The sequence below is a fragment of the Perlucidibaca aquatica genome (genome assembly GCF_001676655.1).
GTDB classification, from domain to species: Bacteria; Pseudomonadota; Gammaproteobacteria; order Pseudomonadales; family Moraxellaceae; genus Perlucidibaca; species Perlucidibaca aquatica.
On the sequence record NZ_LZDB01000002.1, the window covers coordinates 571,976 to 683,689 of the forward strand.

At 55.0% G+C, this 111,714-nt stretch carries 118 protein-coding genes, 3 tRNA genes, 1 other RNA gene and 2 pseudogenes (2 of these 124 only partly in view); 99 read left to right on the plus strand and 25 right to left on the minus strand.

The annotated features are described in order from the left end of the window. The 4 genes from A8710_RS06300 to gltX all read left to right on the plus strand — a co-directional run. Positions 1-973, plus strand: the 3' end of a protein-coding gene (locus A8710_RS06300) for a parallel beta-helix domain-containing protein (RefSeq protein ID WP_068858755.1). It extends 2,027 nt beyond the left edge of the window; only the last 973 of its 3,000 coding nucleotides appear in the window; its start codon lies off the left edge, out of view; it ends in the stop codon at positions 971-973. Between the two features lie 108 nt (positions 974-1,081). Beyond that, entirely contained in the window at positions 1,082-1,387 is a 306-nt protein-coding gene (locus A8710_RS06305; protein WP_068858757.1) for a type II toxin-antitoxin system RelE/ParE family toxin, read from the plus strand. Next, a complete protein-coding gene (locus A8710_RS06310) occupies positions 1,377-1,667 on the plus strand; it encodes an addiction module antidote protein (protein WP_198341677.1) in 291 nt (96 codons plus the stop codon). Before A8710_RS06305 ends, A8710_RS06310 begins: the two co-directional genes overlap by 11 nt. A 63-nt stretch (positions 1,668-1,730) precedes the next feature. Next, on the plus strand, positions 1,731-3,257 hold the full coding sequence (gltX, locus tag A8710_RS06315; RefSeq protein WP_068858761.1) for a glutamate--tRNA ligase: 1,527 nt from the start codon (positions 1,731-1,733) through the stop codon (positions 3,255-3,257). Here gltX and A8710_RS06320 read toward each other — a convergent pair whose 3' ends face one another. Next, positions 3,258-4,913: a 2-isopropylmalate synthase gene (locus A8710_RS06320; RefSeq protein ID WP_068858762.1), complete on the minus strand. Its 1,656-nt coding sequence runs from the start codon at positions 4,911-4,913 to the stop codon at positions 3,258-3,260. Between the two features lie 143 nt (positions 4,914-5,056). On the opposite strand from A8710_RS06320, the gene A8710_RS06325 reads away from it, so the two are divergent. From A8710_RS06325 to A8710_RS06360, 8 genes are all read left to right on the plus strand, one after another. Continuing rightward, positions 5,057-5,542, plus strand: a complete 486-nt coding sequence (locus A8710_RS06325; protein WP_068858764.1) for an Lrp/AsnC family transcriptional regulator — start codon at positions 5,057-5,059, stop codon at positions 5,540-5,542. Positions 5,543-5,674: 132 nt separating this feature from the next. Then, positions 5,675-5,750, plus strand: a tRNA-Ala gene (locus tag A8710_RS06330). Between the two features lie 5 nt (positions 5,751-5,755). Then, positions 5,756-5,830, plus strand: a tRNA-Glu gene (locus A8710_RS06335). Between the two features lie 90 nt (positions 5,831-5,920). After that, positions 5,921-6,154: a DUF2789 domain-containing protein gene (locus tag A8710_RS06340; protein ID WP_068858767.1), complete on the plus strand. Its 234-nt coding sequence runs from the start codon at positions 5,921-5,923 to the stop codon at positions 6,152-6,154. 8 nt (positions 6,155-6,162) lie between these two features. Next, a complete protein-coding gene (gene fumC, locus A8710_RS06345) occupies positions 6,163-7,548 on the plus strand; it encodes a class II fumarate hydratase (RefSeq protein WP_264753536.1) in 1,386 nt (461 codons plus the stop codon). Positions 7,549-7,635: 87 nt separating this feature from the next. Continuing rightward, positions 7,636-8,595 carry an SMP-30/gluconolactonase/LRE family protein gene (locus tag A8710_RS06350; protein ID WP_068858771.1) on the plus strand — a complete coding sequence of 320 codons (960 nt, stop codon included), beginning with the start codon at positions 7,636-7,638 and terminating at the stop codon, positions 8,593-8,595. 41 nt (positions 8,596-8,636) lie between these two features. Then, a complete protein-coding gene (locus A8710_RS06355) occupies positions 8,637-8,864 on the plus strand; it encodes a GlsB/YeaQ/YmgE family stress response membrane protein (protein WP_068858773.1) in 228 nt (75 codons plus the stop codon). 110 nt (positions 8,865-8,974) lie between these two features. Further along, positions 8,975-9,841, plus strand: a complete 867-nt coding sequence (locus A8710_RS06360) for an SDR family oxidoreductase (RefSeq protein ID WP_068858775.1) — start codon at positions 8,975-8,977, stop codon at positions 9,839-9,841. A 23-nt stretch (positions 9,842-9,864) separates the two neighbouring features. Here the strand turns inward: A8710_RS06360 and A8710_RS06365 are convergent, their stop codons facing one another. Beyond that, on the minus strand, positions 9,865-10,899 hold the full coding sequence (locus A8710_RS06365) for an MBL fold metallo-hydrolase (RefSeq protein WP_082968825.1): 1,035 nt from the start codon (positions 10,897-10,899) through the stop codon (positions 9,865-9,867). Between the two features lie 151 nt (positions 10,900-11,050). Here A8710_RS06365 and A8710_RS06370 point away from each other — a divergent pair, with 151 nt between their 5' ends. Further along, complete coding sequence (locus A8710_RS06370) at positions 11,051-12,829, plus strand: cation:proton antiporter (RefSeq protein WP_094078676.1); 1,779 nt, start codon at positions 11,051-11,053, stop codon at positions 12,827-12,829. Between the two features lie 18 nt (positions 12,830-12,847). Here A8710_RS06370 and A8710_RS06375 read toward each other — a convergent pair whose 3' ends face one another. Then, positions 12,848-13,378 carry a methylated-DNA--[protein]-cysteine S-methyltransferase gene (locus tag A8710_RS06375; protein WP_068858781.1) on the minus strand — a complete coding sequence of 177 codons (531 nt, stop codon included), beginning with the start codon at positions 13,376-13,378 and terminating at the stop codon, positions 12,848-12,850. 96 nt (positions 13,379-13,474) lie between these two features. Between A8710_RS06375 and A8710_RS06380 the strand changes: the two genes are divergently transcribed. The 5 genes from A8710_RS06380 (at position 13,475) to A8710_RS06400 (ending at position 16,730) form a co-directional block, all read left to right on the plus strand. Further along, on the plus strand, positions 13,475-14,443 hold the full coding sequence (locus A8710_RS06380; protein WP_068858785.1) for an alpha/beta fold hydrolase: 969 nt from the start codon (positions 13,475-13,477) through the stop codon (positions 14,441-14,443). 99 nt (positions 14,444-14,542) lie between these two features. After that, positions 14,543-14,638, plus strand: an RNA gene (ffs, locus tag A8710_RS06385) — signal recognition particle sRNA small type. Between the two features lie 40 nt (positions 14,639-14,678). Then, positions 14,679-15,095, plus strand: a complete 417-nt coding sequence (locus tag A8710_RS06390; RefSeq protein ID WP_068858788.1) for a hypothetical protein — start codon at positions 14,679-14,681, stop codon at positions 15,093-15,095. Beyond that, positions 15,076-16,341: a BaiN/RdsA family NAD(P)/FAD-dependent oxidoreductase gene (locus A8710_RS06395; RefSeq protein ID WP_068858791.1), complete on the plus strand. Its 1,266-nt coding sequence runs from the start codon at positions 15,076-15,078 to the stop codon at positions 16,339-16,341. Before A8710_RS06390 ends, A8710_RS06395 begins: the two co-directional genes overlap by 20 nt. A gap of 98 nt (positions 16,342-16,439) precedes the next feature. Then, positions 16,440-16,730 carry a sll1863 family stress response protein gene (locus A8710_RS06400; RefSeq protein ID WP_068858794.1) on the plus strand — a complete coding sequence of 97 codons (291 nt, stop codon included), beginning with the start codon at positions 16,440-16,442 and terminating at the stop codon, positions 16,728-16,730. 58 nt (positions 16,731-16,788) lie between these two features. On the opposite strand, the gene A8710_RS06405 is transcribed toward A8710_RS06400, so the two are convergent. Then, positions 16,789-18,012, minus strand: a complete 1,224-nt coding sequence (locus tag A8710_RS06405; RefSeq protein WP_068858797.1) for an alpha/beta hydrolase family protein — start codon at positions 18,010-18,012, stop codon at positions 16,789-16,791. Positions 18,013-18,192: 180 nt separating this feature from the next. Between A8710_RS06405 and dnaX the strand changes: the two genes are divergently transcribed. The 12 genes from dnaX (at position 18,193) to A8710_RS06460 (ending at position 27,502) form a co-directional block, all read left to right on the plus strand. Next, entirely contained in the window at positions 18,193-19,914 is a 1,722-nt protein-coding gene (gene dnaX / locus A8710_RS06410) for a DNA polymerase III subunit gamma/tau (protein WP_068858800.1), read from the plus strand. Positions 19,915-19,939: 25 nt separating this feature from the next. Beyond that, positions 19,940-20,269, plus strand: coding sequence for a YbaB/EbfC family nucleoid-associated protein (locus A8710_RS06415; protein ID WP_068858803.1), 330 nt, complete (start codon positions 19,940-19,942; stop codon positions 20,267-20,269). 3 nt (positions 20,270-20,272) lie between these two features. Continuing rightward, positions 20,273-20,869, plus strand: coding sequence for a recombination mediator RecR (gene recR, locus A8710_RS06420; RefSeq protein WP_068858806.1), 597 nt, complete (start codon positions 20,273-20,275; stop codon positions 20,867-20,869). A gap of 14 nt (positions 20,870-20,883) precedes the next feature. Then, positions 20,884-21,084, plus strand: coding sequence for a DUF3565 domain-containing protein (locus tag A8710_RS12065; RefSeq protein WP_082968698.1), 201 nt, complete (start codon positions 20,884-20,886; stop codon positions 21,082-21,084). 24 nt (positions 21,085-21,108) lie between these two features. Next, positions 21,109-21,717 (plus strand): DJ-1/PfpI family protein, encoded by a 609-nt coding sequence (locus A8710_RS06425; RefSeq protein WP_068858809.1) that lies wholly within the window; start codon positions 21,109-21,111, stop codon positions 21,715-21,717. 194 nt (positions 21,718-21,911) lie between these two features. Next, the gene (locus tag A8710_RS06430; RefSeq protein WP_068858812.1) at positions 21,912-23,072 is read left to right on the plus strand and encodes an acyl-CoA dehydrogenase family protein; all 1,161 of its coding nucleotides are present in this window, start codon (positions 21,912-21,914) and stop codon (positions 23,070-23,072) included. Continuing rightward, positions 23,072-24,244: a ribonuclease D gene (rnd, locus tag A8710_RS06435; RefSeq protein WP_068858815.1), complete on the plus strand. Its 1,173-nt coding sequence runs from the start codon at positions 23,072-23,074 to the stop codon at positions 24,242-24,244. Before A8710_RS06430 ends, rnd begins: the two co-directional genes overlap by 1 nt. Further along, positions 24,241-24,567, plus strand: coding sequence for a YcgL domain-containing protein (locus A8710_RS06440; RefSeq protein WP_068858818.1), 327 nt, complete (start codon positions 24,241-24,243; stop codon positions 24,565-24,567). Before rnd ends, A8710_RS06440 begins: the two co-directional genes overlap by 4 nt. Continuing rightward, positions 24,564-24,890, plus strand: coding sequence for a hypothetical protein (locus A8710_RS06445; protein ID WP_068858823.1), 327 nt, complete (start codon positions 24,564-24,566; stop codon positions 24,888-24,890). The genes A8710_RS06440 and A8710_RS06445 overlap by 4 nt, the downstream gene beginning before the upstream one ends. An 84-nt stretch (positions 24,891-24,974) precedes the next feature. Further along, entirely contained in the window at positions 24,975-25,823 is an 849-nt protein-coding gene (locus A8710_RS06450; RefSeq protein WP_068858825.1) for an AAA family ATPase, read from the plus strand. Between the two features lie 15 nt (positions 25,824-25,838). Then, a complete protein-coding gene (locus tag A8710_RS06455; protein WP_068858828.1) occupies positions 25,839-27,017 on the plus strand; it encodes a vWA domain-containing protein in 1,179 nt (392 codons plus the stop codon). A gap of 17 nt (positions 27,018-27,034) precedes the next feature. Beyond that, the gene (locus tag A8710_RS06460) at positions 27,035-27,502 is read left to right on the plus strand and encodes a DUF1499 domain-containing protein (RefSeq protein WP_198341629.1); all 468 of its coding nucleotides are present in this window, start codon (positions 27,035-27,037) and stop codon (positions 27,500-27,502) included. A 6-nt stretch (positions 27,503-27,508) separates the two neighbouring features. On the opposite strand, the gene A8710_RS06465 is transcribed toward A8710_RS06460, so the two are convergent. The 4 genes from A8710_RS06465 to A8710_RS06480 form a co-directional block, all read right to left on the minus strand. Continuing rightward, positions 27,509-28,012 (minus strand): TPM domain-containing protein, encoded by a 504-nt coding sequence (locus A8710_RS06465; RefSeq protein WP_198341630.1) that lies wholly within the window; start codon positions 28,010-28,012, stop codon positions 27,509-27,511. Beyond that, positions 28,012-28,827, minus strand: coding sequence for a TPM domain-containing protein (locus tag A8710_RS06470; protein WP_068860647.1), 816 nt, complete (start codon positions 28,825-28,827; stop codon positions 28,012-28,014). Before A8710_RS06470 ends, A8710_RS06465 begins: the two co-directional genes overlap by 1 nt. Before the next feature lie 72 nt (positions 28,828-28,899). Beyond that, a complete protein-coding gene (locus tag A8710_RS06475; RefSeq protein ID WP_068858835.1) occupies positions 28,900-29,499 on the minus strand; it encodes a LemA family protein in 600 nt (199 codons plus the stop codon). 19 nt (positions 29,500-29,518) lie between these two features. Next, positions 29,519-30,541 carry an alpha/beta fold hydrolase gene (locus A8710_RS06480; protein ID WP_068858840.1) on the minus strand — a complete coding sequence of 341 codons (1,023 nt, stop codon included), beginning with the start codon at positions 30,539-30,541 and terminating at the stop codon, positions 29,519-29,521. Positions 30,542-30,593: 52 nt separating this feature from the next. Here A8710_RS06480 and A8710_RS06485 point away from each other — a divergent pair, with 52 nt between their 5' ends. The 7 genes from A8710_RS06485 to A8710_RS06515 are packed head-to-tail and all read left to right on the plus strand — an operon-like array spanning position 30,594 to position 41,496. After that, complete coding sequence (locus A8710_RS06485) at positions 30,594-32,420, plus strand: M61 family metallopeptidase (RefSeq protein ID WP_068858842.1); 1,827 nt, start codon at positions 30,594-30,596, stop codon at positions 32,418-32,420. Between the two features lie 34 nt (positions 32,421-32,454). Further along, a complete protein-coding gene (locus A8710_RS06490; protein WP_068858845.1) occupies positions 32,455-34,128 on the plus strand; it encodes an AMP-binding protein in 1,674 nt (557 codons plus the stop codon). Positions 34,129-34,133: 5 nt separating this feature from the next. Continuing rightward, positions 34,134-37,913 (plus strand): ATP-dependent RNA helicase HrpA, encoded by a 3,780-nt coding sequence (hrpA, locus tag A8710_RS06495; RefSeq protein WP_068858847.1) that lies wholly within the window; start codon positions 34,134-34,136, stop codon positions 37,911-37,913. Between the two features lie 7 nt (positions 37,914-37,920). After that, positions 37,921-39,042 carry a beta-ketoacyl-ACP synthase III gene (locus A8710_RS06500; protein ID WP_068858850.1) on the plus strand — a complete coding sequence of 374 codons (1,122 nt, stop codon included), beginning with the start codon at positions 37,921-37,923 and terminating at the stop codon, positions 39,040-39,042. A 29-nt stretch (positions 39,043-39,071) separates the two neighbouring features. Continuing rightward, positions 39,072-39,806, plus strand: coding sequence for an MlaA family lipoprotein (locus A8710_RS06505; RefSeq protein WP_082968700.1), 735 nt, complete (start codon positions 39,072-39,074; stop codon positions 39,804-39,806). Between the two features lie 2 nt (positions 39,807-39,808). Next, a complete protein-coding gene (locus A8710_RS06510) occupies positions 39,809-40,993 on the plus strand; it encodes a PP2C family protein-serine/threonine phosphatase (RefSeq protein ID WP_068858856.1) in 1,185 nt (394 codons plus the stop codon). 2 nt (positions 40,994-40,995) lie between these two features. Further along, positions 40,996-41,496 (plus strand): STAS domain-containing protein, encoded by a 501-nt coding sequence (locus A8710_RS06515; protein ID WP_068858859.1) that lies wholly within the window; start codon positions 40,996-40,998, stop codon positions 41,494-41,496. 8 nt (positions 41,497-41,504) lie between these two features. On the opposite strand, the gene tal is transcribed toward A8710_RS06515, so the two are convergent. Together tal and dusA are read right to left on the minus strand one after the other, a co-directional pair. Next, entirely contained in the window at positions 41,505-42,452 is a 948-nt protein-coding gene (gene tal / locus A8710_RS06520) for a transaldolase (RefSeq protein WP_068858862.1), read from the minus strand. Between the two features lie 13 nt (positions 42,453-42,465). Then, entirely contained in the window at positions 42,466-43,434 is a 969-nt protein-coding gene (gene dusA, locus A8710_RS06525; RefSeq protein ID WP_068858864.1) for a tRNA dihydrouridine(20/20a) synthase DusA, read from the minus strand. Positions 43,435-43,577: 143 nt separating this feature from the next. Here dusA and A8710_RS06530 point away from each other — a divergent pair, with 143 nt between their 5' ends. Then, positions 43,578-44,357, plus strand: a complete 780-nt coding sequence (locus A8710_RS06530) for a sterol desaturase family protein (protein WP_068860649.1) — start codon at positions 43,578-43,580, stop codon at positions 44,355-44,357. Here the strand turns inward: A8710_RS06530 and A8710_RS06535 are convergent, their stop codons facing one another. After that, the gene (locus A8710_RS06535; protein WP_068858866.1) at positions 44,358-45,470 is read right to left on the minus strand and encodes a fatty acid desaturase family protein; all 1,113 of its coding nucleotides are present in this window, start codon (positions 45,468-45,470) and stop codon (positions 44,358-44,360) included. Between the two features lie 18 nt (positions 45,471-45,488). Further along, the gene (locus A8710_RS06540) at positions 45,489-46,544 is read right to left on the minus strand and encodes a ferredoxin reductase (protein WP_198341632.1); all 1,056 of its coding nucleotides are present in this window, start codon (positions 46,542-46,544) and stop codon (positions 45,489-45,491) included. 148 nt (positions 46,545-46,692) lie between these two features. On the opposite strand from A8710_RS06540, the gene fabR reads away from it, so the two are divergent. The 7 genes from fabR to A8710_RS06575 all read left to right on the plus strand — a co-directional run bounded on the left by fabR (position 46,693) and on the right by A8710_RS06575 (position 52,650). Next, positions 46,693-47,358, plus strand: coding sequence for an HTH-type transcriptional repressor FabR (gene fabR / locus A8710_RS06545; protein WP_068858872.1), 666 nt, complete (start codon positions 46,693-46,695; stop codon positions 47,356-47,358). Positions 47,359-47,486: 128 nt separating this feature from the next. Beyond that, complete coding sequence (locus A8710_RS06550) at positions 47,487-48,647, plus strand: acyl-CoA dehydrogenase family protein (protein WP_068858874.1); 1,161 nt, start codon at positions 47,487-47,489, stop codon at positions 48,645-48,647. Positions 48,648-48,661: 14 nt separating this feature from the next. After that, entirely contained in the window at positions 48,662-49,873 is a 1,212-nt protein-coding gene (gene mtnK / locus A8710_RS06555) for an S-methyl-5-thioribose kinase (protein WP_068858877.1), read from the plus strand. Then, positions 49,870-50,913 carry an NAD(P)H-dependent flavin oxidoreductase gene (locus tag A8710_RS06560; protein ID WP_068858880.1) on the plus strand — a complete coding sequence of 348 codons (1,044 nt, stop codon included), beginning with the start codon at positions 49,870-49,872 and terminating at the stop codon, positions 50,911-50,913. The genes mtnK and A8710_RS06560 overlap by 4 nt, the downstream gene beginning before the upstream one ends. Then, positions 50,910-51,473 (plus strand): nitroreductase family protein, encoded by a 564-nt coding sequence (locus A8710_RS06565; protein ID WP_068858882.1) that lies wholly within the window; start codon positions 50,910-50,912, stop codon positions 51,471-51,473. Before A8710_RS06560 ends, A8710_RS06565 begins: the two co-directional genes overlap by 4 nt. Beyond that, complete coding sequence (locus tag A8710_RS06570; RefSeq protein WP_068858885.1) at positions 51,470-51,940, plus strand: YiiD C-terminal domain-containing protein; 471 nt, start codon at positions 51,470-51,472, stop codon at positions 51,938-51,940. Before A8710_RS06565 ends, A8710_RS06570 begins: the two co-directional genes overlap by 4 nt. Before the next feature lie 62 nt (positions 51,941-52,002). Then, positions 52,003-52,650: a TetR/AcrR family transcriptional regulator gene (locus A8710_RS06575; protein WP_068858886.1), complete on the plus strand. Its 648-nt coding sequence runs from the start codon at positions 52,003-52,005 to the stop codon at positions 52,648-52,650. A 16-nt stretch (positions 52,651-52,666) separates the two neighbouring features. On the opposite strand, the gene A8710_RS06580 is transcribed toward A8710_RS06575, so the two are convergent. Beyond that, complete coding sequence (locus A8710_RS06580) at positions 52,667-52,849, minus strand: PA1571 family protein (protein ID WP_068858889.1); 183 nt, start codon at positions 52,847-52,849, stop codon at positions 52,667-52,669. 89 nt (positions 52,850-52,938) lie between these two features. Here A8710_RS06580 and A8710_RS06585 point away from each other — a divergent pair, with 89 nt between their 5' ends. Genes A8710_RS06585 through nemA form a run of 3 tightly spaced genes read left to right on the plus strand, consistent with a single transcriptional unit; the run spans position 52,939 to position 55,895 of the window. Beyond that, positions 52,939-54,081, plus strand: a complete 1,143-nt coding sequence (locus A8710_RS06585) for an ATP-NAD kinase family protein (RefSeq protein WP_068858891.1) — start codon at positions 52,939-52,941, stop codon at positions 54,079-54,081. 46 nt (positions 54,082-54,127) lie between these two features. Further along, positions 54,128-54,739, plus strand: coding sequence for a TetR/AcrR family transcriptional regulator (locus tag A8710_RS06590; protein ID WP_068858894.1), 612 nt, complete (start codon positions 54,128-54,130; stop codon positions 54,737-54,739). A gap of 58 nt (positions 54,740-54,797) precedes the next feature. Continuing rightward, positions 54,798-55,895, plus strand: a complete 1,098-nt coding sequence (gene nemA / locus A8710_RS06595; protein WP_068858897.1) for an N-ethylmaleimide reductase — start codon at positions 54,798-54,800, stop codon at positions 55,893-55,895. 12 nt (positions 55,896-55,907) lie between these two features. On the opposite strand, the gene A8710_RS06600 is transcribed toward nemA, so the two are convergent. Both A8710_RS06600 and A8710_RS06605 read right to left on the minus strand, forming a co-directional pair. After that, the gene (locus A8710_RS06600; RefSeq protein WP_068858899.1) at positions 55,908-58,394 is read right to left on the minus strand and encodes an ABC transporter permease; all 2,487 of its coding nucleotides are present in this window, start codon (positions 58,392-58,394) and stop codon (positions 55,908-55,910) included. Further along, positions 58,391-59,080 carry an ABC transporter ATP-binding protein gene (locus tag A8710_RS06605; RefSeq protein WP_082968704.1) on the minus strand — a complete coding sequence of 230 codons (690 nt, stop codon included), beginning with the start codon at positions 59,078-59,080 and terminating at the stop codon, positions 58,391-58,393. The genes A8710_RS06600 and A8710_RS06605 overlap by 4 nt, the downstream gene beginning before the upstream one ends. On the opposite strand from A8710_RS06605, the gene A8710_RS06610 reads away from it, so the two are divergent. After that, positions 59,079-59,711 (plus strand): arylesterase, encoded by a 633-nt coding sequence (locus A8710_RS06610; protein ID WP_068860651.1) that lies wholly within the window; start codon positions 59,079-59,081, stop codon positions 59,709-59,711. The two genes, A8710_RS06605 and A8710_RS06610, sit on opposite strands and share 2 nt — an antisense overlap. A 28-nt stretch (positions 59,712-59,739) precedes the next feature. Here the strand turns inward: A8710_RS06610 and htpX are convergent, their stop codons facing one another. Then, entirely contained in the window at positions 59,740-60,636 is an 897-nt protein-coding gene (htpX, locus tag A8710_RS06615) for a protease HtpX (protein WP_068858905.1), read from the minus strand. Between the two features lie 75 nt (positions 60,637-60,711). Further along, positions 60,712-61,938, minus strand: coding sequence for a pyridoxal phosphate-dependent aminotransferase (locus A8710_RS06620; protein ID WP_068858906.1), 1,227 nt, complete (start codon positions 61,936-61,938; stop codon positions 60,712-60,714). Positions 61,939-62,081: 143 nt separating this feature from the next. On the opposite strand from A8710_RS06620, the gene msrB reads away from it, so the two are divergent. Next, entirely contained in the window at positions 62,082-62,489 is a 408-nt protein-coding gene (gene msrB, locus A8710_RS06625; RefSeq protein ID WP_068858909.1) for a peptide-methionine (R)-S-oxide reductase MsrB, read from the plus strand. 31 nt (positions 62,490-62,520) lie between these two features. Continuing rightward, on the plus strand, positions 62,521-63,006 hold the full coding sequence (locus tag A8710_RS06630; RefSeq protein ID WP_454557328.1) for a glutathione peroxidase: 486 nt from the start codon (positions 62,521-62,523) through the stop codon (positions 63,004-63,006). On the opposite strand, the gene A8710_RS06635 is transcribed toward A8710_RS06630, so the two are convergent. Continuing rightward, positions 63,003-63,830: an SDR family NAD(P)-dependent oxidoreductase gene (locus tag A8710_RS06635; protein ID WP_157686328.1), complete on the minus strand. Its 828-nt coding sequence runs from the start codon at positions 63,828-63,830 to the stop codon at positions 63,003-63,005. The genes A8710_RS06630 and A8710_RS06635 overlap by 4 nt on opposite strands. Positions 63,831-63,911: 81 nt before the next feature. On the opposite strand from A8710_RS06635, the gene A8710_RS06640 reads away from it, so the two are divergent. Further along, complete coding sequence (locus A8710_RS06640; RefSeq protein WP_068858915.1) at positions 63,912-64,931, plus strand: 2-dehydropantoate 2-reductase; 1,020 nt, start codon at positions 63,912-63,914, stop codon at positions 64,929-64,931. A 38-nt stretch (positions 64,932-64,969) separates the two neighbouring features. Then, positions 64,970-65,045: transfer RNA gene (locus tag A8710_RS06645), tRNA-Glu, on the plus strand. Between the two features lie 11 nt (positions 65,046-65,056). On the opposite strand, the gene A8710_RS06650 is transcribed toward A8710_RS06645, so the two are convergent. Next, the gene (locus A8710_RS06650; RefSeq protein WP_068858917.1) at positions 65,057-67,357 is read right to left on the minus strand and encodes a DUF6351 family protein; all 2,301 of its coding nucleotides are present in this window, start codon (positions 67,355-67,357) and stop codon (positions 65,057-65,059) included. A gap of 132 nt (positions 67,358-67,489) precedes the next feature. Here A8710_RS06650 and A8710_RS12225 point away from each other — a divergent pair, with 132 nt between their 5' ends. Further along, positions 67,490-67,654, plus strand: coding sequence for a hypothetical protein (locus A8710_RS12225; RefSeq protein WP_157686330.1), 165 nt, complete (start codon positions 67,490-67,492; stop codon positions 67,652-67,654). Here the strand turns inward: A8710_RS12225 and A8710_RS06655 are convergent. The 3 genes and pseudogenes from A8710_RS06655 to A8710_RS06670 form a co-directional block, all read right to left on the minus strand. Then, the gene (locus A8710_RS06655; RefSeq protein ID WP_094078678.1) at positions 67,643-68,443 is read right to left on the minus strand and encodes an IS3 family transposase; all 801 of its coding nucleotides are present in this window, start codon (positions 68,441-68,443) and stop codon (positions 67,643-67,645) included. The genes A8710_RS12225 and A8710_RS06655 overlap by 12 nt on opposite strands. Before the next feature lie 20 nt (positions 68,444-68,463). Next, a pseudogene (locus A8710_RS06660) lies at positions 68,464-68,727 on the minus strand (transposase); the annotation flags it as partial. Between the two features lie 638 nt (positions 68,728-69,365). Then, positions 69,366-70,868 (minus strand): ATP-dependent nuclease, encoded by a 1,503-nt coding sequence (locus tag A8710_RS06670; protein ID WP_068858926.1) that lies wholly within the window; start codon positions 70,866-70,868, stop codon positions 69,366-69,368. Positions 70,869-71,358: 490 nt separating this feature from the next. On the opposite strand from A8710_RS06670, the gene A8710_RS06675 reads away from it, so the two are divergent. The 28 genes and pseudogenes from A8710_RS06675 (at position 71,359) to A8710_RS06810 (ending at position 96,333) form a co-directional block, all read left to right on the plus strand. After that, complete coding sequence (locus A8710_RS06675) at positions 71,359-72,849, plus strand: flavin-containing monooxygenase (protein ID WP_068858929.1); 1,491 nt, start codon at positions 71,359-71,361, stop codon at positions 72,847-72,849. 65 nt (positions 72,850-72,914) lie between these two features. Beyond that, a complete protein-coding gene (locus A8710_RS06680) occupies positions 72,915-73,184 on the plus strand; it encodes a BrnT family toxin (RefSeq protein ID WP_198341634.1) in 270 nt (89 codons plus the stop codon). Further along, complete coding sequence (locus A8710_RS06685; protein ID WP_068858932.1) at positions 73,171-73,455, plus strand: BrnA antitoxin family protein; 285 nt, start codon at positions 73,171-73,173, stop codon at positions 73,453-73,455. Before A8710_RS06680 ends, A8710_RS06685 begins: the two co-directional genes overlap by 14 nt. Positions 73,456-73,556: 101 nt before the next feature. Continuing rightward, on the plus strand, positions 73,557-74,213 hold the full coding sequence (gene trhA / locus A8710_RS06690; protein WP_068858934.1) for a PAQR family membrane homeostasis protein TrhA: 657 nt from the start codon (positions 73,557-73,559) through the stop codon (positions 74,211-74,213). Between the two features lie 12 nt (positions 74,214-74,225). Continuing rightward, positions 74,226-74,933 (plus strand): glutathione S-transferase family protein, encoded by a 708-nt coding sequence (locus A8710_RS06695; protein ID WP_068858937.1) that lies wholly within the window; start codon positions 74,226-74,228, stop codon positions 74,931-74,933. Between the two features lie 166 nt (positions 74,934-75,099). Then, entirely contained in the window at positions 75,100-75,462 is a 363-nt protein-coding gene (locus tag A8710_RS06700; RefSeq protein WP_068858939.1) for a response regulator, read from the plus strand. A gap of 11 nt (positions 75,463-75,473) precedes the next feature. Further along, a complete protein-coding gene (locus tag A8710_RS06705; protein ID WP_068858942.1) occupies positions 75,474-75,950 on the plus strand; it encodes a hypothetical protein in 477 nt (158 codons plus the stop codon). 16 nt (positions 75,951-75,966) lie between these two features. Beyond that, positions 75,967-77,685 carry a chemotaxis protein CheA gene (locus A8710_RS06710; RefSeq protein ID WP_068858943.1) on the plus strand — a complete coding sequence of 573 codons (1,719 nt, stop codon included), beginning with the start codon at positions 75,967-75,969 and terminating at the stop codon, positions 77,683-77,685. A gap of 9 nt (positions 77,686-77,694) precedes the next feature. After that, positions 77,695-78,180, plus strand: coding sequence for a chemotaxis protein CheW (locus tag A8710_RS06715; RefSeq protein WP_068858946.1), 486 nt, complete (start codon positions 77,695-77,697; stop codon positions 78,178-78,180). Between the two features lie 22 nt (positions 78,181-78,202). Next, complete coding sequence (locus tag A8710_RS12400) at positions 78,203-80,995, plus strand: methyl-accepting chemotaxis protein (RefSeq protein WP_068858948.1); 2,793 nt, start codon at positions 78,203-78,205, stop codon at positions 80,993-80,995. A gap of 60 nt (positions 80,996-81,055) precedes the next feature. Beyond that, positions 81,056-81,904: a CheR family methyltransferase gene (locus A8710_RS06725; RefSeq protein WP_068858951.1), complete on the plus strand. Its 849-nt coding sequence runs from the start codon at positions 81,056-81,058 to the stop codon at positions 81,902-81,904. Further along, entirely contained in the window at positions 81,901-82,503 is a 603-nt protein-coding gene (gene cheD, locus A8710_RS06730; protein ID WP_068858954.1) for a chemoreceptor glutamine deamidase CheD, read from the plus strand. The genes A8710_RS06725 and cheD overlap by 4 nt, the downstream gene beginning before the upstream one ends. A gap of 1 nt (position 82,504) precedes the next feature. Beyond that, the gene (locus A8710_RS06735) at positions 82,505-83,593 is read left to right on the plus strand and encodes a protein-glutamate methylesterase/protein-glutamine glutaminase (protein WP_068858957.1); all 1,089 of its coding nucleotides are present in this window, start codon (positions 82,505-82,507) and stop codon (positions 83,591-83,593) included. Positions 83,594-83,749: 156 nt separating this feature from the next. Then, complete coding sequence (locus A8710_RS06740) at positions 83,750-84,223, plus strand: flagellar basal body-associated FliL family protein (RefSeq protein WP_068858961.1); 474 nt, start codon at positions 83,750-83,752, stop codon at positions 84,221-84,223. Between the two features lie 12 nt (positions 84,224-84,235). Beyond that, positions 84,236-85,207, plus strand: a complete 972-nt coding sequence (locus A8710_RS06745) for a flagellar motor switch protein FliM (protein ID WP_068858964.1) — start codon at positions 84,236-84,238, stop codon at positions 85,205-85,207. 122 nt (positions 85,208-85,329) lie between these two features. Then, positions 85,330-85,590 (plus strand): annotated as a pseudogene (fliN, locus tag A8710_RS06750) (flagellar motor switch protein FliN); the annotation flags it as partial. 10 nt (positions 85,591-85,600) lie between these two features. Next, on the plus strand, positions 85,601-86,023 hold the full coding sequence (locus A8710_RS06755) for a FliO/MopB family protein (protein ID WP_068858971.1): 423 nt from the start codon (positions 85,601-85,603) through the stop codon (positions 86,021-86,023). Between the two features lie 23 nt (positions 86,024-86,046). Next, positions 86,047-86,808 (plus strand): flagellar type III secretion system pore protein FliP, encoded by a 762-nt coding sequence (gene fliP / locus A8710_RS06760; protein WP_068858973.1) that lies wholly within the window; start codon positions 86,047-86,049, stop codon positions 86,806-86,808. An 8-nt stretch (positions 86,809-86,816) separates the two neighbouring features. After that, positions 86,817-87,086, plus strand: a complete 270-nt coding sequence (fliQ, locus tag A8710_RS06765; RefSeq protein WP_068858975.1) for a flagellar biosynthesis protein FliQ — start codon at positions 86,817-86,819, stop codon at positions 87,084-87,086. A gap of 13 nt (positions 87,087-87,099) precedes the next feature. Next, positions 87,100-87,888, plus strand: coding sequence for a flagellar biosynthetic protein FliR (gene fliR / locus A8710_RS06770; RefSeq protein WP_082968706.1), 789 nt, complete (start codon positions 87,100-87,102; stop codon positions 87,886-87,888). Further along, the gene (flhB, locus tag A8710_RS06775) at positions 87,875-89,035 is read left to right on the plus strand and encodes a flagellar biosynthesis protein FlhB (RefSeq protein ID WP_068858977.1); all 1,161 of its coding nucleotides are present in this window, start codon (positions 87,875-87,877) and stop codon (positions 89,033-89,035) included. The genes fliR and flhB overlap by 14 nt, the downstream gene beginning before the upstream one ends. After that, the gene (gene flhA, locus A8710_RS06780) at positions 89,032-91,149 is read left to right on the plus strand and encodes a flagellar biosynthesis protein FlhA (RefSeq protein WP_068858980.1); all 2,118 of its coding nucleotides are present in this window, start codon (positions 89,032-89,034) and stop codon (positions 91,147-91,149) included. The genes flhB and flhA overlap by 4 nt, the downstream gene beginning before the upstream one ends. A gap of 37 nt (positions 91,150-91,186) precedes the next feature. Next, on the plus strand, positions 91,187-92,374 hold the full coding sequence (locus tag A8710_RS06785; protein ID WP_068858983.1) for a flagellar biosynthesis protein FlhF: 1,188 nt from the start codon (positions 91,187-91,189) through the stop codon (positions 92,372-92,374). Positions 92,375-92,400: 26 nt separating this feature from the next. Next, positions 92,401-93,225 (plus strand): MinD/ParA family protein, encoded by an 825-nt coding sequence (locus A8710_RS06790; RefSeq protein WP_068858986.1) that lies wholly within the window; start codon positions 92,401-92,403, stop codon positions 93,223-93,225. Continuing rightward, positions 93,219-93,956, plus strand: coding sequence for an RNA polymerase sigma factor FliA (locus A8710_RS06795; RefSeq protein ID WP_068858989.1), 738 nt, complete (start codon positions 93,219-93,221; stop codon positions 93,954-93,956). Before A8710_RS06790 ends, A8710_RS06795 begins: the two co-directional genes overlap by 7 nt. Before the next feature lie 22 nt (positions 93,957-93,978). Further along, positions 93,979-94,758, plus strand: coding sequence for a flagellar motor protein (locus A8710_RS06800; RefSeq protein WP_068858991.1), 780 nt, complete (start codon positions 93,979-93,981; stop codon positions 94,756-94,758). Between the two features lie 2 nt (positions 94,759-94,760). Then, positions 94,761-95,594: a flagellar motor protein MotD gene (gene motD, locus A8710_RS06805; protein ID WP_068858993.1), complete on the plus strand. Its 834-nt coding sequence runs from the start codon at positions 94,761-94,763 to the stop codon at positions 95,592-95,594. Next, complete coding sequence (locus A8710_RS06810; protein ID WP_082968707.1) at positions 95,575-96,333, plus strand: DUF2802 domain-containing protein; 759 nt, start codon at positions 95,575-95,577, stop codon at positions 96,331-96,333. Before motD ends, A8710_RS06810 begins: the two co-directional genes overlap by 20 nt. 31 nt (positions 96,334-96,364) lie before the next feature. On the opposite strand, the gene flgN is transcribed toward A8710_RS06810, so the two are convergent. The 3 genes from flgN to flgA form a co-directional block, all read right to left on the minus strand. Beyond that, on the minus strand, positions 96,365-96,817 hold the full coding sequence (gene flgN, locus A8710_RS06815) for a flagellar export chaperone FlgN (protein ID WP_068858999.1): 453 nt from the start codon (positions 96,815-96,817) through the stop codon (positions 96,365-96,367). A gap of 29 nt (positions 96,818-96,846) precedes the next feature. Then, positions 96,847-97,128 carry a flagellar biosynthesis anti-sigma factor FlgM gene (gene flgM / locus A8710_RS06820; protein WP_068859002.1) on the minus strand — a complete coding sequence of 94 codons (282 nt, stop codon included), beginning with the start codon at positions 97,126-97,128 and terminating at the stop codon, positions 96,847-96,849. Positions 97,129-97,213: 85 nt separating this feature from the next. Next, the gene (gene flgA, locus A8710_RS06825) at positions 97,214-97,942 is read right to left on the minus strand and encodes a flagellar basal body P-ring formation chaperone FlgA (RefSeq protein WP_068859005.1); all 729 of its coding nucleotides are present in this window, start codon (positions 97,940-97,942) and stop codon (positions 97,214-97,216) included. Between the two features lie 238 nt (positions 97,943-98,180). On the opposite strand from flgA, the gene flgB reads away from it, so the two are divergent. The 17 genes from flgB to A8710_RS06910 all read left to right on the plus strand — a co-directional run. Further along, positions 98,181-98,600 carry a flagellar basal body rod protein FlgB gene (flgB, locus tag A8710_RS06830; RefSeq protein WP_068859008.1) on the plus strand — a complete coding sequence of 140 codons (420 nt, stop codon included), beginning with the start codon at positions 98,181-98,183 and terminating at the stop codon, positions 98,598-98,600. Between the two features lie 2 nt (positions 98,601-98,602). Beyond that, complete coding sequence (gene flgC, locus A8710_RS06835) at positions 98,603-99,028, plus strand: flagellar basal body rod protein FlgC (RefSeq protein WP_068859010.1); 426 nt, start codon at positions 98,603-98,605, stop codon at positions 99,026-99,028. Between the two features lie 15 nt (positions 99,029-99,043). Continuing rightward, positions 99,044-99,736 (plus strand): flagellar hook assembly protein FlgD, encoded by a 693-nt coding sequence (locus A8710_RS06840; RefSeq protein WP_068859013.1) that lies wholly within the window; start codon positions 99,044-99,046, stop codon positions 99,734-99,736. A 32-nt stretch (positions 99,737-99,768) separates the two neighbouring features. After that, on the plus strand, positions 99,769-100,995 hold the full coding sequence (gene flgE / locus A8710_RS06845) for a flagellar hook protein FlgE (RefSeq protein WP_068859016.1): 1,227 nt from the start codon (positions 99,769-99,771) through the stop codon (positions 100,993-100,995). Between the two features lie 29 nt (positions 100,996-101,024). Continuing rightward, positions 101,025-101,765 carry a flagellar basal body rod protein FlgF gene (locus A8710_RS06850; RefSeq protein ID WP_068859019.1) on the plus strand — a complete coding sequence of 247 codons (741 nt, stop codon included), beginning with the start codon at positions 101,025-101,027 and terminating at the stop codon, positions 101,763-101,765. A 16-nt stretch (positions 101,766-101,781) separates the two neighbouring features. Then, a complete protein-coding gene (gene flgG, locus A8710_RS06855) occupies positions 101,782-102,567 on the plus strand; it encodes a flagellar basal-body rod protein FlgG (RefSeq protein ID WP_068859022.1) in 786 nt (261 codons plus the stop codon). Positions 102,568-102,583: 16 nt separating this feature from the next. Beyond that, positions 102,584-103,273 carry a flagellar basal body L-ring protein FlgH gene (flgH, locus tag A8710_RS06860; RefSeq protein WP_068860657.1) on the plus strand — a complete coding sequence of 230 codons (690 nt, stop codon included), beginning with the start codon at positions 102,584-102,586 and terminating at the stop codon, positions 103,271-103,273. A 10-nt stretch (positions 103,274-103,283) separates the two neighbouring features. Then, positions 103,284-104,390 (plus strand): flagellar basal body P-ring protein FlgI, encoded by a 1,107-nt coding sequence (locus tag A8710_RS06865; protein ID WP_068859025.1) that lies wholly within the window; start codon positions 103,284-103,286, stop codon positions 104,388-104,390. Between the two features lie 30 nt (positions 104,391-104,420). After that, positions 104,421-104,813 carry a rod-binding protein gene (locus A8710_RS06870; RefSeq protein WP_082968708.1) on the plus strand — a complete coding sequence of 131 codons (393 nt, stop codon included), beginning with the start codon at positions 104,421-104,423 and terminating at the stop codon, positions 104,811-104,813. 45 nt (positions 104,814-104,858) lie between these two features. Next, positions 104,859-106,475 carry a flagellar hook-associated protein FlgK gene (flgK, locus tag A8710_RS06875; RefSeq protein ID WP_068859031.1) on the plus strand — a complete coding sequence of 539 codons (1,617 nt, stop codon included), beginning with the start codon at positions 104,859-104,861 and terminating at the stop codon, positions 106,473-106,475. Positions 106,476-106,487: 12 nt separating this feature from the next. Continuing rightward, positions 106,488-107,567 (plus strand): flagellar hook-associated protein FlgL, encoded by a 1,080-nt coding sequence (gene flgL, locus A8710_RS06880; RefSeq protein ID WP_068859033.1) that lies wholly within the window; start codon positions 106,488-106,490, stop codon positions 107,565-107,567. A gap of 172 nt (positions 107,568-107,739) precedes the next feature. Then, positions 107,740-108,888, plus strand: coding sequence for a flagellin (locus A8710_RS12520; protein ID WP_068859036.1), 1,149 nt, complete (start codon positions 107,740-107,742; stop codon positions 108,886-108,888). 106 nt (positions 108,889-108,994) lie between these two features. Beyond that, positions 108,995-109,357 carry a flagellar protein FlaG gene (locus A8710_RS06890; RefSeq protein WP_068859039.1) on the plus strand — a complete coding sequence of 121 codons (363 nt, stop codon included), beginning with the start codon at positions 108,995-108,997 and terminating at the stop codon, positions 109,355-109,357. Between the two features lie 29 nt (positions 109,358-109,386). Next, entirely contained in the window at positions 109,387-110,772 is a 1,386-nt protein-coding gene (gene fliD / locus A8710_RS06895) for a flagellar filament capping protein FliD (protein ID WP_068859042.1), read from the plus strand. A gap of 67 nt (positions 110,773-110,839) precedes the next feature. Further along, a complete protein-coding gene (fliS, locus tag A8710_RS06900) occupies positions 110,840-111,295 on the plus strand; it encodes a flagellar export chaperone FliS (protein ID WP_068859045.1) in 456 nt (151 codons plus the stop codon). After that, complete coding sequence (locus tag A8710_RS06905) at positions 111,295-111,648, plus strand: hypothetical protein (protein ID WP_068859048.1); 354 nt, start codon at positions 111,295-111,297, stop codon at positions 111,646-111,648. The genes fliS and A8710_RS06905 overlap by 1 nt, the downstream gene beginning before the upstream one ends. A 32-nt stretch (positions 111,649-111,680) precedes the next feature. Beyond that, a protein-coding gene (locus A8710_RS06910) for a PilZ domain-containing protein (RefSeq protein WP_068859051.1) crosses the window boundary here: on the plus strand, positions 111,681-111,714 show its start. Its footprint extends 530 nt past the window's final position; only the first 34 of its 564 coding nucleotides appear in the window; the start codon lies at positions 111,681-111,683; the stop codon falls past the right edge of the window.

Genomic DNA, 111,714 nt, shown 5'->3' on the forward strand with positions numbered 1-111,714 from the left:
GCAGAAGGATGCCAGTGGTAACAACACCAAGGCGGTGCTCAGCCTGGCCGGTGGTTCGGCTTCGGTGTCGTGGGACTACCTCGATCCCAACCCGAATGTTAAGAAAAATGGTGCGCGTGCGCGTTACACCGGTACGGCTACGCAGTACACCATTCCGGCGGCACTGAACTGCATTAGCTGCCACGGTGGCGACGACCGTGAAGCGGGTTCGGCGCCGATCGGCCCCAAAGCCCGCAACTTGGATCGTGGCATCAACAAAGACCTGAGTGGTGAAAACCAACTGGCCTTTATGGTGGGTAAGGGCTGGCTCAATGAAGTGCCGGCCACGCACGATGCTAAATTGCCGGTCTGGGATTTGCCGGGTAGCACCGGCGAAACTGCGGGCTCACCGTTGGACGTTCACAAGCGTGTGCGTGCCTATTTTGAAGTGAACTGCATGCACTGCCATAACCCCAATGGCGGCGGCTCTAACTCCGGCCTGTTCTTGGATAGCTACCGGACCGTCGATAAGCGTTATGGCATCTGCAAAAAGCCGGTGGCTGCAGGGCGTGGCTCCGGTGGCTTTAAGCACGACATCGTGTTGGGCCAGGCGGCATCGTCCATCCTGCCATTCCGCGTAGGCTCGGCCGAAGCCGGTATTCGTATGCCGTCCATTGCCCGCACGGTGGTGCACGGTGAGGCGTCTGCCTTGGTCAATGACTGGGTGCAGAACCAATTGCCGGCGGTGAACAACCTAGACGACAACTTGGTTCAGAACGAAGAGAGCTGTAACGACAGCCAGCTACCGTTACTGGTCACCGAGCTGCTGCCGGGTGAGTTGTTGCAGGTCATTAACCAGCTGCAGAAATTGGGCAGCGGCGGGTTATCACCCGACCAGCTCACAACAATTCTGAGCGGTTTTGCGGGCTCGCCACGCATGAACTCGGCGGATCAACGCCGTGAGCAGTCCCTGCCGAAGCGCGTTTCGCACTAAGCTTGCCTAAAAACCGCGCACTGCAGTGGATGCAGTGCGCGGTTTTTTTATGCGCGAAAACATAGTTTTATGTCTATAATGTAATTTATAAACTACGGATGGTTTATAATGCAGGACATCATACAAACAGCCGCATTTAAAAAATGGCGTGAAACACTAAAAGATCCGGTCATAAGAGCACTCATCGCTTCACGACTGGATCGCTTAGCCTTTGGCCACAGCGGCGATACAGTGCTTATAGGCAACGGCGTTAGTGAGCTACGAATTCACTATGGTTCAGGCTTCCGGGTTTACTTTATTAGGCAGGGCCGTTGTGTTGTTGTGTTGCTGACCGGTGGTGATAAGGGAAGCCAAACGAGTGATATTAAAAAGGCTTATGAACTTGCAGAAAAATGGAGAAAAGATCATGCCTAAAATGATGAACTATGATCCGGCAGAAGATTTAATCTCTGAGCAGGGCATGGCAGTGTTTATGTCTGAGGCATTCAAAACGGGCGACGTGAGTTACATAGCCCATGCATTGGGTGTGGTGAGCCGAGCAAAAGGCATGTCAAAAATTGCCGGTGAAACTGGGCTGTCACGTGAGCAGCTTTATCGTTCTTTTAGTGCTACTGGCAATCCAACATTAAAGTCGACATTGGCGGTAATTAAGGCGTTAGGCTTAACGCTGTCTACAAAAACGGGGACCGTTTGAGTCAGGTTTATGAGTGAAGCAGTTATACTGCGCGCCTCGTGATTTTTCAGTGAAGCCCAGCCCATGACTGCCCTGACCAAACCTGTTCGTACCCGTGTTGCTCCGTCGCCAACGGGCGACCCGCATGTGGGCACCGCGTATGTGGCGCTGTTTAACGTCTGCTTTGCGCGGCAGCACGGCGGGCAGTTCATTTTGCGTATTGAAGATACCGATCAGCAGCGCTCCACGCCGGAATCGGAGCAACAGATTCTGTCGTCGCTGAAGTGGTTGGGTTTGAATTGGGATGAGGGTCCGGATATCGGTGGCCCCCACGCGCCGTATCGGCAGAGTGAACGCAGCGAGATTTATAAGAAGCATGCCGCCATCCTACTGGACAAGGGTCATGCCTTCCGTTGCTTCTGCACCAGCGAGCGTCTGGATGCGCTGCGTGCCGAGCAGACTGCCGCCAAAGGTGCGCTGGGCTATGACGGCCACTGCGCCAACTTGCCCGTCGCAGAGGTAGCGGCCCGAGTCGCGGCGGGTGAGCCCCATGTGATTCGTATGAAAGTCCCACGTGAGGGCGTGTGCGAGGTCAATGACCTGTTGCGCGGCACCATCGCGATCGACTGGAAGGAAGTCGACATGCAGGTACTGATGAAGGCCGACGGTCTGCCGACCTACCATCTCGCTAATGTGGTGGATGACCATCTCATGGAAATCACCCATGTGCTGCGCGGCGAGGAGTGGATCAGCTCGGCGCCCAAGCACAAGCTGCTCTATGAATACTTCGGCTGGGATATGCCGCAGCTCTGCCACATGCCGCTGCTGCGCAACCCGGACAAGTCCAAGCTGAGCAAGCGCAAGAATCCGACCTCGATCACCTATTACGAGCGCATGGGCTATTTGCCAGAAGCGCTGCTGAATTACCTGGGCCGCATGGGCTGGTCCATGCCGGATGAGCGCGAGCAATTCACCTTGGCTGAGATGATCGCGCATTTCGATGTGCAGCGTGTGTCGTTGGGCGGCCCCATCTTTGATGTGGAGAAGCTTGCCTGGCTCAATGGCCAGTGGCTAAAAAGCTTGCCGTTGGATCAGTTTGTGGCGGCGTTTCAGCGCTGGGCATCGCCCGAGTTCCTGGCACGCGTGGCCAGCCAGATTCAGACCCGTGTTAGCACCTTGTCGGAAGCGGTGGACAAGGCCGGCTTCTTCTTTGCCGGAAAGGTTGTGCTAACGCCGGAAAGCTTCACGCATAAAAATCTGAGTGCTGAGCAAATCAAGGGCCTGTTGCAACTGGCCCTGTGGGAGCTGGAAGCGTTGCGGCACTGGGAGCACGCGCACATCAGCGAGTTGCTGCAACGCCTGAGCGGTGCGCTGGGCATTAAACTTCGCGACTTTATGGCGCCGTTCTTTGTCAGCATGGCGGGTACGCCATCGGCACCGCCGGTCATGGAAGCCATGGCTATTATGGGGCCGGACATGACACGTGCACGCTTGCGCGAAGCCATTGCGGTACTGGGTGGCGTATCGAAGAACGAAACTAAGGTGCTGGAAAAGCAGCTCGCCGCATTCCGTCGCGGCGAGTCGTTAGTGGCTCAGCAGCCTGACGCGTGATCAGGCGCTGAGCGCCCGCCCGGCAGCCGATAACACGGCTTGCAGGGCGGCGGCGGTGGTGTCTTCGGCGAGCGCCACGGCCTCGCCAATCTGCTCGCCTTGACGGATTCGCACGCAGGCCATGGCATTGGCGCCGGTGTTATTGCCCAGCGAAAACTCATCAAAACCTTCCACCTCCAGCACTAAGCCGGTTTTCAGGCTAATGGCAGCAATGAGCGCGCCCACCACGCCACTGCCTTGGCCTTGAAGAACCGTGCCTTGGCTCAGTGTAATACTGGCCGTCACGATGTCGTCGGCTCGATCCAAGGTGTAGCCATTTAAGCGCCAGCCTTCGGGGGTGGCCACATAGTGCTGCTGGAATAGGGCATGGATGCGGCTGGCATCGACTTCGCCGCCACCACGCTCCGCATCCTCCTGCACCACACGCGAAAACGCGATCTGCAACCAGCGCGGCAGGGTGATGCCGAACTGCTGCTCCAGCACATGCAGCACGCCGCCTTTGCCAGACTGCGAGTTAATGCGCACCACTTCCTCGTAGCGACGACCCAAATCACGCGGGTCTATGGGTAAGTAGGCCACATCCCACGGGTGTTCGGCGGAAACATCTTCAGTCTGGTTGTTCAGGCATTTGCGGATGGCGTCCTGATGGCTGCCGGAAAAGGCTGTGAACACCAGCTCGCCGGCATAGGCATGGCGCGGATGCGTGGCTATTTCGGTCACGGCCTGCACGGTGTCGATGACGCTGCGCATGTCGGAGAAATCCAGCTTAGGGTCCACGCCTTGGCTGTACAGGTTCATGGCCATGGTGACCAGGTCCATGTTGCCGGTGCGCTCGCCATTGCCAAGTAGGGTGCCTTCCACGCGATCAGCACCGGCCATAACACCGAGTTCGGCTGCTGCCACGCCGCAGCCGCGATCATTGTGCGTGTGCAGCGACACCGTGACGTGCTCGCGATGAAGCATGTGCTCCAGCATCCATTCCACACTGTCGGCAAAGACATTGGGCGTGCTGACTTCAACAGTAGCCGGCAGATTAATAATCACGGCTTGCCCGTGTTGTGGCTGCCACGCCTCAATCACCGCATTAACGACCTCGGCGGCCACCGGCAGTTCGGTGCCGGTAAAACTCTCAGGCGAGTACTGAAATGTCCATTGGGTTTCTGGGTGTTGTGCCGCGTGCTCGGCCACACAGTGGGCGCCCGCAACGGCAATGGCTTTCACGCCGGCCACATCGGTACGGAACACCTGCTCGCGCTGTGTGCGGGATGTGGAGTTGTAGACATGCACAATGGCGCGTTTGGCGCCTTTCAGCGATGCGTAGGTGCGTGCAATCAATTCCGGACGCGCCTGCGTTAAGACTTGAATAGTGACGTCGTCCGGAATTTGCTGCTGCTCGATGAGCTGGCGCACGAAATCAAAGTCGGGCTGTGAGGCCGCTGGAAATCCAACCTCAATTTCTTTGAAGCCAACCTTCACCAGCAACAGGAACAAACGCGTTTTCTGCTCAACCGTCATGGGCTTGACCAAGGCCTGATTACCATCGCGCAGATCCACGGCGCACCAGCGCGGGGCTTGTGTGATGACCTGGTCAGGCCAGCGGCGTTGCGGGCGAACGACCACGGGCGTGGGGCGGTATTTGCGGAAATCGTAAGCCATGGTGCTGCTCCTGACTGAGCGTGGTCTGAATAGGTGAGCAGTGTAGGGCGGCCGTTGCGCAATGTGCTTGCGAAAATCTGGCATTAAGACTATTAATTGGTGAATGCTGCTAATTTATTTGATTTAACCGGTGATAAATTGTGATGAGTGGGGTTTCTACGAAATTTGATCGGCACGATAGGCTGATTTTGGCTGCTTTGCAGCAGGACGGCAGTTTGTCTAATTTGGAGTTGGCGGATCGTGTCGGCTTGTCGCCATCTCCCTGTTCTCGGCGGGTGCAAAAACTCGAAGAGAGCGGGGTCATTCGCGGGCGGGCTGCGCTGCTCGATAGCAAGTCGCTGGGCTTGGGCCTGACGGTGCTGATTCAAATCAGCATGGATCGCCACACGCCCGAGCGCTTCGAAAACTTCGAGGCTACGGTGCGCGCGTTTGAAGAAGTGCAACAGTGCTACCTCATTACGGGTCAGAGTGCAGATTACCTGCTGAAAGTCGTGGTGCCAGACATGGATGCCTACCAAGCGTTCTTGCTCGACAAGGTCACACGCATTGAAGGGGTGAGCGGCGTGCATTCGAGCTTCGTCATGCGAAAAGTGGTGGATACCACGGCCTTACCGCTGAGTTATCTCTGAGTTTTCCACTGACTTGCACATTCCTTGCGCAGACGAGCATCTTTTTCTGACAAGCGTGTTGACAGCCTTACTCGGCATCCCTAAGATTCGCGCCACTGAACGACGACACACCCAGATGTCGTTCTGTAACGTGGGGCTTTAGCTCAGCTGGGAGAGCGCTACAATGGCATTGTAGAGGTCAGCGGTTCGATCCCGCTAAGCTCCACCACGTTTGGCCCCATCGTCTAGCGGTTAGGACATCGCCCTTTCACGGCGGTAACCCGGGTTCGATTCCCGGTGGGGTCACCATATAGCAAAGCCCAGTCAGCAATGACTGGGCTTTTTGCTTTCAGAGCGGCGCGGGTTCATGATGGTTTTCTCGACGCAAAGGAACCGGTCATGGATACTTCCGCGCACTGTCTCAACAGTCTGTTTGCTCAGTTAGGTTTGCCCGGTAGCGATGAGGCCATTGCCGCCTTCGCTGCGCAGCATCGCGTGGCCAGTGACGTACTGCTGCATCGCGCCGAATGCTGGTCGCCGGTTCAGGCGCAGTTCATTCGCGATGCCATGCGCGAAGACTCCGACTGGGCTGCCGCCGTCGATCAACTCAATGCCTTGATGCACCGCGCATGAGCGCCCAGATCACGCGCACAGAGACCGACAGCTTCGGAGCCATCGAGGTGCCGGCAGATCGTTATTGGGGCGCGCAGACGCAACGCTCGTTGCAGAATTTTGATATCGGCGGCGAGCGCCTGCCTGCGCCGTTGATTCGTGCGCTGGGCATGGTCAAACACTGCGCCGCCCGCGCCAATCTCACGCTCGGACGCATCGAGTCGAGGCTGGGCGAGGCCATTGCTGAGGCAGCGCTGTCGGTGATGGATGGCAGCCTGGATGAGCACTTTCCACTCGTAGTTTGGCAGACCGGCTCGGGTACACAGTCGAACATGAACGCCAACGAGGTCATCGCCAATCTCGCCAGTCAGCGCCTCGGCGGTGTCATGGGCAGCAAGCTGCCATTACACCCCAACGATCACTGCAACCTTAGTCAGTCATCCAACGACAGCTTCCCGACGGCCATGCACATTGCCGCTGTCGAGGAGATTCACGGCCGCCTGCAGCCGGCGTTGCGGCATCTGCAGCAGGCGCTGGCTGCGCGTGCCGAGGACTGGCAGCACATCATCAAGATCGGCCGCACGCATTTGCAGGATGCCACGCCGCTGACGCTGGGCCAGGAGTTCTCCGGCTATGCTATGCAGCTGCAGCTCGGTCTGGCACGTGTGCACGATGCCTTGCCGCGTCTGTATCCTCTGGCGCAGGGTGGCACCGCCGTGGGCACCGGCCTGAATGCGCCCATCGGTTTCGACAAACTGTTTGCGGCTGAGGTGGCGCGCTGTACCGGCCTGCCGTTTGTCACGGCGCTGAACAAGTTCGAGGCGCTGGCCAGCCACGATGCGCTGGTCGAGCTGTCGGGCGTGCTCAACACGCTGGCGGTCAGCCTCAACAAGATTGCTAACGATATCCGGCTGCTTGGTTCCGGGCCGCGCTCCGGTCTCGGGGAGTTGGCGCTGCCGGAGAATGAGCCGGGCTCGTCGATCATGCCGGGCAAGGTCAATCCGACCCAGTGCGAGGCGCTGACCATGGTCTGCGCGCAGGTCATGGGCAACCACGTGACGGTTACCATTGCCGGCGCTCAAGGGCATTTCGAGCTCAATGTGTTCAAGCCCGTCATTGCCTACAACGTGCTGCAGTCCATTCGCTTACTGGCGGATGCTGCGCGCAGCTTAACCGATCATTGCATCAGTGGCATGACCGCCAACGAAGCGCGCATTGCCGAGCTGGTGGAGCGTTCGCTGATGCTGGTAACAGCGCTGGCGCCGGAAATTGGCTACGACAACGCGGCGTTGATTGCCAAGCGTGCGCATCACAACGGTACAACGCTGCGTGAGGAGGCGGTGGGCGGTGGCTTTGTCAGCGCCGAGGCCTTTGACCGCGTGGTGCGGCCAGAGCAGATGCTGGGGCCGTGTTAAGTGCCAAGCCTGTTAAAAGGATGTTCTTAACTCATTAGGCTTGGATGTACCATCAGCGCATCACCGCACAATAACTAGAAGAAGATCATGATGCGTCAAATACTTTGCTTGTTGCCCTTGCTGCTGGCTGCCTGCGGCGAAGAACAAGACTCTGCCCTTACGCGAACGCTGCCGCCTTTGTGTGTTTCAACTACCTGTGGCCAGGTGATGGATATCGCCACCATTCCGGATGCGGAAAACACACTAACAACGCCCGATGGTCGAGTTTTTGTGTCGGGTGGCACGGGCGTTTTCGAGTTGAAGCGCAGTGGTGATCGCTACACGGCCACACCGATTAATGAGGATGCGGGTAATTTCACTGGCCTGGCGCAGCGGGGCGATGTGCTCTACGCCAACGCGTTTGATGGCCAACTTTATGCGGCACGCCTAACGGCTAGCCCTCAGTTGCACGCCATTCATGATTTGGGCTTGGCCGCACCCAATGGCCTCGCTACCGGCCCAGAGGGTGCGCTCTACTTAAGTAATGGCCCGTTGGCGACCAGCGCATTGCCAGATCCCAAAATTGTGCGAGTACAGCTGGATCCGGCCGACCCGTTTAAGGTCACAAAACAAGAAGACTGGCTGGCGACTGGCCTGACTGCGCCTAATGGCGTCGCGATTCGTGGCCGCGAACTCTATGTGACCGATAGCAGCCTGTTGCCACCCGCCTTGGGACGCATTGAGCGCATTCTAATCACCCGTGATGGCTTGCCCGGTGAGCGCCACGTCATCGCCACGCTGCCTTCCATTGCCGATGATTTGAGTGTGGTGGGCGAGGGCCTGCTGGTGTCGCTTTTTGTGCAGGGCAGTGTGGCGCTGATCGGCTTTGATGGCGCGATACTGCAACAGACCCATCCGCTAGGTTTGGCTTTCCCCTCCAGTGTGCGCCTAACGAGTGGCCCCCTTTTTGCGCCAGGCGATGTGCTGATTACGCAAAAAGGCATCCTGGGCGATACGTCATCGCCTTATGGCAACCGCTTGAGTATCCTCAGACCGAACGCGCGTTAATGCGTGTATCGATTTAGTGTTTCAGACAAGGAGTTTGTGTCATGCAGATTATTGGTTTTTTGATTATTGGTGCGATTGCCGGTTGGCTGGCCGGACTCATCATGAAGGGTGGCGGCAGTGGGCTGCTGGGCAATATGGTGATTGGTGTACTCGGGTCGGTCATCGGCGGCTTCTTGTTTCAATCGGTGGGCATTGCCGCCGGGGGCTTTGTAACGGCATTGATTGGCGCCATCGTGCTGTTGTTTGTGGTGAACCTACTTCGCTCTTAACGAGCCTCCTTGCCACACGCGTTATCCACGCATTTCGTAATTGACTTTGCGGTCATGCTCTTGTGTCATGTGCGGGCATTTTCTGCCTGCTTTTGTCATAGGGATTTCTCATGTCTTATCGTTCTGTATTTCGCACGGGCCTGTTTGCGGGCCAAACGCATATTGTGACCGGCGGCGGCTCCGGCATTGGCCGCTGCACTGCCCATGAGTTGGCTTCGTTAGGCGCGCATGTGGTGCTGGTGGGTCGCTCGGTTGAGCGCTTAGAAAAAACCGTGGCCGAGATTACTGAAGACGGCGGTTCGGCGTCGTATGTCAGCTTGGATATTCGTGAAGAGCAGGCGGTGAAGGATGCGGTAGCGCAGGTATTGGCTGAGCGCGGTGCCATTCATGGCTTGGTTAACAATGCCGGCGGCCAGTTTCCATCCCCACTAAGCATGATTTCTAAGAAGGGTTGGGATGCGGTGGTGAACAGCAATCTCACCGGCGGTTTCCTGTTTGCTCGCGAAGTATTTAATCAATACATGCAAGCGCATGGTGGCAGCATCGTAAACATTATTGCTGACATGTGGCGTGGCATGCCGGGTATGGGTCACTCCGGAGCTGCACGGGCCGGCATGATGAGCTTTACTGAAACCGCTGCGGTGGAGTGGGCGTTTGCCGGTGTGCGCGTGAACTCGGTTGCGCCCGGATTTATTGCCTCCAGCGGCATGGATCGCTATGACCCGGCTTTCGCTGAAACCGTGATTCCGCAAATGCGTGGCTATATTCCCGCTAAGCGCATGGGCGATGAAGATGAGATCAGCAGCACTATCGTGTTTCTGTTGTCGCCAGCGGCATCCTATATGACCGGCGCTTGCCTCTGTGTGGACGGTGGCTCGTCGCTCAATACCAAGCTATTCCCCTTGCCAGAACATAACCGTATGCCAGCTCAGCACGCGTTCCATCGTGCCGTGAAGCCCAAGGCGGTTAAAGACTAAAGCCGATATAGACTCAGGCCGCATTAGGGCAGTTGGCGTGTCTCACCAATAGCCCAGTGTGGAAACCGCTCAGGATCTACATCGGCGTTTGTTAAGGCCTGTGCTAGATCCTGGGGCGGTTGCTGAATGGTTTCATCCGTCAATATAAACGTACCCCAATGAATGCCAAGGCTCAGGCGCGACTGCACGTCTAAGTGGATTTGCACGGCTTGCGCTGGATCAATGTGTTGGCGCTGCATAAAGTCGCGTGGCAAATAGGCACCAATGGGAATCATGGCGAAATCCATCGCGCCGAAACGCGCATGGATATCGCGGAAGTCTTTGGAGTAGCCCGTGTCGCCGGCAAAAAATGCGTGCTTGCCGCGATGCTGAATCACGTAACCGCCCCACAGCGCTTCGTTCCTGTCCCCGAGCAAATTGCGCTTACTCCAGTGCTGCGTTGGCACCAGCGTGATACGCAGGTCATCGCGCAGGGTATGGCTGTGCCACCAGTCCAGCTCTTTGATGTGGGTAATTCCTTGCTGGCGCAGCAGTGCGGCATTGCCCAGAGGCACAATAAATAACGGTGGCCCACCGAGCTGCGCGTTGAGCTGTTTTAGGCTGGGCAGGTCGAGATGGTCGTAATGGTTGTGGGAGATCACCACCGCATCAACAAAGGGCAGTTTTTCCGGCGTTATGGGCGGCGGAGTCAACCGTTTCGGCCCTAGCCACGATAGGGGGGAGGCGCGCTCAGAAAAGATCGGGTCAGTGAGTACGCGAACGCCGTGACTATTCAGTAACACACTGGCATGGCCTAGCCAGGTGGCCGAACGACCTTGGCTGGTCGTGAGTTGGGATGGGTCGACGGCTTGCCAAGGGACGAGGTCGGCACGTTGCTCCGGCGCATCACGCAACAGTCGCTGCCATTGCCAGCGAAAGAAGTCGCCCATGTCGGGCTCGCGACCCGGATAGTTATTGTGAAAACCCTCGCGGCTGTGATGTGCTTTTTGGCTATCGAAGTAGGCATTTTGTGTCTGGCAGGACACAAGCAGCGGAAAGCCTAGTAAGAGTAAGAACATTTTCAACGGCATAGCGGCTATCGCAGTCAATCAGTTAGTTGCGATAGTGCCGATAATTGCCGGTATTGACAGCTGTTCAGGCGCGCAATTTCCGAGATTTGGCCTAAACTCAGGTCAACTGTTTTTACCCATTTTTATCAGGGAGCCAGATTTGGCGCATACCGAATTTCTAAAAGACCTCGCCATTATCATGATGATTGCGGGTCTGATTGCACTGCTGTTTCATCGCTTGAAACAGCCTGTAGTGCTGGGCTATTTGCTCGCCGGTATGATCGTGGGGCCTCATACGCCGCCCATTCCCTTGGTTACTGACATCGCTACGATTCAAACCCTGGCCGAGCTGGGCGTGGTGTTTCTGCTGTTTTCCTTGGGCTTAGAGTTCAGCTTAAAGCGCTTAAAAGCTGTGGGACTCACCGCCATTATTGCCGCCATCACGGAAATTGTGGTGATGATGTGGCTGGGTTATCAGATCGGCCTAGCGTTTGGTTGGTCAGAAATGGATGCCTTGTTCCTGGGCGCGATGCTGTCGATTTCCTCAACCACCATCATCGTGAAGGCTTTGGAGGAGTTGGGCCTGAAGCGTCAGCGTTTTGCCCAGCTCATTTTCGGCGTGCTCATTGTTGAAGATATTTTGGCTATTGCGCTCATTGCCTTGCTCTCGGGCTTGGCCGTAACCGGTGTGGTCAGTGTGGGCGCAGTGGTCGGCACCTTAGGCAAACTGGGGATTTTTTTGGTGGTGGCACTGCTGGCGGGGCTGTTATTGGTGCCGCGCCTGCTGGCACTTGTTGCCCGCTACAAAAGCCGTGAAATGTTGTTAATTACGGTGCTGGGGCTGTGTTTTGGCTTTTGCCTGTTGGTGGTGGAGATTGGCTATAGCATGGCGCTAGGCGCTTTCGTGATGGGCGCCATCATGGCTGAGTCGCGGCAAATCAAGCAGATTGAGTCGCTGGTTGAACCCCTGCGCGACATGTTTAGCGCGATCTTCTTCGTCACCATTGGCATGCTTGTAGACCCCGTGGTGATTAGCCAGTACTGGCAGCCAATTTTGCTCATTACACTGGTGGTTGTGGTGGGGAAGGTGGTGAGTTGCACCGTGGGCACCTTAGTGTCGGGAACGGATGCGCGCACCTCGCTGAAGGTCGGCATGGGCTTGGCACAGATTGGCGAGTTCTCTTTTATTATCGCGACCTTGGGTTTAACACTGGGGGTCACCAGCTCCTTTTTGTACCCTATTGTGGTGGCCGTGTCGGTATTAACCACCTTGCTCACACCGTATTTGATTCGCGCTTCCGACCCCTTGGCCGACCTGGCCCGGCGCTATTTCCCCGGCAGTTGGCATGACAGCCTAGCGGCCTACAGCGCGTGGCTCAGCGGCTTGGGCCCAAGTGCGGCTCAAGCCCAGATGACGGCGATCATCCGTCGCATCTTGGTGCATGTGCTACTGAACTTCTGTGTCATTGCCGGCATTTTCCTCGCCGTCGCGTTTGTGCTGCGTGAGTCCGATTTCAGTCAGAACCTGCCGCAAATTTCGCCGGCCTGGCATAACACCGCTTATTGGCTGATGTCGCTGGTGTTGTCAGTGCCCTTTATGGTGGCGGCTTACCGTAAGTTGGAGGCGCTGAGTTTGATTTTGGCGGAACTGACCGTGGGTGGTCCGGCCGTTGGCCTGCAAAGTTTTAAGCTGCGTCAGTTGTTGGCGCGAGTGCTGCCGGTTTTGGCTTTACTGGCCATGCTGCTACTCATTGCCGGTTTAAGTTCTATTTTGTTGCCGCCACTGCATTTGTTCGTGGCCGTGCTGGTGCTGGCCATGCTGCTGGCATTGACGGTCTGGCCTGCCGTGGTGCGCTGGCATTCGCAAGTGCAAATTGCCTTGCGCGAGACGCTAGCGGAAGAGCCTCCGGCGGCCGGGCAGTCCGATAAACATCACTAAGGCGTATTCAATGAGGTATTAGGTCAGCATGAAGCCCTGATGCTGGTCTTGCTCTAATTGCAGCAGCCGTTGTTTAAGCTCTAGCCCCCCGCCGAAGCCATGCAGTGCGCCATTGGCGGCGATCACACGGTGGCAGGGCACAATGATTGGGATAGGGTTCGCACCATTGGCAGCGCCCACGGCACGAACCGCATTGGGTCGCCCGATGTGACGTGCAATATCACCGTAGGAGCAGGTTTTGCCGTAGGGGATGCGCATCAAGGCCTGCCAGACTTCGCGTTGGAATTCGGTGCCGTGGAAAGCGCAAGGTAACTCAAAGGCCTCAAGGTCAAACATCTGTCGCTCGCCAGCAAAATAAGCGTTTAGTTGTTCAGCCACCGAGGGCAGGAGATCGGCTTGGTGTTGCCAGTCGGGCTCGGCGGCTGCAAGTGGCTGAAGCTCGCCATTGCGACGACGAAAGGGTAGCGCGAGGCCGGTGAAGTGCGTGTCATTGGCGAGCAGGCGAAGCGGGCCAATAGGGCTATTCAAGTCGCGATACCGTTGAGTCATGGCGTGGCCTTTCTGGGACGAGTTCTGTCAGCTATCCTATCGCAGGCGTTGAGCCTGCCCATCACTACTTATAAAAATGACAAAGGAGCTGCACTCATGGTGCAAGAGCAAGGATTTACCGGCCATGGTCGTGGCTTTTTCAAGGCTTTCCTCATTGAGGCTGCGCTGTATCTCGGTATTGGTAGCTATGCCGTCATGGCTCAAGGGGCATCACCGCTCCGTGTTGTGAGCATTTCTTTGCTGGTCTTCGTGTCCTTACGCTTTCTGATGACGCTGGGTAACTGGCTGCCCACGTGGAAAAACCGCTCACCGAAGCTCGCAGAGCATGAAATTGGCTGCACAGCGACCGTGGCCATGCTGTTACGCGAGTGGTGGGCCGCCATTCTGACCTATCCCTTCTTGTTTGCTTTCGAACCCTGGCTGGTGCCCAACAATCCCCCGTCTGGCCTGCCACACAAAGGCTTGCCGATCGTTCTAGTCCCTGGCTTCTTCACCAACCGTGGCTACCTCTATGCGTGGCGCAAATACTTGCTGCGTAATGGTTACGGCCAAGTGTATTGCGTGAGCCCCGAACCTATTTTTGCCGGTGTTGAGCCGAATGCTGAGCATCTGGCGCGGTTTGTAGATGAGGTTTTGCAGGACACGGGAGCCGAGCGCGTCATTCTGATTGGCCACAGCATGGGCGGTTTGGTCATACGCCTGTATCTGCATCGCTTTGGTGGTTTGGCCAAGTCAGCGTTAGCCATTGCAGTGGGCTCGCCCCTAAATGGCACGGTGCTGGCGGAGGGCAAGGAAAACATGGGCCCGATTATTCAGCAGCTAACGTCTGGCAATGCCTGGGCTGCTGCGCTGACCGCTGAAGCAGAGGCTCAGCCATGCCCGATCCCGTTTATTACGCTGGTATCTCCCCATGACAGCATTGTGGCGCCGCAGAGCAATGCTCGCGTGGCAGCGCACTATGGCCGCGAAATTACGCTGCCCGGCGTGGGCCACATGGAAATGGTGAACTCCACGCAGGTCATGCGCGTACTCAAGCAAGAGCTCGATGCCTTCAATCGCGATTGAGTTTATTTGAACCGGAAAAGCGCTCGCCAGCGTTTGCAGCGCGGGGGCTTTTCTCTATACTGCGCGCTCGCTCAGCCATGAGCGACGCTATGGTGACCCTGCCGGTCTCCTCGCAAGGTGAAATGGTTAATCCCGCCAGGTCCGGAAGGAAGCAACGGTCGCCATGGAGTCTGTGCCGAGGTCGGGCTGGTAGGGTTGCCACCCAACCCCGCTTTATCGTGTTGGCGGAGGCATTATGTTTCTGACCCTCTTGTTTGTGACCTTGATGCTGTCTGCACTGGTTTCCCTGCTCGCCGCCCGTGCCTTTGCACAGCCGCTGCAACGCATTCTGCAACGCCTCATCGCGGACGATATTTTTCAGGCCTGGCAGCGCTATATGCAGTTCGCCATCTTCGTGGTGGGTATTTCCTCTGGCGTGCGCATTTACGACTTAGAACGCTATATCTCGCCGATGGCCGGTGACAAAGAAGCCATGATCCTGACGCTGACCACCGAGCGCTGGGTGCTAGAGCTTTACCGCACGGTGATTGAAACCTTGCAAGGTATTGCTTGGATGCTGCTGGTGTTCTTCGTGGTGTCGCTCATTGCCTATGTCATTGTTCGTCTTGCCGAACTGAAGCGTCTCGGCCGTGATGACGGATCGCGTGACTGACCCTTGGCGTGAGCAGGGCGCTGAGCCACTAACAGCAGTTGTTATTGGCGGTGGGCCTGCCGGCCTGATGGCCGCCGAGCAGTTGTTGTTGGCGGGGCATCGTGTTGATCTCTTCGATGCCATGCCGTCGGTGGGTCGCAAGTTGCTGCTCGCCGGTATCGGCGGCCTCAATATCACCCATGCTGAAGCGGCTGACGCGTTTCTCGCACGCTATGCCGAGTCTTCCCCGCAGTTAGCGCCCATGCTTTCTTCGTTCGATGCCGCCGCGTTGCGCGACTGGGTGCATGGCCTTGGCGTGCATACTTTTGTGGGCAGTTCGGGTCGTGTGTTCCCACAGGAAATGAAGGCTGCACCCCTGCTGCGACGCTGGTTGCAACGCCTGCGCAGCCAAGGTTTGCAGGTTCACACGCGACAGCGCTGGACGGGCTGGCATGCGTCTGGCGCGCTGACGTTTACGGGGCCGTCGGGTGAGTGCTTGGTGACAGCCCGCGTGACTGTCTTGGCGCTCGGCGGTGGCAGCTGGGCTCGCTTAGGCTCTGATGGCGCGTGGCTACCTTGGTTACAGCAACGTGGCGTTGCTGTGCAGCCCTTGCGACCGGCTAATTGTGGTTTTGAAGCGGCCTGGTCGCCGATTTTGCACCAACGGGCCGGCTCGCCGCTCAAAAATATCAGCTTGAACCTGCCTTGGTTGTCGATGCCGGCGCGTAAAGGCGAGTGTGTGCTGACTCAGTGGGGCCTGGAGGGCAGTTTGATTTATGCCCATTCAGCGGCCATTCGCGATCGCATTTCCACACAGGGCCGTGCGGAAATCGTGCTGGATTTGCTGCCGGATATGCCGTTAGCCCAGCTACACGCGGCCTTAGCAAAGCCACGCGGCAAACTCACGCTGGCGCGTCATTGGCAACGCATCGGGCTGGAAGGTGTTAAGGCGTCGTTACTACGTGAAATTGTTTCCGAGTCTGAGTTAGCCGATGCCGCTGCGCTGGCCGCTCGTTTGAAGGCACTGCCCATCATGTTGCGCGCACCGCGACCTCTGGATGAAGCCATTAGTTCGGCTGGCGGAGTGGCTTGGTCATCACTCACTCCTACGCTCATGCTCCAGGCCATGCCCGGTGTGTTTTGTGCGGGAGAAATGCTGGACTGGGAAGCGCCCACCGGAGGGTATTTGCTAACGGCGTGTTGGGCTACGGGGCGCGTTGCCGGGCAGGCTGCGGCTGACTGGTTGGCTACAGCCCTTAGTCGGTGAGGCCTTTACCCTGTGTAGACATAGGTTTATAAGAATAGGCCTTGTGCGGAAAGTATCCGCATAACTCAATCGACTCAATCGCAAAACAGGAGTTCATCATGAGTGCATTAGACGCATACCAGCAGAAATTACAAGCTCAGCTTAATGAATGGAAAGCACAAGCCGAGGTGTTAAAAGCCAAGGCCGAAGGCGCCAGTGCAGACGCTAAAATTGAACTGAATAATCAGTTAGAAAAATTAAAAGGGCTACAGGCTGATGCACAGGGCAAGTTTGATGAGCTGCTGACGGCTGGTGAAGGCAAAGTGGACGAAATTAAAGCCACCGTTGAAGGCTTGGTCGGTGAAGCGACTAACACCGTTAAGTCCCTGCTGGACAAACTCAAGTCCTAAGGTGGTTTAAGCCGGCTTGTACGTCAGGTACAAGCCGGTATCGCACACACTAGCCCGTTCAGGGCACAAACTTAATGTGTTTCAAAAAGCTGCGCATGGCGTGCAGGTAGCGACCTTGATCGAGATGAATCAGGTGGTTGCCCGGAAACCAATGCAGACGGCAATGCTGCCAATGTTCCCAGAGAATATGCGTGTGTTTTGGTGGTGCAAAGCGGTCGCCGGCACCGGCAATCAGCATCAGCCGCTGACGTTCAATTTTGGGCTTAAAGCTCAGCGCAGATTGAATCGCCACTGAGGCGCGAGCCTCTGCCACGGAAATATCCCCTAGCTTCATGCCCGCGCGAGCAATCCAGCTGGCCGGATACCACTCCAACACAATGTCCATGATGCTCACCACCGGCACATTTGGGATGGCGCAGCTCAGGCGCTCATCGACTGAAGCCAACAAGGCCGAGGTATAGCCACCGAGGCTGATGCCGGTGACGCCCATCTGCGGCACGCCTCGTTCTTCCAGATAATTCATAAAGACGCGAATATCGTGAATGGCGTGGCCCATGGTTTCATTCATGTGGCTGAAGCCATGCGAGAACCAGCCGTGGCCGCTGAAGGGCGAGCTGCGCTCTTGACGGCGACCGTGAAATGGCAAGGTGACCAGCAAGATGTCGTAGCCCTGCTTATAGAACCAAGGCAGGGCGAGGAAGCGACTGTTTAGCCAATACGGGTCGGCAGTAAAGCCATGAATTACGATTAAGGTTGGCCGGGGGCGGTCACCGTGTTGCCAGTGTTCGGCCCAAGCGGTGCGATTGCGGGTGAACTGGCTGTAATGATCTTGCAGTGCCGGATTCAGGGTTTTGAAGGCGCTCTCGAAAGACAGCACCTCCACATGACCCACGTCGGGTCGGTAGTCTAAAAATCCGGGCTTGTGACGGGTCATGCTGACGCCGCGCGCGGGTTTCGGATAGCAACGTGCGGCATCTCCCTCCGCAGCAAGCTGCTGATAAAAGCCCCGATTAGCTTTGTCGAGTGCCACTAAGCGCGGGCGCAGCGTGGTGGGAATAGCCAAAATACCAGCGAGGGTGGCTAGGCCTGTTCGCAACACGGTGTCGACGGCGGCAGTGGATCGCACCATCAATTGCGGCACTGCATCTAAATCAAAGCGATCGGGCCATTGCGCAAAGTCTTCGGGCAGGCCCAGCCACCACGGTTGGTGGCTAATGATTTTACTGGCTCGCTGATAGGTTTGATTGGCAATTCGTGAAACGCGCTGGGCAGGCGAGGACATAACGATCCCTGTAAAAAAAGACGATGCGGGAAAGTAGCGACTCATGAGTCATTGTGCAATAGCGAGTTGTCAGTTGTGCCGCCATGCGGATTTTGCTGACCAGAACAGGTCACGAATGGCTTGGGCCAACGCGATGCATCCGCTACGATAGGCCAGATTTCATTGTTAACGGATATTCGCATGAGCTATCAGGTGTTGGCCCGCAAATACCGTCCGCGCCGCTTCGAGGAGTTGGTCGGACAGGATGTGGTGGCGCGCGCGCTCAGCCATGCGCTGGAACAGAACCGGCTGCATCATGCCTATTTGCTCACCGGCACGCGGGGCGTGGGTAAAACCACGATTGCGCGCATTCTGGCGCGCTGCCTGAATTGTGAAACCGGCATCACGGCCACGCCCTGTGGCGTCTGTAGTAGTTGTCGGGAAATTGAAGATGGCCGTTTTGCCGACCTGCTGGAGATCGATGCGGCATCTAATACCGGTGTCGACAATGTGCGCGAACTGATTGATAACGCACAATATTTGCCTACACGCGGGCGCTATAAGGTGTACTTGATTGACGAAGTGCACATGTTGTCCAAGGCCGCGTTTAACGCGCTGTTGAAGACCTTGGAAGAGCCGCCGCCCCACGTCAAATTCTTGCTCGCCACCACCGACCCGCAAAAACTGCCCATCACGATTTTGTCGCGTTGCTTGCAGTTTGCCCTGAAGCCCATGACGCCAGAGCGTGTGGTAGGCCATTTGCAGCATGTGCTGCAAGCGGAGGCCATTAGCAGTGATGAAGGCTCGCTCTGGCTGCTGGCGCGCGCGGCGCAAGGTTCTATGCGTGATGCCTTGTCGTTGACCGACCAGGCTATCGCCTTCGGTCAGGGCGAGCTGCGCGAAGCCGAAGTGCGCAGCCTGCTCGGCTCTATTGACCGCGATCTGGTGTTCCGCGTGCTGGATGCTATCCACGCCGGTGACGCCGCGGCCTTGTTGCAAGTTGTTGCAGGCATGGCCGATCAGAGTATTGATTTTGCTGGTGCGCTAGGGGAAATCATTACTGTGCTGCATCGCTTGGCGGTGGCACAGGCCGTGCCCGATGCTATCGACAATGCCGAGGGTGATCGCGATCGCCTGCTGAATCTCGCAGCGGCGCTGACTGCCGAAGATTTGCAGCTGTATTACCAGATGGCGATTCAAGGCCGTCGAGACTTACCACTGGCTGTTGATCCGCGTGCGGGCTTTGAAATGACGGTGCTGCGCATGTTGGCCTTTCGGCCGCTGAACCCAGCCGTAGCGGGTGGCGGTGGTGGTGTGGCTGTGAGTGCGCCCACTCAGCGTGCGCCTGTCGCGGTGGCAGCTAGCACGGTGAGCGCGGTTTCTGCTGCACCAGCTTCGGTTGCACCAGTTGCGCCCGTCATGCCTGTACACGTCGCTGCCACTGAGCCTGAGCCTGTTCCCGATGCTGTGTCGGCCACTATCTCAGCGTCGGTGCCAGCGGCTATGCCAGAGGCTATGCAGCCTGCGGTGGCGACTTCCACTTGGACAGGGGAGCGTTGGGCCGATTGGGTTGAACATTCAGGTTTAACCGGCGCTGCCATTAATTTGGCGCGTAATGCCTTGCTGGTGGAGCGCTCACCAAGCCGTTGGGAGCTGCACGTCTCGCCACGCCATCAGATGCTAGCGGGCGGTCAAGCCTTACCGCAGTTGCAGCAAAAGTTGGCGCAGCAGTTTCCGGATCGCAACATCCCTCTCGAGTTTGTTGAGCCCAGCGAAGAAACACCGGCTCAGCGTCGCCAGCGCCTGCAGAATGAGCGCTTAGTCAACGCCGAGGCGGCACTGCGCCAAGACCCGGTGGTGAAAGCGTTGATGACCACATTCGATGCAACGCTGGTTGCGGACTCCATAACACTTCCTCATTAACTGTTTAGATAGGTTATATAAGCCAATGAATATGCAGCAATTAATGCAACAAGCTCAGCGCATGCAGGAGCAGATGCAAAAGAAGATGGCCCAGGCACAAGAAGCCTTGGCGAAAGCCGAACTGGTTGGCGAGTCCGGTGCGGGACTGGTGAAAATCACCATGAATGGTCAGCACGATGTGAAGCGTGTGGCCATTGATGACAGCCTGCTCAGCGAAGATAAAGAAGTGCTGGAAGACCTGATTGCTGCTGCGGTGAACGATGCTGTGCGTAAAGTTGAAGCCGCGAGTAAAGATGCCATGGGCTCGGCTACGGCCGGCATGGGCTTGCCGCCCGGCTTCAAGATGCCGTTCTAAGCCATGCCTAGCCCGCTGCTGCGCGAACTTATTGATGCCTTACGCATTCTGCCGGGAGTAGGCCCGAAATCAGCGCAGCGCATGGCGTTGACCCTGCTGGAGCGTCAACGACCGGGCGGACTGCGTTTAGCCCGTGCGTTAGAGCAGGCGCTGCACCATGTTGAGCACTGCAGTATCTGTCGCAACCTCACCGAGCAGGCCATTTGCGATATCTGCAGCAATAGCAGCCGCGAGCAAAACCTGCTCTGTGTGGTGGAAAGCCCCATGGATGTAATTGCGCTGGAGCAGAGTGGCAGTTATCGGGGGCGCTATTTTGTCTTGCTGGGTCGTCTATCGCCCCTCGACGGTATCGGCCCCAACGAACTGGGCTTGCCGGCGCTGATTGAGCGGTTACGGGCAACTCCTGAGATCGAAGAGCTGATTATCGCGACCAATCCCAGCGTGGAGGGTGAGGCGACTGCGCATTATCTGCGTGAAGCCACGCGTGGCTTGCCGTTGATGGTGACGCGTTTGGCGCAGGGCGTGCCCGTGGGTGGCGAGCTGGAATATTTGGGCGGTAGCACACTGACGCATGCCTTAAGTGGGCGACGGCCGGTTTAGCCCAGTGGCCAGACATGACTGCTAATGGACTTCCGCGTCTCATCATCGGTTTTCATGTGGATGAAGAGGGGCATTGGGTCGCTGATTTGTCGTGTGGCCACGCCCAGCATGTGCGCCATGATCCGCCCTGGCAGAATCGCCCGTGGGTCACAACGCCGGCAGGCCGTCAGGAAAAACTAGGGCAGACTTTGCTCTGCGCGAAATGCCTCTTATGACAGGCCTTTTATGACACGCCTCTTATGACAATAGCCATTGCGATTTACCTTTTCCCCAATGCGGAAATCCTGGATTTCGCAGGCCCCTACGAATTCTTCACCACGGCATCGCGTGTGTTCCAACGCAATAACCCCGCCCAGCCATTACCGTTCTCCGTTTTTACGGTAGCCCAAGCGCGGGCTCCGGTTCAGGCTCGCGCAGGCCTCGTGGTTCACCCAGATTACGGTTTCGCCAGTCATCCGCCAGTGGATGTGTTGTTGATTGCCGGCGGCGTGGTGGATGCTGAACTGGCAAAGCCCGAGGTGGTTCGTTGGATTGCTGCACAGTCGCAGCAGAGTGAATTGACCGCATCCGTCTGCACGGGGGCTTTTTTGTTGGCTGAAGCAGGGCTATTACAGGGCGTCAGCGCGACCACGCACTGGGAAGACATCGCAGCGTTGCGTGAATGCTATCCGGCCGTCACGGTGGTGGCCGGCCCGCGTTGGGTGGACGAGGGCAAAATCGTGACCTCGGCGGGTATATCGGCTGGCATCGACATGAGCCTGCATTTGGTTGAGCGTTTGGTCAGTCGTGAGCTGGCACTGCTCACGGCCAAACAAATGGATGTTGTTTGGAATGAAAGCGTTGGTTAACCGCAAATAATCACGTTAGCTGCGCGTTGATCAGGTTTCACTCCTTGCTGTCGCAAAGCCTGATTTATGGGGCCGCCGTGTTGGCCCTTTATTTTCTTTGGCTTAGCCGACACAAATTCCTTGATACACCGACATCTGAATGATAGAACCGCCCGGTCACGCCGCTATTCCTCGCGGCGTCTGGGAGTATTTTCATGAGTCTGTACACGCATTATTTCAACGATATTCACGAGCAGGCCCGTCTCACGGCCCGCCAATTCAACGAACGCGAAGTGCTGCCCTTCATTAATGACTGGGAAGAAGCCGGTAGTTTTCCGCGTGAAATCTATAAAAAAGCCGGTGATGCCGGATTGCTGGGCGTCGGCCATGACGCAGCCTACGGCGGCACCGGCGACGATGTCTTTCTGAAAGTTGCCGTCACCGAAGAGCTGATGCGCTGTGGTTCCGGTGGTTTCGCGGCCAGCCTCGGCTCGCTCGATATCGCCTTGCCGCCGCTGGAAAAGTGGGGCAGTCAGGCACTGAAAGATAAGTTCGTCCCGCCGGTGCTGGCCGGCGATATGATCGCGGCGCTGGCCATCACTGAGCCGTCCGGCGGTTCCGATGTGGCCGGTTTGAAGACCCGTGCCGTGCGCAGCCACAGCGATGAGCATGGCGATCACTATGTGGTGAATGGCTCCAAGACCTTCATTACCTCTGGCATTCGCGCCGATTTCTATGTCACCGCCGTGCGCACCGGCGGGCCTGGCTATGCCGGCATCAGCTTGTTGCTGATCGAGCGTTCCCGGGCGGGCGTGTCCACCGGAACGCCGCTGAAGAAGATGGGTTGGTGGGCGTCTGACACGGCCGAGATTTTTTTCGACAATGTCATTGTGCCGGCGGAAAACCTGATCGGCAGCGAGAACGCCGGCTTCCTGCTGATCATGAGCAACTTCCAGATGGAGCGCCTCAACCTCGCGGTGATGGCCAATATGACGGCGCAGCTGGCGCTGGAAGAGAGCCTGCGCTGGGCGCGTGAACGTCAGGCCTTTGGGAGGCACCTGAGCCAGATGCAGATCATCCGTCACAAGCTTGCTGATATGGCAACGCGTATCGAGGCCAGTCGCGAATTCACCTACCGCGTGGGCGCTCGGATTGCGGAAGGCATTCCGTCGATCAAAGAAGTGTCGATGGCGAAAAACTTTGCCACGCAAACCAGTGACTTTGTCACCACCGAGGCCGTTCAAATTTTTGGTGGCATGGGCTTCATGCGCGAGTCACTGGTCGAAAGACTTTACCGCGACAACCGAATTCTCTCGATTGGCGGCGGCACTTACGAGATCATGAACGAAGTGATTGCCAAACAACTGGAACTCTAGTGACTGAACCTGTTTCTGAAACGATTTACCTCGATAGCGCGCAGGGTCTGCAAGCGACTCTGCCGCGCTGGCAAAATGCACAGCCCCTCGCCTTAGACACGGAGTTTATTCGTGTTGATACCTTCTACCCGAAAATAGGTCTGATTCAGCTGGGTGACGGGCAGGGCGAGGCGCTGGTCGATCCGGTCGCCATTTCGGACTTGAGCATGCTAGACGCCGTGCTGGGGCCGCAAGGTCCGCTGAAAGTGCTGCATGCCTGCTCGGAAGATCTGGAAGTGTTAACCCCGTTGACCGCACAAGGCTTGGGGACGATTCACGATACGCAAATTGCCTTGGCGATGCTCGGCGAAGGCCTACAAGTGGGCTATCAGAAGGCCTTGCAGCTGATCTTAGACATTGAAATTCCGAAAGATGCCTCGCGCACGGACTGGCTGCAGCGGCCCTTAACGCAGCACCAGCTCGACTACGCGGCCTTGGATGTGCGCCACCTGCCAGCACTCTATGCTGAACTTATGCAGCGCTTGCAGGCACGGGGGCTGGCCTCAATTTACGCGGCGGAATGCGCGGAGGTTTGCCGTTTACCCCAGCCGGTGAATGCCGAGACCTGCTATCAAGAACATGGCAATGCCTGGCGTTTATCGCCGCGTGAGCTTGCTGTGCTGCAGGCGTTGATGGCTTGGCGGGAACAAGAAGCGGTGGCGCGCGATGTGCCGCGTGGGCATTTGCTAAAACCACTGTCTTTGTTTGAACTGGCTCGTCGTCAGCCGAGAAGTGCCGCTGACTTTCAAGGCATTCCTGAGCTGAATCCTCGCGTGGCGCGTCGCGATGGCGCCGAATTACTGGCGTTAGTCGCTGCTGCGCGTGCCTTGCCGGAAACGGCGTTGCCGTCGCGACTTTCACCGCCGCTGCCCCGCGAGGCCAGTAGCGTTTATGATGCGCTTAAGCAGGGCTTGGCGGATGTCGCTCAAACCTTGCAACTGCCATTGGATGTTCTATGGCGCAAACGTTTGGCCGATAAGGTCGTGTTGGCTGCTGTTGATCACGATATTGCCGCCGGTATCGCGCAAATTCCGGGTTGGCGCGCGCCGTTACTCAGTCTGAGCGTGGAGCAAGTCCTGCTAAGCTATCGCGATGAACTGGCGCAGTGGTCGCGTGTGAGGAAAGTGTCATGAGTCGTGTGCTGTGCTCGATTTATAAGAGCTCGAAGAAAGATGAAATGTATTTGTACGTGCCTAAAGCCGTGGGCTTGAAGCAGGTACCTGAGGTTTTGATGCAGATGTTCGGCACACCGCGTCATGTCACGGATATGTTCTTAGTGCCCGAACGCAAGCTAGCCCGTGCCGATATTGAGCAGGTCTTGGAAAAATTGGCGAGTCAGCAATTCTATTTGCAGATGCCACCCCCTCCGGAATCGTTTAGTGCCCATGCGCAAGACGCGCCGGCCTGGCGTCGTCGCTCGGCTGCGGATAACGCCGACTCGGAGTCATCAACATGAGCTGGATGATTTACCTGATTTGTTGGCTGTTGTATTTGGCGGCGGCCACCGTGTTGTATCGCGTCTTTATCACGCCTCACCTCGCGGTTTGGTTCCCCAACAGTGAACGGCTCGCGCGTCTGTTTTTTCTGGTGGTATTGTTTAGCCCCGCCTTGCTCGCCGAGCAGGGCAATCTGAGTTTAGCGCCTGCGCTCATGCTGGTTTTATTGCAGCTACTCATGAAGTCGCCGCTGGGTGTGTTTAAAGCGATATTGCCGTGGTTTTTGTTTGGTGGTTTGGCATTAGTGCTCGATGCGGCTCGGCGCCGTCGCGAGTCGATTTAATTTCGCTGAATACTTGTTTGGCTGACACGCAGTCTGCATCACGCTAGTCTGCATTTTTGATTGTGGATTTATTGAGGGAATACCATGGCCTTTATCGGGACCGACCGTTACATCACCACGCCGGAGCTGTCGCTTGCGGTCAATGCTGCCGTTACGTTGCAAAAGCCGCTGCTGATCAAGGGTGAGCCCGGCACCGGTAAAACGCTGCTGGCCGAACAAGTAGCCGAAGCCTTTGGTGTTCGCTTGATTCAGTGGCACATCAAGTCCACTACTAAAGCGCAGCAAGGTCTCTATGAGTACGATGCGGTGTCGCGTTTGCGTGACTCCCAGCTTGGCACCGAGCGCGTCCACGATATTCGCAACTACATCAAGAAGGGCAAGCTCTGGGAAGCTTTTGAGGCGGAAGAGCGTGTGGTGTTGCTGATTGATGAAATTGATAAAGCCGACATCGAGTTCCCTAACGATTTGCTCACCGAACTCGACAAGATGGAGTTCTTTGTCTACGAGACCGGCGAGACCATCAAAGCCAAGCAGCGTCCCATCGTCATCATCACCTCGAACAACGAGAAGGAATTGCCGGACGCCTTCCTGCGTCGCTGCTTCTTCCACTACATCCAGTTCCCCGATGCCGACACCATGAAGAAGATCGTGGAAGTGCATCACCCCGATGTGAAAGCGCAGCTGTTGAAAGAGGCGCTGGATATTTTCTTTGATCTGCGCAAAGTGCCGGGCCTGAAGAAGAAGCCAACCACATCAGAACTGATTGACTGGCTGAAGCTGATTCTGTCTGACGATATTCCTGAAGATGTTCTGCGTAACCGCGACACCCGTAAGGCGATTCCGCCACTCTACGGTGCGCTGCTCAAGAACGAAGCCGACGTGGCGCTGCTTGAGCGTCTAGCCTTTATGAATCGACGCGAAACTGCACAGTAAGGCGAGGGCGCTCCCATGCTGGTCCATTTTTTTCAGACGTTACGTGACTTCAAAGTGCCGACCAGCATTCGTGAGCTCATCGACCTCAATGCGGCGCTGAAGTCTGGCTTAGTCTATGCCGATCAAGAGGCGTTCTATCAGTTGGCCAAGCTCACGCTGGTCAAGGATGAGCGCCATTTTGACAAGTTTGACCGTGCGTTTAAGGCCTACTTCGATGGCCTCGATAGCCTGTCGATGGACGATCTGAGCAAGCAGATTCCGGAAGACTGGCTGCGTAAAGAGCTGGAAAAGCAGTTGTCGCCGGAAGAGCTGGCCGAGCTGCAGAAGGCTGGTTCGCTGGAAGAGCTGCTGAAGAAATTCATGGAGCGCTTGAACGAGCAGGAAAAGCGCCATCAGGGCGGCAATAAAATGATCGGCACCGGCGGCACTTCACCGTTTGGTGCTTACGGCGCGAATCCGGAAGGCATCCGCATGGCCGGGCCGTCGCGCAACAAGAGCGCGGTCAAGGTCTGGGAGAAGCGCGAGTTCCGCAACCTCGATGACAATGTTGAGCTCGGTATTCGCAACATCAAGCTGGCACTGCGCCGTCTGCGTCGCTTTGCGCGTCAGGGTGCGGAAGAAATCCTCGATATTGATGACACCATCCGCCACACCGCCCACAACGCCGGCATGCTCGACATCAAGCTGGTGGCTGAGCGTCGCAATCGGGTGAAAGTGCTGTTGTTCTTTGATGTGGGCGGCTCCATGGACCCGCATGTGCGTGTCTGCGAAGAACTGTTCTCGGCGGCCAAAACCGAGTTCAAGCATCTGGAATTCTTCTATTTCCACAACTTCCTCTATGAGTCGGTGTGGAAGAACAACTTCCGGCGCTGGAGCGAGCGCACCTCGGTCTACGACATCATCCACAAGTATGCGTCGGACTATCGCGTGATATTTATTGGCGATGCCAGCATGTCGCCCTATGAGATCCAGTCGGTGGGCGGCTCGGTCGAGCATTTCAATGAAGAGCCGGGCGCAGTCTGGATGCAACGCTTAACCAATCATTTTCAGAAAGTGGTGTGGCTGAATCCGGAGCCGGAAAAGCACTGGAAGATGACGCCATCGACCGAAATGACGTTGCAGCTACTGGAGAATCGCATGCATACCTTGACGCTGAAAGGCATCGAAGACGCCATGCGTTATTTGAGCAAATAAGCCGTGAGCCAATACCAATGACAGCACCACGCCGCACCGGCCTTTTTTTCCTGCTGATGCTTTGCGTCAGCGCAAACTCTTGGGGAAGTATGATGGGACTATTCTCTGGCAGCAGACCCACCGATTTGGGCTTTCATAATGGCTATTTGAAGCCCCCTTCAAGTAAGCCTAACTCGGTGAATAGTCAGGCAGCGCCCGGCCATTACGCCGCTATTTTGCCGTTTAAGGTGCAGGGCGATGCCAACGTATACTTCGCCAAAGTAGCTCGCGTGGTAGCGGCGCAGAAAGGGGCTAAGGTGATTCAGCAAACGCCTAGCTACGTGTATGCCGAATTCACCAGCCCACTCATGGGTTATGTGGATGATGTGGAGTTTGCACTTGATGCCGATCGCGGCGTGGTGCATGTGCGTTCAGCGTCGCGTTTGGGCTACAGTGATCTGGGTGCCAACCGCAAGCGAATTGAAGCGATTCGATCTCAGCTTTAAGCGCCGTCAGAGCAGGATGGTGCTGTTGGGCAGTTCATTGCCTGCATCAGGCAGGGCCGGTGGGTGTCGCTGCAAAACGGCTGCCACAGCCTGAATACCTGCAACAGCACCGGCCTCAAATTCACCTCGGCGGAAGTGCTCTTCCATCACCTGGCAGCAGGCCTCCCACTCACGGGCATTGACCCGCGTATTCCCCACGCCGCGATCGGCAACGATTTCAACATCCCGCTCGGCCAATAAGACATAAACCAAGACACCGTTGTTGTGTTCGGTATCCCAGACATGCTGCTGTGCAAAAATCGCTATGGCGCGTTCGCGCGGTGATTGGTTTTGCCACAGTGCCCGAAAGGGCAGCGCGGTTTCCACGGCAAAGCGAATCTCACCGGCATGAGCCGACTCACAGTCTCGGATGGCCGCCTCGATCTTATCCAAGCTCTGACTGGGGAAACATTTACGCCGCTGCCAGTCACTGCTTAGGCCGTGTTTAAGCATACGTTTCAATCGTTGCATTACCATCTGCCGGATGCTCCCCCGCCACCAAAACCACCACCGCCGCCGCCAAAACCACCACCGCCCATTCCACCGCCCATGCCGCCAAAGCCGCCGCGTCTGCCGCCTTGATTGAGTAAGCCTATAATGCCCAGCAGCGTGACAAAAAATCCGCTCAAGCCGAGCATGAGGGCCATGCCCAGCGCACCCGTGATGAGCCAGGTCAGCCCAAACAAGCCCAGCCCGATGATGCCGCCGGCTAAAACAGGCCCCAGTAGGCTGCGTAAAATTTGCCCGACCACCATCGCGGCCATCAGTGCCATGCCCAGCGGGTTATTTTCTGAGGACTGTGAAGCCTGACGAGAGGGAGGGGGAAGAGGCTCGCCGTCAATCAGCGCCATGAGCTGTGTCATGCCGGCATCAATACCACCGGCATAGTCGCCCGCTTTCAGGCGAGGCACGATGGTTTCACTGATCACGCGCTTGGCAATGGCGTCTGGAATCACCCCTTCTAGGCCATAGCCCACTTCGATGCGTAAACGACGGTCATCTTTAGCAATGACGAGGATGAGGCCGTCGTCGACACCTTTGCGGCCTAGTTTCCATTGCTCTGCGACGCGAATCGCAAAGGGTTCAATGCCCTCAGTGCCGGTAGTGGCGACCATGAGCACCGCAAGTTGGCTGCCCTTTTCTTGCTCGAAGGTGGCTAGTCGCTGCTCCAGTGTTTGTAGGTCGCTGGCGCTGAGCGTTTGGGTCAGGTCAGTGACTCGCTGCTGCAAGGCGGGAACAGGGGTTTCTGAGCTAAGGCTGGCAGGCGAAAGTTCGGCTGCCGCCATGCTCAGCGCTGAGCTGATACTTAATATCAGGCCCAAGCTCAGCCTGAGCAGAACAGCGCCGAAAGCCCGCACTTATTGACCGAAGTTCACGGCAGGTGCGGTGCTCACTGCCTTTTCATTTTCAACGGTAAAGCTCGGCTTAACCTGCAAGCCAACCACCATGGCGGTGAGGTTGCTGGGGAAGGAGCGAACCGTGGTGTTATAGCTCTGCACGGCTTGAATGTAGCGGTTACGCGCCACCGTAATGCGGTTTTCAGTGCCTTCTAGTTGCGCCTGTAAATCGCGGAACAAGGCATCAGACTTCAGCTGCGGGTAGTTCTCGGTAACCAGCAAAAGCCGGGACAACGACGAGGTGAGCCCGCCTTGGGCTTCGCTAAAGCGTTTCAGTGCGGCCGGGTCATTGACGCTGTCTGCATCCATTTGAATGCTGCCAACTTTGGCGCGCGCCTCGGTAACCTGAATCAGAACCTCTTTTTCATGCGACGCGTAGCCCTTCACCGTATTCACCAAGTTGGGCACTAAATCGCTGCGCCGTTGGTATTGGTTAAGCACCTCGGCCCAGCTGGCCTTAATGGCTTCGTCTTGCGCCTGCAATGTGTTGTAGCCGCAGCTGGTCATCAGCAGTGAAGTGAGTAGGGTGAAGAAAGCAAATAGCGAGCGTTGTATTGTCATTGTCTGTCCATTACTTAGATTAGGCGGAACCAGCCAGCCAAGCTGCGGGCTCTTGGGCGGGTTTCAGGGTGCAAGCGGGCTGAGCTACACGCACTAGGGTGTCATCCAGCCACTGAATGAGGTCGCTCAGGACTTCAGCACGATTGGTTTCGTGGAAAAGGTCGTGGCGGGCATCTTCATAGATTTTCAGGGTGACGTCGCGCATGCCAGCCGTTTCGAGCTTGTCATCCAACGTCGCAACGGTCACACCTTCTTTACCCACGGGGTCTTTGGCGCCGGCAAACGAATAAATCGGCAGGTCCTTACGGATCTTACGCAAATTGCTCATGCGTTGGGTTCGGCTTAAACCTTCCAGTAGGTCGCGCCAGAAGCCATTGGAGCAGGTCACCCCACAGCGGGGGTCATCCAAGTAACGTTGCACAAACTGCGTGTCTCGCGAGAGCCAGTCGTAGTCGGAGCCCGGTTTAAAGGCGCGCGCAAATTTGCCAAAGGTGAGCGCGTGAATGATGGGGCTGCGGGCATTCACGCCTTGACGCCAGCACTCAAACGCGGCGAACCAGTGCGCGGCCCAGGTGAACCAGGGGGCTTCGTAGTTCGTGCCTTGGAGTACGAGAAGATCAATATGTTGGGAGTGACGCTCGGCGAAAGACAGGCTAATGAATGAGCCCATGGAGTGGCCAATGAGGATCCAAGGCACATCGGGATAGACCGATTTGCCATGCACATTCACGCTACGCATATCAGCGCAAACGGCTTCCCAATGCTGGTGCTCACTGACTTGCCCCAATTTGTCGATGGGAACAGACAGTCCATGGCAGCGGTGATCGTGAGCCATGACCGCGTAACCGGCGGCGTTGAACACCGCTGCGGCATCAGCATATAAGCCACTGTGTTCAGACATGCCGTGCGCGATATGAATAAGCGCTTTGGGGTGCGCGACGGGCCAGTGTCGCAAGGGAATGGCGTGACCATCTTCGGCCAGCAAGAACTCAACGCCTTGGGCATCGGTTTCGGTAATATGTTCAGCAGGTGCGATATTCATTATGCTGCCCGACCTCAGTAAGTATCGTCTTTTTAGTAGGAGCTAAGCCGGTATGCAAGCGGCTATTCATTACCGGGTTGCCAGCGCCGTACCCGCGTCGCATCGGTTTCAAGTCACGCTGACCATCGCACAACCGGACCCACAAGGCCAATGTCTCTGGCTGCCTGATTGGATACCCGGAAGCTACATGATTCGCGACTTTGCTCGCAACATCACGAAATTGAATGCCTGCGATGCGAATGGACAGACGGTAACCTGCCGCGCCTTAGATAAATCGTCATGGCAATGTGCGCCGGTTACAGGGCCATTAACCGTGCATTACGAGGTCTATGCTTGGGATTTGTCGGTACGATCCGCGCACTTAGACCAGCATCACGGCTATTTCAATGGCACCTCATTGTTTTTGGCCGTGGCCGGCCAGGAGGCCGATCCGGTGAGTGTGGCGCTGTGCTGTCCAGAAGGGGTGAGCGATTGGCAGGTCGCCACGACTTTGCCCAAGCTAAGCGCTGAGTCGTTGGGCTTTGGTCTGTATGGCGCTGAAAACTATGACGCCTTGATTGACCATCCGGTTGAAATGGGGCGCTTCACCTATGCCGAGTTTGAAGCGGCGGGCGTTCCACATGCCATTGCCATTACCGGACAGTTTCATGCCGATGTGCCTCGCCTAGTCCGTGATTTGCGGGTTATTTGCGAGGCGCAAATCGCTTTCTTTGGTGCACCCGCGCCGTTTCAGTCTTATCTTTTTCAAATCATGGTGGTGGGGCAGGGTTATGGCGGCCTAGAGCACCGCAGCTCCACCAGCTTACTGTGCAGTCGTGACGACCTGCCGGCGTTGGGCGAGTCCGAGAGCAAACCCAGCGATCGTTATCGCGCCTTGTTGGGGCTATGCAGTCACGAGTACTTCCACAGTTGGAATGTGAAGCAGCTCAAGCCTCAGGCGTTTATGCCCTATGACCTGCGGCGAGAAGTACATACCGACTTGCTTTGGTTCTTTGAAGGCGTGACCTCGTACTACGACGATCTGTTTCTGGTGCGTACCGGTCTTATTAGTCCCAGCAGCTACTTAGAGCTCTTAGCTCAGCATATTACGCGTCATATCCGCACACCGGGACGGGAGCACCAAACGCTGGCTCAGTCCAGCTTCGATGCGTGGACGAAGTACTACAAAAGTGATGAGAACTCACCCAATAGCGTCGTTAGTTATTACATCAAAGGGGCGTTGTTGGCCTTGTGTCTCGATTTAACCCTGCGCGCCCTGACGCATCAGCAGCACAGCTTGGATACGCTGATGCGCCGTCTTTGGAGACGCTTTGCGTTAACGCAAACCGGAATTGTGGAGCAGGATATTCGCGACATATTGGTTGAGCTTGCCGGTCCCGCCATGAATGACTTGCTCGACAAGGCCCTGCACGCCACGGAAGAGTTGCCTTGGCAGGGCCTGCTCCGTGACCTTGGGTTAAAGCCGACACTGCGCGCAAGCGAAGGGGCTAGCGATGCCGGCGGACGGCCCGGCACCGGGTCTGCACCCCGACCCTGGCTGGGCGTGAAAACGCAGGCCAGTGAGGGCGGTGTGCAGCTGACCTTTGTGCAATCCGGCAGTCCAGCCGAGCAAGCAGGCCTATCCGCAGGCGATATTGTCGTGGCCATCGACGGTTTGCGTGTAAATCACTCAACTTGGGACAAACGACTGCAGCAACGAGCTGTCGGCGACACTATCTCAGTGTATGCTTTCCGTCGCGATGAATGGCTGGCGACCCGCTGTCAGCTTAGTGCGGCGCCAATGGATACCTGTTACTTGCCCTGGCCTGATGACATGGCTGAGCGCCAAGCCGCTGAACAATGGATGTTGACGCCCAGCGTGGCATTACCTTTACCCTGAACCACCAACAATAAAAACGACGTGAGCGTGCCCTATGTCTGCTGAATTTTGGAAAGATAAATACCCAGCTTCTGTACCGTATCAAATTGATACAGCGGCTTACCACTCGGTGTTGGAAGTGTTCCATGAGGCCTGCCATCGTTTTGGCGACGCGCCGGCATTTACCAATAGTGTGGCCTTTGCCAGCCGAACCATGAGCTATAACGACTTGGATCGTTTAAGCAATGCGTTTGCGTCCTATATTCAAAACCATACGGATCTGAAACCGGGCGACCGTATTGCTGTGCAAATGCCGAACCTGCTGCAATACCCGGTGGTGGTCTTTGGTGCGATGCGCGCCGGTTTAGTGGTGGTGAATACCAACCCGCTCTACACCGCCCGCGAAATGTTGCACCAGTTCAATGACTCCGGTGCGAAGGCTCTGGTTGCCCTGGCCAACTTTGGTGATTTGGTGCAGGAAGTCCTGCCGCAAACGGGCATCAAATACCTGTTCCTGACAGAGCTGGCCGATATGATGCCGACGCCTAAGCGTCAGGTCATTAATGCCTTGGTAAAGCATGTGAAGAAGATGGTTCCCGCATTCTCACTGCCTACCGCTATTCCGTTCATTCAAGCGATGAAGCTCGGCAAGCGCCGCCCCTGTGTGGATCAAACCGCACAGGCAACCGATATTGCTGTGCTGCAGTACACCGGCGGCACCACGGGCGTTTCCAAGGGCGCCATGCTGACGCAGGCCAATCTGGTGGCCAACTTGCTGCAGATGCGTGCCGTGCTGACCTCCAGCTTTAATCCCGGCAAGGAGATCATGATTGCTCCGCTGCCGCTGTATCACATCTTTGCTTTCACCGTGTGCTGTTTGGGCATGATGGAGCTGGGTGGTCATTCCATTCTCATCACCAACCCACGCGATATCCCCTCGTTTGTGAAGGAACTGGCGCGTTGGCCATTCACCGCTATGGCAGGTCTGAACACGCTGTTTGTGGCGCTACTGAATAACCCGGAATTCCGTCAGCTCGACTTCTCGACCTTGAAGCTGACCGTGGCGGGCGGTATGGCCATGCAAATGAAGCCAGCGGAAGAGTGGGAAGCGCTGACTGGCTGCCGTATCTGTGAAGGCTTTGGCATGACCGAGACCTCACCGGTGGTGACCATGAACCCGTTGGATGCCATTCGCCTTGGCACCATTGGCATGCCCGTACCGAACACCGAGCTGAAAACCATCAGCGACGATGGCGAAACCACCCCAATCGGCGATGCCGGTGAGCTCTGCGTGCGCGGCCCACAGGTCATGAAAGGCTACTGGCAGCGTGCCGATGCCACGGCCGAAACGATTGATGCCGACGGTTGGCTGAAAACCGGCGACATCGCAGTGATTCAGCCCGATGGCTATCTGCGTATCGTAGACCGTAAGAAAGACATGATTTTGGTGTCTGGCTTTAACGTCTACCCCAATGAAATTGAAGATGTGGCTGCGCTGCATTCCGGCGTCTTGGAGAGTGCAGCGGTGGGTGTGCCCGATGAGAAGTCTGGTGAAGTGGTGAAGCTGTTTGTGGTCAAGAAAGACCCGGCGCTAACTTCAGAGGCTCTGATGGCACATCTTCGTGCCAACCTGACGGGCTACAAAGTCCCGCGCACTATCGTGTTCCGCGCAGATTTGCCTAAGACTAACGTCGGCAAAATTCTGCGTCGCGAGCTGCGCGGCGCCTGAGGCTCGTGGTTAAAGCGTACCAAGGCGCCGCGCAGGTTCCGACCGAGATTGACTGGTCGGCCGATTTGCCGGTGCTGGCGGTACGCGATGAACTGATCGCTGCCATCGCGCAGCATCAGGTGGTAATCGTGGCCGGCGAGACCGGCTCCGGTAAAACCACGCAACTTCCTAAAATCTGCCTGGCGGCCGGTCGTGGTCGCCACGGCTTGATCGGCCATACCCAGCCGCGCCGAATCGCGGCACGCACAGTGGCCACGCGCATTGCCGAAGAACTGGGCACAACCCTCGGTGCCGGCGTTGGCTATAAGGTGCGCTTTACCGATCAAACGGCTGAAACCACCTACCTCAAGTTGATGACCGATGGCGTTTTGCTGGCCGAGCTGGCCAGTGACCGTCTGCTCAAAGCCTATGACACCCTGATCATCGACGAAGCCCACGAGCGCAGTCTGAACATCGACTTTCTGCTCGGCTATCTGCGCACGCTGTTGCCCAAAAGGCCTGATCTCAAAGTGATCGTGACCTCGGCCACCATCGATGTGCAGCGCTTCAGCAAACACTTTGCCGATGCCCCGGTGTTTGTCGTGCAGGGGCGCAGCTACCCGGTGGAGATGCTGTATCGCCCGATAGCGCTGGACGCAGCGGCGAGCAGCGAAGACGAGGGCTTTGACGAGATCGAGGAGGCCATCCCGCGAGCGGTGGTGGCAGCGGTGGAGGAGTGCCTTCACTACGAGAGCCTTCAACACGAGCGAAAGCAGGGTAAGGTCGGCCGTGGCGACATTCTGATCTTTTCGAGCAGCGAGCGCGAAATTCGTGTGCTAGCAGATACCTTGCGTAAGTACGGCCCGCCACACACCGAGATTTTGCCGCTGTATTCACGACTGTCCGTGAGCGAACAGCAAAAGGTGTTTGCGCGGGGCACGGGCCGGCGCATCGTCATTGCCACCAACGTTGCAGAAACGTCGCTCACGGTGCCGAATATTCACTTCGTCATCGATCCTGGTTTTGCGCGTCTCAGTCGCTACTCGTATCGCTCTAAAGTGCAGCGCCTGCCCATTGAAGCGATTTCCCGTGCTAGCGCCAACCAACGCGCGGGTCGCTGTGGCCGTATCGCGCCGGGGCTGTGCATTCGTCTCTACAGCGAAGCGGATTTCCTAGCCCGCGACGAGTTTACCGACCCCGAAATTCACCGCACCAATTTGGCGGCAGTGATCTTGCAGATGCAAACGCTGGGGCTTGGCGAGCTTGAGCGCTTTCCCTTTTTGGATGAGCCAGACTCTCGCCTAATCAACGATGGCTACCGCTTGCTGGATGAGCTGGGCGCCGTGGATAGGCAGCGTCGCATCACGCCGATTGGTCGTCAGCTCTCGCGACTGCCGTTGGACCCTCGTTTAGCGCGCATGGTGGTAGCGGCGGCCCCATTAGGTGCCTTGCAGGAGGTACTGATTATTGTGGCGGCCATGTCGGTGCAAGACCCGCGTGATCGTCCGCATGATAAGCAGCAAGCAGCCGATGAGCGTCATGCGCAATTTCGTGATCCGGATTCGGATTTTCTCTTTTTTGTGAAGCTATGGCAGGTTTTGCAGACGCAAAAAGAGACCCTGACCGAGCGCGAGCGTCGCGAGTTTGCGCGCAAACATTTCCTGTCTTGGCTGCGCCTGCGCGAATGGCGAGAGACGTATCGGCAGCTCGTGCAAATGGTGGAGATGTTGAAGCTACCCATCAATCGCGAGCCCGCGCCCTATGAGGCCGTGCATCGCGCCTTGCTGACGGGGCTGCTATCGCAGATCGCACAAAAGGGCGAGGATCGCGAGTATCTGGCCCCGCGTAATTTAAAGGCGATGATCTTTCCCGGCTCGGTACTGGCACGCAAAGGACCGCCATGGATCATGGCCGCGGAATTGGTGGAGCTGCAGCGTGTGTATCTGCGCCTGACTGCGCGAGTTGAGCCGGAATGGATTGAACATTTGGCGGGCAATCTGCTTAAGCGCAGCTATGCCGAGCCGCATTGGGAGCGTCGCCAGGGTCGGGTCATGGCCTATGAGCAAACCTCCCTGTTCGGCTTGATCCTGCATGCGAAGCGTAAGGTCAATTACGAAAAGATAGACCGCAGCATTTGCCGTGAAATTTTTATCCGCTCCGCTTTGGTGGCAGGAGATTGTGACCTCAAGGCGCCATTCCTGAAGCACAACCAAGGGCTCGTCGCTGAAGTTCAGCAGCTCGAAGACAAGGCCCGCCGCCGCGACTTATTGGTGGATGAAGAAACGCTATTTCAGTTCTACGACGCCCGCTTACCCGACGATATCGCCAGCCTGAAAACGTTTGAAGACTGGCGTCATCGCGGCGAAAAAGACGAGCCGCGCCTGCTCTTCATGCAAGAAGACGATGTGCTGGCGAAGTCTGCCGAACATCCCGCCCATTTGTTCCCCGACAGCCTGCGGTTGGCCGGCCATGAGCTGCCCCTGAGCTATGTGTTTGAGCCTGGCCATGACGATGATGGTGTGACCGTCACCGTGCCGCTGGGCCTGCTGCAAGATATCGAGGCGCAAAAACTGGACTGGTTGGTGCCGGGCCTGATCGCCGACAAAATTGATGCGCTGTTACGTGCTCTGCCTAAAGCCCTGCGTCGTCAAATGGTGCCCTTGCCCGACACGGTGGCAATGGTGCTGGATCAAATTCGCTTTGGTGAAGGTCAGTTGCTGCCGGTGCTGTCGCAGGCATTGACGCGGCGGGGTGTGGTAATTCAATCCGCAGACTGGGCCGTGGACATGCTGGACCCGCATTTCAGGATGCAAGTTCGTGTGCTTGGCGAGCGCGATCAGGTGCTGGCCAAAGGTCGGGACTTAGGTCGTTTGCGCGTTCAGCTCAGTCAGCATCCGCAAGCGCAAGCGGTGGCCGATCAGCCCACCCGTCAGCAGTGGGAGCGCAGTGGCATTACGCGTTGGGATTTCGGTGATATGCCCACGTTAATTGAAACGCAACAACGCGGACTACCGAGTCGTGCCTATCCCGCCTTGCAACTGACGGAGCAGGGTCTGGCGCTGCGCTTGATGGCTCGCCAAGAGGAAGCGGAGCAGCTGCACCGCGAGGGTGTGGCGGAGTTGATGCGCTCGCTCTGTGTAGCGGAAATGAAGTCATTAACGAAAGCGCTTGCCGATCAGCCCGGCTTGCTCTTGCAGTCCGCACAGTGGCTGAAAAAAGAACAACTCGCCGTCGATTTCGGACGCGCGGTGGTGACGGCAATCTTGGTCACTGAACCTGCGCTGGTTTACACTCAGTCACAGTTTGATGCGGCCTTGCAAAAGGTGCGACCGCGCCTGGTGCCGGAAGGTTTGAAGTTGGCTGTGGTGGTGGCGCAGATTTACAGTTTGGCGCATCAAGTTCGGCAGCGCTGTGCTGCATTGCAGCAGCCGGTTTTTGCCTTAGCGCGAACGGATTTGGAAGGGCAGTTGGCGGCATTGAACTTAGCCCAGTGTTTGCGTAGTTTTCCGGCTGAGCGTTGGCAGCAGTTCCCGCGCTATTTAAAGGCCATGTTATTGCGCTTGGATAAGCTCAGTAACAATCTGCTGCGCGATGATAAAGGCAGCGCAGAGTTGCAGCGGCGCGAGCTACTATTGCGCCAAGCGTATGAAGATAAAATTCGCCGAGGGCAAGATATTGCGCCTTTGGCATCGTATCGATGGTTGCTAGAGGAGTATCGTATCTCCGTGTTCTCGCAGCCTTTAAAGACCGCCGTCCCGGTATCTGCCGAACGCTTAGATCGGCTGTGGTCGCAACTCATGATGTGAGGTTTTTATGCAACGTGTGGTGATTAGCGGAACGGGTTTGTATACCCCCAGTGAATCCATCAGTAATGATGAGCTGGTGGTTGCCTTTAATGCCTATGTACAGCGTTTTAACGAGGCGAATGCCGACGCTATTGCTCAGGGCACTGTGAGCCCGCTCGCCGAATCCAGCTCCGAGTTTATTCAAAAGGCATCGGGCATTAAGTCGCGCTATGTCATGAATAAATCGGGTGTGATTGATCCGAATCGCATGTTTCCGCACATTCCTGAACGTGCCGACGATGAGCTCGGTATCCAAGCCGAAATTGCCGTCCTGTCCGCGCGTGAAGCCTTGGCTCAAGCGGGTAAAACGCCGGCGGATGTCGACGCCATTATTGTGGCTTGCTCAAACATGCAGCGCGCCTATCCAGCCGTGGCCATTGAGGTTCAGCACGCACTGGGTTGCGGCGGCTTTGCTTACGACATGAACGTGGCCTGTTCGTCAGCCACCTTTGGCTTGCAGAATGCGGTCGATGCCATTCGCTCGGGTTCAGCACGCTGTGTGCTGGTCATTAGCCCAGAAATTACCTCCGCTCACCTAGAGTTCCGCGATCGCGATTGCCATTTTATTTTCGGCGATGTGGCCACCACCATGGTCGTGGAAGCGGCGGAAACCTGCACGGTAGACGGCGCGTATGAGGTGCTGGGGACTCGTCTGGTCACGCAGTTCTCCAATGCCATCCGCAATAATTTTGGCTTTTTAAATCGCTGCGATGAGTCTGGTGTGGGCACGCGAGATAAGCTGTTCCGTCAGGAAGGCCGAAAGGTGTTCAAAGAGGTCTGTCCGATGGTGGCGGAACAAATTGTGGCGCACAGTACGTCACTGAACCTAAACGTGAATGACCTGAAACGGCTGTGGCTGCATCAGGCAAATTTGAGCATGAATGAGCTCATTGCCAAGCGTGTACTGGGGCGTGAGTTTAGTCGTGATGATGCACCGGTCATTCTGGATGAATACGCCAACACCAGCTCGGCGGGTTCTATCATTGCCTTTCACAAGTACCGCCGCGATTTGGCTGCGGGGGATGTGGGGGTGATTTGCTCCTTTGGTGCAGGCTATTCCATTGGTAGCGTGGTTGTTCGTCGCTGTTAATGACAGCTTTTAAGGGTAGGGAGATGCACATGAAGGCCATCACGAAATTCACAGGGATAGTCGCGCTTTGGGCGTTCACCAGCGTCTCCGGCGCAGCGGCGGCGACACATGATCCTGCCGACCCTTGGGAGTCGTTTAATCGGGGCGTGTTTAGCTTTAACGAATCTGTTGATCGTTATGTCGCTAAGCCTGTTGCAAAAACCTACCAATTCTTAATGCCTGCCGTGGTCGATGATGCTATTACCCGGGTCTTTAATAACTTGGCTACGCCCATCACCATTGTGAACCAGCTGCTGCAAGGCAAACCGCACGATGCCGCCGGGCAAACCGCTCGCCTGATGTTTAACAGCACGTTTGGCCTGGCGGGTATTTTGGATGTGGCGCAACACATGGACTTGCCGCGCCAGAAAGAAGATTTTGGGCAAACGCTGGCCGTGTGGGGCGTTAAGCCCGGCCCTTATGTGATGCTGCCTTTGTTGGGTCCTAGCACCGTGCGCGACACGGGTGGGCGAGTGGCTGATATGACTTGCGATCCGCGCCGCTACGCAGAACAAACAGCGCGCTTTGTTATGACTGCACTGGATGTGACCGATACGCGTGCGGACTTGCTCAATGCTGAAAAAGCCATTGAGGGGGATCGCTATCTGTTTATTCGCGACTACTACCTACAGCAGCGTGAATTTGCCATTGCCGATGGTGTTTTAACGAAAGATGAATTTCTGGATGATTCACTCAGCAGTGATGCTGCTTCGGGCCCCTTCTAACCATGAGTCGCACATCGCCAGGTACTATCCTGGTGATCGACGCGGACGCTGACCAACGCAAGCGCATCTCAGGCTGGCTGCAGCTGGATGGCTTCTCGGTGGTCAGTGCGGCGGATGCCGATGCCGGCTTTGCCTTAGCTCGGAATTTGCAGCCTTCGCTGATCATTGGCGACCTCGTGCTAGCCCTGGCGAATGGCTCGCAATTATTGCGAGCCTTGCTGCATGAATTGCCCGAATCTGCGGTGATTGTTATCACCGAATCTGCCTCCTTAAATGAAGCCGTTAATGCACTGCAAGAAGGTGCCAGTGACTTTCTCATTAAGTCGCTATTGAACGACGATATTCTGCGGGTGTCTGTGCATCGCGCCGTTGAGCGTTTTAGTTTGCGAAAAGAAAATCAACGCGTCCGGTTGGAGCTTGAGCAAACCAATGAGCGATTGGCACACAGCTTAAAACTGCTGGAAATGGATCAGCGAGCAGGGCGCAAGGTGCAAAGCCGTATGTTGCCGCCCAGCCCGCATGAAACCAACGGTTTGCGGCTGAGTCACTTCACCTTGCCCTCGCTGTATTTGTCTGGCGACTTTGTCGATTACTTTAGTTTGGGCGCGGGCCGAACCGCCTTCTATTTGGCGGATGTGTCGGGGCATGGCGCCTCCAGTGCCTTCGTCACCGTCTTCCTGAAAACCTTAACGAATCGCATACGACGCCACTTTGAAAAGCGAACGTCCGTGTCTTTGTTGTCGCCCGCACGCATCATGGCCGCGATGAATGAAGAGTTGCGCGCCCTCGATACGGGTAAGCACCTCACGGTTTTTTGTGGGGTTATTGATACCAATGTGCAAAAACTAACCTACGCCGTTGGCGCGCATTATCCGCCTCCCATTTTATGCAATGGCAATGAAGTCATACAGTTAGCTGGATCTGGCCTGCCCTTGGGCCTGTTTCAAGACGCAAAATATGAAGAACATGTGGTGGATTTGCAGCATCGCTTTTCGCTTGTCGCCGCTTCCGATGGTATCCTAGAGATTCTTTCCGCCAGTGACTTAGTCGCCAAGGAGGCACTTTTGCGAGCGGAAGTAACGGCCGCCAACGGTCAGCTTGATGTCCTTATCGAGCGCCTTGGTCTGCCATCGGTACGTGACGTCCCGGACGATATTGCGTTGCTTATGATTCAGCGTGACGAGTAAAAATGGACGCCTGCAAAATGCAATATGCCGTTCATAACGGCACCTACGTTTTAAAGCTTCGGGGCGACGTGCGCGTTCCGTTGTGTACCTCGCTGGAAAGTTTTGTAGAAGATCATTTGCTGCATGACGCCGGCCTGCGTGCCGTGCTAATTGATCTCACCGAAACCGAAGCCATTGACTCAACGGCCCTAGGCCTGCTGGCGCAAATTGCGGTTGCCCTGCAAACGCGCAAGCTGGGTAAGCCTGTCATTCTTTGCATTAATCCGGACATTGAGCGGATCTTGGAAAGCATGGGTTTTGATCAAGTCTTTCGCATTCTGCATACCACGGCAGCCATTCGCGACAAGCTGGCCGAGTTGCCGGTGGAGTGTTTAAGCGAAGATGAAGTTACCCAGAGTGTGATTGATGCGCACCGCACATTAATGAGCTTGAACGAGAGTAATCAAGTGTCTTTCCGCAGCTTGGTTGACGCGCTTGAGAATGAGCAGCGTCAACGTCATTAAGCCCGTATTCAGGTTAAGCGTGGGGCCATCAGGGCTTCCAGTTTGACCAAGTCTGCAGCAAATAAGCGTATCCCTTCTGACAGCTTTTCTGTGGCCATGGCGTCTTGATTTAACTGCCAGCGGAACGCAGCTTCGTTGAGTGCGGGGCGACGTGGCTGCTCGGCCAGCGCACTGGCATTGAGCTGTGGGCTGAGGGCCTCGGTTTCCAGCGCCAGGGCATCGAGCAGGGCGGGGCCAATGGTGAGCTTGTCGCAGCCAGCCAGCGCACGAATCTCGCCCGTGTTGCGAAAGCTTGCACCCATGACTACAGTCTTATGCCCACAGGCTTTGTAATAGCTAAAAATCTCGCGTACCGAAACCACGCCAGGGTCTGTTTCCGCGCTGTAGTTTTCGCCGGTCTTGGCCTTGTACCAATCCAAAATGCGCCCCACAAACGGCGAAATCAGAGTAGCTTCGGCTTCGGCAGCCGCTTGCGCTTGGGCAAAGTTAAAAAGCAGGGTGAGGTTGGTGTGAATGCCTTCTTGCTCGAGCTGCCGAGCGGCTTGAATGCCTTCCCAGGTACTGGCAATTTTGACCAGCACACGCTCACGCGGCACGCCGGCTTCACGGTAGCGTTGAATCAAGCGACGCGCTTGCGCCAAGCTGGCTGGCACATCGAAAGACAAACGAGCATCCACTTCGGTCGAGATCAGGCCGGGAATGTGTTTCAGAATCTCCACACCAAAGCCGACCGACACCGCCTCAATAGCGGCAGTCATACGCTGACTGGGCGCGAGCTTGCTGGCACTGGCGATGCCTTGCGTCAGGATGTCGGCATAGGCCGGGTCGCTTGCGGCCTTGAGAATCAGCGACGGGTTGGTGGTGGCATCGACCGGCTTCAGGCGGCGAATGCTGTCGATGTCACCGGTATCGGCAACCACGATGGTGCAGGCGTGTAATTGTTGTAGCGGATTCATGCACGGACTCGCGTTAAATGATTTGCTCAGTTTGCGCCGCTGCATCCCGCAAGACCTCTAAACCAGCACCGGGAAGATGCGCACGGGTGCTCAGGACTTGGCGAAAGCGTCGGCCCCCGGGCATGCCCAAGAACAGACCTAGAATATGCCGTGTGATTTGATTCAAAGGAACACCACTGGCCAGTTCTTTTTCCACAAAGGGTAAATAAGCCTGAAGAATATCGGCCCGCGAAGGTAAATCCGTGGCACCCCAGAGTGTTTGTGCTTGCGTGAGCAAGTAAGGGTTGTGATAGGCCTCACGGCCAATCATGACGCCATCGGTGTGCTGCCAATGCCCCACAATTTCATCCACCGTTTTAATGCCGCCGTTAATTTCAATGCAGAGGTCCGGCCGGTCCTGCTTTAGGCGATACACATCGGTATAGCGCAGCGGCGGAACTTCGCGATTTTCCTTGGGGCTAAGGCCCGCCAGAATAGCGATGCGTGCATGCACAATGAAATGCTTACAGCCTTGCGCGGCCACGGTATCGACGAAATTAAGCATATCGTCGTAGTGCTCTAAACCATCAATACCAATGCGATGCTTTACGGTGACCGGCACGCTCACAGCGGCTTGCATGGCGGCAACCACCTCAGCGACATGGGCTGGCTCGGCCATCAAACAGGCGCCAATACGCCCCTGTTGAACGCGATCCGAGGGGCAGCCCACATTGAGGTTAATTTCATCGTAGCCCCAGTCCTCGCCGAGCTTGGCGCAATGCACTAAGTCCTTCAGATCACTGCCGCCGAGCTGTAAGGCAATGGGGTGCTCTTCGGCTTCAAAGCGCAGGTGGCGAGGCACATCGCCGTAGATCAGTGCTTGCGTGGTGACCATCTCGGTATAGAGACGAACCTGCGGATTGCACAGGCGCAGGAAGTTGCGCGCAGCACGCGTGGTCCAGTCCATCATAGGTGCTACAGAGAGATTTTTAGGGGTCAACATGCTGGGAAGTATAGAAATTGGGTTGGTCCAAACTCGGCGCTGAGTGACTAGCGCAGGTCAAATATTTCAATCGATGTAAGCTTGAGCATAGTATGTCATGGGATAAAGATTACACCTACCCAGTTACTCATTTAGGCTGTTTGATGTTTAGTGATTCTCTCATCCGCCTAGCGCCCTTTCTCCTCACTTTGTTGGTGATGGCGAGCCTTGAGCAGATTTACCCTTGGCGTAGGGCTACGCAAAATCTCGCGCGGCGTTGGCGTAATCACCTCGCGCTGCAAGCCATAGCCATTGTTCTGCTCAGGGTTTTCTTGCCTGTTTCCCTCGTCACCGTGGCGTTGTGGTCAGCGCAGCAAGGTATTGGTCTGTTTGCGGTGTGGTCGCTGCCGCCATTCCTAACCAGTATTATTTCTATTCTCGTGCTGGATTTATGCATCTACGCCCAACACCGGCTATCGCACGCTTGGCCCTTGCTCTGGCGTTTGCACCGCTTACATCACAGCGATCGTGTGCTGGATGTCACTACCGCCCTGCGTTTCCATCCACTGGAAATGTTCTTCTCTATGATTTGGAAGATGCTGGTGGTGCTGGCATTAGGTGCTCCGGCGGAAGCCGTGCTGCTTTTTGAGGTTTTATTGAGCAGTTCAGCCTTGTTTAATCACGCCAATATTCGTCTTCATCCACGGCTCGATGCGGGGTTGCGCCGCGTATTGGTCACGCCCGACATGCATCGCGTACATCACTCGCGCCGTCCGGAAGAAACCGATACTAATTTTGGCTTTTTAGTGCCGTGGTGGGATCGGCTGTTTTCGTCCTATCGCGCCGTCTCCGCGCAAGGGAATGCGCTTGAGATTGGCTTAACCACTTTACACGAGGACCGCGACAACAGCTTTACCGGCATGTTGTCGCAGCCGTGGCGCTAATTAACTTGCAGTGCTTTCTGCACGAAATTCATTGAGTTGAGCGCTGGGTGTTTTCGATGGAAATGCATAGCGAAGGATACGCCAAGTCACCTGACCGGCCTGCTTCATAAACGAGCCGGTATTGTAATGAAGGCCATGACGATTACAGATGGCGCGGACCTCTTTGGCCATCTCGGCATAACGCCAAGCCGGTACATCCGGGAATAAATGGTGCTCGATTTGGTGGCTGAGGTTGCCCGACAGCAGGTTGAGCAATTTACCGCCTTCCAGATTCGACGAGCCCTTGATCTGGCGCATATACCAGTGGCCACGGCTTTCATCCTTGAGCACGCTCTTTGGGAAAATCTCGGCATCACGGGTGAAGTGACCACAGAAAATGATCGAATAGGTCCAGACATTGCGGATGCCGTTGGCGACGAAGTTACCGGCCAGCACTGGCAGAAAAAACGGGCCGGCGAGGAGCGGGAAGAACACATAGTCCTTGAACATCTGCTGGCGCATCTTGCGCTTCACCGGTGCGAACTCTTCGGCAAACTTTTCCTTGGACTTCTTGCCGCTGAATAGCTGGCCCAGGCGCAGTTCCTGAATGGCGATGCCCCACTGAAATAACAGCGCAAAAATCACGGCATAAAAGGGCTGGAACAGGTAGTGCGGCTTCCAGCGCTGCTCCGGGAACAGGCGCAGCACGCCATAGCCCACATCGTCATCCATGCCCTTAATGTTGGTGTAGGTGTGATGCATGAAATTGTGTGAAGTGCGCCAGTTGTCGCTGGTGCCGACCAGATCCCATTCGTAGGTCTGGCCGTTCAGGCTGGGGTCGCCCATCCAGTCGTACTGGCCGTGCATGACATTGTGCGCAACCTCCATGTTTTCCACGATTTTAGATAGCGCCAGTAGTAGCGTGCCTAGGACCCAAGCTGGGGGAAAGAAGCTGAGCATGAGCAGGGCGCGGCCGGCAAAAGCGCTATAGCGCACCAGTGCGACGACACGTCGTATATAGCGTGCATCTTTTTTGCCGACATCGGCCATTGCACGTGCGCGCACGGCATCCAGCTCTTTGGCGAGTTGATCTAACTCTAGGGCAGACAATGTGCGTTTATTCAGGTTTTTCATGAGCATGTTCCGATGGCTTTAGAGGTCTAACGTCAAGTCTGAGCAGGCTGTACTGATGCATAAGCGCAATCCGGAGACCGCTTCGTGCTGCTCTTCTTGGGTCAAAATGTTGCGTGTGGTGCCGCTGCTCTTGGGGCAGGCGCAGGTATTGCAAATGCCTCGGCGACAGCCGTGGGCAGGTTGAATGCCGGCATTTTCCAGCGCACTTAACAAGGGTTCACCCGAAGGCACTGAAATCGTTTTACGGCTTTTCAGCAGATGGATTTGTACGTGCTCGCCTGGGCTTGTCGCCAGCTCAGGTAAGCTAAAGGCTTCCCCCAGAAAGGGCCGACTGAATTGTTTGGCCAATCCAGCGGCAGTGCTAACAAAGCCCTCCGGACCACAGGCATACCAATGTGTGTTGGCTAGATCTGGCACCAGTGCCTGTATTTGTGCGAGATGAATTCGACCAGAGGCGTTACCTTCTTTGGGTCGTGTCATCAGAAGATGCAGGCGAAATGCCGGGTTTGCTTGTTCAAGTTGGGTAAGTGCTTCAGCGAAGCAAGTAGAGGCGTCATCACGTACCCAGTACAGCAATGTGATGTGTTGGCCCGTCTTCGCATGCGCCTGAATCAAACTTATGAAGGGCGTGATGCCACTTCCCGCGGCAAGAAAAATAGCGTGGCTCGGGTTTTCCTTTAGCGTCATTTCGCCAAAAGGAGCATTCAATTGCACGATATCGCCCTGCTGACTCTGATTACAGAGCCAGGTGCTGACCTTGCCACCTTCTATGCGTTTGACGGTAATAGCGATGTGATTGTTTGCGAGATAACGTGGGCTGTAACTGCGACTGTGCTGGCGGCCATCGATTTCGACACTGACGTTGACGTGTTGCCCTGCAATAAAGGCGCTGACGTGACGATTCGGCTTCAAAACGAGGGTTACGGCATCCTCTGACTCTGGGTGTTTTGAAACAATCTGCGCGAGTGGCTTTTTACAAGACCACAGTGGATGCACTTTACTCGACCAAAAATCGAAAGCATCGGCACTAAATAATGCATCTAATAGGAAGGAGGTCGCTTGGTTGGGAGGCACAGATGACATCCGAGGGTAAGAAGTAATGCATTTATTATACACTTGTATAGACATATGTCTATTGGTGCTGCATCGTTGTTTCTGCATGAATGTCTGGGCTCATTAGCTCTATACTTTGTTCATGCCTGCCAACCAGAGTATGAGCAGAATGAATGACACTACCGCGTTGCCAGCACCTGCAGCTGAGCGTCTAGCCCGGGGACCACAGGGGCGTCGGGCCGTCATATCGCGCGAAGAGCTAATTGCCGCCGCCATGTCCCTGCTGGGACCAACCCGCAGTGTGTCTACACTGAGTTTGCGTGAGGTGGCGCGTGCGGCTGGCATCGCCCCGAACAGCTTTTATCGCCATTTCAAAGATATTGACGAGCTTGCCATCGCTCTCATCGAGCTGGCCGGTAGCAGTCTGCGCCGTATTTTTAGTGAAGCGAGGCAGCGTGTCAGTCGTGAGCGCAGTGTCGTTCGCACCTCTTTAGAGGTGTTTATGGAGCAGCTCAATTCGGAGGCGGGTTATCTCGATTTATTGTTGCGCGAGGGCAAGGTGGGTTCGGATGCCTTTAAGCAGGCCGTGGAAAAGCAGTTGGTCTTTTTCGAAGACGAGTTAATGAATGACCTGCTGCGACTGGAGGCATTGAATGGTCATAAGTTGCATCGTGCTGATGTAGTGGCGCGTGCCATCACCCGGTTGGTATTCGTTATGGGTGCCAGCGCTGCGAGCCAGAGCGCACAAGCACAGGTTGACACCCTAGAGCAGACCGCACTCATGTTAAAAATGATTTTGATGGGAGCTCGCACATTGGCCGTCACGGAGTCTTAACGGGGTATTGTCTTTGCCCTATGCCACAACACCCACGTGCTCTCTGTTTAATGCGAAGGATGGCTCGCATTCTGAAGCGAGTTTCGGCATGATCCGGCCAGTCTAAAAATTTGAACAAGAGAGTTGCGATGAACTTTGCCTTATCCAGTGACTTACTCGCCTTACAGACCAAGGTTCGTCATTTCATTGCTGAGCAAATCATTCCTTACGAGCAGGACTCTCGCCAAACCGCACACGGCCCAAGCGTCGAGCTGCGCAACGAGCTGATTGCTAAGGCTCGTGCTGTTGGCTTACTCACGCCGCATGCCTCGGTTGAGCTAGGTGGCCTGGGGCTATCTCATCTAGCTAAAGCCGTGGTTTTTGAGGAGGCGGGGTATTCGCCACTGGGCCCGATTGCACTGAATATTCATGCGCCAGATGAGGGCAACATTCACCTCATGGAGATCGTGGCTAACGAGGAGCAGAAGCAACGCTGGCTTCAACCCTTGGTGGATGGCCGCATTCGCTCTTGTTTTGCCATGACCGAGCCCGATGATGGCGCAGGCTCTGACCCCAGCATGCTCGCTACAACGGCCACGCCGGATGGTGATGGCTATCGCATCAATGGCCGCAAGTGGTTTATCACCGGCGCGGAGGGTGCCAGCTTTGCCATCATCATGGCAAAAATGCCCGATGGATCAGCCACCATGTTCCTGTCCGATACCAACAAGCCCGGCTTTCATCTCGAACGCATGATGGACTCATTGGACTCTTGCTTCAGCGGCGGCCACGGTGTGATTGCCCTCAAGGATCTCTATGTGCCGGCTGAGGATGTTCTGGGAGAGATTGGCAAGGGCTTTCGCTATGCCCAGGTGCGTTTGGCGCCCGCGCGTTTGACACATTGCATGCGCTGGCTGGGTGCTGCTCGACGAGCCCACGAAGTGGCCACGCGCTATGCCCAGCAGCGGGAGTCTTTTGGCCGAAAGCTCCTTGAGCATCAGGGCGTTGGTTTTCCGTTGGCCGACAATGAAATGGACTTGCACACAACGCGTCTAACCATTCAGCACTGTGCTTGGGTTTTGGATCAGGGCGAGCAGGGCAATGTGGAATCGAGTATGGCCAAGGTCATCAGTTCGGAAGCGATTTGGCGAGTCATTGACCGCAGTGTGCAAGTGTTGGGTGGCCGGGGCGTGACGGGAGAAAGCATCGTGGAGCGTATTTTCCGTGATGCGCGTTCGTTCCGGATTTACGATGGCCCCAATGAAGTTCACCGCATGAGCTTGGCCAGGAAAATTTTTAAACGTATTTAATTCAGGGGCTTGGCGTGTCTTCTTTAGAAAATTACTACGCTTTAGATAAAAACACCGTGGTGTCTTGGTTGCAGAAAACCGGCTTAGCGAATCAACTGCTGGGATCTAACGAGCACTTGCACAGCCAAGACCTAGCCGATGGCAACGTGAACTTGGTCTTTCGCGTCTCCAACGCCGCTGGCCGCTCCCTTATCGTGAAGCAGTCGCTGCCGTGGGCCCGGAAATATCCGGACTTTAAATTACCCCTGGATCGCGCCGTTCGTGAGTATGGCATTTTGCAAAGCTATGTGAGGCATTGCCCGGAGTTCGTGCCCGAGGTCTATCACTTTGATGCCGATATGTATGTCTGCATCATGCAGGACCTACAGCCGCACGTGATTCTGCGCACCGGACTGCAATCACAGCAGCATTACCCATTGCTGGCCCAGCATTTGGGTGAGTTCCTCGCCAAGTCGTTGTTTTTCAGCTCCGATTTAGCCTTGCCCTCGGCAGAAAAAAAAGCACGTGTTCCGCAGTTTATTAATCCCGTGCTGGTCAAAGCCCAGGAGGATGTCTGCTTCACGCAGCCTTTACAGCAGCACGCGCACAACCATTGCCATGCAGAGTTAGAGCAGATGGCTGCCGCACTTCGCGCAGACCAAGATTTGTATGCTGCAGTTCTGCGCATGAAGCGTGTCTACATGACATCGGCTGAAGCCTTGTTGCACGGTGATTTGCATACCGGCTCGATGCTGGTCACCCCCACAGAAACCCGTATTTTCGACCCTGAATTTGGCTTTTACGGCCCAATGGCCTACGACTTAGGTTGTCTTGTAGCGCACCTCTACATAGGCCATGTTTGTCAGCCTGTATTTGCTCGCCGAGCCGGTGCCACGCCAGGCTCAGGCATGGATATGCTCGAATTGATTCGTCAAATTTGGCAGGTCTTTAGTCAGCAATTCGCTGAGCTGGCGCGATCGCAGTCGGTGCTGGGTGAGTGGCAGAGTGAGCGCTATATCCAGCGCTATTTAGATGAATTACTGCAAGACACCCTAGCATTCGCAGGTGTTGAGTTAATCCGTCGCACCATCGGCCTGGCGCATGCTCCGGAGTGGGAGCTGATGGCCGAAGAGCCGGCATTGATTCCAGCCGCTCAGCAGAGCTTAGGCATGGCAAGACACTGGCTACTCCGAACCCAGCCTTGGTCTAATATGGATTCGGCCTTGCAGAAAGGATGTGAAGCATGAATTGGCATACCCGTGTGACCGACTTATTCGGCATCCAATATCCGTTTATTTGCTCGGGCATGACGTATGTATCTAACGCTCAGTTAGCGGCGGCAGTGAGTGAGGCGGGTGGTCTGGGGCTAATCCAGATCGGGCATCTCAAGCCTGAACAAGCGCGTGCTGAAATTCGACTGGCGCGTAGCCTCACCTCAAAGCCTTTCGGTGTGGGTTTGGCCTTGCTGATGCCGGGCTCGCGAGAGAATGCTGAAGTGGCATTGGAAGAGCAGGTGCCGGTCATTAACTATTCGCTGGGCAAGGGCGATTGGCTGTGCCAGCGCGCTAAGGCCTATGGCGGCAGAACCATTGCCACCGTTATAACCGCAAAACATGCGCAAGCTGCCGAGCGAGATGGTGCCGACGCGCTTATCGTTACTGGACATGAGGCGGCGGCACATGGTGGTGAAGTCACTACGCTGGTGTTATTGCCGGCCATACGCGCTGTCACGTCATTGCCGCTCATTGCGGCCGGTGGTTTTGCCCAAGGCTCGGGCTTGGTGGCCACATTGGCGTTGGGTGGCGATGCGGTAGCGATGGGTACGCGCTGGGCCATGACCACAGAAAGTCCATTGCATGCTAAAACTCAAGCGATGGTGTTGGAGAAAGCCGTTGAGGACACCCTCTACACGCGCAATTTCGACGGCATGCCCTGTCGCATCATGCGCACCCCAACTGGGTTGGCGGTGAGTCGTAAACCGCTGACGCTATGGCGGGCTATGTGGCAGTCCTTGCTGCTGATGCGCCAACAAGGCACAAGCTTGAAGCAATTGTGGATGACCTGGCGTGAGCAGGGATTCGCCAATACGTTGAAGCTGAGCTATTTCGGTGCTGCAGTGGAGCGGATTCGCCTCGCCATCTTAGACGGCGATCAGGTGCGCGGCGTGCAGCTGATTGGCCAGGCCCAAGGCCTAATTCAAGATATTCCTAACTGTGCCGAGCTGATGCAGCGCTTAGTTGCAGAGGCCAATATCGCGCAACAACGTGTGCAAGGAGCCCAACGATGAATGTCCACGAAGCCATTATGACGCGTCGCTCCATTGCCCAGCTGGTGTTGCCCGTACCCGATACCGACGCTCTGAACCGGGTCTTCGACGCAGCGGGTGCGGCGCCGGATCATCGCGTATTGCGGCCTTGGCGCTACCTGACAATTCAGGGTAATGCGCTCTCGGCATTGGGCGAGTTGTTTTACCAAGGCATGCGCGAGGTGAATCCCGATCGTGCTGAGTTAGAGCAGAATAAATTGCGGCAAATGCCGCTGCGCGCGCCCATGATCATCGTGGCGATACTACGCCGCCAGGATCAAGCTAAGGTGCCGGAGTGGGAGCAATGGTTAAGCCTAGGCGCGAGCGTGCAAAATATCTTGTTAACCTTACATGCCGAAGGCTATGCGGCCATGTGGCGCACCGGTGATACGACGGCGCTAGATCGCGTGAAGCAGGGCCTGGGTCTGGTCGCTGGCGAAGACATCGGTGGTTTTATTTACGTCGGTACGGCGGCGGGCACTAAGGCTGCACCTCCGCGCCCAGAGTCATTGTATGACGCTTGGTCGGGCGCAACGGCATGAGCCGGCTGGCTGAGGCGCAAGCGTTTTTGGCCGAATTACGGCGTGATATCCCGCTGGCGGCGTTTATGCAGTTGGAAGCCGTCGCTTGGGATGGTCAGGCGCTGACCCTGAAAGCGCCTTTGCAGCCCAACATCAACGATAAAAGTACCGCTTTCGCTGGCGCGCTGGCGAGCCTAACGACGGTGACAGGCTGGGCTGCGCTCATGCTGTGGGCGCGAGAGCACTTAGGGGCTTGCCATGTCGCTGTTTACGAGTCCGAAATTAAGTATCGCATTCCGGTTAGTGAAGACTTCTCGGCCACGGCAATCTTGCCCGATGCCGCTGTTCTCGCTGCAGTGGCCGCGCAAATTGCTAGTAAAGGCAAGGCTCGCGCCACGTTAGCCGTGAGTATTGAAGAGGCGCAGCGCGCTGCTGTGTCACTGTCGGCCAGTTATGCGATTTGGCGACTCCCCCCTGAGTCGGTCTAGCGCTGTGGGGGCGTGTTCAAGCTGTGGCATACTTGGCGGTATGTGATTGTATGGATCCCCCCATGTCTCTGTGTAAGCAACGTGCCGTGAATGAGCGACGTGAGCAGCCTAGTGAGTCTCGCGAACGTATCTTGGCGGCCGCCGTCAGTGTATTTGCGCTTAAAGGCTTTCAGCGCGCCAGCTTGGATGAAATTGCTGCCGAGGCTCATCTGACTAAGGGGGCTATTTACTGGCACTTCCGTAGTAAGAATGACTTGTTCACATCGCTACTGGAATACCGGTTTCAACAGCACACGGCACCTTTAGCCGAAGAATTGGCGCTGGCGCTGGCGGCCCCAACGATTCAGGCACGGCAGCAGGCCATTGCGACTATGCTGCGGGATATGTTGAACCGATTTCACGATAACGCCGCTTGGCCGAGGCTCTATTTGGAGTTTGTCTCGCAAACGCGGGATGCCCAGATAGCCAGCAGTATGGCGCAGCTGTATGACCATGGGCGGCTGTTAGCGAAGCAAATGATTGAGCGTTTGGTCGAGGCGGGTATCACGGACCCTGACTTAGATGCAGATACAGTCTCGATTTTTTGGTGTGCGCTAATTGATGGTTTTATGTTGGCTTGGGTGATGAAGCCGGAGACATTTGCGGATGGTCAACTGGTAGAGCGTACGGTTGCCATGTTGTGGAATGGCCTAGCCCCGAAGCAGGTCTGATTCAGCGGTTTCTGAATCAGGCTGCTTGCCGACGATCCGGGAACTGGCAACGCTTCGCTAAGTCAGCGCAAGCCTTTTGAATCATTTCTTCTGTGATGGCCAACTCGGTACCCTGGTCATCTAACAGGATGGCGAAATGAAACGGATTGCCCACAGTGCGGGTCTCGTTCATGCTCTTCTCCAGATTAGTGTTGGTCATGTTGCACCTCAAGTTGTGTTTCCATGAGTTCACTATAGGAAGGCCAAATCGCTGCGTCTTGTACTTTCGCCTCTAAGTTGTAACCAACTATGAAATCATTTCTGAATGTTTCCGCACGGTTGCGCGTCGGGCTCATCATCAACCCCTACGCTGGTCTTGGCGGGCCACTGGCGCTGAAAGGCAGTGATCACGTGAGTGACGAGCTGCGTCAGGAGGCGCGCAAAAGTGTTGAGCAGGGGTGCTCTCGCGCGCAAACGCGTTGTGCCAGCTTTCTGGCGGCGACCGCAGACTTGCCTGTGCAATGGGTCACGGTGGCGGGGGCCATGGGGCAGGCCAGCCTAGGCGATCGAAGCGCAGAGATACTCGACGTTCAAGCTCAAATGCCCTCAACCGCTGAAGATACTCAGCGGGCGGCGGCCATGCTGATGCAGGCGAGCCTTGATTTGCTCATCTTTGTGGGAGGCGACGGCACAGCCCGAGATATTTGCTCAGTCGTTGGTACGCATTTGCCCGCGCTGGGTGTGCCCGCAGGCGTGAAAATGCATTCGGGTGTGTTTGCCATTAACCCCCAGAGCGCCGCGGATTTAGTGCGCAGCTTGTGTGCGGGTGAGCTAGTGGCCATGGAGCTGGCAGAAGTCAGAGACATTGATGAGCAAGCATTAGCCGGTGGACGCGTACGAGCGAGGCACTTTGGCGACTTACGTGTGCCCGTCTCGGATAGCTTAGTGCAACAAGTGAAGTGCTCAGGTCGTGAAGATGAAGGCCTAGTGCAGGCAGAAATTGCCGCCGGAATTTTGGACCTGATGCAGCCAGGGCAGCATTACGCTTTAGGTGCAGGCACCACGGTGGCCGCTGTGATGGCGGCGTTGCAGCTGCCGAACACTTTGCTCGGCTTTGATATTGTGTGTGATAACCATTTGGTTGCCTCAGATGTTTCTGCTGAGGTTTTGGAAGCCTGGGCTTCACGATCAGATCTCACGGTCATTATTACCCCTACGGGTGGGCAGGGCAGTCTCATCGGACGCGGTAATCAGCAATTGTCGCCTCAACTATTGCGTCAGCTAGGGCGCGAACGGATATGGGTGTTAGCAACGCGCAATAAGCTTGCCGCGTTATCTGGCCGGCCACTCAGGCTGGACACGGGGGACGCTGATCTTGATCGGACCTGGTCTGGCTGGTGGCCCGTCCATAGCGGCTTTCAGCAACAGTTGTTGTATGCCGTGCAGGGTTAGCCTTCGGCGCGTTGACACTAGACGACCGGTCTAGTATTGTGCCGGCATGATTAAGCCACGCGAATTTTCCGACACCCGAGAGCACTTGCTGGCGACAGGCGAGGCCGTCTTTCGTGGCAAAGGTTTTACCGCCGTAGGCCTGACGGAAATCTTGGCCGAAGCTGGCGTTCCCAAAGGCTCGTTCTATCATTATTTCCGCTCCAAAGAATCGTTTGGCGTTGACATGCTGACGCGCTACTTCAATCGCTACGATGAGGATTTGCGTGCCTTGCTCCTGGAGTCTCCCGGAACGGGACGTGAGCGCTTGCTGCATTATTTCGGGCGATGGGCAGCACGCTGTGAACAAAGCGATGCTCAAGCGCGCGCCAGTGCCTGCCTTGCGGTGAAGCTCTCTGCAGAAGTTTCAGACTTATCTGAACCCATGCGAGTGGTGCTGGTGGCGGGTATGGAGCAGGTGCAGCAACGTTTAGCTCAGGCGCTCGTCGCTGGCCAGGCTGATGCATCGCTGGATTCAGACTTACAGCCCGACTCGTTGGCGGGTGCGCTCTATCAGTTATGGGTCGGGGCAGAGTTACTGACCAAAATCCGACGTGATAGCCAGCCTTTTGCTTGTGCTTTAGCTCAGACCCAGCGCTGGCTGAAAGCTTCATCGCATTAAAATTTATGTCATATCAAGTTGACCGGTCTAATTCTGGCAACCCATTGGAGAAAGTGTCATGAGTCATCGTTTATTTACGCCTGTGCAAATGGGCAGCATCACGCTGCCAAACCGCGTGTTGATGGCGCCGTTAACGCGTATGCGTGCTGCCGCAGGTGATGTGCCAACGCCTTTGATGGCTGAGTATTATCGCCAGCGTGCGAGTGCGGGGCTAATTGTTACTGAAGCCGCTCAGGTATCACCTCAGGGCAAAGGCTATATGCAGACACCCGGCATCTACAGTGCCGAGCAAGTCGCCGGTTGGCAGCAAGTCACGCAGGCCGTACATGACGCGGGTGGACGCATTGCGATCCAGCTCTGGCATGTAGGTCGTATTTCACACAATAGCTTGCAGCCTGACGGGCAAGCACCGGTTTCGGCCTCAAACCTGCCCGCACGAACCAAGACGACAGTGCTCGGGGAAAATGGCCGTCCCGAGCGCGTGAATTGCTCGGTGCCCCGTGCTTTAGGGCTGGATGAAATTCCTACTTTGATCGAAACCTATGTTCAGGCCACGAAAAATGCTCAAGCTGCGGGCTTTGATATGGTCGAAATCCACGCCGCACATGGCTATTTGCTGCATCAATTCCAATCCACAGAAAGCAATGACCGTAGCGATGCCTATGGCGGCTCTTTGGAAAACCGTGCGCGTCTGACCTTAGAGGTGTTGGATGCAGTGATCGCTGCTTGGGAGCCGGGCCGTGTTGGTATTCGCATTTCGCCCATGGGCAACTTCAATGCCCTTGACGATATTGACGGTGAAGCCATGGGGCTCTACCTCGCAGAGCAGTTTGAGCAGCGTGGTGTCGCCTATTTACATTTGTCCGAGCCAGACTGGGCGGGTGGTCCAGTACTGCCCGAGAGCTTCCGAATGGCTCTGCGCTCACGCTATCGCGGTGTGTTGATTGGTGCGGGTAACTACTCGCTCGCCAAAGCCACGGATCTGATGGATAAGCAGCTGATTGATGGCGCAGCGTTTGGTCGTACCTATATTGCTAACCCGGACTTAGTTGAGCGTTTACAACAAGATGCGCCACTCAATGAACAGCGGCCTGAGCTGTTTTATGGCGGCGGTGCTGAGGGCTACACGGATTACCCCGCGTTGGCCGCTGTTTAATAGGGTATCGGCTTAGCTCTCTCTAAGCACAATGACGGGTGCGGTTCGCCACACCCGTCGAGTTGCTAGCATGCCGGCGATCCCGGTCAGGCTGGCGGCGAGTAGTGGGGTGACCAGCCATAGGGTGCCATGCCAGGTGGGTGGCAGCTCAAGTATCGTGACATACAGCGCCGCAGCCAAGGCCTCGGTCATCGCTACCGCGACGAGCCCTGCAAAGCCGCCCAGTAGCATCATTTCCGAGAGACCGCGCTGCATGAGCTGACGCCGGCTGGCGCCCAGTGCGCGTAGTAAGCCGGCCTCCTGGCGTCGCTGGTCTTGACCGGCGGCTATGCAGGCCAAGAGCACTAATACGCCGGCCACCAAAACAAAGACTAAGACGAACTCAATCGCCTGCGAGACCGTATCTAGCAGCTGACGAACTTGCGTCATGATGGCATCGACATCAATCAACACGACGGTTGGAAAGCGCTTAACCAACGTGTTTAGCACCTCTCGCTGCGTTTTCGGCACATGAAACGCCGTGAGGTAAGTGGCTGGGAAAGGTGCAAGCGCGGGGGCGGGGAAGACCATGTAGAAATTGGGCTGAAAACTGTCCCAGTCGACTTTGCGAAGACTGGTGACGGTGGCTTCAACATCGCCCTCTGCCAACGAGAAGCGCAGTCTATCGCCTAAGGCTATGCCTAGCTTTGAAGCCAATCTGGACTCGACAGAGACAGGCCAGGGCGCCTGACGGGTGTCTGTCCACCATGCGCCTTCGACTAGCTCATTTCCTTTGGGCAAGGTGGTGGATGTGGTCAAATTGGGTTCACGATTCAGCGATTCATCGCGTTGATCTTCACTTTCTTTGCTAATGGCGCTAACCACTGCCTTGTCATTGATGGCGATGAGCCGTCCGCGCATGACCGGATATAGCGCATCGGGCACGATGCCAAAATCGGCCAACGTTTGTTGGAATGCCGCACGGTCTAGCTCATCAATTCCCAGTGCAAATTGATTGGGGGCGTTAGCGGGCAATTTACCTTGCCAGGCACTCATAAGTTCGCCGCGCACACTGGTCACTAATAGCATGGCAGCAATGCCCACACTGAGCCCTAAGATCTGTAGTGTCGTGTTCTGCGGATGGCGCCAGAGTTCACGGAGCCCGAGTAAAGATCTGGGTAACGAACGTTCAGCCAATAGGTGACGCATCAGTGCTAATAGGCTGCGCAACAGCAAGGCGAGTAAAAAGCCCAGCGCGCTTCCGCCCACGAGCAGCATGAGAGTGAGCTGCCAGCGGCCCGTCTCCAGAGTCAGCAAGCCTGCCAAGGCCGAAATAGCCAGTGCAGTGACTGTCATCAAGCCCAATGAGTTCGGTGCAAGCTCGCGGCGAATAACGCGTAGTGGTGATACTCGAAACAAGCCGATAAGCGCGGGCAGGGCAAAGCCAATCAGCGTTAGCGTGGCCGTGGCGATGCCCGTAAGTAGAGGGCGTTGCCAGGCAAAGTCGAGCTCGGCATTTGGTAGCAGGTTTGACAGAATCTGAAACAGGATTTGCGACGTACCCGCGCCTAATGCCGCGCCAACGACGATGGCTACGGCCCAGATTAGCAACAGTTGCGTCAGAAAAATGCCCTGCACGCGGCGTCGGTTAGCCCCTAGGCAACGCATCAGCGCCAGCGTGTCGTAGTGGCGTACAGCGTGGCGTTGTGCGGCCAATGCGACCGCAAGTCCCGATAAGACCACGGCGGCGATAGCCGCAATGCTCAGGTAGTCGCTGGCCCGCGCGAGTGGACCGCCGATCTCCGAGCGTCCACGAGCGACATCCACTAGCCGCTCCCCGGTGACCAATCCAGGCTCTAGGTAGCTGTTCACATCGGAGATGGCCCGAGCCGAGCCCGCTAAAAGTAAACGGTATTGCACGCGTGAGCCGGGCAAAATGACGCCAGCGGATGCTAAGTCGTCTGCATTCATCAGCGCTCGCGGTGCAAATGCGGAAAAATTACCGCCTCGGTCCGGCTCTTGTAAGACGACGGCAGCGACGCGTAGTTGTCTATCGCCTAATTGAATTTCATCGTTGATGGATACGGCCAACAGACCCATGAGGCGTTGATCCAACCAGATGGTGCCGGGGCTGGGAATGCGAGAGCTTTTCGCCTCTGCCTTGCGGTGTGAAGCGACCAGCTCACCGCGCAATGGGTAGTCGGCGGTCACGGCTTTCACGGCAGCCAGCTGAAACGCATCCTGACGTTGAATCATGCTGGAGAACTCAGTCACAACAGCCGTTCTCAAGCCGCGTTGCTGTGCTACTTGTTCCACTTCTGGCCGCAGCGGGCGACTGCTTTGCAATACGAGATCAGCCCCCAATAAATTAGCGGCCTGACGGCTGAGTCCTTGCTCCAGACTGGCGCTAAAAAACCGCAGGCTGCTCGTGGCGGTGACGGCGAGTATGAGGGCGGCAAGTAATAGCCAGATCTCACCGGCACGGATATCCCGCTTTAATAGTCGCCAGGCCAGGATCATGTCAGCGCACCTGATGTCACGCGTCCAGCCTCCAAATGCAACTGGCGTTGGCAGCGTGACGCAAGTGCGTGGTCATGCGTCACTAAGACGAGTGTTGTGTGGGAAGCAGCCTGAGCCTCAAACAGTAGCTCAATGATGCTGGCGCCAGTCTGGCTATCGAGGTTTCCGGTGGGCTCATCGGCGAGCAGGATTTTAGGTTCGGTGGCGAAGGCGCGTGCAATCGCGACGCGCTGTTGTTCGCCGCCGGATAGCTGCCGTGGTGTATGGGCCTCGCGGGCAGATAAACCCACCCGCGCCAGCCAATGTTTGGCACGCGCTTTGGCGGGAAGGCCCGCGAGTTCCAGCGGCAACATAACGTTTTCAAGCGCGGTGAGGTGAGGCAGTAGTTGGAAGTTCTGAAAGACGAAGCCGATAAGGCGCTGTCGCAATGCAGCGCGTGCATCTTCATCGAGGGCGCCGAGATCGTGGCCCGCCAGTAAAACACGACCTTCTGTGGCCGTGTCTAATCCCGCCAGCAGCCCTAATAGCGTAGATTTGCCTGAGCCAGAGCTGCCGGTAATGGCTACACTTTCGCCAGCCGAAATGACGAGATTGATGTTATTTAAGATGAGCAATCGCTCGTGTTGAATCAATACAGACTGCGTGAGCTGGCGAGTTTCAATCAACTGTTGGGATGGCGTTGTCATGATGACCTGGTTACGAAGTGTAGGTGCGTTAGTGTTTTGCTTAGCCATGATGCCGGCATCCGCTGCGTCGATACTCATCTTTGGCGATAGTATCAGTGCAGCTTACGGCATGAGCATTGAACAGGGCTGGGTTTCCTTGCTGAGCCAGCGCTTAGAAGTGCGTCATCCGGGGCAGCATAAAGTCATCAATGCCAGCGTCAGCGGTGAAACCACGTCCGGTGGTGTGCGTCGCCTACCTGCATTACTGAAGCAGCATGAGCCGGATATTGTGGTCATTGAGTTAGGCGGCAACGATGGCCTTCGTGGCCAGCCTCCAGCGATGATGGAACGTCATTTGGCCAGCATGATTCGCCAATCTCGCCAGACGGATGCACGTGTCATTTTAGTGGGGATGCAGATTCCTCCGAACTATGGAAAGCCCTACACCCAAGCTTTTGCCGCCGTTTTTCCTCGGGTGGGGAAGGCGGAGGGCGCAGCTGTTTTGCCGTTCTTTTTAGAGGGTATCGGCGGCGTTTCAGCGTTAATGCAAAAGGATGGAATTCACCCGAATGCCAAAGCGCAGCCTAAGTTGCTGGAGTTGGCTTGGCCACTTCTTTCAGCTGCTCTTAAAGACCAAAAAGCCCGCAAGTAGCGGGCTTTTTGTCTTACAGAAGTTCGTGTTAGGCGATCTGCAGGTTCTGCAGAGCTTCAATACGCTTCTCTAACGGCGGGTGAGACATAAACAGCGAAGCAAAGCTAAAACCTTCGCGCTTGCCTGTGGTGATCGCCATAGCGGTCATTTCGGCAGGCATCTGATCCGGCACTTCTTGTTCACGCTGCAGTGCACGCAGGGCATTAATCATGGCCTGACGACCGGCTAGCTGTGCACCGGCTTCATCGGCACGGAACTCACGGTAGCGCGAGAAGTACATGACGATAGTCGAGGCCAGAATGCCCAGCACGATGTCGGCGACGATGCTGGTGACATAGTAGGCAATGCCCGGACCTTCTTCGTTCTTGAAGATCACGCGATCGACGAAGTTACCGATGATGCGCGAGAAGAACATGACAAAGGCGTTGACCACACCTTGCACCAGCGCCAGGGTAACCATGTCACCGTTGGCCACATGACCGATTTCGTGGCCGAGCACGGCGCGCACTTCATCACGCGTCATGCGTTGCAAAAGACCGGCCGAGACGGCAACGAGTGCGGCGTTCTTGTTCCAGCCAGTAGCAAAGGCATTCGACTGATAGCTTGGGAAAATACCGACTTCTGGCATTTTAATGCCGGCTTTTTGCGAGAGCTCAGCGACGGTATCTACGAGCCAGCGCTCTTCGCCCGTGCGTGGGGACTCGATGATTTGGACGCCCATGGAGCGTTTGGCCATCCATTTCGACATCAGCAGCGAAATAAGCGAGCCAACCGAGCCGAAAACAAAACACATGACCAGCAAATTGCCGAGTTGCAGGGTATTTCCGGCGCCATGAGTCGAGCCCACGCCAAGTAGGCTGAGTACGACACCCGCCACCAGCATGACCGCGAGGTTGGTCAGCAGAAACAAAACGATGCGTAACATGTGTTTTTAAGCTCCTATCATGATTGTTGTTAATAAATTATGGGCAGTTGATGTCAGTTTCAAGTCTTCATCACACTATTTTGCTGCGTGCCGTTGGCGATAACCGGCTAAGAATCGCGCCAATCGGTTAATCGCCTCTACCAGCTCCTCTCGGTGCGGCAGGAAGACCACACGGAAGTGGTCTGGCTTGGGCCAGTTAAAGCCTGTGCCTTGCACCAGTAGCACCTTTTCGGCTTGCAGAAACTCTAAAATAAACGCCTGATCGTTCTCGATGGGATACATATCCGGATCGAGCTTAGGGAACAAATACAACGCACCTGCTGGCTTCACACAGGTCACGCCGGGAATAGCGGTGAGCATTTTATGCGCCAGTTCACGCTGCTCGTACAAGCGTCCGCCCGGACGAATTAAGTCGTTAATGCTCTGGTAACCGCCCAATGCCGTTTGAATGGCGAACTGTGCTTGCACATTGGCGCACAGACGCATGGAGGCGAGCATGTCTAAGCCTTCAATGTAGTCTTTAGCGATGCGCTTATTGCCACTGACCATCAGCCAGCCCGAGCGAAAGCCCGCGACGCGGTAGCTCTTGGACAATCCGTTGAAGGTCACGCAGAGCAGGTCAGGGGCCAGCGTTGCGATAGAGGTGTGCTGCGCCTCATCGTAGAGAATCTTGTCGTAGATCTCGTCGGCGAAAATGATCAGGTCATGTTTGCGGGCGAGGGCGACGATACCCTCCAACACTTCTTTCGAGTAGACAGCGCCGGTCGGGTTATTTGGGTTAATCACCACAATGCCGCGTGTGTTAGCGGTGATCTTGCTTTCCATGTCTGCTAAGTCCGGGAACCAGCCCTGGTCCTCGTCGCAGAGGTAATGCACGGGGGTACCGCCAGACAAAGTGACAGCAGCCGTCCACAGCGGATAGTCGGGGGCAGGCACCAACATTTCATCGCCGTTGTTGAGCAGGGCCTGCATGGCCATAACAATCAGTTCTGATACGCCGTTACCGATGTAGATATCATTGACATCCACATTGAGCAGACCCTTGGTCTGGTAGTAATGCACGATGGCTTTGCGTGCCGCGAACAGACCCTTGGAATCGCAATATCCCACGGCATTGGGCAGGTTGCTGATGACATCCGAGAGAATTTCCTGCGGTGCCTCAAAGCCGAATGGCGCCGGGTTTCCGATGTTGAGCTTGATGATGCGGTGACCTTGCTCCTCCATGGCATTGGCAGCTTTTAGCACCGGCCCACGAATGTCGTAGCAAACATCTTTCAACTTATCGGATTTGGCAATGTCCATGATCGTCTCAACGCAGGTCGGGCCTGCACAGGGCCTGTGGGAAAGTCGCAGTAGTGTAACGGAAACCTAGGCAAGATAGCGTGTTGCCGACTTGTGAGTGTGATGCGGTGTTGTTAGCCTGATCACTTGCCGAGGAAAAATTTATGACGCATGACGAGAGCCAAACACTACCTAAAACGGATGAGGAGTGGCAGCAGCGCCTCAACCCAACAGAGTTTTATGTGTGCCGCCAAAAGGGCACAGAGCGTGCGTTTACAGGCGAGTACTGGAACTGCCATGACGACGGCATTTACGCTTGTCGCGCCTGTGGCCAAGCGTTATTCGATGCCGAAACAAAATACGACTCCGGTTCGGGTTGGCCCAGTTTTTATGCGCCCTTAGCCAAGAATGTCGTAGATGAGCACAGAGACATCAGCCATGGCATGATTCGGGTAGAGGTGGTGTGCAGCCAGTGTCAATCGCATCTGGGGCATGTTTTCCCCGATGGTCCAGCGCCCACGGGCATGCGCTATTGCATTAACTCAGTATCGCTAAAGTTGCACCCTAAATAATTAAGCTGAGCTACGTTCTGACAGGAATAAAATTATGAGCACGATTTACGACCACCAAGCAACGCTAATCACCGGGGAAGTGAGTCCGATTGCCGATTACAAAGGGCAGGTCCTGTTGATCGTCAATACCGCCAGTAAATGTGGCTTCACACCACAATTTACGGGGCTAGAGGCCATTTACGAAAAGTACAAGGATCAAGGTTTTACGGTGCTCGGATTTCCCTGCAACCAATTCCTGAATCAAGATCCGGGCAATGAAGCGGAAATTGCCTCGTTCTGTTCGCTCAACTACGGCGTTAGCTTCCCGATGTTTGCCAAAATTGATGTGAATGGCCCTGGCGCACACCCGTTGTTCCAGCATTTAGCCGCCGAAGCCCCGGGCCTGCTGGGCAGTCAAAAAATTAAGTGGAACTTCACGAAGTTCTTGGTCTCGCGAGATGGCCGCGTGCTGGATCGTTATGCGCCTACCACCAAGCCCGAAGACCTGGTGAAGGACATTGAGAAAGCCTTGGCTTAAAGGCCGGCAATTCGCTCGCTAGCCGCCCACAGGCTAGCAGCGAGTGCTTTGTTGCGACTGGATGGCTTGCTGAAATCGGCTTTGCGTCGTGTGAAATAGCCGCCGTGGTGATGTTTCGCTGCTTCGCTGGTGGCAAGCCAAATCGCTGTATCAGCGCCTTTCGCAGGGGTGATAAGTACTTTATCCACGATCCGTTGAATCGGCCCCGGCATTTCACGCCAGATGCCCGTGGCCACTCCGCCCGGATGAAATGCGTTTACGCGGATCGCGCTGCCTTCCACTCGTCTGGCCAGTTCGCGGGCATAAATCAAGTTGGCCAGTTTGGCTGAACCATAGGCCACGATATCGGAACCGTAACGGCTGTAGTCGGTAAAGGCGGTTTCATCAATGCGGCCAGTCCAGTGCGCGACGGATGCCGTCATGACCACGCGAGCTTCGGTGGCAACCTTCAACTGCGGCAACAAGTGCTCCATGAGGCGGAAATGCCCAAAATGCATACTCCCCATCATGCTTTCTAGGCCATTGGCTTGGCTGCGTAGCCCGCGCGTAAAGCTGCCGGCATTCAGCATCACGGTGTCGAGTTGAGTGAGTGTGTTGAGGATCTCTCGGGCCGCGTTGTCAATGCTGGCAAAGTCCGCAAGGTCAAGTGCCACAGCATGTAGACGAGCGTTAGGAGTCTCGCGCTTCAAGGATTGAATGACGCCCAGTGACTTACCTAAATCGCGGGCGGCAATCATGACCTCATGACCTTGGTGGATAAACGCGCGAACCATTTCCAGGCCAATGCCACTGTTGCCCCCGGTCACTAGAATTTGTTGTTGCATGATGCGCATTCTCCTTAACGTCAGTGGCGTGGGCAGCTGCTATGCTGCCATTAAAAGATGAGTTTAGCAGAGGGGTAGGCAATGCATAGCGTAGGAATTATGGGGGCAGGGAGTGTCGGGCTATACCTTGGCGGCTGCTTACAAGTTGTAGGTGCCTCAGTGGTCTATGTGGGACGACCAACTCTGTTGAGCGCATTACAAAATACGGGTCTCCGTGTCACCGACTATTTGGGGCGGGACCAAACGCTTGCCGCTGACGCACTCAATTTAGCGACCCACGTGAGCGCGTTGGCTCACTGTGACCTTGTTTTGGTGACGGTTAAGTCGGCCGCCACCGCCGATGTTGCCCTTGATCTGGCCCAACACCTAAAGCCGGGAGCGATAGTTATCAGCTTTCAAAATGGCGTGCGCAATGCGGAAGTGCTGCGCGCTGCTATGCCGAGTCAGACTGTGCTGGCGGGCATGGTGCCTTTTAACGTGCTGAGTTGTGGCGACGGTCGCTTTCACCAAGGCTCTTTCGGCGCGCTGGATGTGGCGGCGCATGAAGGGCTATCGGCGTATTCGGGTGTCTTCTCCCGCGCTGGGCTGGCGTTTAACGCCCAAAACGATATGCCTGCCGTGCTTTGGGGCAAGTTACTGTTGAACTTGAATAATGCGATTAATGCACTGTCGAATTTGCCCTTAAAGGCGGAGTTAAGTCAGCGTGACTATCGCCGATGTTTGTCTTTGGCGCAGCGTGAAGCGTTGGCCTTGTATAGCGCGGCGGGCATAAAACCCATGCAACTGACTGCGTTGCCTCCGCACTGGTTGGCGCGTTTGCTCACGGTGCCAGATTGGCTATTTAAGCGGTTAGCGCAGCGTATGTTGGCCATGGATCCGTTGGCGAGATCGTCAATGTGGGAAGACCTTGAAGCTGGCCGCCGAACGGAGGTGGACTGGATTCAAGGGGAGGTGGTGACGCTGGCATCTGAATTGGGTAGCAGGGCGCCGGTTAATGCGAGCTTGCTCCAACTTATCCGTGAAGCAGAGCAGGCGGGTGCCGATCGTCGATCCTGGTCTGGCGCTGAATTGCTCGCCCGATTGCAATCGACGTCGGCTTGACAGCAAGACACTCGCTGCTACCATCGCCTCGCTCATTCGTCCCTATCGTCTAGCGGCCTAGGACGCCGGCTTTTCAAGCCGGTAACCGGGGTTCGAATCCCTGTGGGGACGCCACAATCCTGCTCCTAGTACTTAAATGCTGGCGATCGCATGCCCACGTCAGACAACGCAGGTATGGGAGGCAGTTTTTTACCGCCAATAATCCGCTGACCTTTATTGTCGATGTAAGTCAGCCAGGTTTGCGTTGGCACAAGCCCTTTAGGGGGCTTGCTGTAGTCGCAAACGCCGTCTTTAAAGACTTCTTTCAGCGCTTTGAGCTGGTCTGGCAGGATCAAGTTGGCCAACGGGCCATATTCTTTCGCCGGATCATAGGGCTTCAGCACGCAATCCAAGTTATCGCCGTAGATGGCATCGCCAGCTTGTGTGCGCGGAGTGCCATAGGCATAGAGCGTCTTCAGCGCATCAACGCAGGCTTCGCCTACGGCAGCGACACCGGTCGGCATTAGGCATCGGTCTTGTAGGTCGGCCGGTTTATTGGCCACCACTTTCTCAGACATCGGTCGATTGCTCGTATCTTTCTCCATGGCAGCAACCCACTTATCCATAGCGACTAAGCCTTCGTGCACCCAATTTAAATCGCCCATGAGCGGTGCGGCACCTGCCCACATGACATGGTTGTCATGATTGCCATGCTCGCGGTCAAGACGCCAACGCACCCACCAGGCATGCAGGGAGTCATGAGCCAGTCCCGGATCAGGACCAACAAAGTTTAGGATCGGCACGGTGTTGAGGTTATTTCCAACCATCATCATGCCGCTTTTATACAAATTGCTGACCGCTATGGGGTCGGCTTTGCTGCGCGCCGCTTGAGGTTGGATATCGATATCCAAGCCGCCAATATGAATGTTCAGATCCGCAAATTGTAGGCCGGTAATTCGTCCTTGCAGAAAGGGCAGTAAGCCATATTGAATGCCGGTGTTGCCAAGCGGGAGGCTCGCAAAGCCAAAGCCTGCAGCCTTTTCCATGGGGGACCATATGGCGGGCTCGCGAAAACCAACAATATGGCTTAGCCAGTCAATAAGGCCGCAGCGCTGACCCTTGGGATTATTTTGTGGGTGGTAGCTGTTGGGGCCATAACAGGTACCGACGGGATTCGTTGCTGCTTTGAACAGACCTTCATCGGCGACGACGGCATTAACGTGCGTGAGGTGACCTTCAATATCTCCCCATTGCGTGGGCAACCAAACAACACCACGGCTCACACTATCGGGGCTTTCAAAGTATCTGCGCATTAAATGCGAGTCGGTGAACTGCACGCCTGCCGACATGGAGTCAGGGTAGGCACACATGGTAATGAGGCCCTGATAAATACCTGGATACGCATTGGCAACGGTAGTTTGAACAATAGAACCACCCGAGCAGCCCGTACCCAAGGTGTAGCGAATCGGACCGTATTGCTCAACGATGCGTTCCTTGGCCATGATCATGGACTCTGCCTGCAGCACCACATCACAATTGTGCCCCGCGTTGTTTAAGGCAGTGGCCATGACGGCAAAGCCAAGACCTATGCCCGTGACATAGCTTTGCTCGACAATGGGTAGATCATTAAAGGTACCCGAAAAGTCATTAAGCCTGGCCGTGCCTGGGGTAAAGGACACGCCGCAATTACCGCCATGCGTGACGAGCACCTTACGGTTCCACTGGGGCTGCGGCTGCCAGGGTTGCCAAGGCTGCATGGGGTTGTACAGGGCGAGAATGAGGTACTCATCCCGATCTTGATAGCCGCGCTCCTTTCGCACAATAAATGGCACGGTCACGCCGTGATCTGTGGTGGTGTTAGCGACATCACTGGGCGGGCTTTTAGGGTCGTAAGGCTTTAGTCCAATGCTGCCTGGCTGAGACGACTTGTAGAGAAATGTGTACTCAGGCGGTTGGTTACAGGTCAGTGGCTGGCCACCTTCTTGGCAGCGTAAGCGAGGAACTTGTGGGCCGGTAAAGATAGGGCCTTCATTGGGGTGATTGGTGAGTGTGCTTTTCACCGCGTCCAGCGAGTTGACACGAACGCTTAGGGTGTTCTCACCCAAGGTCATGCCTTTGATACGCCCCATCCACCGTTTATTTTGACGCAATGCAAATTCGTTGCTGACATCGGTGTTGTTCAGGGTTGCAACCAGTTTGTTGATGGCTTCATCTTTCGGCGGGATGATTTCAATCAGTGCATCGCCATCACTGAGCATGTCAGCACGGTTTGATAAAACCACAATCTGTGGACTTTCTTTGGCCTCTACGCCACCACCCTGGTCGTCGGGTTGATCAATGTCAGGGTCGGCTGGCCCCTTGCTACCGGTGGACTTATCGGAGAAATTGCAGGCCGTTAAGAAAATAATGGCGACAATCATGGCCAGTGATGCAAAGGTGCGACGCATAGTAGTAACCCGATGTTTTTATGATTTTTGGTTAATAATTAGAAACATAAACTAAACACTTCTTAAAATAAAGCAAAGGCGACGAATCCGACTTAGACTGCAAGTAGTTACTTTTTAGTCAGAGCTAAATACATGAAAACCTTACTATCTGATCAGTTAACCCCGCCCGGGGGCTGGAGAACGCCAGGCCGTGTGCGTTTAAAGCCGCTCACGGTGGAGACCTCAACGCGAGCGCAACGTTTGCTCATGCACACCATTTGTATTGACCCACTGATTTCTGCTCAGTTAAGCCGCTAATTTATACATCTCTGCCGGCGTTTTCATCTTCAGCGCCTGATGCGGGCGCTGATGGTTGTACCAGTCGACCCACCGGCCGATGACCGACTTGGCTTCATCCAGCGACTCGAACCGACGCAGCCAGATGCATTGCTCTTTCATCGTGCGGAACAGACGCTCAATCATCCCGTTCTGCTGTGGCGTATGCGGCTGGATGAACTCCTGCTCCACGCCGTAGCGCCGCACCGTCACCGTGAAGCGCTTTGACGTAAAGACTAGGCCATTATCCGATCGCAGAGCCAATGGCTGTGTCAGACGCGCCAATGATCCGAAGCGACCAATCAGAGCGTCCTCCAGCGTGGCCTCGGCCGCCTTGGCATTGCCACTGCGGGTCAGACGCCAACCCAGAATCTCTCGCGTGTGGCAGTCCATGACCGCCGTCAATGCTACCCAGCGATCCTGCTGCCCGCACCAGACCCGCGTCATGTCTGTAGACCAGCGCTCGTTCGGACGCGATGCCACCGACGGCATGGAGCGGGCTCGCGGCCTGAAGCCAACGGGCCGCGTGCGTACCTGCCAGCCCTTGATGCGGTTGATCCGCTGCACCGTGTTCTTGTTCAGCCCCAGCGCATGCGCAATCGTCCGGTAGCCGGCATAGCACTCACGCTCGATCACCTGCTTGATCCGGGCAGCCAGCAGCTCGTTGACCCGAGGACCGCTCTTCACGGGCTTGTAGTAGACCGTGCGGCGCGGCACCTCGAACCAGGTGCACAACTGGCAGACACTAACCTTGTCGCCGGCTTCCGCCATCTCCGCTTGAACCTGGAGGATCAGTCCTCGTCCAGGCCGAGATGGCGGTGCAATTTTTTTAAGGCTTTTACCTGCAGCATGGCCTCGCCATAAGCGGAGTGCAGCTCTTCGAGCTTCTTCTCATACTGCTCGCTGACATCGCGTGGATTGGTTCGGAGGGCATTCTCCATGCCAGTCTCGGCTTCATCGACCCACTTCTCGATCTCGGAGGGTGTCAGGTCATGCAGTCTGGCGGCTTCGGCAATGGTGGTTTGACCTCGCATCAGCTCTTTGACCAAAGCGGCCTTGCGCTTGGCCGTCTAACGCTTGAAATCCAATGGTTCGTTCACAGCTCTCTCCTCGTATGGAGCAACTATAAACTGAGCAGGATTTCAGTGGGTCAATACAGGCCACCCCGGCGAAAATTGTCGGAAGCGATGGAATAGTCCACAACACTTGCATGTTTCGTATTGATGAAAATCGATTTTACACACAGATGGAGCATATAGCGAAGGCGATCTACTTCAGCCACTATGGGAATAAGTGGATCTCCAATGTAATTATAGTCCCCATCCAAGGATTGTTTACTGATAACTATTCGGCAAACATCGCAAAACAAAAACATGTGAGCTATCAGTTGATCTGTTTTCCGGCATGGCTAAAAATGGCGAAAACCAAGACGTATTTTATTATCAGGTAGCAGGCGGGCAGTCTGGGGTATTGGTTTTGGCTGCATTTTATGAAAATATAAAAGTCGTTTTTCTGTACTCACAAAATGGCTAACAATGCCTAGGACTTCCCCCGTCAACCCCTGATTAAGCCTCTCCATCACGGCCCGGTATTCCGAGCCGCTTTGTTTGTTGTTGCGGCGAAACCGCTTGAAAGGTGCACAAGGCGATGCGATCCACGCGGTGGCGTGACTGCCGGCTTGAGATGGGATTGTTCAGGAACGACTAAATACGGGCCCTAAAAGGGACATAAGAGAGGCAGTGCCGTTAGAATATAGATGATCTATATACTTGCGATATAGAATTCTGCGGATTGAGGTTTCGTCAGAGCCACAGGAATAACGGGTGTATTCAACAATTGAGTCTAGTTTCTTTTTCGCCACTTTTCGTGGCGAATCACCAGTAATGCTCTGATAACTAGAAAGCATGATATGGTTGGTTAGGTTTACGATTGATCCATAAATATCGATAATCAGTTCATGTACATCCGTATTTTTATGAAAAGCATCAAGCATATCTATAACACCAATCTCGGGCGTGCATGGAAGAAACGAAACCGAGCTCACTAGTCGATCATATAAATCTGTTAGATGCCGATTACCACTGGTCCTAGCTTCTGGTATTGCATCAGTCCGGACATCATCATCCAAGAAAACATGGCGCTTAACATGCGTTGGGATAATTAATGCTGATCTTTCTAGCATTTGCATGACTTGATAGTAGCCGCCAACGGGAACAATTTTGTACATTGGTTTATGGGCGTTCCTATTTTCCTCGAACTTTCCACAAAGTTGTTCCAGCAATAATTTTGCTTCTTCATCTTCGACAAAGAAGATGAAATCACTTTTAATTTCTTCATCAAATGCAATTTCACCAAGCACTTGAGCAGGAAATACATTTGTTTTTGTTATATGCGCCCCCTGGCTATCTTTAGAGATAAAAATTATCTTTCTTCTATTGATATTTTTTATAAGAGTTGATGAGTGCGTTGAGAAAATAACTGTTAAATTTTTATTGGCAACTATTTGACTTATTTTATTTAAAAGTCGTACTTGTGCCTGAGGATGCAGCGCCATCTCAACCTCATCGATTAATAGTAATGCGTTGTTTTCAGCAACGGTAATTTTTTCAGCGAGCTTAAGTAGGCATAACTCGCCAAGGCTAAAATTCTTCTCTGAATAATAGTGAGTTTCTCTTCCTGCTCTGTATGGTACTAGAAATGCTTGGCTTCCGGTTCCTCTCCTAGTGTTAACGAATTTTAAGTCATTCCATTTATTATCATGAAGTACAGATGATAGAAAGTCTTTCATTTCATTGCTGGCTTGGTAAATTCTCCTTGGAATAATTTCTTCTGCGTACGGCTCTATTCTAGCTCCATTTGCTTGAATAAAATAAATGCTTGGATATGGGAACAATGAGAGAATTTTTGCATTGATCCTTGGCGTTGGTGGCCAGCGTTTTCCCCCGTAGGAATATGTAACCTCTTGATTATTAATTTTGTACCGAATTTTCGCATCTTTGAATGTATCTAATTTATCTTGCGTAGCGGTGGTTTTGTAGTGATCTTGAAATGCGCGACTATGCCTTATTCGATATAAGGCGGCTAGCAGGCTGGTTTTTCCTGATCCGTTTAATCCTGTAAGAAGCCAGAGCCCACTATTTGGAATATCAAATTCAAGATTGGAGATACCTTTCAGATTTTCTAACTCAATTCTCATTTATTACTCACTGTCTATAATTTATATAAATTATCTGATAAATAACTAACTGTTGCAGATTTCTGCATAACATCAAAGGATAAATATGATGCTTTAGCCGCTTTAAAGGCTTCAAAATCTGATGCAGCACTCCTTGCCGAAAAATACCGCAAAATCATTATGACTTAAGCATGCCAGCGCAGCCCAAATGCGGCAACCATCAATGATGACTCAGATGTGCCACCCGTCTGCTCTGGGTCGAAATCGGTCAGTCAGTAAAACCATAACTTGACCAATGCTTGGCAATAAAGCGCTGCTGTCGGTTTATTCACCATCTATTTATGGACTCTCTCATCGCTATGCCAGTGGCTAATACAAATATAGCAACGTGCAAGGCTAGCCCGTCAGTGATCATGCCCGTATCGAGTAAGTAGACTGCGCGAGCTGCGGGTCTGTTCGCCTAATGTGTACTATTCTCACAGCCCCATCTTCAGTTTTTTAGGGCTTCAGCATGACAACAAGAACAATACCCGATCACGAAGTCATCATTGTCGGTGCCGGCTTCTCTGGCATCGGTTCTGCAATCAAGCTCAGTGAAATCGGCATCAGCGATTACCTCGTGCTGGAGCAGGGCAACGGAGTCGGTGGTGCCTGGCATTTCAATACTTATCCGGGCGTGGCGGTGGATATTCCGTCGCTCAGCTATTCGTTTTCATTCGAGCGCAACCCCGAGTGGTCACGGCTGTTTGCGCCGGGGGCCGAGCTCAAGGCCTATGCCGAGTATTGCGTCGATAAATACAACATCCGCTCGCGGGTTCGCCTGAATACCTCCATTACCGGCGCGGCGTTTGATGAGGCCGGCGATTTCTGGCGGCTGACCACGAGCTCGGGCGAGGTGCTGAATGCACGTCATGTGATTGGCGCCACCGGGGTGCTGACGCAGCCGAAGAAGCCGGATATTCCCGGCATCGACAGCTTCAAAGGCATCACCATGCACACAGCGCGTTGGGACCACGGAGTCAGTCTGGCGGGCAAGCGCGTGGCCATCATCGGCACGGGGGCATCGGCGTTGCAGGTGATTCCGGAGATCGCGCCAACGGTTCAGCACCTGACCGTATTTCAGCGAACGCCGATCTGGGTCATCCCCAAACCGGACTTTGCCATTCCAGCGATGGCGCAGGGGCTAATGAAGAAAGTGCCGCTGCTGCAGGTGCCGGCTCGGTTGATTAGTCAGGCCATCGTGGAAGTGGGCTTTGTGCTGACGGCGCATTACCACGGCTATGTGCCGCTGGCCAAGGGCTATGAAAAACTGGCGCTCGATCATCTGCAGAAACAGGTCAAGGACCCGGCCACGCGCGCCAAACTGACGCCGAACTATGGCTTTGGTTGCAAGCGCCCGAGTGCGTCCAATACCTATCTGAAAGCGTTCAATCGCGACAATGTGGCGCTGGTGACAGAGCCGATTGCCGAGGTGGTGGCGAACGGGGTGCGCACGCAGGACGGCCAGCTGCACGAGATCGATATTCTGATTTGCGCGACCGGCTTTAAGGTTTTCGAGAATGGCAACATGCCGCCGTTCTCGGTCACGGGTCGGGCCGGTCGTGATCTGGAAGCCTGGTGGGATGACAATCGCTATCAGGCCTATGAGGGCGTGACGGTGCCGGGCTTTCCGAACTTCTTCCTGATTCTGGGCCCGAATGGGTATAACGGGGCGTCGTACTTTCAGCTCATCGAGCATCAGGTGCGCCATATCGGGCGATGCCTGAGTCATGCCCGCAAGCAGGGGGCGCAGCGTATCGAGGTCACGGAGGAGGCTAACGATAAATACTTCCGCGACATGAAGGCGCGCAGTGGTAAGCAGGTGTTCTTCAATAACAGCTGCAGCACGGCGAACAGCTACTACTTCGACAAGCACGGCGATGTGCCGTTCCGGCCATCGACCAGCATCGAGGCGCATTTGCGCAGCATGACGTTTTCGATGCGTGACTATCGGTTCAACTGAGTGTGGTCTTTACTGTATTAACAAAAGCCCTTTGACGGCGCTCAATTAATGTTAATACAATAATTATGTTGAAGATCACATTTGGCCAAGCCAAGGATGCTGCCAACATCAGCAAGCATGAGGTATCGCTTGCTGATGCCGCCGATCTGGAGTGGGACACCGCTATTTTCTGGCCAGATACGCGCCGGAATTATGGCGAGGTGCGAATGGCAGCCATTGGCTATATCGGCTTACGTTTGTTTTGCGTGATCTTTGTGGATCGTGCAGACGGTCGTCGCATCATTAGTTTGCGCAAAGCCAACATCAGAGAGGAGAACCGCTATGCCAGCACTTAAGCCGGGTACGATCCGCCTGACGGTTGCTGAAGACGCCGAAATTACAGCGGCTGCTTTGGCTGATCCGGATGCACAGCCGCTGAGTGATAGCGAGCTGGCGCAGTTTCGCGTGATGCCGGGCCGGCCCAAGTCCAAGACGCCGGTCAAGATTGCGACCACGATTCGCTTTGATGCGGACTTGCTAGACGCCTTGAAAGCCTCAGGCAGAGGCTGGCAGACGCGTGTCAACGAGGCTATGCGCGAATGGATAAAGTCACACCCAGCAGCTTGAGACGAAAAATATGCAACACGTACTGATTATCCACGAAGTATCCGATTATGCGGCTTGGAAGCGGGTACCCTCTGACTACTTCATGCGAGACTTGCCCCCCTATGTCATCTAAGCCAGCCGATACGCCGTACTCCCTATCCGAAGAAATTGCCAATGCGGTGAGTCACGGCCTGGGCACCATTGCTGCCACGGTAGGCGTCACACTGCTGATGGTGAAAGCCATTCCCGTGCTGGCGGCTGCTGAGTTAGCCGGTGTAGCGATTTATGGCGCCAGCCTGATTCTGTTGTTTCTGTGCTCCACGCTCTATCACAGCATGACGCATGTCGAAACCAAGGCACTGTTTAAGCGACTCGATCATTGCGCGATTTATTTGCTCATTGCGGGTACGTACACCCCCATGTTGATGCTGACGCTGAATACCCAGGCAGCACAGATCATGCTATGGGTGATTTGGGGTCTAGCACTGGCTGGCATCGTATTCAAAATTTACTTTATTCATCGCTTCAAGCGCATGTCGCTCATTACCTACCTGCTCATGGGTTGGTTGTCGATGCTGCTCATTCAGGACCTATGGCAAGCCATGCCGCGTGAAGGCTTCTGGCTGCTGTTGGCGGGCGGTTTGTGCTTTACGCTGGGCGCAGCGTTTTATGCGGCAAAGCAAGTGCGCTATACCCATGCCATCTGGCATGTCTTTGTGGCCGCTGGTGCTGCTTGCCACTGCGTCATGATTGGGCTGTATGTCATTCCTTCTGCTTAAGGGTGTTTTGTTATGACGTCATCTAAAACGGGACTTACGCTGTATACCGCGCCAACGCCCAATGGCTGGAAAGTGTCGGTCGCGCTGGCAGAGCTCGGACTTGCCTACGAGACAGTAGCGGTCAATCTATTGGGAAATGAACAGAAGCAGCCTGAGTTTTTGGCACTCAACCCCAATGGTCGTATCCCTGTTCTGGTGGACCACGATGCCAACGATTTGGTGATTTTTGAGTCCGGCGCCATTCTCATTTATCTCGCTGAAAAGACCGGCAAGCTGTTGCCGGTAGACATGTGTAGTCGCATGGCGGCCCTGCAGTGGCTGATGTTTCAAATGGGTGGGGTCGGGCCCATGATGGGACAGGCCAATGTTTTTTCGCGCTATTTGCCAGAGAAAATTCCCGTAGCGATTGAGCGTTATCAGAACGAGTGCCGACGCCTGTTCGAGGTATTAGATACGCGCTTAGGACAGGCGGAGTGGTTGGCGGGTAGTGAGTACTCTATTGCCGACATTGCTAACTGGTGTTGGGTAAGAACCTATCGTTGGTCGGGCGTAGAAATTGAAGGACTTACGCATTTACGTCGGTGGCTGGATGCTATGAAAGTTCGTCCGGCCTGTCAGTTTGGTGTAACCGTTCCTGTCGCTATGCCTGCATTAAGTAAACCCGACGATAAAACCGCCAGTGATTTTGCCACCGCTGCGCGGACCTTAGTTCAACGTTAAACCCTCAAAAAGCGACCGTAGTTACTTGGTGTTTCGATTAACTACGGTCGACCAACATTCCTCTGCAATTCTCCTAAGTATCTCCCCCTGTCATTGACTCAAGCGCGACAGAACCCTGCCGAGAAAGCCTGCAAGCTCAGGTCTTAGACAAAGCAGGGACAAAACAATGAAGTTACTTATTGCCGACGACAGTAAAGCCATGCGGTTGGTGATCGGCCATATGCTGCGCCAGGCTGGATTTCGCGGGCACGAGATTGTAGAAGCGGCTGATGGTGCAGAAGCACTAGAGCTGGCGAGAAGCCAACGACCGGATGTGATTTTGTCGGACTGGAACATGCCGAACAAAAATGGCATCGAGTTTCTCCAGGACCTTCGTGCCGACGGAGACAAAACCCCCTTCGGATTTGTGACCACGGAAGTGAGTCAAGAAATGCGCGAGCTTGCCGAAAGCTCTGGCGCGGCCTTCCTGATTGGCAAGCCCTTTACCCCGGAAGATTTTCAACGCGCCCTCGAAACGTATTTGGGTTAAGGAGCCTCGCCATGAGTGACTACCAATTACCCAGCCCAGAAGCGGTTGCTCAAACGCTCTCAGCCTTTGTGCGCCGCGATGTCTATGTCTCTTTAAGTAAGCAGAGCGGAGATGGCCACTTGCCGCTGGCGGGCTTGTATCACGATGGCCACCAGAAGTTGGTGGTGGCGTGCATGGCCGATGTGGCTTTTGCCGCATCTTCAGCTGCTGCTTTTGCACTGATTCCGGCGCGGGTTGCTGCTGAGTCAGCCGCAGCCAAAAAGCTCGATGAGTCGCTTGCCGAGATATTTGCGGAAGTCTTAAACGTGATGTCGCGGCTCTTTACTCACCACGACAACGTTCGCGTCACGCTGGCCGAAAAAGTACTGCCGGGTCAGCCGTTGCCTGCTCAGTTGGCAACACTCAGTAATGAGCACTGCTTGGATTTAGTCGTCGATATTGATGGCTACACCAAAGGTCGACTCATCTTATGCCTCTTAACCAGTTGATGTTGGAGGCATAGCCATGAGCTTTGATGATGATCTCAGTGAGTTTCACGCCATCTTCTTTGAAGAGGCAGCGGAGCACCTAGCCAGCTTGGAAACACTGTTGCTGTCACTGGATCTTAATCAGCCTGATAGTGAAAAGCTCAATGCCATATTCCGCGCTGCTCATTCAATTAAAGGCAGTGCATCGACATTTGGCTTTCCCGATATGGCCTCGGTGACGCACGACCTTGAGACCCTGTTAGATCGGGTGCGAAAGCAAGAGCTTCAGCTGTGTGAGCGCATCATTGATATCACGCTGGTGGCGCGTGATGTGCTGCTGGATCAGTTGGCGGCTCACCAAGGCGGTGAGCAGGTGCCAGAACAGCGCGTGACAGATGTCATTGCCAAAATACGCGCCATTGCCAACGAGGAAGAATCTGCGCTCGTCCTAGCCGCGCCTGAGGTCAGCGACGGCACTGCTTCAGTTGAAAGCAATGTGGTCGCACTGGACGTAAAAGTTGCGACGGAAAGCAAACAACAGGCAGCAGCACCGGCGAGTGAGAGTAGTTCGATCCGCGTCAGCATTGAGCGCGTGGATCAGTTGATCAATTTAGTCGGCGAATTGGTTATTACCCAATCCATGTTGGCGCAAACGGCACAGCTCAATCAGGTCACGGATGAACCCATAGACTATGAGCGTCTGCAAGAGCGACTTCAGCAGCTCGAGCGCAATACGCGTGAGTTGCAAGAGTCGGTCATGAGCATACGCATGTTGCCGGTCAGTTCAGTGTTCAGCCGCTTTCCGCGCTTGGTGCGTGACTTGGCCGGTAAGCTCAATAAGCAAATTGAACTGCGTACCGTGGGCGAAGGAACTGAAATTGACCGGGGTGTGATTGAAAAAATTACAGACCCTTTAACGCACCTCATTCGAAACAGTGTGGATCACGGCATTGAAACCGTGGATGAGCGCATCGCGGCCGGTAAGCCGGTAAAAGGTTTGGTCACACTCACGGCGTGTCATCAGGGCGGCAGTGTGGTGATTGAGATTCGCGATGATGGTCGCGGATTAAACCGAGACAAATTACTCGCCAAGGCGCGCGAACGAAATGTCTTTGTGCCCGATAACCCCAGTGATCAGGATGTTTGGCAGCTTATCTTTGCGCCGGGGTTTTCCACCGCTGAAACGGTGACAGATGTGTCGGGTCGTGGTGTGGGCATGGACGTGGTCCGGCGCAATATCGAGCAACTGGGCGGGCGTGTAGAGCTCACCTCGGTCACCGGTAAAGGCACCACCATCAGTATTCGTTTGCCACTGACTCTGGCCATTATGGATGGTATGTCGGTTGGGATTGGCGACAACACCTATATCGTCCCACTCACCACCATTATTGAGTCGCTACGACCTCGCCAGGAAGATGTGAAAACGGTCGCTAGCACGGGCCGGGTCGTGTTTGTGCGGGGCGAGTACTTGCCGCTCGTTGCACTGCACGAGGTCTTTGGTTTAACGCCCATTTCCAATCGCCCGGAGCAGGGCATTCTCATCATTGTTGATACCGAGTGTGGGCGCGCTGCGCTCTTCGTGGATGAGCTATTGGGTCAACGTCAGGTCGTTATCAAAAGTCTGGAATCTAATTATCGCAAGGTGCCGGGCATTTCGGCGGCCACCATCATGGGCGACGGCAGTGTCTCCATGATCCTCGATGTGTCTGAAGTTGTTCGGCTGGCCAAGCGTCCGCCATTAGCGTGTGCGGTATAGGAGAAAGTAATGGATCGTCAGCAATCCCAAGATGGAAAGCCTCGTACCGGGCAAGAGTTTTTGACCTTTGCACTGGGCGCTGAGGAATACGGCATCGATATTTTGAAGGTTCAGGAAATACGTTGCTATGAAAAGGTGACGCACATTGTTAACGCGCCTGGCTTTATTAAAGGCGTGATTAATTTGCGCGGGATCATTGTGCCCATCGTGGATTTACGCCTGAAGTTCAACCTCGGCAGTGCGGAGTACACCGCCTTTACCGTGGTCATTATTTTGAATATTTCCGATCGCGTGGTGGGCGTGGTGGTCGACAGCGTGTCGGATGTGATTCAGCTCGATCCCGAAGAAATTCGTGAGGCTCCCCCGCTGCATGGCGATTTGGACACCCGCTTTATTCGCGGCTTAGCCACCCTGAATGAGCGCATGGTGATTTTGATGGACATAGAAACGTTGATGAGCAGTCCGGACATGGCGCTAGTCGCCGATGCCGCCTGACGCACACTACCGGAGAGAAAACATGAGAACGAATCTGCCAGTGACCGGTGTAGAGCGTCACTTAGAGGAAGGCCAATACATCCTGTCTAAGTCTGACTTAAAGGGCTCAATTACCTATGTGAATCGAACGCTCATTGAAATGAGCGGATTTACAGAGGTTGAGCTGATGGGGCAGCCGCACAATATGTTGCGCCATCCCGATATGCCGCAAGAGGCTTTTCGGGATTTTTGGGAAACGCTGAAGGCGGGGAAATCCTGGAGCGGCATCGTTAAAAACCGGTGTAAGAACGGTGACCATTATTGGGTCATGGCGAATGCCTCACCGATTTTCCAGAATGGTACGGTTGTTGGCTATATGTCGGTGCGTTCAAAGCCAGACCGAAAGATGGTTGAAGCGGCGGATGAGCTTTATCGCAAAATGCGAAATAAAGAAACCGACTCGAGCATGTGCGAAGGCCGCTTGGTGCCAACGGGCTTAAGAGCCATTTGGCATCGTATAAATGAAATGCGCCTAGCTAGCCGCATGGCGCTGATCTTTTCAATGACAGTGTTGCTTTGGTTACTCGTTGGCGGTTTAGGCTTAAGTGGTATCAACAGTTCTGATCGTGATATCGACGAAATTACTCAGCAACGTTTGCGGGCTAACACATTAGTTAGTCAGATCTCGGCATCGTATGCGGTGGATATTATTGATGCAGTGAATAAGGCCAATGGTGGATTAACCAATGCGGCTGAGGCGCTGAGTCGAGTCGAAAAAGCGGAAGCTGATATTGAGAAAAACTGGACCTTATTAAAGACGCTACAGCATTCCGAGCAAGCTGAAATTCTACTTAAAGAGGCTGAGGCGCTGCGTCAACAAGCAGAGCCGGACATTACTCGCCTGAAGCAGCGCTTGGCTCTTTCGTCAGGCCTAGTGACGGGACAGTTGGGGGAGTTCGATGGGCCACTGTATCGCCGAATTGATCCGCTCAGTACCAAGTTTTCCGAAATCACGGCGGTTAAAGAGGCGACTATTGCTCGGGTCGTAACAGACATCAAAGCAGAGTATGACAGCCTGCGTAAAGGCATGTGGGCCACCATTATTCTGGGCGGATTACTGATTGCAGCCTTGATGTGGCGACTCTATGGCGTGATGACCGAGCCGCTGTTGCGTATGCGCAAGCAGATGCAGGAGATTGGTCAGGGCAACTTCTCACTGATGGTAGTTAAAGACAGAGCCGACGAAATTGGCGATGTTTCAGATGCCTTTAAGTCCATGTTTGTGAAGCTGCGATTTGATATGGCCGATAGTCAACGCGCCGCCGATGAAGCACAGCGTGTAGGCTTCGCGCTAGACAATGTCAGTACCCCAGTCACCTTGTCGAATGAAGAAAATAATCTCTTCCACATGAACACGGCCGCTCGAAATCTTTTGGAGCAGATTTTCAAGAGCTCGGCTGCAGTAGACAAATTGTTTGGTCATCCATTGGCGGAATCTTTGACCGATGAGGCCTTATTAGCCATTACGCGGGGTCGTTTGAGCAAGCCCATGATGGCTGAAGGCCAGGTTGGGGATCGCATCATCCGGCTTTCGACGAACCCAGTCATTGATGAGCGCGGTGTTTATCTAGGACGTGTTTGCCAGTGGTTGGACAGAACAGCTGAACTGGCCGCCGAAAAAGAAGTAGCGACTATGGTGGAAGCGGCCGCAGCAGGAGACTTCTCTCAGCGCATTCGGGTCGATGACAAATCCGGCTTCTTTAAAACGCTGGCGCAAGATTTAAATCTGTTCGTGGAGGCCGCAGATAATGGTCTCGCAGATGTGGTGCGCGTACTGAATGCGTTGGCGCAAGGTGATTTGACGCAAACCATCGATCGCGATTATCGCGGCACCTTCGCGCAAATGAAGACCGATGCTAACGCCACAGTGGCGCAACTGAAGCAAATCGCCAGCACGATTACCGAGGCGACAGAGGCCATTAACAACGCAGCGAAAGAGATTGCTGCGGGTAATGCAGACCTGTCGCGTCGTACCGAGTCGCAAGCGGCCAGCCTAGAGCAAACGGCGTCGAGCACGGAAGAGCTCACCAACACCGTGCGTAACAACGCAGACAATGCCACTAAGGCCAGCCAGCTGGCGCGGACCTCATCGGAGGTGGCCGATCGTGGAGGGCGTGTGGTGAGTGAAGTGGTCACCACCATGGGTGCTATCGCGGAGTCGTCGAGCAAAATTGCTGAAATCATTAACGTCATTGATGGCATTGCTTTCCAGACCAATATCTTGGCGCTGAATGCGGCAGTAGAGGCCGCACGAGCCGGTGAACAAGGCCGGGGCTTTGCTGTTGTGGCGGGCGAAGTGCGTAACTTGGCACAGCGTTCTGCATCGGCAGCTAAGGAGATTAAAGAGCTAATTTCCGAGTCGGTTAATAAGGTGTCCAACGGCTACAAGTTGGTTGAAACCGCCGGTAAGACCATGGAAGAAATCGTTGAATCGACGCAGCGTGTGTCGTCGATCATGACGGAAATTTCCAGTGCATCCGAGGAACAACGCACCGGCATTATTCAGCTCAACCAAGCCATTACCAGCATGGATGAAACCACTCAGCAGAATGCGGCGCTGGTGGAAGAAGCGGCAGCCTCTGCTCAATCGCTGGAAGATCAAGCCTCTAGTCTCACGCAGGCGGTGAGCGTGTTCAAAATATCGGGTCGCACCGATCGTGTCACAAACACCAGGCCATCAAATGTGGAGCGTCTGCCGGTTCGTCAGGCCATGCCAAGAGCTGCAACGCGGTCTTCCGCTGCGGCCAAACTAAATGATGAGTGGGAAGAGTTCTAAGCAAGTCCAGGGGCTGCTTCGGTAGCCCCTTCGGCCATGAGCGTTTAGAAAGGATGAGTTATGAAGGCCCATATCGGTATTCTCGATAAAGAAGAGCGCAGTTTCGAATTTAATCAGCGCGACTTTAAAACTGTGCAGAAATTGATTTACGAGCATGCCGGTATTCGACTGTCTGACGCGAAACAAGACATGGTCTATAGCCGGATGATTCGGCGGTTGCGAGCCACTGGCCTAAACAGTTTTGCCGACTACCTACGCCTCATTGAAACCGATAAAGCAGAGTGGGAGGCCTTCGTGAACAGCCTCACCACAAACCTCACGTCCTTCTTTCGGGAGGAATACCACTTCCCGATGTTGGCAGAATTTCTTAAGCAGAAATCGGGTCAAATTCGCATTTGGTGTAGCGCAGCCTCTACAGGGGAAGAGCCATATTCCATTGCCATGACGGTGATTGATGCCTTAGGCGCCGATGCTGATCGTGTTGAAATTGTGGCGACCGACATTGATACCAGTGTGTTGGCGAAGGCCGAGGCGGGTGTGTATAGCGAAGATCGCATTGAGCGTATTGACGCCAAATACAAAAAATACTTTCTCAAAGGCTCTGGCTCACGCGCCGGTTTGGTTCGCGTAAAGCCCGAGGTTCAGCGCCTGGTCAGTTTTCGACAGCTCAACTTGCTGGCGTTGGATTGGCCCGTTGAAGGCGAGTTTGATGTGCTCTTTTGCCGAAATGTGCTGATTTATTTCGACAAAGAAACCCAGCGCAAAGTCCTGGAGCGATTCATTCCACTGATGTGTCGTGATGGCTTGCTCTTTATCGGCCATTCAGAGTCGTTATTGCACTTGAGTGAGCTGTTTAAGCTGCGCGGTAAAACGGTTTATGAGTTGCGTCAGACGGGCAAAATGACATGACACGCCTACTGCAGCGTGCCGTTAGAGGTCAGTCCTTACCGGGGGATGACTATCTCGCACGCAATCGATTTCATGACCATCAATTCAACTGTGATGTCGTGAAAATTATGCCCGGCGAATTTTTCGTCAGTTCCGGCAATGTTGCGCTAGCGACGGTGCTGGGTTCGTGTGTATCTGCGTGCCTTTGGGACCCCGTCACCCGAGTCGGTGGCATGAATCACTTTATGTTGGCCGATGCTCGGGGAAGAGCAGACAGCATGCGCTACGGACAGTTTGCGATGGATACCTTGCTTCAACATCTCTTAGCTGCCGGTGCGTTGGCGCATAGCATCGAGGCGAAACTATTTGGCGGTGCTCGTGTTATGCGAGGACTCACGCACAGTGAAGTCGGACGCCAAAATGTGAGCTTTGCCTTGGCGTATTTAAATGAACAAGACATCCCGCTGGCCGCTAGTGATCTCGGGGAAACCTGCCCCCGTAAGCTGTATTTTTTTCCGGATAGCGGCCAGGTCAAGCTCCGGCGCCTGCGAGCGGATGAAAGCTCGTTAGTGATTCGCGAAGAGCAAGAATACCAACAGCGCATGATTCGAGGAGTCTGAAATGACGAGTATAGCTTCTGATACAGACTCACTGAGCGCACAAAAAATCCGTGTGGTTGTAGTGGATGACTCGCCTTCGATGCGCTTATTGCTGGAAAAAATGATTAATGCCGAAAGCGATATGGTGGTGGTGGGGCGCGCAGAGGACCCATTTGCTGCCCGCGAAATTATTCGTGAGTTACAGCCGGATGTGGTGACCTTAGACATTGAAATGCCTGGCATGGATGGTCTGGATTTTCTCGAACGCCTGATGCGTCTGAATCCCATTCCGGTGCTGATGATTTCCAGCCGCACCGAGCAAGGTAGTGATTTTACCTTGCAGGCGCTGGAGCTGGGCGCGGTAGATGTGGTGTGTAAGCAAGGGTTGGGAGGAAAAGACGGCTTATCCGCGATGGCTAAAGAGGTCACGGATAAAATTCGACTTGCTGACCACAATGCTTCCCAGTCCCGGCGCAGAAACCCCATGCAAGTGATTGACTCTGCCCTTGTTAGTCCAACGAATGCGGGCTTTAACGCGGCTAAAATTATTCTGGTGGGCGCATCAACTGGTGGCACAGAAGCCCTGAAGCAGTTTATTGAGGTTCTTCCCCCAAATTCGCCGCCCGTCTTGATTGCACAGCACATGCCCGAAGGCTTTACGGCACGCTTTGCCAAGCGCTTAGACGATTGTTGCAAGGTAAGAGTAAAAGAAGCCGTGGATAAAGACATTGTGCAAGCAGGTTGGGTGTATATCGCGCCCGGTCACTCACACCTTGAAATTCATCGTCGCAGCGATGGTCGTTTTGAAACGCGTTTATCTAGCGCGCCAGAGGTGAATCGTCACCGCCCTTCAGTCGATGTGCTCTTTGATGCAGCGGCTAAAACCGTAGGCGCCAAAGCCATTGCCGTGTTGTTGACGGGTATGGGAAAAGATGGCGCCGCTGGCTTGCTGCGTTTGTGCGAGCAGGGCGCTTATACGCTGACTCAAAGTGCTGAAAGTTGCGTGGTCTACGGTATGCCCCGAGCGGCAGTGGAGATGGGTGCATCGCAAGCCTCCGGCGCGCCTGCCGAATTGGCGAGCAAGGTGCTTGCCGCAGCCCGTCAGGCCTAAACCTAAAACTCCGCCAGTATTTTGACGATCGTCAACGAGTCGACGCTTTAAAGTGGCTATGTTTTTATAAGCCATTGAATTATAAACTTAAATTAGTTGGCACATGAGTTGCTTTGTTAACAATATGGCGGGTCAATATTGTTAGGAAATCAACTCATGAATAAGAAAGTCATCATCCTTAGCCTCGTGGGTGTGCTGGTTTTAGCCGGCACTGTGGGTGGCACCTTACTTCTTGCTAAAAACTTTTTGATGCCTCACGCAGTCAGTGCTGCGGTCACAAGCCCTGCCGCTGAGCCTAAGCCAGTGGTAAAGGACGCTCAGTACAAAACCATTGATCCCGCTTTTGTCGTCAACATTCAAGACGGCGCACGCTATCGCTTTTTGCAGGTGGAAGTAGACGTGATGACGCGCGATACCACCGCGATCGCACGTCTCGAAAAAGTCATGCCCCGCGTGAAGAGTGAGCTGACCATGCTCTTTGGTTCCTTGCTTCGTGAAAACGTACAAACCATCGAGGGGCAAAAAGCTTTGCAAGCGCAAGCGCTGGAGCTGATTAACAACGTCTTAAAAGAAGAGACAGGGAGTGACGGAATAGCCGCCGTTTATTTCACCAAATTTGTTGTGCAATAAACGGAGCAGGTCATGAACGAGATTCTAGAACCGGCTGAAATTGATGCGCTAATGAATGAAATGCGTGGACCGGAAACGGCTCAGCCTCAGGCTGCCGATGGCCGTGATCGCTATGACTTTGCCACACAGGACTATGCCGTTCAGCGCCTCATTCCTGCGCTTTCGTTAGTGCAAACGCAATTTGCCGAGGCGTTAAAGCAGCGCTTGCGCCAGCTATCCCCCGATATCCAAGGTGTTAGAGCCGAGCGTATTGCGGTCATGAAATTTGGTGAGCTGCAACGCATGCTCACGCCGCCCTGCGATATCAGTGTGATCCTCGCATCTCCCTTGGGAGCTCCCATTTATTTGGTGTTTGAGGCCGACTTGGTCTTTGCCCTTGTCGATCAATTTTTCGGTGGTCGAGGCGGGGTAGGAATTAAGCGTCTGCAAAGTGAGTTTTCGCCTTCTGAGGCGCGCTTTATGCAACAGCTGGGGCGAACCTTGCTGCCGGATTTAGGGCAGGCCTGGCATAGCGTGGTGGATATTTCTCCGACGCTGTTAGAGCGCCACAGTGACCTGCGCTTTGTCGATCACCTCAAGCAAAGCGACAACCTGCTGGCCGCGCGATTCGCGATCACCATGCCCGGCCATGACTGTGGCGTATGGATGCTGGTGCCTTGGGCAGCCATTGATCCTGTTCGGGAGCATCTGGGCGGGCAGGGTCGTGCCAGCCGCCAAGAACATGATGAGCAGTGGCGTCAGCGCTTGCTGGCCGGAATCGAGGCCACCAGCTTGAGTTTGGTGGCACGGTTGAATGAAAGCACGATGTCGCTCTCCAAGGTCTCACGATTGGCCGTTGGCGATGTGTTGCCCATTGATTCCCCGCAAGGTGTGACGTTGCTCATTGAGGATCTCGCGCTGATGGCCGGTACGTTCGGTACGCATCAAGGGCAGTTAGCCGTGAAAGTTCATCATCAAATTCACCCCATGTCACGAAGTGCCTAATCATGAGTCACGACCACGAGGATAACGCCATGTTTGAAGATTCTGTTGCTGGCGTCACCAGCGAAGCGGCTGAGTTAAAGGAATTAAAGGATGGCGGTGGCCAGGCGGAGCGGCCTCTGGCGAACGTCAATCTCGACATGATTATGGATGTCAGCGTGACGGTTTCAATTGAAGTGGGTCGCGCACGCATGAGTATTAATGACCTGCTGAAGCTCAGTCAGGGCGCCATCATTGAGCTGGATCGCATGGCCGGTGAACCGCTGGATGTGCTTGTAAATGGCACCTTGGTGGCTCGGGGTGAGATTGTGGTGGTGAAAGAAAAGTTTGGCATCATGCTGACCGAAGTCGTCAGCCCTGAAGAACGCTTACGGCGTTTGCGCTGAGGGCCTGGACATGAACAAGCTCCTATTGACTCCTCTGCTGCTTCTGTCGCTACCAGCGCAGGCATCCGCTAGTGCCAGTCAGGTCACGCCGCTGTCGTTGGGCGGTGTGTTTTCGGTGATTTTTGGCTTGATCGTGGTGCTGGCCTTACTGCTCGGTACCGCCTGGATCGTGCGTCGCTTGCAGCGCTTACAAACCACCTCTCCCGGCATTTTGCAGCCAATTGCACAGCAGCAATTTGGCTTGAAAGAACGCGTGATGCTGCTGCGTATCGATCAAGAAAATATCCTCATTGCCTGCACCGGCAATGGCATTCGCACCTTGCATACCTGGCAAGGGCCGCTACCTGCGGGAATTAATGCCCAGACCGTAGCGCTTGAAACGGCGCCTTTCGTGGACTATTTGAAGCGGCTCATGGCGGAGCGTCGGTCATGACGCAAGGACTAATAAGCCCTCGAATGGGGGCGCGGAGGCCGCGCCTAGGCAAGGGACTGTTACTGCTCCTGTGTCTGCTCATGCCCGTATCGGTTTGGGCTGAAACCAAGGGCTTGCCAATGATGTCCGTTGGCCCAGGGGCTAAGGGCGGCCAAGAGTACAGCGTGTCAATTCAGCTGCTCGCCATCATGACCATGCTGACGCTGTTGCCCGCTATTTTGTTGGGTATGACCGCGTTTCCTCGCATCATCATTGTCTTGGCACTGCTACGCACGGCGCTTGGTACCGGCCAAACTCCGTCGAACCAAATTCTGCTGAGTGCCGCCTTATTTTTAACCCTGTTCATCATGTATCCGATTATGGAGAAAGTGCATGAGCAGGCTGTTGTGCCCTACATGGAAGAGACGCTCGCCTTTGAGCCTGCACTCGCCAAAGCAGCCGAGCCCATGCGTGCCTTTATGCTGGCGCAAACTCGGGAAGATGACATTGCCTTGTTTGCAGGCATTGCCAAATTAGACAACTTTCAAACGCCCGCCGATGTGCCATTTCCGGTGCTGGCTGCTGCCTTCTTAACCAGTGAACTCAAAACAGCCTTTCAGATTGGCTTTCTGCTGTTTATTCCCTTTGTCGTGATTGATTTGGTGGTCGCCAGCGTACTTATGGCCATGGGCATGATGATGCTCTCGCCCATGATCGTCTCGCTGCCGTTCAAAATCATGCTGTTCGTTCTGGTGGATGGTTGGGCCTTGCTCATGGGCTCGCTCGCCGCCAGTTTCCAAAGCTGAGGTTTGCTATGACACCCGATATGGTGATTGAAATTGGTCGGCAGGCCCTCGTGGTGACCGCGCTGTTATCGGCGCCGCTCCTGATCTCGGCACTGGCGGTGGGTTTGCTGGTGGGTATGTTCCAAGCGGCCACGCAAATTCAAGACATGACGCTCAGCTTTATCCCCAAGCTCATTGTATTGGTCATCGCCCTAGGCCTTACAGGTCATTGGATGCTGGGCTTACTCATTGATTACACGCGGAATTTATTTCTCATGATTCCAGGCATTGCCGCCTAGTGTGAGGCTGAATGTGATCATTACCGATGCTCATATAGCGACATGGATTAGCGCGGGTTGGCTGCCATTCGTGCGCATCAGTGCAGCGATGATGGCCGCGCCGCTGTTTAGCCATCGGGCCATGCCTCGGCAAATTCGACTGGGGGTGGCGTTGATGGTGGCGGTTTTACTCATGCCTTGGCAGCCGACCATCGCAGACTTTAATCCCCTGAGTTTGCAAGGTCTGCTACTCACCGCCAATGAGTTACTGCTGGGTATTTGTTTGGGCTTTATGGTGCAGCTGGTGTTCGAGGCGGTGATGTTTGCCGGTCAATTTATTGCCACTGGCATGGGTTTAGGTTTTGCCAGCGTTATTGATCAGCAACAAGGCATTTCAGTGGCCGTGGTTGGGCAGTTCTACATGCTCATCACCATGCTGCTGTTTCTTGCCATGAATGGTCACTTAGCGTTTATTCAATTGATTGCCGACAGCTTTGCCGTGTGGCCAGTGGGTGCGGCCGTCGTACAGCCCGAGACATTTTCAGTCGCCTTTAATGCCATCGGCGGCATGTTGCGTAACGCACTGGGCATTGCCTTGCCGGCGGTTGTCGCACTCTTGGTCGTGCAAATTGCCATGGGCGTGATGAGTCGTGCGGCACCGACCTTGAATCTCTTTGCGGTCGGCTTCCCGGTCACGCTCATGTTGGGCTTGATAGTGTTGGAGCGCACCTTGCCGGCGTTATTGCCCCAGGTTGAGCGCTTGTTAAGTATTGCCTTCAGCAACATGGGTGCCATTTTGGAGACCGCTCATGTCATCCGGTGACGACGGTCAGGAACGCACCCAAGATCCTACGGCTAAGCGTCTGCAAGACGCCAAGGACAAAGGCCAAGTTGCTCGCTCACGCGAGCTCTCGACCATGATGGTGATGATTTCCTGCGCCGCTGCCTTTCTCATTTTGGGCGACAGTCTGGGGCAGGGCTTTATGAGCCTCTTTCGCTACTGCCTTTCGCCACAATTTCTTAGTGGTCGCAGCAGTGATGAGTTGCCCGGGGCCTTCATGGAAGTCTTGGTCGATGGCCTGTGGCTAACCTGGCCCATTATGGCGGTGTGCATCGTGGCGGCTATTTTGGCTTCGGTGATGTTGGGCGGGATGGTGTTTTCACTTTCTTTTAAGCTTGAAAAGCTCAATCCCATTACGGGTATTGGGCGGCTTTTTTCCATGCAAAGCGTGGTTGAGCTGATCAAGTCCGTGGCCAAAGTGGTCTTCATTGGCGGCGTGGCTTGGATTTTATTGAATCAACTCACCGACGACATTCTTGGGCTGTCACTGCAAACAGCCGACATGGCCGTTGCCAGTAGCGCGCGCTTGATGCTGTGGTTCCTGTTGATGGTGAGTTTGCCCTTAATCCTCATCGCGCTGATGGACGTGCCGTGGCAGCTGTGGAGCCATCACAAGCAGTTGCGCATGACTCGCCAAGAAGTCGTTGATGAACACAAAGAAAGCGAAGGGCGACCCGAAGTAAAACAAAAAATTCGCGAGTTGCAGCAGGCAGTTGCGCGGCAACGCATGATGACCAAGGTACCTACGGCCGACGTCATTATTACCAACCCGACGCATTATGCCGTGGCCTTGCGCTATGACTTGCGCCAAGGCCAGGCACCCATCTTGGTGGCTAAGGGCATTGATGAAGTGGCTGCCCGCATTCGCGCCTTGGGTGAGCAGTCTCAGGTGCCGTTAGTGGCATCTCCACTGTTAGCACGCGCGGTCTATGCCAGTTGCGACTTAGACCATGAAATTCCGGCAGGGCTCTACCTCGCTGTGGCGCAAATTCTGACCTACGTCTATCAACTCAAGCAGTGGCAGGAGCAGGGCGGCGATATGCCTGATGCGCCCGTGCCCGAGGTTGATGAGCAATATCTCAAAGGCCATGCCATGGCCCCAACACCGACTGAGGAAACCCCAAGATGAGCACGCTCAATAACGCGTCGGTGCGAAACACACTCACGGATTTTGCCGGAAATGGCCTGGGGATTTTGCTACTGCTCATGGCGTTGTTGGGCATGTTGGTATTGCCCATTCCTCCCTTCTTATTGGATCTGTTTTTTACCTTCAACATCACCTTGTCGCTGGTCATTGTCTTTGCCGTGATCTATGTGAAACGACCCATGGATTTCAGTGCCTTCCCCAGTGTCTTGCTCTTAGCCACCTTGCTACGGCTAGCTTTGAATGTGGCCTCGACGCGTGTGGTATTGCTTGAAGGTCATCAAGGCCCGGGCGCTGCGGGTAAGGTGATTGAGTCATTTGGTCACTTCATTATTGGCGGTAACTTTGCGGTTGGCATCGTGGTGTTTGCCATTCTCGTCATCATCAATTTTATGGTGGTTACCAAGGGCGCAGGGCGAGTGTCTGAAGTCACTGCGCGTTTCACGCTGGATGCCATGCCGGGCAAGCAAATGGCCATTGATGCGGACTTAAATGCGGGCGTGCTGACGCAAGAAGAAGCGCGCACTCGACGCGAAGAAGTGCGCATCGAAGCGGATTTTTATGGCGCGATGGATGGTGCCAGTAAGTTTGTTAAAGGCGATGCCATTGCCGGCATTCTCATTCTGTTTATCAACCTCATCGGCGGCATGATGATTGGCATGATGCAGCATGATTTATCGGCCGCTAAAGCCGCTGAGTACTATGTTTTGCTCAGTATTGGCGATGGCTTGGTGGCGCAAATTCCTGCGCTGCTCTTATCCATTGCCGTAGCCATTATTGTGACCCGCATTTCCCGCTCGGGCTCCATGAGCGATCAGGTCATGGGGCAGATGTTTGATAACCCCCGTGTGCTGTATTTATCGGGCGTGGTGCTGTTTCTCATTGGCATTATCCCCAACATGCCACATTTGGTGTTTCTGTTGTTGGCCGGTCTCTGCTTTGGCGGAGGTTGGCTGATTCAGCAACGGGCACTATCGCCCGAGTTTATTGCGGCGGGGGAGTCTGCATTACCGGAAGCCAGCACGAGTTCAAAAGCCGCCACCGACATTCAGTGGGAGGATGTGACTCAGAATGATGTGATGGGTCTGGAGGTTGGCTACCGGCTGATTCCGTTAGTTGATCGAAACCAAGGTGGCGAGCTCATCGCCCGAATTACCGGGGTGCGCAAGAAGCTCTCGCGAGACTTAGGCTTCTTGGTGCAGTCCGTTCATATCCGCGACAACTTAGACATGTCGCCCACGGGTTACCGCCTATTAGTGCTGGGTGATGTGGTGGCTCAGGGTGAAATTCAGCCCGGCCTAGACATGGCCATTAATCCGGGGCAGGTGCATGGCAATTTACGCGGCATGCCAACGCGTGACCCGGCCTTTGGTATGGAGGCCTTGTGGATTGAGCCCGCGCTACGAGATCAAGCGCAAACCCTGGGCTATACCGTCGTCGATGCGGGAACGGTCATTGCCACGCATTTGAGTCAGGTCATTCGCCAGCACGCACATGAATTGCTCGGCCATGAAGAGGTTCAGCAATTGCTGGATCGCCTGGCCGAAACAGACCCAAAACTGGTCGACAACTTAGTACCCAAGCAATTGCCCTTGAGTGTGGTCGTGCGTGTGCTGCAGAACCTGCTGCGTGAAGGCGTGTCCATTCGCAGCCTACGGCTCATCGCCGAATCTTTGGCGGAGCAAGCCCCCCGTAGCAAAAATCCTGACGAGTTGCTGGAGGGTGTTCGTGTTGCATTGGGCCGAATGATTGTTCAGGAAATCAATGGCTTAAATGAAGAATTCCCCGTTGTTGTTTTAGATCCAGAGTTGGAACAGATCTTGCTCAATAGCATTAGAGGGGCAGCAGGTGCTGTGGGTTTAGAGCCGGGTTTAGCCGAACGATTACAACAGGGTCTGGCGGAGTTTACGCAACGCCAGGAGCTAGCCGGTGAGGTCGCCGTGCTACTGGTGTCACCCAATATTCGGTCTTGGCTGGCGCGATTTATCCGCCGCAGCATCCCCGCGCTAAATGTGCTGTCTTACAACGAAGTGCCTGATAACAAGCAGGTACGCCTGGTATCCAGCATCGGCCCACAAGGTCGCGCTAGCCAGAATTGATGGGGGTTTGCGCTGAGGCGCAGAGGAGCAAGCAGTAATGAAAATCAAAAAATTTCGTGCCATCGATAGTCAGCAAGCCATGCGTCAGATCCGCGCGGAAGTGGGGCCGGATGCCAGTATTTTGACGTGCTACCAAGTGCCGGAAGGCATCGAATTTGTGGTGGCGTTGGATGCACCTTCATTACTCGATTTATCGGCGCCCTCGGCTTCTAGTGCCAATGTCAGCTCAGCGATACAACGTCAGAAAATTGACAAGGTAAATCCCGCCGTAGAGGCCGACATGGCGAGCTTGAGAGAAGAGCTAGGTTCCATGCGCCACCTGTTGGAAAAGCACTTAAAACGGATCACGGTGCGCGAAGCCTCAGGCCAGCCAGAGAGCGTGGAGAGCAAATCGTCGACTGGGCAAATTCAGGCTCAGGGTTTCTCGGGTCTGCTTGAACAGCGATTACACGCTTTGCTACCCGAGCGTGCGCAAGTGGACGACTGGATGTTGGCATTAGAAACCAGCTTATCCGATCTCGACATTGCAACACTGCCGCAGACAGGTGCGATCGCTTTGGTGGGAACGCCAGGTGCGGGTAAGTCGCAGCTGATGGCGACGCTGGCTTTGCAAGCCATTGCTCACGGACAGGGGCGACACCTTCATCTCATCAGCATGGACAACCAGCGCTTTGGTGCTCGTGAACAACTTCAGGCATTGGGACGCGCCCTGGGCACATCGGTGAGCTTTGCGGTGGATGCACTGGCCTTGCGTGAACAGCTTGCCGAGTTGCCGGGAGATACCCAGGTCTTGATCGATACCGCTGGCGTGGATCACCACGATCACACCGGATTAGAAAGTTTAGCGGCTGCCTTAGCGTTTGCAGGTGTTGAAAACCGAGTGTTGGTGTTGGCTGCAGATCGTCAACGCAAAATTCAAGAACAAACCCTGAGCGCCTTTGCCCGCGTGGATGTGACCGGTCTGGTGGTGACATGGGCCGATAGCCTGTGTCTGCCAGGAGAGCTGGCCTCCTGGTTGTTGAGCTCACCGCTGCCTTGGTTAGGGGCGAGCATCAACCGGGATGCCACCCAAGCTTGGATGCCTGCAGACAAGTCCCTCCTGATGACGCACACCCTGACCGATTTAGAGTTTCCAGCCCCTGTCGCTGTCACCCGTGTGCCGGACTCTTCCACAACCGAGAGCGTTTCGCGCTGGCGTTGGAACACACGCAGTGTGCCGGCATGAACTCAGTCACTAAAGGAACGACGGCAATGAATCCAGTCCAAGTAATTGCAGTGACCAGTGGTAAGGGCGGGGTAGGGAAGACCAATGTTTCGGTGAATTTGTCCTGTCAGTTAGCCAAGCAAGGTAAGCGCGTGCTTCTGATGGATGCCGACTTGGGGCTAGCTAACGTCGATATTTTAATGGGCTTGCGGCCGGCTAAAAACTTGTCGCATGTTCTGGCGGGTACGTGTGAGTTGCGCGAGACCCTGATGGTAGGCGCTTTCGGTGTAACGCTTATTCCTGCTGCATCGGGCATGCGAGGCATGGCTGACCTCAGCCCCTCCCAACATGCCCGTTTGGTGCAGGCGTTTAGTACGCTGGAAGACGACTACGATGTTTTGGTGGTGGATACCGCCGCCGGAATTTCGGATAGCGTGGTGACCTTCAGCCGAGCCAGCCAACATGTGTTGGTGGTCATTACCGAAGAGCCAACATCGCTGGCAGATGCCTACGGCCTAATCAAAGTCTTAGCCCGCGATGCCGGGGTTAAAAAGTTCCGAATCGTCTGCAATATGGTGAGCAGCGATGCCCAAGCGCGAAAGGTGTTTGAACGCCTGTGTGCCGTCACCGAACGCTTTCTGGATGTCCAGCTCACCTTAGAAGGTGCGATTCCTCGCGACGAATTTCTCCTGAAAGCCGTATCGCGCCAAAAACCCGTGAGTGAATTATTCCCTGCCACCGAATGCGTGCAGGCCTTTAGTCGATTGGCAACGTCTGCCACTGGCTGGCGTTCAACCTCCAGCTTGCGGGGTCACATCGAATTTTTCTTTGAACGAATGTTGCCGGCGCCTGAGGTGAGCATTGCATGCTAAACGCTCACGCAACGTATCAGCAGTACCAGCGCGGCAGTCGCGATGAGCTGGTATTGCAACATGCAGCTCTGGTTAAGCGAACGGCTTTGCATCTGAAGGGACGTTTGCCCCCCAGTCAGGATTTAGATGATCTGATTCAGGCCGGCATGATTGGTTTATTGGAGGCAGCGAGTCACTTTTCTGCCGATAAAGGCGCGAGCTTTGAAACCTATGCCGCCATTCGAATTCGCGGCGCCATGATGGATCAGCTTCGTCGTGGCGGCTGGGCACCGCGCTCGGTCGCGAAATCCGTGCGCGACATCAGTAGTGCCAGACAAAAGGTTGAGCAGCGTGTGGGACGTTCAGCCACCGCAGCAGAGGTGGCACGCGAGTTAGCCATTGATTTACAGACCTATCACGACTGGTTGAACGACGGCGAATCACTGTATTTGTCCAGCTTGGATCAGTTGCTGGAAGTTCACGCAGAGTCTGGCTTGATGGCCGATCAGGATCTCTCGAGTCCGCTACATGAACTAATGCATGAAGGGTTTGAAAGCTCGTTGGCAGACGAAATTTCGCGCTTACCGGAGCGCGAAAAAATGGTCATGGCGCTGTATTACGAGCAGAGCCTGAACATGAAGGAAATTGGCTTGGTTTTAGGCGTGAGTGAGTCTCGGGTTTGCCAGCTACACTGCCAGGCCGTGAGCCGTTTGCGAAAAACGCTGAATGAATGGGCGAGCGAAGCCACATGAGTCAAGACTGGAGGCATTTACCATGGATTTGATGACAGTCATTGGCGTCATTCTGGCCTTTGTGGCCCTGATTCTTGGCAGTATTTTGAAGGGCGCGGGCGTTAAGGGGCTTTTAGGCGGCGCTGCCTTCGTTATTGTGATTGTTGGGACTGCCGCAGCGGTCATGGCACAAACGCCGAAGTCCGTCATTATGCGGGCCATTAAAATGGGTAAGTGGCTATTTAAGCCGCCAGAAATTAATCCTGATGAGGCCATTGCCAATATTGTGGAATGGAGCCGAGTGGCCAGAAAAGACGGGCTGATGGGGCTGGAAGCAAAAATCGATGAAATTGCGGATCCCTTTACCCGAAAAGGCCTTCAGCTTTTAGTGGATGGGGGAGAGCCGGAAAACATTCGTCACATTCTGGAAATTGAGGTTGAGGCCTCAGAAGAGTTTGATACAGCCGGTGCCAAAGTGTACGAAGCCATGGGCATTTATGCACCCACGCTGGGAATTGTGGGCGCGGTATTGGGCCTCATGGCGGTGATGGCGAACCTGGCTGACCCCAGTAAGTTAGGGGCCGGTATTGCCGCAGCATTTACCGCCACGATCTATGGCATTGCCTCGGCCAATTTGTTCTTCCTGCCCTTTGGCAACAAATTGAAGTACCACGTTAAAGAGCAGGCAAAAATGCGCACCATGATGATTGAGGGGCTGGTGCTGATTGCGCAGGGCGATAACCCCCGCAATATTGAAACGCGCTTACAAGGCTATTTTGTGGGACATGCCAAACCTGAGGCGAAAGCCAAGGCGAAGGAATAACCATGTCACGCAAACATAAGCATGAGGATCACGTAAACCATGAAGCCTGGGCGATTCCCTACGGCGATTTGGTGACCTTGCTCCTCGCCTTATTTGTGGTGATGTATGCCATTTCTTCGGTCAATGAGGGTAAGTTTCGGGCCGCGTCTGCCTCCCTTTCGGAGGCCTTTAAGGGTGTGCCTAGAACGGCTGTGCCCGTTCAAATTGGCACGATTCCCGTGCTATCTAAAGGACGAGAGTTGGACGTAAACCTAGTCGAAAGCGAGCGCATCGAAGAGGGCGGCGCCATGACTGAAAATCCGAATGACAACTTGTCATCCAAGGAGATGGCGGAGCAGCTCAATGCAGCGATGGCGGATTTGATAAAAGCTAAAGTCATTGTTGTTAGGCAAAATCCCTATTCCATCGAAGTGGAAATTCAAACTGATTTGCTTTTCACCAGCGGTGAGGCCAAGTTGTCGATGAAAGCACAACACATTCTGCAACGCTTGGCAGATGTGCTAAAAGGATTTCCTAACCCGATTCGTGTCGAAGGCCATACCGATAATGTGCCGATTAACAGCAGCGCTTTCCCATCGAACTGGGAGCTTTCAGCTGCACGTGCAGCGACTGTCGTGCACTTGTTAATGAAGTCTGGTGTGGCACCGAATCGCATGTCAGTCATCGGCATGAGCGAGTATCGACCGTTGGCGGACAATATCGACGAGGCAGGGCGCAATCGCAATCGCCGTGTGCAATTGATCATTCCTACGCCGGCTTCGGGCCTAAAACCAGCGGCAGGCTCTCCCGCTGCGCCGCCTGTTGAGGATGTAAAAAATGAAAACAAGTCCTCCTGAAATTACGTTAATTGAGTCTCTGCAACTCAGTGCGAGTTCATTCGCCGAAAACGTTAGCGAATCGCTAGTCGGTTTAAATCACTGGCTAGAGCAGCAATTGGGCGCTGAGCTGACAACTGCTTTAGCGGTAGGGCTTGGATGTGTTTCATTGTTCCTAGCCATCGTGCCGTTATGGTCTGCTTGGCGACGACCAGCACGAGAGCCAATGCTTAAAGAACAGGCCGACACCGAAGTGGTGCAAATGCATCCCGAGCGTTTGCAGCAACTCTACGGTGTGCCGCTGGCGCCCACGATGTCGACGCTTAAGCCAGAGGCTCCTGTGGTTAATGACCCCCAGCCTATGGATAAACCTGAGATGTCGCCCAGTGCCTCGGATATGGTGCTAGGTCTAATTGCAGACTTGAGTGAAGCCTTAGCGAAACAGCAGACAGAGACAGCGGCCTTACGTCAGCAAGTCAGTCAGCAGCAGCAGGTTGTTGAACTCTTAACGAGTCAAATGAAAGCCCAAGCATCGGCGTTTTTATTGCAGGGCGAACGGCTCTTGCAACTGGAGAATGGCGCGAGTAATGAAGCGGCTTCAGAGCCACAACCGGTAGATGATTCACAGCGCTTATCCACCTTTGACCAAGCGATTAGTTTGGCCTCATCGGGTGCCAATGCGGAACAGTTGATGGCTGAGTGCGGCTTGTCACAGTCTGAGGCTCGTTTAGTGGTGCTGGTACACGGCAAGCCCGTCTAGCACTTAAGTTAGCGTCTTAGGCATGACCACTTCAGGCATGACCAATCGTGCCCAAACGGCGGCCACCCTGACAGCTACCCTGGCGCCCATAGGTAACATCCTGATCAATTTTTAAAATCAACAGCTCCAGTGACTGCTTTAGTGCCAGCTGTTGCTTCGCTAAGCATTGCTCATGCGTGGCATTCAGTTGCTGACAGGCAGCGAGCTCTGCTCGCAAGGACTGCCAAACCGGCATCAGGTCAGTTCCCAAGGTTGCGGGGCTGTTCAAGTCTTTGCCATGCGCTTGAATGACGCTAGTGAGTTGCGCGTGAGCCACTTCCAAGTCGCGCACTAGGCGGACTTTCTCTTCTTGAATTGGCCATAAGCCTTGTGGAGGCCAATGCGCTAGCACGGATGCCTCCTGCTCTAAACACGCTTTGAATTGCGCGACGAGGTTTTGAATGGGGCTAATGGCCTTGAGAATCATGAGATCAACGGGCGACATGTTATGACTCCGGTAGCGAGTGATTCAAACTAGGCGCTTTCCATCGCGATAAAGGCACGCGCAACGGCCTTTGCATCAATCGTAAATTCACCGCGTGAAATGGCATCTTTAATGTCACGTACGCGTGACATATCCACGTCTGGGCTCGCTTTAGCTAGGCTCTGTGCGCGCTCCGTCAGCGTGGGTAATACGTCTTTGTTTGCGTTCGACGAGGTGCTCGTTTCAGCCTTAAACGGTGACGGGGACTCACTGCTGCGCGATTCAATGCGGCGAATGACATTCGACGACGCACCATCCACTTTGTTCAGCATGGCTGAAACTCCTTAAAACAAGATGCTATGGATTGATATCGGCACGTATTCGGCAAACTTTAGAAAATATTTCCAGTATTCAGGGCTAATTGGCTCGAACCAATTCCACATCGGAGGCACTGACAATCACGGCATCAATGATCCGCCCGGTACTGTTGTTTCTAACGCGAATGCGTTGGCCTATGCCGCCGTTGTCCAGCGCCTCAACGACGGCCCGAATTTGGATGCTGCCCTGATCGGCCGTGAGGGTGAGCGATCGGCCACGCTCCACAATTGTTTTCGCGCGCAAGACGTTTTCACAAAGTACCGTTCCCGAGGCCAAGGTCATTTTCGCTTCGTAGGCCGTGAGTGTGTCTTTATCAAAGGCGGCGCAGGGCAGGCTGGCGACATCTCGGCGCTGCCGTTGCCAATGTGCGGCATTGAAGGGTGTTGCCGCCATGATGGTTCGATTAGCAACCCAGACCCACTGTTGCCGACTCAGGCTCATCGGTAGAAATAAGCGCCAGCCCGGCTTGTCGCTACATGACACAGCAACATGAACTTTCTGCTGGGAGTTTTGGCCTGGCGCAATAGTGAAACTTAAGGGTTGTGTACAGGCGGCGAGTTTCACTCTGGGGTCGAGTTCGCCGGCGCGCACCATCGCGGGCTCTTCACCTGAATGAGCCATCTGCGCCAATAGCCATTGTTCTGCTTGTAGGCGCAGTGCCGCCACGTTTTGCACAGAAGCAGACGCGGCACTCACGTTTTGGCCAAGCAAAAATGCCGTCAGGGCTAGCGCCAATCCTGCGCGATATGTCCAAGGAGCGTGATGCATAGCGTCAGATTTCCGACAGCCTGTTAGGCGATACCAGACACTACGCAAAGCCTGTGCCAGCTCCCCGCCAGAAATCTGGCAGTCCCGACAAAGCCTTGTCGTTGCACGCAAAAATCGAGTTCAAACTTTAGATAAGCAATTGAAATATTTAGCTAAATAAAACTGGCACATGCCTTGCTTTGATCGCTTACGACGGTGTTATCGGCAGCGCATCGAGAAACTTTAGGCGGACCAGATTATGGCCATCACATTCGATAAAGCATTAGGCATTCATGAGCAGGCCCTTATGTTGAGGACCCAGCGTAATGAAATTTTGGCGACCAATATCGCTAACGCCGACACGCCTAACTATAAGGCCAGAGATATTGATTTCGCTGCCGCGATGGAGCGTGCTCGTCCAGGGTCTGGGACTCAGTCCGTGACACTGCAGGCCACACACAGTGGCCATATCGGTGTAGATGGTCAAAGCCAACTATCTCCACTGGGGGCACAACTTCAGTACCGCACACCTCACCAACCCAGCCTGGATGGCAATACGGTTGAAATGCATATCGAGCAATCGGCCTATGCCGATAACGCGTTGCGGTATCAGGCCTCGCTGCAGTTCCTCGGTAGCAAATTTTCCAGTCTGAAAAATGTCATTACGGGAGGTCGCTAATCATGGCCAGTATTTTAGACATTGCCGGTTCTGCCATGAATGCTCAGATGCTGCGGCTCAACACCACGGCCAGTAATTTGGCTAATGCCAATACGGTCAGCTCCACCGAGCAAGGGGCATACCGTGCAAAGCAGACGGTATTTGCCACGGTCATGGAGACCTCCAATGCATTGTCGGCTAGTCCTGCAGGTAATCCTGTCGGGGGCGTCAATGTGCCGGAAATTGTGGAAAGCCAGGCGCCCGTTCCCAAGCGCTATGAGCCGGGTAACCCGATGGCGGATGCCGACGGCTATGTCTATGCCTCGAACGTGAATGAGGTGGAAGAGATGGCCAACATGATCTCGGCCTCACGCAGCTATCAAAGCAATGCCGAAATTTTTAATACCACCAAAACCTTGATGCTGCGCACCTTGCAGCTCGGCCAATAAGCAGGAGTTGAGGTCATGGATATTGCAACCTATCTTGGTAATAGCACTAGCGCTGCTTCTGGTGTGGCGCCAACAGGCACTGCACCTGCGCGTAAAAAGGATTTAGGTGCGCTGAATCAAGAAGACTTTATGCAGCTCATGTTGCAGCAGCTGAAGTCGCAGGACCCGTTCAAGCCCACTGATAACACTCAGTTCATCGCGCAAATGGCTCAGCTCAGCAGCGTGACGGGCATTAGTGAAATGAAAAACTCGTTGGTGGACGTGGTGGACTCATTGCGTAGCTCACAAGTGCTTAGCGCCTCGAACTTGCTAGGACGTGACGTCTTGGTCAGTAAGGACACCTTCAGCCTGAGTGCTGCAGCGCCCAGTGTTATGGGTCAAATTGAGTTAGCCAAGCCCTCGCAGCAGGTAGACATCGAAATCCGTAATGCGGCTGGAGAGGTCGTGCGTCGTATGCAATCTGGCGCACAAGCTGCCGGGCCATTGCAGTTTGCTTGGGATGGCAAAGATGACAGCGGCGCAACCGTAGCGGCTGGAGACTACAAGATTCAAGCCACTGCCATGACCAATGGTCAGCGCTTGGCCATTGAAATGCAGATGCGAGCACCCGTAACGGGCGTGAGCTTACCGACCGGGGGGCAAGGCCCGCAGTTGCAAGTGCAAGGCCTCGGCACACTTAAATTATCTGATGTGAAAGAAGTGGGCTAAGCCCACATACCGTCTAATTTCGGAGAAATACCATGAGCTTTCGTATCGCACTCAGTGGCTTGAACTCAGCAGCCACCCACTTAGATGTCACTGCCCACAACATTGCCAACGTCAACACGGCCGGCTTTAAGTCCTCGCGCGCGTTGTTTTCGGATGTGTTTGCTACCGCCAGTAATGATCTGTCGGCCACGGCGACCGGGGCAGGTGTGCAGGTGGCCTCGATTCAGCAAAAATTTGGTCAAGGTAATGTGGATTTCACCAACAACAACCTCGATATGGCCATCAGTGGCGAAGGCTTCTTTGTCATGAAAGGGCGTGAGGGCACGGTGTATAGCCGAGCCGGAGCTTTTAGCGTGGATCGCGAAGGCTTTGTGGTGAATAACGATTTGCAACGTCTACAAGTATTCCCGGTCTCTGAAACCGGAGAATTCGCTACGGGTGCCCTCAGTGATGTGCGTTTGCTCACCACCGAAAGTCCCCCCAAGGCCACCAATAAAATTGAAGTGGGTGTGAACTTGCCCGCTAACGCGCCTCAACCTGCGGGTGTCTTTAGCAGTGCTAACCCCAGCACCTATAACCATGCCACCTCCATGACGGTGTATGACTCGCTGGGCACGCCACACACCAGCACGATCTATTTCATCAAAGAGCCCGCTGCCAATACCTGGACTCAGCGTCTGTTTGTGGATGGCAATGAGCGCGGCTCACCCCAGCAGCTCACCTTTGATTCAGCCACGGGCAAATTGGCGACCCCTGCCGGTGGGGCATTACCCACGGTAACGGTGACGGGAGCTCAACTCGGTACCGGATCTGCCGATTTGGCATTGGATTTCAATTACAACGGCTCCACTCAGTATGGCCAAGGGTTTGGTGTGAATAGCCTGTTCCAAGACGGCTACACCACGGGGCGTATGACGGGCGTGGAAGTGGATAAAACCGGTGTGGTATCGGCCCGATTCACCAATGGTCAGCTGAAATTGCTGGGTCAGGTGGCCTTGGCCATTTTCTCTAATCCGAATGGTTTGCAGCAGCTCGGTGAAACCTCGTGGGCAGAGACGTTCACATCGGGTGGCCCGCGTTTAGGCCAAGGCGGAAGTTCTAACTTTGGTCTGTTGCAGGCCGGTGCCTTGGAGTCGTCAAACGTGGACTTAACCGAGCAGCTGGTAGAAATGATCACGGCCCAACGCAACTTCCAAGCCAATGCCCAGATGATTTCCACCGCCGACCAGGTCACGCAAACCATCATCAACATGCGTTGATGAGGGGGCCGTAGCAGGAGGGTAGAACCATGGACCATATGCTTTATGTCGGCATGACCGGTGCGCGCGCCATGCAGTTAGCGCAAGCCACTAACGCCAACAATTTAGCCAATGCCAGTACCTCCGGTTTTCGCGCCGACTTTCATCAGCTGATGGCAGAGGCGGTGACAGGCCCCGGCTTAGCCACTCGCGTGAATGCCGTGGCCGGTGAGCGTGCCAGCCAATTGCAAGCGGGCCCCATTCAGCAGACCGGTCGCGAGTTAGATGTCGCGATCACGGGTGAGGGCTGGCTGGCCGTGCAGGATGGCCAAGGAAAAGAGGCGTATAGCCGTCGCGGGGACTTACAAATCACGGTGACGGGGCAGCTGCTAAACGGTGCCGGGCAGCCGGTTTTAGGTGAAAACGGCCCCGTCTCCATTCCGCCTCACAGCAGCCTCACCATTGGCCGGGATGGTTCTGTTTCGGTGATTCCATTGGGGCAGGGGGCGGACACGCTCGCCGTGGTGGATCGCATCAAGTTAGTCACCCTTGATCAATCGCAGGTCATCAAAGGCAACGACGGCTTAATGCGCCAACAAGACGATAAGCCGGGTGAAGTGTCGGCAGCCATTGGTCTGCAGTCCGGCAGTTTGGAAGGCTCCAACGTGAATACGGTTGATGCCATGGTGAACATGATCAGCCTGTCTCGCTCTTACGAGATGCAAGTGAAGATGATGCAAACCGCAAAAGATATGGCCGATACCGGCACGCGCTTAATGCGTCTGGAATAACTCTGAGGATGTCACTATGAACGCAGCACTTTGGGTCGCCAAGACCGGCCTCGATGCCCAGCAAACCCGTATGCAGGTGGTCAGCCATAACTTGGCCAACGCCAACACCACAGGCTTTAAGAAAGATCGTGCGGTCTTCGAAGATTTGCTCTACCAGAATGTTCGCCAGGCCGGTGGCCAAGAAACACAACAGACGCGTCTACCCACGGGCCTGCATTTAGGTACGGGTGTGCGCGTTGTGGCCACAGAGAAAATTCATGCCCAAGGCACGGTGTCGCAAACCGGTAATAGCCTAGATGTCGCCATTGATGGTCGCGGCTTTTTTCAAGTGCGTCAGGCCGATGGCACCGCTGCCTATACCCGTGATGGCAATTTCGAAGTGGATAGTCAGGGCCAGCTAGTCACGGCCAGCGGCAATATTGTGGAGCCCGGCATCACCATTCCCCAAGGCACCCAGTCCATCACCATTGGTAGCGATGGCACGGTGACCGCACAGCTTCCTGGACAGGCCACGCCCGCGCAGATCGGCAGCTTGCAGCTCACCGACTTTGTCAACGCTGCGGGTCTCATGCCTAAGGGTGAAAACCTCTATGTTGAAACGGCTGCCAGCGGCACACCGCAAACCGGTACGCCCGGACTCAATGGTATCGGTAGCTTGGCGCAGGGCGCGCTGGAAGGCTCGAATGTGAATGTGGTGGAAGAGCTGGTGAATATGATTGAGACCCAGCGTGCTTACGAAATGAATTCGAAAGCCATCTCCGCCAGCGATCAAATGCTGCAATACCTGAATAACAATGTTTAAGCCCGAGGGTCTAACCATGCCAAGTTTTAGCGTGCTACGCGGGCTGGTGCTATGCCTCAGCATGACCTTGTTGGCGTGTCAGCATAATGGGCTCATTAAGCCCGGTGATAAGGCTTGGCAGGCTACGCCACCGGTATTAGTGAATCCTGCGGCCGCCACGCCGGGTGCGATTTTTCAGGCCGGGCGGGGTGCCAATTTGTTTGTGGATCATCGCGCCAATCAAGTCGGCGATGTTGTCACCATTAACTTGGTGGAAAAGACCGATGCCAGTAAGCAGTCCACTACCACCACGGCGAAGGATAGCAGTGTAGCTATTCCCACCGGCAACCTCTTGGGCGGCCCCGTGACCTTCAAAGGTCGTGACTTACTCGACACGTCGATCAGTTCAAATCAGGACTTCAAAGGCCAAGGCGCTAGCAGTCAAAGCAATCGCCTCAGTGGCAGCATTACCGTGACCGTGGCTGAAGTGTTGGCTAATGGCAACCTGCGTGTTCAGGGCGAAAAATGGGTCACGATTAATCAAGGCGAAGAATTTATTCGTGTGGCCGGCACCATTCGCCCGGTAGATGTGGGGCCCGATAACAGTGTGCCGTCGTGGAAAGTGGCCGATGCGCGCATTACCTATAGCGGCAAGGGCATGCTCAATGATGCCAATGCCATGGGCTGGCTAGGTCGGTTATTCCAATCTGTTTTAGCGCCATTGTGAGGACATGACCATGACACCGTTTAAGCATTTGCTCTGGGTCACCGTGCTGACCCTAAGTCCGCTCATGGCGCAGGCGGAACGTATCAAAGATTTGGTGTCGATTACCGGTGTGCGCGAAAACCAACTCGTCGGTTATGGCCTCGTTGTGGGTTTGCCCGGTACAGGCGATCAAACCAGTCAGGCGCCATTCACGATTCAAAGCATTCGCAACATGTTGGCGCGCTTTGGCATCAAGGTGCCTGATAACGTCAATCCGCAGTTAAAGAACGTGGCGGCTGTGACGGTTCACGCCATGTTGCCCGCGTTTGCCAAGCCCGGCCAAAGCATTGATGTCACTGTTTCTTCTATTGGTAATGCCGGTAGTTTGCGTGGCGGCAGTCTGCTCATGGCCCCGCTTACCGGGGCTGATGGTCAAGTCTATGCCATGGCTCAGGGTAGCTTGCTGGTCGGTGGCTTAGCGGCCTCGGGTCAGGATGGTTCGCGGATTACCGTGAATGTACCCAGCGCTGGGCGCATTCCAAATGGCGCGACAGTGGAGCGACAGGCGCCGGGTCAAATTGCCAGTAACGGTGTTATCCAGCTCAATTTAAAAAACTCGGACTTCACCACTGCGCATCGTCTGGTGGAGGCTATTAATGGTCAGTTTGGTGAGGGTGTGGCAAGGGCAGTTGATGCCACCTCCATAGCCGTTACGGGGCCGCTAGATAGCGACAAACAAATCACGTTTCTCTCTTTGCTAGAAAACCTGCAAGTGAAGCCGGCCGAGGCCTCCGCCAAAGTCGTCGTGAACTCACGCACAGGCACCATTGTCATTGGCGGCACGGTAAGAACCTTGCCAGCCGCCGTTACCCATGGCTCGCTCACTGTCACGATCAGTGAAAAGCCGGAAGTCAGTCAGCCCGGGCCCTTCTCCAAAGGCGAGACTACGGTCGTGCCCCGGTCCGAGATTGCCGTTGAGCAAGCCACCCCTCGCATGTTCAAGCTCGACACAGGCAACACGCTGGATGATGTGGTGCGAGCCATCAATGCCGTGGGCGCATCACCTTCAGACTTGGTCGCCATTTTAGAAGCGCTCAGCCAGGCCGGCGCCTTACGCGCTGAGCTCATCGTGATCTGACCATGCCTATCTAATCATGGCGATCTAATCATGGCGATTTCAAACTCAACACCTGAAGTTATGTTTCATGACCCGCAGGCCTTACAGGGCCTTAAGCGTGAGGCCAATGCTGACCCAGCAAAAGCCTTGCTACCGGTCGCCAAACAGTTTGAATCGGTCTACCTGCAAATGATGTTGAAAAGCATGCGCGCAGCCGTACCGGAAAGCGGCTTGTTTAGTGACGAAGCAGGCAAAACCTATCGGGATATGTTCGATAACCAACTCTCGGTAAACCTTGCTGAGCAAGGTGGCATAGGCCTTGCAAAAGTTATGGTGAAGCAACTCACGCCCGCGCCGCAAAGCGCACAAACACTGGCGTTGCAGTTGTCCCTGCGTCAAGCCGCCGTGAATACGCCGACCACGACAGGGCCCGTCGAACAGTAAAGCGTCAAGAAACCGTCAGGTGGCTTTGATGCGCAGAGGTGGTCAATGGCAGACATGATGGGTACCGCGCTTTCCGCGCTCACCACGTATCAACGGGCGTTGTCCACGACCAGTCACAACATTGCCAATGCCAACACCGAGGGCTATAGCCGCCAGCGCGTTGACATGAGCACGCGAGTGGTCAATCAAGCGGGATCGGGTGCCATTGGCTCAGGCGTGCAAGTGTCTTCCCTGCGTCGTGTCTTTGACTCGTTTGTTATCGATCAGGTGCGAAGCAATACCGCCGGCCTTGCCCGAGAAGAAACCTTTTCCGGCTTAGCCACGCGTGTTGAGTCCGTGGTGTCTGACCCAACCACCGGCATCAATGCCGCCATGTCGCGTTTTTTTAATGCTGTACAGGATGTTGCAACAGATCCTTCGTCCTTGGCCGCTCGCCGTGTATTGCTGGGCGAAGGTGAGGCCGTTACCGCCCGCGTTCGCGACATTGATAGCCAACTTGAACGCGTCGATTTAGAAGTGAACCAACGCTTACGAAGCTCGGTAGATGAAATTAATGGCTTTGCTAAACGTATCTCCGATTTAAACAAAGCCATTAGTGAGGCAACGGGGGCTAACCCCGGCATGCCGCCTAACGATCTCTTGGATGCGCGCGATCAAGCTTTAATCGGACTGAATAAGTTGGTCAAGGTCAGCACCGTTAGCCAATCGGATGGCGCGCTCAATGTGTTTATTGGTAATGGCCAGTCGCTGGTGTTGTCCAATATTCCGCAAATGCTGACCGTGTCCGCAAATCGCTTTGACCCCAGCCGCCCTGATGTGACGCTGCCCAGCGGCGGTGTTATTACCGACGCACTTGAAGGTGGGAGCTTGGGCGGTCTCATTGCCTTTCGAGAGGAAGTGCTGGCGCCAGTGCGCAGTCAGGTGGGCTTGCTGGCGTTGGGTTTGGCCAGCCAAATCAACACCATTCAACAAGGCGGACGTGACTTGAGTGGCGCCATGGGTCAGGCATTTTTTACCGTGCCGCCCGTGGTCGTGCAAAACAGTGGTTTGAACGCAGGTTCGGCGTCCGTTACCGCCAGTATTTCCCAGGTGAGCCAACTGACCGGTGACAACTACAGTGTGGTCGCCGATGGTGCGGGCGGATTCATCCTGTTTACCCAGCCCGGCAACACGCCCGTGAGTGCGGCTGCAGTGGGCCTGAATATTAGTCTCAGTGGCACAGCAGTAGCCGGCGACACCTTTCTCATTAAACCCACGGGCGGTGTGGCGGCTGGTCTGCGACTCAACCTAACGGCATCGAGTCAGGTCGCAGCAGCAAGTGCCTCCGGCACATTTGGTGTGGGTGACAATCGCAATGCCTTGCTGATGGCAGCAGCGGAAAACCAACGCGTCTTTTTCGGGGGCACAACTAGCATCGCCGATGGCATGCAAAACCTGATCAGCGAAGTGGCCTCTACCGTGCGCTCCAGTGAGGTGAGTATGGCCTCACAAAGCCTATTACTCGAACAGTCGATGTCGCGTCGCGACTCCATCTCTGGCGTGAACTTAGATGAGGAGGCCGCCAACCTCATGCGTTTTCAGCAGGCCTACCAAGCGGCAGCTCAAGTGGCCTCGGTAGCGAACTCCGTCTTTCAAACCATGATCGACACCTTCAGGCGCTAAGGGAGATTCATCATGCGTATTGCCTCCTCACAGTGGTTTCGCCAAAGCATGAGTAGCTTGTTGGAACAGCAAGCGGCTGCGGCGAAAACGCAGCAGCAATTAGCGTCGGGTAAACGACTGTTAAAACCCTCTGATGATCCGGTGGCCGCTACGCGTGCCGTGGATGTGACTCGTGCAGTGGAAAAACTGGCTCAATACGAGCGCAACGGTGTGCAAAGTGAGAACCGTCTGCGTCTGCAAGAAACGGCGGTGGGCGGTAGCCTCGATGTGCTGCAACGCGTGCGCGAGCTAAGCGTGCAGGCCAATAACGGCACGCAAAGTAATGACACCCGTGGCGCCATTGCCGCAGAGGTTGAGCAATTACGTGATGCCTTGCTGCAACAAGTGAACATGAAAGACGGTACGGGCAAATATCTCTTTGGCGGCTTTGGTGAAGACAAGCCACCCTATATGAGCTTCGCCGGTAAAGCCTTTCCCGTATTAGAAAATGCTGCCGGTTTGCGCGTGCCTGGTTTATTAGATGGCAGTGGTCAGCTAGTGCCGGCCACCTTAGTCGCGGGCGAAGTGGTGGTAGATGCCAGCTTGAATCCCGCAGACTTTACGCCATCAGCAAATGGTCAGCGCCAGGTCGATATTGGCCCTTCAGCGACGCTGGCTGATGTGGATCCCGCCCTCTCGGTATATCAGCAGGGTACAGGCAGTGGCCGCCGTGATGTCTTAGCGGATGTGCAGGCTTTAGCCGAGGGTCTACGCAAGCCAATCGTGTCGGATAGCACCTTTCCTGTGCCGACGGGCTCGCTTACGCAAACTCAGTTTGCCTCACTCATGTCTGATGGGCTAAGTCGCCTAGACAGTCATATCGGGCATCTTTCTGACGTGCGTACGGGTATCGGTACGCGCCTTAATCAACTCGATGTGCAAACCAATATTCGTGCGGAATCGAGCCTGCAGTTACAGACGACCTTGTCGTCATTGCAGGACGTGGATTACGCCGATGCGATTGCGCGATTAAACCAACAGCTCACCGGTATTCAAGCCGCCCAGCAGGTGTTTACGAAAGTGCAGGGCTTGTCTTTGTTCAATTATTTGTAACCAAACGGCACGCCGGGAGGCTCCGTGTCAGCGATTGCAGTGATTTGTTGAGACCGTGTTAAAGCCCCTAAAGAAGTGCCCGGGGCTAACGATAAACAGGGTGTTAGCGAGATGAAGCCACTCCGGCAGAGACCGCTACCGCCTAGTCAATAAAGACCTTCGGAGAAACATCATGGCTCTGTCCATCAACACCAACGTGGCCTCCCTGAATGCTCAGCGCAATGTCGCCAAGTCACAGGAAGGTCTAGCAACTTCGCTGCAGCGCCTGTCGACCGGCCTGCGTATCAATAGCGCCAAGGATGACTCGGCTGGTCTCGCCATCAGCGAGCGTTTCAGCAGCCAGATCCGTGGCCTCAACCAGGCAGCCCGTAACGCCAACGACGGTATCTCGCTGGTGCAAACCGCTGAAGGTGCGTTGACCGAAGTTGGCAGCAACCTGCAGCGTATCCGTGAGCTGGCAGTTCAGGCCTCTAACGGCACCAACACACAAGCCGACCGTGATGCACTGAATTCGGAAGTGACTCAGCTGAAATCGGAAATTCAGCGTGTGTCCGAACAAACCAACTTCAACGGCACCAAGCTGCTTGATGGTTCGTTCTCGGGTGTCGCCTTCCAAGTGGGTGCTAATGCCGGTGAAACCATCACCATCGCCAGCATTGCCAACACACAGGTGGCAACACTTGGCGGCACCATCAACCGTTTCAGTGCCTCAGTGTCGGCATCGGCAATTACCAGCTTCGCTACCGCGATTCCAGCCGGTGGTCTGACCATCAACGGTACCGATGTAGGTGCCATTGCTGCGGCAGGCAACTCGCAAGAGCGTGCAGGCCAAATCACGGAAGCGATCAACCGTGTTTCGTCCACAACGGGTGTCGGTGCATCGTATGACGCGACCTCCGGTCAGGTGACATTGACCAGCTCTGCTGCAGTCACCGTGGGTGGTGCGAGTGGTACGGTGGCCATCGCAGGCTTCGCCGCCGGCTCAGTGGGTACATCGACTCCAGCCGTGGGTGTGAACTCGGTCAACGTGTCCAGCTTCACCGGCGCACAAGACGCGATCGCCATGATGGACGCGGCCTTGAAGTCGGTGAACACCTCGCGCGGTAACTTGGGTGCCATCCAAAACCGCTTCTCGTCCACCATTGCCAACTTGCAGACCACCTCGGAAAACCTGTCGGCATCGCGTGGTCGAATTGTGGATGCGGACTTTGCGGCGGAAACGGCCAACCTGTCTAAGGGTCAGATCCTTCAGCAGGCAGGTACCGCGATGCTGTCGCAGGCTAACTCCTTGCCTCAGGGCGTGTTGGGTCTGCTGCGTTAAGCACAGCAAGTGGAGTGAGCTTAGGCTCACTCCATCCGTTCCTGGCTGGCAGGGAGTGAGCGTAAAGCTCATTCCCTGTTGGCGTTGGTGATGTGTCGAGGTCATCATGAATAGTCTCAATGCGCTGAGCGCCATCCCCAACGCGCTGCCTCAGCAAAAAGCACCGCAGTTAAGCGTGGTGGCCAATCTTCGCAATTTAGATATTCCAACTGCCGAGCCGGCGGGTGCGTTGGAGCGAGAAAACCCGACCAGTCCCAACGCCTCTGAATTACAGGGATTGACCGAGCTATTGCAGCAACATCAACAACACCTGGCCTTCTCGATTGATGAAGGCAGTGGCACCACGGTCATGCGCGTTATTGATACCGACTCGGGCGACATCATTCGCCAAATGCCAACTGAAAGTTGGCTCAAGTTAGCGCAAGAATTAGCGGATTCAACATCGGGCCTGATAAGTGATCGGGCCTAGTGTGAGGTTTAACGAACGAGGGTAGTGCTATGCCAGGGTTAACCACGAATGGCCTAGGCTCCGGCTTAGACGTGAATAGTTTGGTGACGCAATTGGTGCAGGCAGAACGTGCGCCAACGGCTAACCGAATTACGGCACGTGAAAGTAAAGTGCAGTCTCGACTCTCCGCATATGGTGGGTTGCGGGCCACGGTGGCCGAATTTCAAGACACCCTGAAAAAGTTGCAAAGTGAAGCCGTGTTTAAGGCAAGAACGGCACAAGTGAGTAACGAGAGTTTAGTGAAGGCCAGTGCTAGCCCACAGGCAACGCCGGGCACTTACAACCTGTCTGTTGAAAGCCTAGCGAGCACACAAAAACTCGCTTCGGGTGCCTTTCTCAGTGGCTCAAGTGCTGTCGGCACAGGGCGATTAGATATTAGTGCCGGGACGAGTAACTTCAGCGTCACTATCACGGCGGGTAATGACTCATTAAGCAGTATTCGCGATGCCATTAATACCGCATCGGGAAATCCAGGCATTCGCGCCACGATTGTGACAGCAAGTACGGGCAGTCATTTGGTGTTAACTGCAGCAGGCAGTGGCAGCGCACAAGGCATCACTCTAAACGCCGTGACCACGCCACCCGGCGATACCGGCGACCTGAGCTTACTCAACTACAACCCCAGTGCTGGCAGTAACCCCATGACGGTGAAGTCGCCCGCTGCGGATGCCCGAATTTTGCTCGATGGCTTTAGTATTACCTCGCCAACAAATACGTTTAGCCAGGCGGTTGAAGGGGTTACGTTGGTCGTCGCGAAAGCATCCCCCGGTGAGAATGTCACGATCAATGTGAATGCCGACAAAACCACAACGCGCACGGCGATTGACCAATTTGTTGCGGGCTATAACAAGTTGCAGACCCAGATTAATAGCCTGACGGCATATAACCCAACGACCCAGGTGGCCGGTCAGTTACAGGGCGATGCCGTCACTCAGCGTCTCGCCAGTACCTTAAAAAATGAAATTAATAACGCCTTAGCTGGCGCAGCCTTAGACCTCGATAGTCTCGCCGAGTTAGGTATTAGTAGTCAGGCCAAAAACGGGCTGCTCACGGTGAATGCCACACGAATGGATGCCGTGTTAACAACTCGTATGAGTGATGTCACCGCGCTATTTAGTGGCACGAATGGTTTGGCGGCGCGGTTCGCACAAACGATGGATGGCTACTCGAGTAGTACCGGTGTGATTGAAAGTCGTAGCAGCAGTTTACGCGGTGAAGCTAAGTCACTGGCGGCACAAAAGCAGGCTTTGGAGTTACGTATGACGGCAGTGGAATCACGTTACCGTAAACAATTCACGGAATTAGATTCGCTGTTATCCGGCTTTGCCAGTACCAGCTCATTTTTAACGCAACAACTCGCAAAATTATCGTCATGAGCGTCAAGTTTTCTTTGCCAGCGCCGATAAAGCTAACAGGTACAACGGGCTGGCAAGGGGAATAATCATGAAGTCTGCAAATGCATTTGGCGCTAAGGCTTATGCCGATATCAATCGACATGCCAACGTGGAAGCGGCCAGCCCACATCGATTAATTCAAATGCTGTTTGACGGCGCGTTGGACCGTATCGCGAAAGCGCAGGGTCATATTGAGCGTCGCGACATTGCGGCCAAAGGCCACGACATTGGGCGTGCCATTGGGATTGTAGAGGGGCTACGCATGAGCCTGGATCGCTCCGTTCAGCATCCACTGACGCAACAGCTAGACCAACTCTATGACTATATTTGCCGATGCCTATTGCGCGCCAATTTAGAAAGTGACTCGTCATTGTTAGCGGAGTCCGCGGGCTTACTGCGAGAAATCAAATCGGCCTGGGATGCCATTCCCGAAGGGTATCGTCATGGGGTGCCTGTAGCGGCCATGACAGGTGATGACAGCCGCATTGCCATGGGAGCACGATAATGAAACCGGCCGATATCATTCATTTTCCACGCCCAGCTTCAGAACAACGCCTGACCTGGAATGCCCTGTTAGCCATGACCCATGATTTGCTCGAGAGCGCGAAGCGAGGTGATTGGACTGCTGCCCTCAGCATTCAGCAGCAGCGTCGCCCCTTGTTAGAACATTATTTCCAGTCACACCCCGAGCTCATCGATAAAAAATCATTGGCCGATGGCATTCGTGTCATGCTCAATCTGGATGCCGAAGTCGCCGTGCTTGCTGCCGATCAGCAAGCCATTATTCGTCAAGAGGCGAGTAACAACTATATGGCGGGTGCGGTGGCGCAAGTGTATTTACGTCATCAAGGTTTGTAATTTTGAGGCCCAGCCTACTCAGGAGTCGCTCCATGGATGTCATTGAAACAAACCCTGTGACGCCGG

Excerpts from the sequence above, each read along its gene's own strand:
- nemA (WP_068858897.1), top strand. The coding sequence starts at position 54,798 with ATGAGTCATCGTTTATTTACGCCTGTGCAAATGGGCAGCATCACGCTG.
- A8710_RS12065 (WP_082968698.1), top strand. The coding sequence starts at position 20,884 with ATGACTGCTAATGGACTTCCGCGTCTCATCATCGGTTTTCATGTGGAT.
- A8710_RS06745 (WP_068858964.1), top strand. The coding sequence starts at position 84,236 with ATGAACGAGATTCTAGAACCGGCTGAAATTGATGCGCTAATGAATGAA.
- A8710_RS06800 (WP_068858991.1), top strand. The coding sequence starts at position 93,979 with ATGGATTTGATGACAGTCATTGGCGTCATTCTGGCCTTTGTGGCCCTG.
- A8710_RS06870 (WP_082968708.1), top strand. The coding sequence starts at position 104,421 with ATGGCGATTTCAAACTCAACACCTGAAGTTATGTTTCATGACCCGCAG.
- A8710_RS06440 (WP_068858818.1), top strand. The coding sequence starts at position 24,241 with ATGAGTCGTGTGCTGTGCTCGATTTATAAGAGCTCGAAGAAAGATGAA.
- A8710_RS12225 (WP_157686330.1), top strand. The coding sequence starts at position 67,490 with ATGAAAACCTTACTATCTGATCAGTTAACCCCGCCCGGGGGCTGGAGA.
- A8710_RS06715 (WP_068858946.1), top strand. The coding sequence starts at position 77,695 with ATGGATCGTCAGCAATCCCAAGATGGAAAGCCTCGTACCGGGCAAGAG.
- A8710_RS06465 (WP_198341630.1), bottom strand. The coding sequence starts at position 28,012 with ATGCAACGATTGAAACGTATGCTTAAACACGGCCTAAGCAGTGACTGG.
- A8710_RS06365 (WP_082968825.1), bottom strand. The coding sequence starts at position 10,899 with ATGTTCTTACTCTTACTAGGCTTTCCGCTGCTTGTGTCCTGCCAGACA.
- A8710_RS06600 (WP_068858899.1), bottom strand. The coding sequence starts at position 58,394 with ATGATCCTGGCCTGGCGACTATTAAAGCGGGATATCCGTGCCGGTGAG.
- A8710_RS06785 (WP_068858983.1), top strand. The coding sequence starts at position 91,187 with ATGAAAATCAAAAAATTTCGTGCCATCGATAGTCAGCAAGCCATGCGT.
- A8710_RS06700 (WP_068858939.1), top strand. The coding sequence starts at position 75,100 with ATGAAGTTACTTATTGCCGACGACAGTAAAGCCATGCGGTTGGTGATC.
- A8710_RS06670 (WP_068858926.1), bottom strand. The coding sequence starts at position 70,868 with ATGAGAATTGAGTTAGAAAATCTGAAAGGTATCTCCAATCTTGAATTT.
- A8710_RS06710 (WP_068858943.1), top strand. The coding sequence starts at position 75,967 with ATGAGCTTTGATGATGATCTCAGTGAGTTTCACGCCATCTTCTTTGAA.
- A8710_RS06405 (WP_068858797.1), bottom strand. The coding sequence starts at position 18,012 with ATGTCCTCGCCTGCCCAGCGCGTTTCACGAATTGCCAATCAAACCTAT.
- flgL (WP_068859033.1), top strand. The coding sequence starts at position 106,488 with ATGCGTATTGCCTCCTCACAGTGGTTTCGCCAAAGCATGAGTAGCTTG.
- A8710_RS06850 (WP_068859019.1), top strand. The coding sequence starts at position 101,025 with ATGGACCATATGCTTTATGTCGGCATGACCGGTGCGCGCGCCATGCAG.
- A8710_RS06695 (WP_068858937.1), top strand. The coding sequence starts at position 74,226 with ATGACGTCATCTAAAACGGGACTTACGCTGTATACCGCGCCAACGCCC.
- motD (WP_068858993.1), top strand. The coding sequence starts at position 94,761 with ATGTCACGCAAACATAAGCATGAGGATCACGTAAACCATGAAGCCTGG.
- A8710_RS06675 (WP_068858929.1), top strand. The coding sequence starts at position 71,359 with ATGACAACAAGAACAATACCCGATCACGAAGTCATCATTGTCGGTGCC.
- A8710_RS06570 (WP_068858885.1), top strand. The coding sequence starts at position 51,470 with ATGAGCCGGCTGGCTGAGGCGCAAGCGTTTTTGGCCGAATTACGGCGT.
- dusA (WP_068858864.1), bottom strand. The coding sequence starts at position 43,434 with ATGTTGACCCCTAAAAATCTCTCTGTAGCACCTATGATGGACTGGACC.
- A8710_RS06340 (WP_068858767.1), top strand. The coding sequence starts at position 5,921 with ATGGATACTTCCGCGCACTGTCTCAACAGTCTGTTTGCTCAGTTAGGT.
- A8710_RS06415 (WP_068858803.1), top strand. The coding sequence starts at position 19,940 with ATGAATATGCAGCAATTAATGCAACAAGCTCAGCGCATGCAGGAGCAG.
- A8710_RS06795 (WP_068858989.1), top strand. The coding sequence starts at position 93,219 with ATGCTAAACGCTCACGCAACGTATCAGCAGTACCAGCGCGGCAGTCGC.
- A8710_RS12520 (WP_068859036.1), top strand. The coding sequence starts at position 107,740 with ATGGCTCTGTCCATCAACACCAACGTGGCCTCCCTGAATGCTCAGCGC.
- fabR (WP_068858872.1), top strand. The coding sequence starts at position 46,693 with ATGAATGACACTACCGCGTTGCCAGCACCTGCAGCTGAGCGTCTAGCC.
- A8710_RS06395 (WP_068858791.1), top strand. The coding sequence starts at position 15,076 with ATGACGGATCGCGTGACTGACCCTTGGCGTGAGCAGGGCGCTGAGCCA.
- A8710_RS06320 (WP_068858762.1), bottom strand. The coding sequence starts at position 4,913 with ATGGCTTACGATTTCCGCAAATACCGCCCCACGCCCGTGGTCGTTCGC.
- flgN (WP_068858999.1), bottom strand. The coding sequence starts at position 96,817 with ATGTCGCCCGTTGATCTCATGATTCTCAAGGCCATTAGCCCCATTCAA.
- A8710_RS06905 (WP_068859048.1), top strand. The coding sequence starts at position 111,295 with ATGAAACCGGCCGATATCATTCATTTTCCACGCCCAGCTTCAGAACAA.
- flhA (WP_068858980.1), top strand. The coding sequence starts at position 89,032 with ATGAGCACGCTCAATAACGCGTCGGTGCGAAACACACTCACGGATTTT.
- A8710_RS06810 (WP_082968707.1), top strand. The coding sequence starts at position 95,575 with ATGAAAACAAGTCCTCCTGAAATTACGTTAATTGAGTCTCTGCAACTC.
- flgB (WP_068859008.1), top strand. The coding sequence starts at position 98,181 with ATGGCCATCACATTCGATAAAGCATTAGGCATTCATGAGCAGGCCCTT.
- A8710_RS06685 (WP_068858932.1), top strand. The coding sequence starts at position 73,171 with ATGCCAGCACTTAAGCCGGGTACGATCCGCCTGACGGTTGCTGAAGAC.
- A8710_RS06510 (WP_068858856.1), top strand. The coding sequence starts at position 39,809 with ATGAGTCGCACATCGCCAGGTACTATCCTGGTGATCGACGCGGACGCT.
- tal (WP_068858862.1), bottom strand. The coding sequence starts at position 42,452 with ATGAATCCGCTACAACAATTACACGCCTGCACCATCGTGGTTGCCGAT.
- cheD (WP_068858954.1), top strand. The coding sequence starts at position 81,901 with ATGACACGCCTACTGCAGCGTGCCGTTAGAGGTCAGTCCTTACCGGGG.
- A8710_RS06705 (WP_068858942.1), top strand. The coding sequence starts at position 75,474 with ATGAGTGACTACCAATTACCCAGCCCAGAAGCGGTTGCTCAAACGCTC.
- A8710_RS06840 (WP_068859013.1), top strand. The coding sequence starts at position 99,044 with ATGGATATTGCAACCTATCTTGGTAATAGCACTAGCGCTGCTTCTGGT.
- gltX (WP_068858761.1), top strand. The coding sequence starts at position 1,731 with ATGACTGCCCTGACCAAACCTGTTCGTACCCGTGTTGCTCCGTCGCCA.
- A8710_RS06890 (WP_068859039.1), top strand. The coding sequence starts at position 108,995 with ATGAATAGTCTCAATGCGCTGAGCGCCATCCCCAACGCGCTGCCTCAG.
- recR (WP_068858806.1), top strand. The coding sequence starts at position 20,273 with ATGCCTAGCCCGCTGCTGCGCGAACTTATTGATGCCTTACGCATTCTG.
- A8710_RS06565 (WP_068858882.1), top strand. The coding sequence starts at position 50,910 with ATGAATGTCCACGAAGCCATTATGACGCGTCGCTCCATTGCCCAGCTG.
- A8710_RS06375 (WP_068858781.1), bottom strand. The coding sequence starts at position 13,378 with ATGACTCAACGGTATCGCGACTTGAATAGCCCTATTGGCCCGCTTCGC.
- flgK (WP_068859031.1), top strand. The coding sequence starts at position 104,859 with ATGGCAGACATGATGGGTACCGCGCTTTCCGCGCTCACCACGTATCAA.
- dnaX (WP_068858800.1), top strand. The coding sequence starts at position 18,193 with ATGAGCTATCAGGTGTTGGCCCGCAAATACCGTCCGCGCCGCTTCGAG.
- flgE (WP_068859016.1), top strand. The coding sequence starts at position 99,769 with ATGAGCTTTCGTATCGCACTCAGTGGCTTGAACTCAGCAGCCACCCAC.
- A8710_RS06620 (WP_068858906.1), bottom strand. The coding sequence starts at position 61,938 with ATGGACATTGCCAAATCCGATAAGTTGAAAGATGTTTGCTACGACATT.
- A8710_RS06585 (WP_068858891.1), top strand. The coding sequence starts at position 52,939 with ATGAAATCATTTCTGAATGTTTCCGCACGGTTGCGCGTCGGGCTCATC.
- A8710_RS06740 (WP_068858961.1), top strand. The coding sequence starts at position 83,750 with ATGAATAAGAAAGTCATCATCCTTAGCCTCGTGGGTGTGCTGGTTTTA.
- A8710_RS06535 (WP_068858866.1), bottom strand. The coding sequence starts at position 45,470 with ATGAAAAACCTGAATAAACGCACATTGTCTGCCCTAGAGTTAGATCAA.
- A8710_RS06640 (WP_068858915.1), top strand. The coding sequence starts at position 63,912 with ATGCATAGCGTAGGAATTATGGGGGCAGGGAGTGTCGGGCTATACCTT.
- A8710_RS06485 (WP_068858842.1), top strand. The coding sequence starts at position 30,594 with ATGCAAGCGGCTATTCATTACCGGGTTGCCAGCGCCGTACCCGCGTCG.
- A8710_RS06605 (WP_082968704.1), bottom strand. The coding sequence starts at position 59,080 with ATGACAACGCCATCCCAACAGTTGATTGAAACTCGCCAGCTCACGCAG.
- flgC (WP_068859010.1), top strand. The coding sequence starts at position 98,603 with ATGGCCAGTATTTTAGACATTGCCGGTTCTGCCATGAATGCTCAGATG.
- A8710_RS06500 (WP_068858850.1), top strand. The coding sequence starts at position 37,921 with ATGCAACGTGTGGTGATTAGCGGAACGGGTTTGTATACCCCCAGTGAA.
- A8710_RS06430 (WP_068858812.1), top strand. The coding sequence starts at position 21,912 with ATGAGTCTGTACACGCATTATTTCAACGATATTCACGAGCAGGCCCGT.
- fliS (WP_068859045.1), top strand. The coding sequence starts at position 110,840 with ATGAAGTCTGCAAATGCATTTGGCGCTAAGGCTTATGCCGATATCAAT.
- A8710_RS06355 (WP_068858773.1), top strand. The coding sequence starts at position 8,637 with ATGCAGATTATTGGTTTTTTGATTATTGGTGCGATTGCCGGTTGGCTG.
- A8710_RS06680 (WP_198341634.1), top strand. The coding sequence starts at position 72,915 with ATGTTGAAGATCACATTTGGCCAAGCCAAGGATGCTGCCAACATCAGC.
- A8710_RS06505 (WP_082968700.1), top strand. The coding sequence starts at position 39,072 with ATGAAGGCCATCACGAAATTCACAGGGATAGTCGCGCTTTGGGCGTTC.
- A8710_RS06475 (WP_068858835.1), bottom strand. The coding sequence starts at position 29,499 with ATGACAATACAACGCTCGCTATTTGCTTTCTTCACCCTACTCACTTCA.
- A8710_RS06725 (WP_068858951.1), top strand. The coding sequence starts at position 81,056 with ATGAAGGCCCATATCGGTATTCTCGATAAAGAAGAGCGCAGTTTCGAA.
- fliD (WP_068859042.1), top strand. The coding sequence starts at position 109,387 with ATGCCAGGGTTAACCACGAATGGCCTAGGCTCCGGCTTAGACGTGAAT.
- flgG (WP_068859022.1), top strand. The coding sequence starts at position 101,782 with ATGAACGCAGCACTTTGGGTCGCCAAGACCGGCCTCGATGCCCAGCAA.
- A8710_RS06400 (WP_068858794.1), top strand. The coding sequence starts at position 16,440 with ATGAGTGCATTAGACGCATACCAGCAGAAATTACAAGCTCAGCTTAAT.
- flgH (WP_068860657.1), top strand. The coding sequence starts at position 102,584 with ATGCCAAGTTTTAGCGTGCTACGCGGGCTGGTGCTATGCCTCAGCATG.
- A8710_RS06350 (WP_068858771.1), top strand. The coding sequence starts at position 7,636 with ATGATGCGTCAAATACTTTGCTTGTTGCCCTTGCTGCTGGCTGCCTGC.
- htpX (WP_068858905.1), bottom strand. The coding sequence starts at position 60,636 with ATGTTACGCATCGTTTTGTTTCTGCTGACCAACCTCGCGGTCATGCTG.
- A8710_RS06515 (WP_068858859.1), top strand. The coding sequence starts at position 40,996 with ATGGACGCCTGCAAAATGCAATATGCCGTTCATAACGGCACCTACGTT.
- A8710_RS06530 (WP_068860649.1), top strand. The coding sequence starts at position 43,578 with ATGTTTAGTGATTCTCTCATCCGCCTAGCGCCCTTTCTCCTCACTTTG.
- A8710_RS06755 (WP_068858971.1), top strand. The coding sequence starts at position 85,601 with ATGAACAAGCTCCTATTGACTCCTCTGCTGCTTCTGTCGCTACCAGCG.
- A8710_RS06635 (WP_157686328.1), bottom strand. The coding sequence starts at position 63,830 with ATGCAACAACAAATTCTAGTGACCGGGGGCAACAGTGGCATTGGCCTG.
- A8710_RS06425 (WP_068858809.1), top strand. The coding sequence starts at position 21,109 with ATGACAATAGCCATTGCGATTTACCTTTTCCCCAATGCGGAAATCCTG.
- A8710_RS06865 (WP_068859025.1), top strand. The coding sequence starts at position 103,284 with ATGACACCGTTTAAGCATTTGCTCTGGGTCACCGTGCTGACCCTAAGT.
- A8710_RS06450 (WP_068858825.1), top strand. The coding sequence starts at position 24,975 with ATGGCCTTTATCGGGACCGACCGTTACATCACCACGCCGGAGCTGTCG.
- A8710_RS06560 (WP_068858880.1), top strand. The coding sequence starts at position 49,870 with ATGAATTGGCATACCCGTGTGACCGACTTATTCGGCATCCAATATCCG.
- A8710_RS06305 (WP_068858757.1), top strand. The coding sequence starts at position 1,082 with ATGCAGGACATCATACAAACAGCCGCATTTAAAAAATGGCGTGAAACA.
- flgA (WP_068859005.1), bottom strand. The coding sequence starts at position 97,942 with ATGCATCACGCTCCTTGGACATATCGCGCAGGATTGGCGCTAGCCCTG.
- A8710_RS06650 (WP_068858917.1), bottom strand. The coding sequence starts at position 67,357 with ATGCGTCGCACCTTTGCATCACTGGCCATGATTGTCGCCATTATTTTC.
- A8710_RS06590 (WP_068858894.1), top strand. The coding sequence starts at position 54,128 with ATGATTAAGCCACGCGAATTTTCCGACACCCGAGAGCACTTGCTGGCG.
- fliQ (WP_068858975.1), top strand. The coding sequence starts at position 86,817 with ATGACACCCGATATGGTGATTGAAATTGGTCGGCAGGCCCTCGTGGTG.
- A8710_RS12400 (WP_068858948.1), top strand. The coding sequence starts at position 78,203 with ATGAGAACGAATCTGCCAGTGACCGGTGTAGAGCGTCACTTAGAGGAA.
- A8710_RS06360 (WP_068858775.1), top strand. The coding sequence starts at position 8,975 with ATGTCTTATCGTTCTGTATTTCGCACGGGCCTGTTTGCGGGCCAAACG.
- A8710_RS06580 (WP_068858889.1), bottom strand. The coding sequence starts at position 52,849 with ATGACCAACACTAATCTGGAGAAGAGCATGAACGAGACCCGCACTGTG.
- A8710_RS06460 (WP_198341629.1), top strand. The coding sequence starts at position 27,035 with ATGACAGCACCACGCCGCACCGGCCTTTTTTTCCTGCTGATGCTTTGC.
- flhB (WP_068858977.1), top strand. The coding sequence starts at position 87,875 with ATGTCATCCGGTGACGACGGTCAGGAACGCACCCAAGATCCTACGGCT.
- A8710_RS06655 (WP_094078678.1), bottom strand. The coding sequence starts at position 68,443 with ATGGCGGAAGCCGGCGACAAGGTTAGTGTCTGCCAGTTGTGCACCTGG.
- A8710_RS06790 (WP_068858986.1), top strand. The coding sequence starts at position 92,401 with ATGAATCCAGTCCAAGTAATTGCAGTGACCAGTGGTAAGGGCGGGGTA.
- A8710_RS06490 (WP_068858845.1), top strand. The coding sequence starts at position 32,455 with ATGTCTGCTGAATTTTGGAAAGATAAATACCCAGCTTCTGTACCGTAT.
- A8710_RS06390 (WP_068858788.1), top strand. The coding sequence starts at position 14,679 with ATGTTTCTGACCCTCTTGTTTGTGACCTTGATGCTGTCTGCACTGGTT.
- A8710_RS06575 (WP_068858886.1), top strand. The coding sequence starts at position 52,003 with ATGTCTCTGTGTAAGCAACGTGCCGTGAATGAGCGACGTGAGCAGCCT.
- fliP (WP_068858973.1), top strand. The coding sequence starts at position 86,047 with ATGGGGGCGCGGAGGCCGCGCCTAGGCAAGGGACTGTTACTGCTCCTG.
- A8710_RS06550 (WP_068858874.1), top strand. The coding sequence starts at position 47,487 with ATGAACTTTGCCTTATCCAGTGACTTACTCGCCTTACAGACCAAGGTT.
- A8710_RS06445 (WP_068858823.1), top strand. The coding sequence starts at position 24,564 with ATGAGCTGGATGATTTACCTGATTTGTTGGCTGTTGTATTTGGCGGCG.
- A8710_RS06735 (WP_068858957.1), top strand. The coding sequence starts at position 82,505 with ATGACGAGTATAGCTTCTGATACAGACTCACTGAGCGCACAAAAAATC.
- msrB (WP_068858909.1), top strand. The coding sequence starts at position 62,082 with ATGACGCATGACGAGAGCCAAACACTACCTAAAACGGATGAGGAGTGG.
- A8710_RS06380 (WP_068858785.1), top strand. The coding sequence starts at position 13,475 with ATGGTGCAAGAGCAAGGATTTACCGGCCATGGTCGTGGCTTTTTCAAG.
- A8710_RS06325 (WP_068858764.1), top strand. The coding sequence starts at position 5,057 with ATGAGTGGGGTTTCTACGAAATTTGATCGGCACGATAGGCTGATTTTG.
- flgM (WP_068859002.1), bottom strand. The coding sequence starts at position 97,128 with ATGCTGAACAAAGTGGATGGTGCGTCGTCGAATGTCATTCGCCGCATT.
- trhA (WP_068858934.1), top strand. The coding sequence starts at position 73,557 with ATGTCATCTAAGCCAGCCGATACGCCGTACTCCCTATCCGAAGAAATT.
- A8710_RS06610 (WP_068860651.1), top strand. The coding sequence starts at position 59,079 with ATGATGACCTGGTTACGAAGTGTAGGTGCGTTAGTGTTTTGCTTAGCC.
- A8710_RS06455 (WP_068858828.1), top strand. The coding sequence starts at position 25,839 with ATGCTGGTCCATTTTTTTCAGACGTTACGTGACTTCAAAGTGCCGACC.
- A8710_RS06480 (WP_068858840.1), bottom strand. The coding sequence starts at position 30,541 with ATGAATATCGCACCTGCTGAACATATTACCGAAACCGATGCCCAAGGC.
- A8710_RS06470 (WP_068860647.1), bottom strand. The coding sequence starts at position 28,827 with ATGGCGGCAGCCGAACTTTCGCCTGCCAGCCTTAGCTCAGAAACCCCT.